This is a genomic window from Chryseobacterium gambrini, from assembly GCF_027920505.1.
GTDB classification, from domain to species: Bacteria; Bacteroidota; Bacteroidia; order Flavobacteriales; family Weeksellaceae; genus Chryseobacterium; species Chryseobacterium gambrini.
Window position 1 is genome coordinate 749,728 of the sequence record NZ_CP115857.1, and the last position, 115,343, is coordinate 865,070.

General features: G+C 35.6%; 102 protein-coding genes, 4 tRNA genes, 1 pseudogene and 1 riboswitch (2 of these 108 only partly in view). Of the genes and pseudogenes, 45 read left to right on the forward strand and 62 right to left on the reverse strand.

Going from position 1 to position 115,343, the window contains the following annotated elements; genetic code table 11:
* From PFY09_RS03350 to glgB, 7 genes are all read right to left on the reverse strand, one after another.
* Positions 1–2,183, reverse strand: partial view of a 2-oxoglutarate dehydrogenase E1 component gene (locus tag PFY09_RS03350; RefSeq protein WP_271161398.1) — the 5' portion only. It extends 634 nt beyond the left edge of the window; 2,183 of the gene's 2,817 nt are visible here — the first part of the coding sequence; it begins with the start codon at positions 2,181–2,183; its stop codon lies off the left edge, out of view.
* 124 nt (positions 2,184–2,307) lie between these two features.
* A complete protein-coding gene (locus PFY09_RS03355) occupies positions 2,308–3,348 on the reverse strand; it encodes an SRPBCC domain-containing protein (RefSeq protein ID WP_271161399.1) in 1,041 nt (346 codons plus the stop codon).
* Positions 3,349–3,516: 168 nt separating this feature from the next.
* A complete protein-coding gene (locus tag PFY09_RS03360; protein WP_108410496.1) occupies positions 3,517–4,785 on the reverse strand; it encodes a glucose-1-phosphate adenylyltransferase in 1,269 nt (422 codons plus the stop codon).
* Between the two features lie 15 nt (positions 4,786–4,800).
* A complete protein-coding gene (locus tag PFY09_RS03365; RefSeq protein ID WP_271161400.1) occupies positions 4,801–5,268 on the reverse strand; it encodes an FEKKY domain-containing protein in 468 nt (155 codons plus the stop codon).
* A 70-nt stretch (positions 5,269–5,338) separates the two neighbouring features.
* Positions 5,339–6,745 carry a glycogen synthase gene (locus tag PFY09_RS03370; protein WP_271161401.1) on the reverse strand — a complete coding sequence of 469 codons (1,407 nt, stop codon included), beginning with the start codon at positions 6,743–6,745 and terminating at the stop codon, positions 5,339–5,341.
* Between the two features lie 27 nt (positions 6,746–6,772).
* On the reverse strand, positions 6,773–7,327 hold the full coding sequence (locus tag PFY09_RS03375) for a hypothetical protein (RefSeq protein ID WP_271161402.1): 555 nt from the start codon (positions 7,325–7,327) through the stop codon (positions 6,773–6,775).
* Positions 7,327–9,276, reverse strand: a complete 1,950-nt coding sequence (glgB, locus tag PFY09_RS03380; RefSeq protein WP_271161403.1) for a 1,4-alpha-glucan branching protein GlgB — start codon at positions 9,274–9,276, stop codon at positions 7,327–7,329. The genes PFY09_RS03375 and glgB overlap by 1 nt, the downstream gene beginning before the upstream one ends.
* A gap of 215 nt (positions 9,277–9,491) precedes the next feature.
* On the opposite strand from glgB, the gene PFY09_RS03385 reads away from it, so the two are divergent.
* The 9 genes from PFY09_RS03385 to PFY09_RS03425 all read left to right on the forward strand — a co-directional run bounded on the left by PFY09_RS03385 (position 9,492) and on the right by PFY09_RS03425 (position 19,018).
* A complete protein-coding gene (locus PFY09_RS03385; RefSeq protein WP_076390031.1) occupies positions 9,492–10,613 on the forward strand; it encodes an alpha/beta hydrolase in 1,122 nt (373 codons plus the stop codon).
* Between the two features lie 3 nt (positions 10,614–10,616).
* A complete protein-coding gene (locus PFY09_RS03390; protein ID WP_271161404.1) occupies positions 10,617–12,032 on the forward strand; it encodes a M17 family metallopeptidase in 1,416 nt (471 codons plus the stop codon).
* Between the two features lie 140 nt (positions 12,033–12,172).
* Positions 12,173–13,384, forward strand: a complete 1,212-nt coding sequence (locus PFY09_RS03395; RefSeq protein ID WP_268054151.1) for an ATP-grasp domain-containing protein — start codon at positions 12,173–12,175, stop codon at positions 13,382–13,384.
* A gap of 159 nt (positions 13,385–13,543) precedes the next feature.
* A complete protein-coding gene (locus PFY09_RS03400) occupies positions 13,544–14,257 on the forward strand; it encodes an alpha/beta hydrolase-fold protein (RefSeq protein ID WP_076390028.1) in 714 nt (237 codons plus the stop codon).
* Positions 14,258–14,305: 48 nt separating this feature from the next.
* Positions 14,306–15,259: an ATP-grasp domain-containing protein gene (locus PFY09_RS03405; protein ID WP_076390026.1), complete on the forward strand. Its 954-nt coding sequence runs from the start codon at positions 14,306–14,308 to the stop codon at positions 15,257–15,259.
* 27 nt (positions 15,260–15,286) lie between these two features.
* Positions 15,287–16,405 (forward strand): carboxylate-amine ligase, encoded by a 1,119-nt coding sequence (locus tag PFY09_RS03410; RefSeq protein ID WP_076390024.1) that lies wholly within the window; start codon positions 15,287–15,289, stop codon positions 16,403–16,405.
* Positions 16,406–16,440: 35 nt separating this feature from the next.
* Positions 16,441–17,277, forward strand: coding sequence for a type 1 glutamine amidotransferase (locus tag PFY09_RS03415; protein ID WP_116547673.1), 837 nt, complete (start codon positions 16,441–16,443; stop codon positions 17,275–17,277).
* An 83-nt stretch (positions 17,278–17,360) separates the two neighbouring features.
* Positions 17,361–18,545: a hypothetical protein gene (locus PFY09_RS03420; protein WP_271161405.1), complete on the forward strand. Its 1,185-nt coding sequence runs from the start codon at positions 17,361–17,363 to the stop codon at positions 18,543–18,545.
* A gap of 17 nt (positions 18,546–18,562) precedes the next feature.
* Positions 18,563–19,018, forward strand: coding sequence for a hypothetical protein (locus PFY09_RS03425; RefSeq protein ID WP_271161406.1), 456 nt, complete (start codon positions 18,563–18,565; stop codon positions 19,016–19,018).
* 86 nt (positions 19,019–19,104) lie between these two features.
* Here the strand turns inward: PFY09_RS03425 and cphA are convergent, their stop codons facing one another.
* The 7 genes from cphA to PFY09_RS03460 form a co-directional block, all read right to left on the reverse strand.
* Entirely contained in the window at positions 19,105–21,732 is a 2,628-nt protein-coding gene (cphA, locus tag PFY09_RS03430) for a cyanophycin synthetase (protein ID WP_108411440.1), read from the reverse strand.
* Positions 21,733–21,935: 203 nt separating this feature from the next.
* Positions 21,936–23,513: a DndE family protein gene (locus tag PFY09_RS03435; protein WP_116547897.1), complete on the reverse strand. Its 1,578-nt coding sequence runs from the start codon at positions 23,511–23,513 to the stop codon at positions 21,936–21,938.
* A complete protein-coding gene (dndD, locus tag PFY09_RS03440; RefSeq protein WP_271161407.1) occupies positions 23,494–25,605 on the reverse strand; it encodes a DNA sulfur modification protein DndD in 2,112 nt (703 codons plus the stop codon). Before dndD ends, PFY09_RS03435 begins: the two co-directional genes overlap by 20 nt.
* Complete coding sequence (locus PFY09_RS03445) at positions 25,602–25,781, reverse strand: DNA modification system-associated small protein (RefSeq protein WP_271161408.1); 180 nt, start codon at positions 25,779–25,781, stop codon at positions 25,602–25,604. The genes dndD and PFY09_RS03445 overlap by 4 nt, the downstream gene beginning before the upstream one ends.
* On the reverse strand, positions 25,778–27,970 hold the full coding sequence (locus PFY09_RS03450; protein WP_271161409.1) for a helicase associated domain-containing protein: 2,193 nt from the start codon (positions 27,968–27,970) through the stop codon (positions 25,778–25,780). The genes PFY09_RS03445 and PFY09_RS03450 overlap by 4 nt, the downstream gene beginning before the upstream one ends.
* A 168-nt stretch (positions 27,971–28,138) precedes the next feature.
* The gene (locus PFY09_RS03455; RefSeq protein ID WP_271161410.1) at positions 28,139–28,819 is read right to left on the reverse strand and encodes a hypothetical protein; all 681 of its coding nucleotides are present in this window, start codon (positions 28,817–28,819) and stop codon (positions 28,139–28,141) included.
* Positions 28,820–29,438: 619 nt separating this feature from the next.
* Entirely contained in the window at positions 29,439–30,278 is an 840-nt protein-coding gene (locus PFY09_RS03460) for a GLPGLI family protein (protein WP_271161411.1), read from the reverse strand.
* A gap of 390 nt (positions 30,279–30,668) precedes the next feature.
* On the opposite strand from PFY09_RS03460, the gene PFY09_RS03465 reads away from it, so the two are divergent.
* The 3 genes from PFY09_RS03465 to PFY09_RS03475 all read left to right on the forward strand — a co-directional run bounded on the left by PFY09_RS03465 (position 30,669) and on the right by PFY09_RS03475 (position 33,157).
* Positions 30,669–31,556 (forward strand): cyanophycinase, encoded by an 888-nt coding sequence (locus tag PFY09_RS03465; protein WP_076390530.1) that lies wholly within the window; start codon positions 30,669–30,671, stop codon positions 31,554–31,556.
* Between the two features lie 391 nt (positions 31,557–31,947).
* The gene (locus tag PFY09_RS03470) at positions 31,948–32,790 is read left to right on the forward strand and encodes an isoaspartyl peptidase/L-asparaginase (RefSeq protein ID WP_271161412.1); all 843 of its coding nucleotides are present in this window, start codon (positions 31,948–31,950) and stop codon (positions 32,788–32,790) included.
* Between the two features lie 97 nt (positions 32,791–32,887).
* Positions 32,888–33,157, forward strand: a complete 270-nt coding sequence (locus PFY09_RS03475) for a YtxH domain-containing protein (protein ID WP_076390001.1) — start codon at positions 32,888–32,890, stop codon at positions 33,155–33,157.
* A gap of 56 nt (positions 33,158–33,213) precedes the next feature.
* Here PFY09_RS03475 and PFY09_RS03480 read toward each other — a convergent pair whose 3' ends face one another.
* From PFY09_RS03480 to PFY09_RS03510, 7 genes are all read right to left on the reverse strand, one after another.
* Positions 33,214–34,011 carry a class I SAM-dependent methyltransferase gene (locus PFY09_RS03480; RefSeq protein ID WP_271161413.1) on the reverse strand — a complete coding sequence of 266 codons (798 nt, stop codon included), beginning with the start codon at positions 34,009–34,011 and terminating at the stop codon, positions 33,214–33,216.
* A 255-nt stretch (positions 34,012–34,266) separates the two neighbouring features.
* Positions 34,267–34,998, reverse strand: a complete 732-nt coding sequence (locus tag PFY09_RS03485) for a hypothetical protein (protein ID WP_271161414.1) — start codon at positions 34,996–34,998, stop codon at positions 34,267–34,269.
* On the reverse strand, positions 34,995–35,828 hold the full coding sequence (locus PFY09_RS03490) for a PH domain-containing protein (protein WP_271161415.1): 834 nt from the start codon (positions 35,826–35,828) through the stop codon (positions 34,995–34,997). Before PFY09_RS03490 ends, PFY09_RS03485 begins: the two co-directional genes overlap by 4 nt.
* Before the next feature lie 188 nt (positions 35,829–36,016).
* Entirely contained in the window at positions 36,017–36,964 is a 948-nt protein-coding gene (locus PFY09_RS03495) for a PH domain-containing protein (protein ID WP_271161416.1), read from the reverse strand.
* 141 nt (positions 36,965–37,105) lie between these two features.
* The gene (gene hisS, locus PFY09_RS03500; RefSeq protein WP_271161417.1) at positions 37,106–38,455 is read right to left on the reverse strand and encodes a histidine--tRNA ligase; all 1,350 of its coding nucleotides are present in this window, start codon (positions 38,453–38,455) and stop codon (positions 37,106–37,108) included.
* Positions 38,456–38,700: 245 nt separating this feature from the next.
* The gene (locus PFY09_RS03505) at positions 38,701–39,156 is read right to left on the reverse strand and encodes an HRDC domain-containing protein (protein ID WP_108410902.1); all 456 of its coding nucleotides are present in this window, start codon (positions 39,154–39,156) and stop codon (positions 38,701–38,703) included.
* A gap of 17 nt (positions 39,157–39,173) precedes the next feature.
* The gene (locus PFY09_RS03510; protein WP_268054169.1) at positions 39,174–39,506 is read right to left on the reverse strand and encodes a single-stranded DNA-binding protein; all 333 of its coding nucleotides are present in this window, start codon (positions 39,504–39,506) and stop codon (positions 39,174–39,176) included.
* 162 nt (positions 39,507–39,668) lie between these two features.
* On the opposite strand from PFY09_RS03510, the gene PFY09_RS03515 reads away from it, so the two are divergent.
* The 12 genes and pseudogenes from PFY09_RS03515 to PFY09_RS03570 all read left to right on the forward strand — a co-directional run bounded on the left by PFY09_RS03515 (position 39,669) and on the right by PFY09_RS03570 (position 49,158).
* Positions 39,669–40,274, forward strand: coding sequence for an HPP family protein (locus PFY09_RS03515; RefSeq protein ID WP_271161418.1), 606 nt, complete (start codon positions 39,669–39,671; stop codon positions 40,272–40,274).
* Positions 40,271–40,615, forward strand: coding sequence for a hypothetical protein (locus PFY09_RS03520; RefSeq protein ID WP_076389985.1), 345 nt, complete (start codon positions 40,271–40,273; stop codon positions 40,613–40,615). Before PFY09_RS03515 ends, PFY09_RS03520 begins: the two co-directional genes overlap by 4 nt.
* Positions 40,616–40,635: 20 nt before the next feature.
* The gene (locus PFY09_RS03525; protein ID WP_271161419.1) at positions 40,636–41,538 is read left to right on the forward strand and encodes a TIGR01777 family oxidoreductase; all 903 of its coding nucleotides are present in this window, start codon (positions 40,636–40,638) and stop codon (positions 41,536–41,538) included.
* Between the two features lie 237 nt (positions 41,539–41,775).
* Complete coding sequence (locus tag PFY09_RS03530) at positions 41,776–42,354, forward strand: hypothetical protein (RefSeq protein ID WP_271161420.1); 579 nt, start codon at positions 41,776–41,778, stop codon at positions 42,352–42,354.
* A gap of 5 nt (positions 42,355–42,359) precedes the next feature.
* On the forward strand, positions 42,360–42,926 hold the full coding sequence (locus tag PFY09_RS03535; protein ID WP_271161421.1) for a hypothetical protein: 567 nt from the start codon (positions 42,360–42,362) through the stop codon (positions 42,924–42,926).
* An 82-nt stretch (positions 42,927–43,008) separates the two neighbouring features.
* Entirely contained in the window at positions 43,009–43,704 is a 696-nt protein-coding gene (locus tag PFY09_RS03540) for a hypothetical protein (protein WP_271161422.1), read from the forward strand.
* A gap of 16 nt (positions 43,705–43,720) precedes the next feature.
* Positions 43,721–44,107: a VOC family protein gene (locus tag PFY09_RS03545; RefSeq protein ID WP_271161423.1), complete on the forward strand. Its 387-nt coding sequence runs from the start codon at positions 43,721–43,723 to the stop codon at positions 44,105–44,107.
* Positions 44,108–44,218: 111 nt separating this feature from the next.
* Positions 44,219–44,403: riboswitch (cobalamin riboswitch) on the forward strand.
* 386 nt (positions 44,404–44,789) lie between these two features.
* Positions 44,790–46,908: pseudogene (locus PFY09_RS03550) on the forward strand (5-methyltetrahydropteroyltriglutamate--homocysteine S-methyltransferase).
* Positions 46,909–47,004: 96 nt separating this feature from the next.
* Positions 47,005–47,496 carry a hypothetical protein gene (locus PFY09_RS03555; RefSeq protein WP_076389973.1) on the forward strand — a complete coding sequence of 164 codons (492 nt, stop codon included), beginning with the start codon at positions 47,005–47,007 and terminating at the stop codon, positions 47,494–47,496.
* Between the two features lie 3 nt (positions 47,497–47,499).
* The gene (locus PFY09_RS03560; RefSeq protein WP_271161424.1) at positions 47,500–47,829 is read left to right on the forward strand and encodes a hypothetical protein; all 330 of its coding nucleotides are present in this window, start codon (positions 47,500–47,502) and stop codon (positions 47,827–47,829) included.
* A gap of 25 nt (positions 47,830–47,854) precedes the next feature.
* The gene (locus PFY09_RS03565) at positions 47,855–48,637 is read left to right on the forward strand and encodes a hypothetical protein (protein WP_271161425.1); all 783 of its coding nucleotides are present in this window, start codon (positions 47,855–47,857) and stop codon (positions 48,635–48,637) included.
* A 74-nt stretch (positions 48,638–48,711) separates the two neighbouring features.
* The gene (locus tag PFY09_RS03570; protein WP_271161426.1) at positions 48,712–49,158 is read left to right on the forward strand and encodes a KTSC domain-containing protein; all 447 of its coding nucleotides are present in this window, start codon (positions 48,712–48,714) and stop codon (positions 49,156–49,158) included.
* A 445-nt stretch (positions 49,159–49,603) separates the two neighbouring features.
* Here PFY09_RS03570 and PFY09_RS03575 read toward each other — a convergent pair whose 3' ends face one another.
* The 4 genes from PFY09_RS03575 to PFY09_RS03590 form a co-directional block, all read right to left on the reverse strand.
* On the reverse strand, positions 49,604–52,789 hold the full coding sequence (locus PFY09_RS03575; protein WP_256039955.1) for an efflux RND transporter permease subunit: 3,186 nt from the start codon (positions 52,787–52,789) through the stop codon (positions 49,604–49,606).
* A gap of 7 nt (positions 52,790–52,796) precedes the next feature.
* On the reverse strand, positions 52,797–53,858 hold the full coding sequence (locus PFY09_RS03580; protein WP_076389962.1) for an efflux RND transporter periplasmic adaptor subunit: 1,062 nt from the start codon (positions 53,856–53,858) through the stop codon (positions 52,797–52,799).
* A 6-nt stretch (positions 53,859–53,864) separates the two neighbouring features.
* Entirely contained in the window at positions 53,865–55,217 is a 1,353-nt protein-coding gene (locus PFY09_RS03585) for a TolC family protein (protein WP_108409945.1), read from the reverse strand.
* An 89-nt stretch (positions 55,218–55,306) separates the two neighbouring features.
* The gene (locus PFY09_RS03590; protein ID WP_116547732.1) at positions 55,307–55,900 is read right to left on the reverse strand and encodes a TetR/AcrR family transcriptional regulator; all 594 of its coding nucleotides are present in this window, start codon (positions 55,898–55,900) and stop codon (positions 55,307–55,309) included.
* 181 nt (positions 55,901–56,081) lie between these two features.
* Here PFY09_RS03590 and PFY09_RS03595 point away from each other — a divergent pair, with 181 nt between their 5' ends.
* Positions 56,082–59,318, forward strand: a complete 3,237-nt coding sequence (locus PFY09_RS03595) for a T9SS type B sorting domain-containing protein (RefSeq protein WP_271161427.1) — start codon at positions 56,082–56,084, stop codon at positions 59,316–59,318.
* A gap of 90 nt (positions 59,319–59,408) precedes the next feature.
* Here PFY09_RS03595 and PFY09_RS03600 read toward each other — a convergent pair whose 3' ends face one another.
* The 8 genes from PFY09_RS03600 to recQ form a co-directional block, all read right to left on the reverse strand.
* Positions 59,409–60,233 (reverse strand): CvfB family protein, encoded by an 825-nt coding sequence (locus tag PFY09_RS03600; protein ID WP_271161428.1) that lies wholly within the window; start codon positions 60,231–60,233, stop codon positions 59,409–59,411.
* Between the two features lie 47 nt (positions 60,234–60,280).
* The gene (locus tag PFY09_RS03605; protein WP_271161429.1) at positions 60,281–60,766 is read right to left on the reverse strand and encodes a hypothetical protein; all 486 of its coding nucleotides are present in this window, start codon (positions 60,764–60,766) and stop codon (positions 60,281–60,283) included.
* A gap of 243 nt (positions 60,767–61,009) precedes the next feature.
* Positions 61,010–61,876, reverse strand: coding sequence for a DUF4476 domain-containing protein (locus PFY09_RS03610; RefSeq protein WP_271161430.1), 867 nt, complete (start codon positions 61,874–61,876; stop codon positions 61,010–61,012).
* Positions 61,877–61,970: 94 nt separating this feature from the next.
* The gene (gene lpdA, locus PFY09_RS03615) at positions 61,971–63,374 is read right to left on the reverse strand and encodes a dihydrolipoyl dehydrogenase (RefSeq protein ID WP_271161431.1); all 1,404 of its coding nucleotides are present in this window, start codon (positions 63,372–63,374) and stop codon (positions 61,971–61,973) included.
* 228 nt (positions 63,375–63,602) lie between these two features.
* Positions 63,603–63,953: a hypothetical protein gene (locus PFY09_RS03620; RefSeq protein WP_271161432.1), complete on the reverse strand. Its 351-nt coding sequence runs from the start codon at positions 63,951–63,953 to the stop codon at positions 63,603–63,605.
* Positions 63,954–64,017: 64 nt separating this feature from the next.
* Positions 64,018–65,097, reverse strand: a complete 1,080-nt coding sequence (locus PFY09_RS03625; RefSeq protein ID WP_271161433.1) for a glycosyltransferase — start codon at positions 65,095–65,097, stop codon at positions 64,018–64,020.
* Between the two features lie 10 nt (positions 65,098–65,107).
* Entirely contained in the window at positions 65,108–65,542 is a 435-nt protein-coding gene (locus PFY09_RS03630) for a hypothetical protein (protein ID WP_271161434.1), read from the reverse strand.
* Between the two features lie 106 nt (positions 65,543–65,648).
* Positions 65,649–67,853, reverse strand: a complete 2,205-nt coding sequence (gene recQ, locus PFY09_RS03635) for a DNA helicase RecQ (protein ID WP_271161435.1) — start codon at positions 67,851–67,853, stop codon at positions 65,649–65,651.
* A gap of 159 nt (positions 67,854–68,012) precedes the next feature.
* Between recQ and PFY09_RS03640 the strand changes: the two genes are divergently transcribed.
* The 5 genes from PFY09_RS03640 (at position 68,013) to PFY09_RS03660 (ending at position 74,476) form a co-directional block, all read left to right on the forward strand.
* The gene (locus tag PFY09_RS03640; RefSeq protein ID WP_271161436.1) at positions 68,013–68,972 is read left to right on the forward strand and encodes a KpsF/GutQ family sugar-phosphate isomerase; all 960 of its coding nucleotides are present in this window, start codon (positions 68,013–68,015) and stop codon (positions 68,970–68,972) included.
* An 8-nt stretch (positions 68,973–68,980) separates the two neighbouring features.
* On the forward strand, positions 68,981–69,466 hold the full coding sequence (locus tag PFY09_RS03645) for a hypothetical protein (RefSeq protein WP_271161437.1): 486 nt from the start codon (positions 68,981–68,983) through the stop codon (positions 69,464–69,466).
* A 77-nt stretch (positions 69,467–69,543) separates the two neighbouring features.
* Complete coding sequence (tatC, locus tag PFY09_RS03650) at positions 69,544–70,371, forward strand: twin-arginine translocase subunit TatC (protein ID WP_185140322.1); 828 nt, start codon at positions 69,544–69,546, stop codon at positions 70,369–70,371.
* A 452-nt stretch (positions 70,372–70,823) separates the two neighbouring features.
* Complete coding sequence (locus PFY09_RS03655; protein ID WP_271161438.1) at positions 70,824–72,452, forward strand: M1 family metallopeptidase; 1,629 nt, start codon at positions 70,824–70,826, stop codon at positions 72,450–72,452.
* 167 nt (positions 72,453–72,619) lie between these two features.
* Positions 72,620–74,476 carry a M61 family metallopeptidase gene (locus PFY09_RS03660; RefSeq protein WP_087710516.1) on the forward strand — a complete coding sequence of 619 codons (1,857 nt, stop codon included), beginning with the start codon at positions 72,620–72,622 and terminating at the stop codon, positions 74,474–74,476.
* Between the two features lie 451 nt (positions 74,477–74,927).
* On the opposite strand, the gene PFY09_RS03665 is transcribed toward PFY09_RS03660, so the two are convergent.
* The 3 genes from PFY09_RS03665 to pepE form a co-directional block, all read right to left on the reverse strand.
* Positions 74,928–76,082, reverse strand: a complete 1,155-nt coding sequence (locus PFY09_RS03665; protein ID WP_228423084.1) for a sensor histidine kinase — start codon at positions 76,080–76,082, stop codon at positions 74,928–74,930.
* A gap of 7 nt (positions 76,083–76,089) precedes the next feature.
* Positions 76,090–77,460 carry a D-alanyl-D-alanine carboxypeptidase/D-alanyl-D-alanine endopeptidase gene (dacB, locus tag PFY09_RS03670; protein ID WP_271161439.1) on the reverse strand — a complete coding sequence of 457 codons (1,371 nt, stop codon included), beginning with the start codon at positions 77,458–77,460 and terminating at the stop codon, positions 76,090–76,092.
* Between the two features lie 447 nt (positions 77,461–77,907).
* Complete coding sequence (gene pepE / locus PFY09_RS03675) at positions 77,908–78,600, reverse strand: dipeptidase PepE (protein WP_271161440.1); 693 nt, start codon at positions 78,598–78,600, stop codon at positions 77,908–77,910.
* Between the two features lie 185 nt (positions 78,601–78,785).
* Between pepE and PFY09_RS03680 the strand changes: the two genes are divergently transcribed.
* Entirely contained in the window at positions 78,786–79,349 is a 564-nt protein-coding gene (locus tag PFY09_RS03680; protein ID WP_214589967.1) for a tetratricopeptide repeat protein, read from the forward strand.
* 46 nt (positions 79,350–79,395) lie between these two features.
* On the opposite strand, the gene PFY09_RS03685 is transcribed toward PFY09_RS03680, so the two are convergent.
* Together PFY09_RS03685 and PFY09_RS03690 are read right to left on the reverse strand one after the other, a co-directional pair.
* The gene (locus PFY09_RS03685; protein ID WP_271161441.1) at positions 79,396–79,878 is read right to left on the reverse strand and encodes a YdeI/OmpD-associated family protein; all 483 of its coding nucleotides are present in this window, start codon (positions 79,876–79,878) and stop codon (positions 79,396–79,398) included.
* 34 nt (positions 79,879–79,912) lie between these two features.
* Positions 79,913–80,068, reverse strand: a complete 156-nt coding sequence (locus PFY09_RS03690; protein ID WP_175608765.1) for a hypothetical protein — start codon at positions 80,066–80,068, stop codon at positions 79,913–79,915.
* A gap of 42 nt (positions 80,069–80,110) precedes the next feature.
* Between PFY09_RS03690 and fsa the strand changes: the two genes are divergently transcribed.
* A complete protein-coding gene (fsa, locus tag PFY09_RS03695) occupies positions 80,111–80,764 on the forward strand; it encodes a fructose-6-phosphate aldolase (RefSeq protein ID WP_076389923.1) in 654 nt (217 codons plus the stop codon).
* Positions 80,765–80,824: 60 nt separating this feature from the next.
* On the opposite strand, the gene PFY09_RS03700 is transcribed toward fsa, so the two are convergent.
* The 9 genes from PFY09_RS03700 to PFY09_RS03740 form a co-directional block, all read right to left on the reverse strand.
* The gene (locus tag PFY09_RS03700) at positions 80,825–81,667 is read right to left on the reverse strand and encodes a GLPGLI family protein (protein ID WP_271161442.1); all 843 of its coding nucleotides are present in this window, start codon (positions 81,665–81,667) and stop codon (positions 80,825–80,827) included.
* Between the two features lie 26 nt (positions 81,668–81,693).
* The gene (locus PFY09_RS03705) at positions 81,694–82,254 is read right to left on the reverse strand and encodes a sugar O-acetyltransferase (protein WP_076389919.1); all 561 of its coding nucleotides are present in this window, start codon (positions 82,252–82,254) and stop codon (positions 81,694–81,696) included.
* Positions 82,255–82,339: 85 nt separating this feature from the next.
* Positions 82,340–83,242, reverse strand: a complete 903-nt coding sequence (locus PFY09_RS03710) for a GLPGLI family protein (RefSeq protein ID WP_271161443.1) — start codon at positions 83,240–83,242, stop codon at positions 82,340–82,342.
* 65 nt (positions 83,243–83,307) lie between these two features.
* The gene (locus PFY09_RS03715; protein ID WP_271161444.1) at positions 83,308–85,173 is read right to left on the reverse strand and encodes a M56 family metallopeptidase; all 1,866 of its coding nucleotides are present in this window, start codon (positions 85,171–85,173) and stop codon (positions 83,308–83,310) included.
* A 2-nt stretch (positions 85,174–85,175) separates the two neighbouring features.
* Positions 85,176–85,541 carry a BlaI/MecI/CopY family transcriptional regulator gene (locus tag PFY09_RS03720; protein ID WP_076389915.1) on the reverse strand — a complete coding sequence of 122 codons (366 nt, stop codon included), beginning with the start codon at positions 85,539–85,541 and terminating at the stop codon, positions 85,176–85,178.
* A gap of 240 nt (positions 85,542–85,781) precedes the next feature.
* The gene (locus tag PFY09_RS03725; RefSeq protein ID WP_271161445.1) at positions 85,782–86,954 is read right to left on the reverse strand and encodes an ABC transporter permease; all 1,173 of its coding nucleotides are present in this window, start codon (positions 86,952–86,954) and stop codon (positions 85,782–85,784) included.
* The gene (locus PFY09_RS03730) at positions 86,951–88,117 is read right to left on the reverse strand and encodes an ABC transporter permease (protein WP_271161446.1); all 1,167 of its coding nucleotides are present in this window, start codon (positions 88,115–88,117) and stop codon (positions 86,951–86,953) included. Before PFY09_RS03730 ends, PFY09_RS03725 begins: the two co-directional genes overlap by 4 nt.
* Positions 88,118–88,137: 20 nt before the next feature.
* Positions 88,138–89,136 (reverse strand): HlyD family secretion protein, encoded by a 999-nt coding sequence (locus PFY09_RS03735; RefSeq protein WP_271161447.1) that lies wholly within the window; start codon positions 89,134–89,136, stop codon positions 88,138–88,140.
* Between the two features lie 5 nt (positions 89,137–89,141).
* Positions 89,142–90,566 carry a TolC family protein gene (locus tag PFY09_RS03740; protein ID WP_271161448.1) on the reverse strand — a complete coding sequence of 475 codons (1,425 nt, stop codon included), beginning with the start codon at positions 90,564–90,566 and terminating at the stop codon, positions 89,142–89,144.
* 233 nt (positions 90,567–90,799) lie between these two features.
* On the opposite strand from PFY09_RS03740, the gene PFY09_RS03745 reads away from it, so the two are divergent.
* Complete coding sequence (locus tag PFY09_RS03745; protein ID WP_076389907.1) at positions 90,800–91,381, forward strand: hypothetical protein; 582 nt, start codon at positions 90,800–90,802, stop codon at positions 91,379–91,381.
* Between the two features lie 415 nt (positions 91,382–91,796).
* Positions 91,797–92,003, forward strand: coding sequence for a hypervirulence associated TUDOR domain-containing protein (locus tag PFY09_RS03750; protein ID WP_108409756.1), 207 nt, complete (start codon positions 91,797–91,799; stop codon positions 92,001–92,003).
* Between the two features lie 74 nt (positions 92,004–92,077).
* Here PFY09_RS03750 and PFY09_RS03755 read toward each other — a convergent pair whose 3' ends face one another.
* The 5 genes from PFY09_RS03755 to PFY09_RS03775 form a co-directional block, all read right to left on the reverse strand.
* Positions 92,078–92,488, reverse strand: coding sequence for a hypothetical protein (locus PFY09_RS03755; RefSeq protein ID WP_268054202.1), 411 nt, complete (start codon positions 92,486–92,488; stop codon positions 92,078–92,080).
* A 123-nt stretch (positions 92,489–92,611) separates the two neighbouring features.
* Positions 92,612–92,684, reverse strand: a tRNA-Met gene (locus tag PFY09_RS03760).
* Between the two features lie 39 nt (positions 92,685–92,723).
* Positions 92,724–92,796, reverse strand: a tRNA-Met gene (locus PFY09_RS03765).
* Positions 92,797–92,834: 38 nt separating this feature from the next.
* Positions 92,835–92,907: transfer RNA gene (locus PFY09_RS03770), tRNA-Met, on the reverse strand.
* A 39-nt stretch (positions 92,908–92,946) separates the two neighbouring features.
* Positions 92,947–93,019 (reverse strand) — tRNA-Met (locus PFY09_RS03775).
* 101 nt (positions 93,020–93,120) lie between these two features.
* Between PFY09_RS03775 and PFY09_RS03780 the strand changes: the two genes are divergently transcribed.
* The 5 genes from PFY09_RS03780 to prmC are packed head-to-tail and all read left to right on the forward strand — an operon-like array spanning position 93,121 to position 97,265.
* Positions 93,121–93,732 carry an L-threonylcarbamoyladenylate synthase gene (locus tag PFY09_RS03780; protein WP_076389901.1) on the forward strand — a complete coding sequence of 204 codons (612 nt, stop codon included), beginning with the start codon at positions 93,121–93,123 and terminating at the stop codon, positions 93,730–93,732.
* A 52-nt stretch (positions 93,733–93,784) separates the two neighbouring features.
* Positions 93,785–94,486, forward strand: coding sequence for a CPBP family intramembrane glutamic endopeptidase (locus PFY09_RS03785; RefSeq protein WP_271161449.1), 702 nt, complete (start codon positions 93,785–93,787; stop codon positions 94,484–94,486).
* A gap of 4 nt (positions 94,487–94,490) precedes the next feature.
* Positions 94,491–95,249 carry a peroxide stress protein YaaA gene (gene yaaA / locus PFY09_RS03790; protein ID WP_271161450.1) on the forward strand — a complete coding sequence of 253 codons (759 nt, stop codon included), beginning with the start codon at positions 94,491–94,493 and terminating at the stop codon, positions 95,247–95,249.
* Between the two features lie 11 nt (positions 95,250–95,260).
* A complete protein-coding gene (locus PFY09_RS03795; RefSeq protein WP_271161451.1) occupies positions 95,261–96,403 on the forward strand; it encodes a retroviral-like aspartic protease family protein in 1,143 nt (380 codons plus the stop codon).
* A gap of 10 nt (positions 96,404–96,413) precedes the next feature.
* Positions 96,414–97,265: a peptide chain release factor N(5)-glutamine methyltransferase gene (gene prmC / locus PFY09_RS03800; protein ID WP_271161452.1), complete on the forward strand. Its 852-nt coding sequence runs from the start codon at positions 96,414–96,416 to the stop codon at positions 97,263–97,265.
* 227 nt (positions 97,266–97,492) lie between these two features.
* On the opposite strand, the gene PFY09_RS03805 is transcribed toward prmC, so the two are convergent.
* The 4 genes from PFY09_RS03805 to PFY09_RS03820 are packed head-to-tail and all read right to left on the reverse strand — an operon-like array spanning position 97,493 to position 103,155.
* On the reverse strand, positions 97,493–98,134 hold the full coding sequence (locus PFY09_RS03805) for a rhomboid family intramembrane serine protease (protein WP_271161453.1): 642 nt from the start codon (positions 98,132–98,134) through the stop codon (positions 97,493–97,495).
* Positions 98,135–98,141: 7 nt separating this feature from the next.
* Positions 98,142–100,724: a DNA gyrase/topoisomerase IV subunit A gene (locus PFY09_RS03810; protein WP_116098563.1), complete on the reverse strand. Its 2,583-nt coding sequence runs from the start codon at positions 100,722–100,724 to the stop codon at positions 98,142–98,144.
* 11 nt (positions 100,725–100,735) lie between these two features.
* Positions 100,736–101,212: a hypothetical protein gene (locus PFY09_RS03815; RefSeq protein ID WP_087711579.1), complete on the reverse strand. Its 477-nt coding sequence runs from the start codon at positions 101,210–101,212 to the stop codon at positions 100,736–100,738.
* A 53-nt stretch (positions 101,213–101,265) separates the two neighbouring features.
* On the reverse strand, positions 101,266–103,155 hold the full coding sequence (locus PFY09_RS03820) for a DNA topoisomerase IV subunit B (protein ID WP_271161454.1): 1,890 nt from the start codon (positions 103,153–103,155) through the stop codon (positions 101,266–101,268).
* 284 nt (positions 103,156–103,439) lie between these two features.
* On the opposite strand from PFY09_RS03820, the gene PFY09_RS03825 reads away from it, so the two are divergent.
* The 4 genes from PFY09_RS03825 to PFY09_RS03840 all read left to right on the forward strand — a co-directional run bounded on the left by PFY09_RS03825 (position 103,440) and on the right by PFY09_RS03840 (position 108,581).
* The gene (locus PFY09_RS03825) at positions 103,440–104,156 is read left to right on the forward strand and encodes a LytR/AlgR family response regulator transcription factor (protein ID WP_271161455.1); all 717 of its coding nucleotides are present in this window, start codon (positions 103,440–103,442) and stop codon (positions 104,154–104,156) included.
* A gap of 563 nt (positions 104,157–104,719) precedes the next feature.
* Complete coding sequence (locus tag PFY09_RS03830; RefSeq protein ID WP_271161456.1) at positions 104,720–105,937, forward strand: T9SS type A sorting domain-containing protein; 1,218 nt, start codon at positions 104,720–104,722, stop codon at positions 105,935–105,937.
* Between the two features lie 29 nt (positions 105,938–105,966).
* On the forward strand, positions 105,967–107,235 hold the full coding sequence (locus PFY09_RS03835; RefSeq protein ID WP_271161457.1) for a T9SS type A sorting domain-containing protein: 1,269 nt from the start codon (positions 105,967–105,969) through the stop codon (positions 107,233–107,235).
* A gap of 197 nt (positions 107,236–107,432) precedes the next feature.
* Positions 107,433–108,581, forward strand: coding sequence for a methionine aminotransferase (locus PFY09_RS03840; protein ID WP_271161458.1), 1,149 nt, complete (start codon positions 107,433–107,435; stop codon positions 108,579–108,581).
* 92 nt (positions 108,582–108,673) lie between these two features.
* Here the strand turns inward: PFY09_RS03840 and PFY09_RS03845 are convergent, their stop codons facing one another.
* Both PFY09_RS03845 and PFY09_RS03850 read right to left on the reverse strand, forming a co-directional pair.
* Positions 108,674–109,438 carry an SDR family NAD(P)-dependent oxidoreductase gene (locus PFY09_RS03845; RefSeq protein WP_271161459.1) on the reverse strand — a complete coding sequence of 255 codons (765 nt, stop codon included), beginning with the start codon at positions 109,436–109,438 and terminating at the stop codon, positions 108,674–108,676.
* 90 nt (positions 109,439–109,528) lie between these two features.
* Positions 109,529–110,467 carry a helix-turn-helix domain-containing protein gene (locus tag PFY09_RS03850; protein ID WP_408640186.1) on the reverse strand — a complete coding sequence of 313 codons (939 nt, stop codon included), beginning with the start codon at positions 110,465–110,467 and terminating at the stop codon, positions 109,529–109,531.
* Positions 110,468–110,618: 151 nt separating this feature from the next.
* Here PFY09_RS03850 and PFY09_RS03855 point away from each other — a divergent pair, with 151 nt between their 5' ends.
* Together PFY09_RS03855 and PFY09_RS03860 are read left to right on the forward strand one after the other, a co-directional pair.
* A complete protein-coding gene (locus PFY09_RS03855) occupies positions 110,619–110,774 on the forward strand; it encodes a hypothetical protein (protein WP_271161461.1) in 156 nt (51 codons plus the stop codon).
* 18 nt (positions 110,775–110,792) lie between these two features.
* Positions 110,793–110,945 carry a bacteriocin gene (locus PFY09_RS03860; RefSeq protein ID WP_108409124.1) on the forward strand — a complete coding sequence of 51 codons (153 nt, stop codon included), beginning with the start codon at positions 110,793–110,795 and terminating at the stop codon, positions 110,943–110,945.
* A 90-nt stretch (positions 110,946–111,035) separates the two neighbouring features.
* On the opposite strand, the gene ychF is transcribed toward PFY09_RS03860, so the two are convergent.
* The 4 genes from ychF to PFY09_RS03880 form a co-directional block, all read right to left on the reverse strand.
* Positions 111,036–112,127: a redox-regulated ATPase YchF gene (gene ychF / locus PFY09_RS03865; protein WP_271161462.1), complete on the reverse strand. Its 1,092-nt coding sequence runs from the start codon at positions 112,125–112,127 to the stop codon at positions 111,036–111,038.
* 253 nt (positions 112,128–112,380) lie between these two features.
* Positions 112,381–112,581: a bacteriocin-like protein gene (locus tag PFY09_RS03870; RefSeq protein WP_271161463.1), complete on the reverse strand. Its 201-nt coding sequence runs from the start codon at positions 112,579–112,581 to the stop codon at positions 112,381–112,383.
* 147 nt (positions 112,582–112,728) lie between these two features.
* Positions 112,729–113,280, reverse strand: coding sequence for a ferritin (locus tag PFY09_RS03875; protein WP_271161464.1), 552 nt, complete (start codon positions 113,278–113,280; stop codon positions 112,729–112,731).
* Positions 113,281–113,501: 221 nt separating this feature from the next.
* Positions 113,502–115,343: the 3' portion of an alkaline phosphatase family protein gene (locus PFY09_RS03880; protein ID WP_271161465.1), read on the reverse strand. It continues 12 nt past the right edge of the window; 1,842 of the gene's 1,854 nt are visible here — the last part of the coding sequence; its start codon lies off the right edge, out of view; its stop codon occupies positions 113,502–113,504.

The window sequence follows — 115,343 nt, forward strand, 5'->3', positions numbered from 1 at the left end:
GCCCCCTGTCCTTCTGAACCGTGAGGCAATAACATCACCAAACCGTCCTGAATTTTCCATTTTTCTTCTGCTGCTGCAAGATACTGGTCTACTATAATTTGCGCACCGTTCACGAAATCTCCGAACTGCGCTTCCCAAATCGTTAAAGTATTAGGAGAAGCCATGGCATAACCGTAATCAAAACCAAGAACTCCGTACTCGGAAAGGTGAGAGTTGAATACATCGAATCTGCTTTCAGAAACCTGTCTTAACGGGATATACTCTTCTTCAGTATCTTCCGTTTTTACAACTGCGTGTCTGTGAGAGAATGTTCCTCTTTCCACATCTTCACCGGAAATTCTTACATTGTGACCTTCAACAAGAAGCGTTGCATAAGCCAGCCATTCTCCAAGAGCCCAGTCTAAAGAGTTCCCTTCAATTGCTTTTAATCTGTTTTCGAAAAGTCTTGTAATTTTATTTAAGAACTTTTTGTCTGCCGGAAGTGTAGACATTTTAACGGCAAGTTCTTTCAGCTTTTCAAGATCATATTTTGTATCAACAGGTTCCTGAACTGCTCCTCTTTTTCCAATCGGATAATTCGTCCAGTCATCTGCCATGAAAACGTCCATTACGTTCTTTTCAATTTCTTTGGAAGCATCAAAGTCTTTATCTAAAAGTGCTTTGAATTCCGTTTCCATTTTAGCGATCACATCGTTGGATGTTACGTTGTCTTTCAGTAATTTATCTTTATAAATTTCTCTCGGATTCGGGTGCTTGGAAATTGTTTTATACAAATTAGGCTGCGTAAATCTTGGTTCATCTCCTTCGTTATGACCATATTTTCTGTATCCTAACAAATCAATATACACGTCTTTTCCAAATTTCGCTCTGAAATCAGCCGCAAAATGAATCGCATGAACCACCGCTTCTGCATCATCTGCATTCACGTGCATTACAGGAGATTCTGTAACTTTAGCAACGTCTGTACAATAAGTAGAAGATCTCGCATCCATATAGTTTGTTGTAAACGAAACCTGGTTGTTTACCACGATATGAACCGTTCCTCCTGTTTTATAACCGTCTAAAGTCATCATCTGCGCAACTTCATAAGCAATACCTTGCCCTGCAATTGCTCCGTCACCATGAATAATGATCGGTAAAACTTTAGAATAATCTTTGTATTTATCGTCCACTTTTGCACGGCAGATTCCTTCTACAAGGGCTGCAACCGTTTCAAGGTGAGACGGGTTCGGTGTTAGATTAATAGAAACTTCTTCTCCTGAAGCTGTTTTGATTTTTTTGGATGAACCTAAGTGATATTTTACGTCTCCTGAGAATACGTCTTCTTCAAATTCTTTTCCTTCAAATTCTGAGAAAATCTGCTTGTAAGATTTACCGAAAATATTGGTTAAAACATTTAATCTTCCTCTGTGCGCCATTCCTAAAACCACTTCATCTACGCCCAACTGAGAAGATCTTGAGATCAACTGATCCAAAGCAGGAATTAAAGTTTCACCACCTTCCAATGAGAATCTTTTCTGCCCTACAAATTTTGTGTGAAGGTAATTTTCAAATGCTACCGCCTGATTTAATTTTAATAAAATCTCCGTTTTTTCGTTGGCTGAAAGATTCGGGTGGTTTTCATTTACCTGAAGCCACTGCTTGATGAAATCTTTTTCTTCAACATTGTTGATGTGCATGTATTCTACACCGATAGAATCACAGTAAATGTTTTCTAAGTGGGTGATGAGATCCTGTAGAGTTGCAGGACCTTTCATTCCTGTTTCAACCGCACAGTTGAATTTTGTATTTAAATCTGACTTATCCAGACCGAAATTTTCGATGTCCAAAGTCGGCGTATAATGTCTTCTTTCTCTTACAGGGTTTGTTTTGGTAAACAAATGTCCTCTCGTCCTGTACGCCTCAATAAGGTTTACAACCTTGAATTCTTTTTTGATGTGCTCAGGAACTTCACCGTTTGATGCCGCCTGAGTTGCCTGCTGTACTACAACAGGAGCTGAAGCTGCCGGAGCCTGAATATATTGAACGTTATCATCGTCTCCGTAGTTCTCCAAAGCAAAATCGAAGCCCTGAAAGAAGGCTTTCCAAGATGGTTCCAAAGAATCCGGATATTTTAAGTACTGTTGGTATAAATCCTCAATTAACTGAGAATGAGCTGCGTTTAGGAATGAAAATCTGTCCATTATTACAGTTTATCTGTTATTAAAATTTGTTTGTAGAATTAAGCTTCAAATTTAATAAAAAAAACCGATTCTGAACAGCCTTTAAAGTATTAAAAAAACTATAAAAGAAATAAATCTACAGAATTTACTTAAATACTGATAATGAGAGTTTCATATTGACATCCTGATCTTCCGTCGGGCGTTCGAGAAAAGTCTGACGAATATCATTAAAACGCATCTCGTCTTTCTTGGCTTTCTGGATTAATTGTTGTATAGCCTTTACTCTTCCTGCATAGTTTCCTTTGTAATATATCACATAGTTCTGGGTTGGACTAATCGTTCTGAAACTGAAGTTATTATCTGTAACCCCAAACTTTTTAGACAGAGGAATCCCCAGAAAATAGGATACTTCTTTGTCTTTGTAATTATCTGCGTCTGTAATGAGCATCGGGAAACCGAATTCATCATCTTTTTTGCCCAGATCCATCGTGGTGTAATTATAAATTTTGTTATAATTCATCACAATATTCTTGTAAAGCGCATCTTTTTTGTTGGAAGTACTTACGTTTATTCCCAGCAATAATTTTTCTTCTTCATTTTCAACCATCAGACTGTCGTATTTTATTGAAGCCATCTGATTGTCTTTTTCCACTTTATTTCCTAAAACATTTTTAAGATTTGCCATACTTTTATTGATGTTTTCGGCAAAACGGTCTTCGGTCCAGAAATTTTCAACTCTTCTTAAAACAGAAAGTTTCGGGGTATGAACAACCCATGTAATTTTGGTTTTTTCAGCGGACACCGCTTTAAATTTAACGTCGACAACAGTCGGGCTTTCATTTTTTTCTTCAAAAAGCTGATATCTTAAAGATTTATTCGGGTTTTCGTAACGGATAAACATTTCGCCATCCGTATCGTTTTTAGGGTCTACATAGCTGATGGAACTTCCCTGTCCTTCATACGGCGTATAATAATCAATATCAATAGACTGAGAACTTGTAAAGAAATTGTTCCATCTTGTAAAATGCTGCAGGTTATTGAACTGTAAAAAGACTTTTTCCAAAGGATAATCGATCTCTTTTTCTATTTTGAAATCTTTGCTTTCGTCCACAAAATAATACATGGAAGCTGCATAAGCTCCAATTAACAAGACAATTACTACCGCTATGATCTTAAAAAAACGCATTGTACAAAAGTATAGAAAATAACAAGAGTGACCAATATGCTGATCACTCTGTTTTTAATTATTTTTTTAGTTGGAAGATACGAAGTATGGAGGATGGAAGTTTATTATCTGACTGTTTTATTTTTTAAAATTTAATTGAATCAGACCTGCCCAACACTTCTCTGCTTTCTACCCTATGTGAGTTCCCGGTTTTATAACCGCTCCTTTTTTCACCACGATAATTCCGTCCTGTACAGAATGGGTTCCGTAATCTCCGTCCTGAATATGTTTTCCACCAATAATTCTCACATTATCCCCGATGTAGCAGTTTTTATCCAGAATGGCTTTTTCGATGTAGCAGTATTTCCCAATCCCCATATTTGGCTGTCCGTTTCTGTCGTTCTTCACAATTTCTGTGGTATCCTGATAAAAATCGGCTCCCATCACATAAGAATTTACAATCGTACTTCCTTTGTCTATTCTGGTTCTGTTTCCGATGACAGAATTTTCAATTTTATCTGCCAGAATGATGCACCCGTCACCAAAAACAGCTTTGCTTACATAAGAACCGTTTACTTTTGATGGCGGAAGCATTCTTGCGCGTGTAAAGACAGGCGAAGAAGAAAATAAATTGAACTTAGGAAAATCCTGACAAAGATCGAGATTGGCTTCGTAGAAGGATTCAATGGTTCCTATATCCGTCCAGTACCCTTCATACTGATAGCTTAATGTTGTGTATTTTCCAATGGAATTCGGAATGATATCTTTTCCGAAATCATCTCCTGCTCCTTCATCAAACATCTTTTTCAAAATGCTTTTTGTGAAGATATAAATTCCCATGGAAGCCAGATATTCTTTTCCGGCGTGTTTATTTTCTTCCGAAACTTCAGATTTTAATCCTTCTAAAAGATCATACCCCGGTTTTTCCACAAACGAAGTGATATTGCCTTCGTCATCCGAACTTAAAATTCCGAAACCTGTAGCATCTTTTGCATTCACCGGAATGGTGGCAATGGTTACATCGCCGCCTTTTTCAATATGAAAATTCAGCATTTCCCTGAAATCCATCTGATATAGCTGATCTCCGGAAAGAATCAGGATATAATCATAATCATACTTTTCAAGGTGCTTCATCGACTGGCGAACTGCATCTGCGGTTCCCTGATACCAACTGTCGTTTTCAACGTTCTGTTCCGCAGCCAAAATATCTACAAAACCTTTGCTGAAAATATCAAAATGATAAGAATTTTTGATATGGGAGTTTAATGAAGCTGAATTGAACTGCGTTAAAACCAGAATTTTATTTAATCCTGAATTTAAACAGTTGGAAATAGGAATATCCACCAATCTGTATTTTCCCGCGATGGGTACAGCCGGTTTGGATCTTGAATACGTAAGTGGGAACAATCTTGTTCCTCTACCTCCTCCTAAAACAATGGAAATTACATTGCGATTCATAGTTTATCTTGCGTTTTATTTTATTAGGTTTACTGTTCTGTTTTTTAAATCTACATTTACTGTAAATGCAATCCCGTTTTCAGGATATATTTTGTTAATATTTACTTTATAAAAGTCCGGTCTGCCCAACTCTTCAGCATCTTTATCTACATCATCAATCTCAATCTTATGCTTAGCCAGTTCTTTTCTGAATACTTTATTAGTGATTAAAACATCCATGATATCCACCTGTTTCATTGTATAATCCTGAATATCCTTATCATATAAATCTTTCCAGTTTTTGCCGTATCTTTTTTGAAGAGCTAAATCTGTTTTTTCATTTTCAGATCTTACACTGTCCACCAATTCTTGGGTAACTTCACATCCTGCAACTCTTACTGTTTTTATTTTCCATTTTTTGTTAACTGTTTTTTCGATTTCTTCTCTTTGAAAATCCGGAAGTCCATAAGTTAAAAACCAATAGTATCCGTCTTTATGGATCATCGTTTCCTCTTTTTGATGACAGGAAAAAACGATTATTAATAAAAATAGAAAATACAGTTTCTTCAAAATTTTAATTCTTATATAAAGCTATGTATTTTTCGGCTGATTTTTCCCATGCGAAGTCAAAATTCATATTAGCACGGATTAAATTTTCCATTTCATCTTTTTTATTGTAAACCAATAAGGCTCTGTTCATTGCATGGATAATATCGTCTACTCCCGGAAACGTAAAATTAATTCCCGCTCCACCTGTGGAAACATCTTCCACCGTATCTCTTAATCCTCCTGTATACCGCACAATTGGAACCGTTCCGTATCTCATGGAGTACATCTGGTTAAGACCGCATGGTTCTACTCTCGACGGCATGAGCAAAAAGTCCGCCGAAGCGTATATTTTATGGGAAAGATGCTCTTTATATCCAAGATCCAAAGCGAAATTGGAATAAATATAATCGTATTCTTTCAGTTTATTTTCAATGTAAGCGTTTCCTGAGCCCAAAATCATAATATTTAAAGCTCCATAACTCTGTTTAATGCTTTTCCAGACCACATCGGGAAGAAAATCTGCTCCTTTCTCTGTGGCAAATCTTCCGATGAAGGCAAACAACGGAAGTTCCGGCTTCAAGCCGTATTCTTTACAAAGTCTTTCTTTATTCTTTTTCTTCTGGACAATGGCATTTTTAACGTTAAAATTAAAATCCAGCATCGGATCGGTTTCCGGATTCCAGACTTCCGTGTCAATTCCGTTAATGATTCCGTAGGCTTTCCCGAATTCATCACGAACAAGGCTTTCCAGACCTCTGAAACTTACAAAAAGTTCTTCAAGATACCCCTGAGAAACCGTTGTAAAAGCATTGGAACATTTAATCATGCTTGCCAAAGGATTTATGACTCCGTTCCAGTCCAGCAATCCCCATTTATACTGATCGAAAGTAAGCATATAATTCGCCATTTCCCAGCTCATCATTCCCTGATATTCACCATTGTGGATTGTTCCTATGGTTTTTACCCCTTTTAAAAAGGAAAATTCAGGACAATGCTCAATCATAAAAGGAACGAGCCCTGTGTGATAATCATGACAGTGTAAAATATCTGGTCGAATCCCCATCGCACTCAGCCAATGAAGCGTGCCGTGCTGAAAAGCTAAAAACTGAAAACTTTCATCCGAATATCCGTAAGGATTATCTCTATCCAAAAGTCCCGGAATTCTTACCATAAAAAGCTCAAAGCCCAAAGCGTTGGTTTTTTCCTTTAAAACCTGCACCTGAAGCATATTTGATCCCTGATGAATGAAGCCATCAAAAACTATGTCAAACTCATGATCATGCGCGAAAGATTTGTTGTACCAAGGCATAACCACCTTCGCATCAATATCTTTAATTTTATTCTGATATTTTGGTAAAGCTCCCACCACATCTGCCAAACCGCCTACTTTTGCCACCGGATAACACTCCGTACTTAGATGATAAATGATCATTTTTCTCTCTCGTTTATTATTTATATCTTAATTAAAATCGTCGATATTAGGGGATTTATAAATCTCAAATACAAAAAAGTGTCTGTTTTCTGTAAACTCTTCTTTGATTATAATGTTTACATCATCTGACCGAAAAGCCATAAAGCTGTATTTATCTATACTATTCGCATCAAATTGGGAAGAAGGATCAAATTCAAAACGCTTTCTTTTGAATTCCGTGAAACTCTCCTCTTCTGTATTGTCTTCCATTATTTCCCATTCCGTCTCTTCAACCTGCTGTTTGCTGATAAACTTAAACTCAAAATCCTTTACTGTTCTAAGATAATCTATGATTTCCAGAGTTTCATTTTTATCTTCAATGAAATCGATCTCACAAATCTTGTTTCTTAGAAACTCTATTTTATATCTTTCAATTTTAAAAGTAAAAAAATATAAATCTCCATTGAATTTTCCATCGCTTACAGGAGCATTAATTCCGGCTTTCGAAAACGACTCCAGAGTTTCACTGTCGAAATCCGTCCTTATAATGACATCCTTAAGACTTTCATAGTCTTTTCCTAAAATTTCCAATAACTGAATCATTACTTTTTATGTTGTTTGATTCTGTTATGCTTATTATACTTTTTATCTTTTCTTTTTAAAATAATTCCTGAAAGCGGCGGCAGACTTACGCTGATCGATTTCTGGTGATTCATGTATTCCTCATACTGTTCACTGAAAATTTCAGGTTTATAACCACTTCCCGAATACCGTTCATCATCAGAATTGAAAATAATCTCCCAATGACTCGCTGCATTCACCCCAATTTTATAATCCAGAACTTCAGGCTTCAAATTGAGAATCACCATAAAAACATCATCTTTTTTCTTTCCTTTCCTCAAATAGACATACACGGAATTTTCCAGATCATCTGCTTCCACCCATTCAAAGCCTTCCCTGCTGAACTGATTTTCATAGAAAGCCGTCTCGTATCTGTAAAGATGGTTAAGATCTTTCACCAACGTCTGCAAACCTTTATGAACAGGATATTCCAGCAAATGCCAATCCAGACTCTGCTTAAAATTCCATTCACTGGTCTGCCCGAATTCATCGCCCATAAAAAGCAGTTTTGCTCCCGGATGCGTAAACATATACACATACAGTGCGCGAAGATTGGCAAATTTCTGCCATTCATCGCCTTTCATTTTATAGATGAGACTCGCTTTTCCGTGTACCACTTCGTCATGTGACAAAGGCATCATATAATTTTCATTATACATATACATGGAAGCGAAGGTAAGCTTATGATGATGAAACTTTCTGTTTTCGTGTTCTTCTTTAAAATAATCCAGCGTATCGTGCATCCATCCCATCATCCATTTCATTCCGAATCCTACTCCGCCGTCATGAACAGGCTTTGTAAGCATAGGAAAATCTGAACTTTCTTCTGCAATGGTAATGATATTGTCTCCGAACTCTTTATAGACAGCCGTATTAAAATCCTGCAAAAACGCTTTCGCTTCGAGATTTACATTTCCTCCGTAAATATTCGGTTCCCACTCTCCTTCATTTCGGGAATAATCGAGATGAAGCATCGAGGTTACTGCATCTACACGCAATCCGTCTGCATGATAGCGTTCCAGCCAGAACATCGCATTGGAAATCAGAAAAGATTTCACTTCACTTCTTCCGTAGTTGAAAATGTATGATTTCCAGTCAGGATGAAAGCCTTTTCTGGGATCTTCATGCTCGTAAAGATAAGAACCGTCGAATCTGTGCACACCGTTTGCATCACCCGGAAAATGTGAAGGAACCCAGTCTAAAATCACACCGATTCCGTTTTGGTGAAGCTCATCAATCAAAAACATTAAATCCTGTGGTGAACCGAAACGTGAAGTCGCTGCGTAAAAACCTGTAATCTGATATCCCCAACTCGGATCGTAAGGATATTCCATCATAAGCATAAATTCTACGTGGGTAAAGCCCATTTCTTTAATGTAAGGAACGAGTTTTTTTCCGATATCGCGGTAATTCAGAAACTTTTTCGGATCATTTCCTTCTCTTACCCAGGATCCCAGATGCAGTTCATAAACCGACAACGGAGCATTTAACGTATTTTTTTTCCAGCGGTTTTCCAGCCAGTCTTTGTCTTTCCATTCGTACCATGTGGTGGAAACCAATGAGGCAGCCTGAATATTCTGTTCCCAGCTCAAAGCATAAGGATCACTTTTTTCTAAAATTTCTCCGCGCGGCGTTTCAATAGCATATTTATACAAAGTTCCCCATGTTAAACCTGCAATGAAGCCTTCCCAGATTCCGGATTCGTCCCATCTCGGAAACAGAATGTGGTCTTTATGGTTCCAGTTGTTGAAATTTCCGATTACCGAAACTTTCTTCGCGTTGGGAGCCCAGACTGAAAAATACACTCCTTTCACCCCATCTTTTTCAGCGGAGTGTGCGCCGAATTTATCGTACAGCTTGTAATGCTTACCTTCTTTAAAAAGGTAAACATCCTGATCCGTAAAAAGAGTATATGTTTTAACCGAATTCATCACGGTTTTGATTTAATTTTTATATTTTTCTTGAAACTACAAAAAATATCTGCAATAATCATTAATAAATTTTGAATAAATTATTATGTTAAACTCTTTGCAGTACTTGTTTCTATCAAATATAACGCTTTTTTATTCAGTGTTTATCGTTTTAAAATGATTTGTCATAAAAAGATTTTTTATAAATTTAGGCTTTAATTTTACGAAAAACACGGATGAAGTTTGAACTTTATACAGCAGAAAGTGATGAAAGAACTGTTTATATCACAGGAAATTTCAACAATTGGAACCCGAAAGACTACAACTTTCAACTTACACAAAAAGACACCCAAAACTATTTTATCGAAATTGATGATGCCCTTTTGCCGGATATTGTAGAGTATAAATTTACAAAAGGAGGCTGGGAAAATGTAGAACTCGACAAGTACGGAAGCATTACTCCTAATAAAAAAGCTTCAAAAGCAGCAGGAAAAACATCGGACATTGTTGAGAAATGGCGATTAAACTGGGGACCTTTTAAAGATGAATATTTTCCGATTGCAGAAATTATTTCGGAGGAATTCTACATTCCGCAGTTAGACCGCTACAGAAAAATATGGGCGCTCCTACCCTATGATTATTATGTTTCCGATAAAAAATATCCTGTTCTGTATCTTCAGGATGCACAGAATTTATTTAATGAAGGAAGTGGCTACGGAAACTGGGAAATCGATAAAAAACTTTCCATTCTCTCAGAATACGGACGTGGAGATGTCATCATCATTGCAGTAGAACACGGAAGCGAAGAAAGGATTAAAGAATATATTTTTGATAACGACAATGTAGCGAATGGATCGGAAGGTAAAAAATACATCCGTTTCATTACAGATACTTTGAAACCTTATGTCGACCAGACTTACCGCACCAAAAGAGATCGTGACAACACCGGGATTGGAGGAAGTTCTCTCGGCGCACTCATAAGTATTTACAGCGGATTTCTTTATCCTGAAGTCTACTCAAAACTGTTAATATTTTCGCCATCACTTTGGGTGGAACCGAACAACAATTTCCCGATGATGAATTTCAGAGTTCCTTTTAAAACGAAAATCTATCTTTACGGAGGCGGTCAGGAAGGCTCAAAAATGGTAAAGAGAATCCATATTTTCGAGGAATATTTAAAACGTTGGGAGAAGAAGAATCTTTTCGATTTTGAATTCAGAACAAGCATCAATCCGGAAGGCACGCACAGTGAATTTTACTGGTCACAGGAATTCCCGAGAGCAATTGAATGGCTCTATTATAATAACACAGAAAACCCGGTGGAAGTAAAACCACATCAGGAAAGCATTAAAAATTAAATTATGAAATTAATCAACAAAAAAAATAAAAATTACACGCAGGTTTTTCATCTTTTCACAGAAGAAGAATGGACTAAAACCAGCAAAAATTTCAATAAAAACATTTCAACTTTCTTTACAGGTAAGAAACATGAAGTTTTCGTGAATGCCCATGAAGAAGGTATTACTTATTTTATAGGCTTAGGAAAATCTACTTTGCAGAATTTTGAAATTCAGCAGGTTGCCGTGAAGTTTTCCCAGACGCAGAAAGGAAAAGTACAGCCTGTCCCGACATTAGTTATAGCTGACTGTTTGAACGAGAGGCAGTTTGAAGAATTTGCAAAGGGTTTATTAATAGGAACTTACAACTATCCTTTCGAAAAAACGCATGCGTTCTGGAATGCTAAATTTGAGCTTCATTTTGAAAATTTAAGCCAGAAAAAATTAGACGCCATCAGTAAAAAAGCCGAAGCACTGAGCAACGGACAGACCGCCTGTCAGGAATGGCTGAACAAGCCCGCCAATCTCAAGAAACCGGATACTTTCAGTTTATATTTAAAAAATTTAGCTAAAAAATATGATTTAAAATATACTTCTTTTAACAGGAAAAAGTGTGAGGAACTTGGTTTGGGAGCTTATCTTTCCGTTAATCAGGGAAGTGCTTATGACGCAGCATTCACCATTATTGAATACAAAACTAATGTTAAAAATGCAGTCACTTTCGGCTTGGTCGGAAAATGTGTATTGTTTGACACAGGAGGAATTTCTCTGAAAAATCCCGACAATATGCATTATATGAAATCGGATATGGGCGGTGCAACAGCCGTTTTGGGAACGCTGATTTATGCCGCAGAAATGCAGCTTCCCGTAAATATAGTTGCTATTTTACCTATTACTGACAATGCTATTTCTGAAAATGCCTTTCTTCCGAGTGATGTTATTACGGCTTACAACGGAAAAACAATTGAGGTTCTCAATACCGATGCGGAAGGCAGAATGATTCTTGCCGACGGACTTTCCTATATGGCGAAAAACTTCAAAACTGACTTTCTGATCGATCTTGCCACGCTTACGGGAAGTTCCGTAAGAATGTTTGGCGATACGTGTGGCGCTCTTTTTTCCAACAATGAAGAATTGAAAAATCTTTTGATAAAAACCGGCGATAAAACCAATCAGAGACTTTGGAATTTACCGCTTTGGGATGTCTGGAAAGACGATATCCAGTCGGATGTGGCAGATATTAAGAATATTTCGATGAAACCTATCGGAGATTGCATTATTGCGGCTAAATTTTTAGAACAATTCATTGAAAACCATCCTAAATGGGCGCATCTTGATATTGCCGGAGTGGCGTTCGGAAATGTAGGTTATGCCAAAGAAAAGGCTGCAACGGGATTTGGAGTGCAATTATTAGCCGATTTAATCGAAAATTATCACTAAAAATTAGTTTATTACAAAAATTCTCTGTATAATTGAAATAGAATTTTCAAAAGCGCACAATATTTTAATTTTTAACATTAAATAATTAATAAAAAAACGTTTTTATTTTTGAAAGTTCATCAAAAGCTAAAAAACATTGTATGGAGGAGAAAACAATAGTATGTATTTCGTGCTATTACAAGGGTTATGATTTCATGGATGAAATGAAAAAACTCGGTAATAAAATAATTTTAGTAACATCCGAAAATCTTAAAGAAAAAAACTGGCCGTGGCATGCCATCGATGAGGTATTCTATATGCCTGAAGTAAAGCCTTCTGTCTGGAATCTGGATCATCTCGTGCAGGGATTTTCCCATCTGATGCAGACCAGAAAAGTACACGCCGTTATTGCTCTGGACGATTATGATGTGGAAAAAGCGGCGCTTATCCGCGAAACATTCAGAATTCCGGGGATGGGACAGACTACGCACCGCTATTTCAGGGATAAACTTGCCATGAGACAGAAAGCAAAGGATTCCGGAATTAATGTTCCTGAATTTACGGCAGTTTTTAATAATGATGAGGTTAATCATTTTGTAGATCAGGTTCCTGCACCGTGGGTTTTAAAGCCACGTTCCGAAGCCTCTGCTTCAGGAATTAAAAAACTGAATTCCAAAGAAGATCTCTGGAAGGCGCTTGATAATTTAGGTGAAGAACGTCACCTGTTTCTTCTGGAAAGCTTCAAACCGGGAGATGTTTATCATGTAGACAGTCTTACTTTTAACAAAGAAATCGTTTTCACTTCCGCTTCAAAATATTTGGCACCTCCGATGGAGGTTTCCCATGAAGGAGGTGTTTTCAGAACAAAAACGCTCGGAAGATATTCTGATGAATTTAAGGCTCTTGAAGAGGTAAATTCGAAAGTTTTATCAAATTTCGGGCTGATTAACGGAGCGACTCACACAGAATTTATACGCAGCAAAGACGACGGAAAATATTATTTTCTTGAAACGTCTTCAAGAGTGGGTGGAGCGCATATTCCGGATCTCGTGGAAGCATCAAGCAACATTAACATCTGGAGAGAATGGGCGAAAATTGAAGATGCTTTATTAAGAGGAAAAAATTATGAGGTTTCTAAACCTACAGGATATTATTCAGGGCTTATTGTCGCTTTAATTAAAGATAAAGAGCCGGATTACAATCAGTTTGAATGCGAAGAGGCGGTAAAATTCTTACCGATAGATTATCATGTCGGAATCGTTTACAAATCGAAAGATTCGGTAATCGTTCAGGAAAGATTAGACACGGCAGCAGAAAAAATTCATGCTGAATTACTGAATATTCTTCCGCCGAAAGATAAACCTATGTCATAATTTAAAAAGAGAAATTAACATCAAGAAATTATTGATTTTATAAGATTAAGTTTACCTAAAATCCTTTTTTAATCCCTAATTTAGAAATCATTAAATCAGGAGAATGGAAAGGCAGACCTTATTATCAATTTACTGATTAAACCCAAATACGAAAAAAAAATGCCACAGATAGAGCATACAGATTATTATTCACATATACTAGGAACTAGCCTTAAAGTGGAGGTTACAGGACATTACGGTTATCCGATCATCATGTTTCCGACTTCACAGGGACAATATACCCAAAACCATGATTTTCATCTTAACGGAAGCATCAATTGGTTTATAGAGCAGGGAAAAGTTAAACTTTACAATGTTCAGACCATAGACGGATGGAGTTTTTATGACAACAATATTTCTCCTCAGCAAAGGATTAAAAATTATGAAAAATATGTTCAGTTTCTGATTCAGGAATTTGTTCCTTATATTCAGAAAATTCATAAGACGCACCGAGTTGCGGTCGCGGGAGCAAGTTTCGGAGGATATCATGCTGCTAATTTTGCTTTCCGTTTTCCGGACGTTGTCTCGCATCTGTTCTGTCTGTCAGGAGCATTCAGCATCAGAAATTTTATGGACGGCTATTCCGATGAGCTGGTTTATTTCAACTGTCCGCGTGAATTTGTGAGAAATGATGAAGCATGGAAATACAAACATATGCATATTGTTTTAAGCACTTCGGATGAAGATATCTGCAAAGATAAAAACGTGGAAATGGCAGAAATTTTAGCTTCAAAAGGTATTGATTTCTGGTATGATGAAAGAAAGTGGATTAATCACGACTGGCCGCTTTGGAGAATGGTTTTCCCAACTTTTATCGGAACCTTTTTCTCTTAAAAATAATTTAAAATTTAACATTAAAATACAACATTAAAAAATACATTTATGGCAAAAAAAGTAGGAATTCTATTCGGTATGGAAGATACGTTTCCTTGGGCGTTTATTGATAAAGTTAACGAATTGGGAGGTGGAGAAATCATCGCAGAACCTGTACATATTGATAAACTTGAACAGGGTGCAGATTACGGATATGCTGTAATTATCGACAGAATTTCGCAGGATGTTCCTTTTTACAGAGCGTACCTGAAAAATGCAGCATTGAACGGAACCTATGTCATCAACAATCCTTTCTGGTGGAGCGCAGACGAAAAGTTTTTTAATAACGCTTTGATGACGAAACTGGGAATTCCGCTTCCGAAAACAGTTTTGCTTCCGTCTCACGAAAGACCGACAAACACTTCAGAAACCTCTTTCAGAAACCTGAAATTCCCTCACGACTGGGATTATATTTTCGATTATGTAGGTTTTCCTGCGTACATGAAACCGCATGACGGAGGCGGATGGAGAAATGTATACCGCGTGGAAAATCCGGAAGATCTTTGGACGAAATTAAGCGAAACCGAGCAACTGGTAATGATGGTGCAGGAAGAAATTATCTTTGACGATTATTACAGAGTATACTGTTTAGGTAAAAAATATGTTCATATCATGCCTTATGAGCCGAGAAATCCTCATCATCTGAGATATGCAACTACACATCAGACGCAGGGTGCAGAACTGGAGAAATTATTAAAAACAATTCACGACTACACCATCAAAATGAATGAAGCGCTTGGCTACGATTTCAACACGGTAGAATTCGCCATAAGAGATGGAATTCCTTATGCAATCGACTTCTGTAATCCAGCTCCAGATGCAGACAAAAATTCTGTAGGAGAAGAAAATTTTGCATGGATCGTAGAACACGCAGCCAAATTAGCGATCGAAAAAGCAAAAGAATATGTTCCGGGAAAACCCAACATCTCTTGGGGAACTTTCGTAAAAGATTCTGTAAAATAAGAATATCAACAAAAAGCACGAAAAAAAATGCATCAATTTACTATTGGAATCGAAGAAGAATATCAGATTATTGATGTTGAGAGCCGGGATCTGGTCTCTCATGTTTCGAAAATTATTGAAGGCGGAAAAGCTGTTTTAAGTGAAAATTTAAAGCATGAAATGCATGAATCCATGATTGAAATGGAGACAGGCATCTGCCAGAATATTCAGGAGGCAAAAGCCGAATTAACGAATTTAAGAAGACATCTTATAAAAACCGCCCATGAACAGGGACTGAGAGTTTCCGGCGGTGGAACGCACCCTTTCTCCAACTGGGAACACAACACCATTACAAACGGAGAGCGTTACATTAAAATTGTAGACGACATGGGTGATGTGGCGAGAGGAAATTTAATTTTCGGGCTTCACGTCCATATCGGAATCCCTAACCGTGAAGAAGGCGTAAGAATACAGAATGTGATGAGGTATTTCCTTCCGCACGTTTATGCACTATCAACGAATTCTCCTTTCTGGATCGGAAGAAATACAGGTTTTAAATCTTACCGACAGGAAATTTTTGTAAAATTCCCAAGAACCGGAATTCCGAGTTTTTTCAATTCTTTAGCTGAATTTGACAGTTATGTAGACCTTTTGGTAAAGACGGGAACCATTGATAATGCTAAAAAAATATGGTGGGATCTCAGAGTTCACCCGTTCTACCCTACAATCGAATTCAGAATCTGCGATATGCCGATGAGAATTGATGAAACCGTTTGTCTGGCTGCCATAATGCAGGCTTTGGTTGCAAAAATCTACAAACTTCATCAGCAGAATTTAAGTTTCAGAAGCTACAGAAGATTATTGCTAAATGAAAACAAATGGCGCGCTTCCAAGAGTGGAATTGAAGCTCATCTGATTGATTTCGGAAAAGAAGAATCTGTGCCTTATCCTGATCTCTTAAAGGAACTTCTTGAGTTTATTGATGATGTGGTGGACGAATTAGGATGCAGAAAAGAGGTGGAATACGCATGGACCATTCTTGAAAACGGAACAGGAGCAGACCGACAGCTTAAAGTCTTCAATGAAACCGGAGACCTTACCAAAGTTGTGGATTATATGATCTCAGAAACTGAGTACGGCATCACACACGGAGAAACCGCTTCATAATTTTTTTGGTAACTTTGTAAAAAATATGAAGTCGTATGAATGATATTCGAATTGCTTTGCTGGACATGAACAATAATCATGTGAATCAGGGTTTTAAAAATATTAAAGAAATTTCTGAAGCATTTAAGCTAAGCTGTGCTCAGGAAAACGTAAGCATTGAAACATTCGATGTGAGATTTAAAAATGAAATGCCCAATGTAGAGGATTTCGATATTTTTATTTCTTCGGGAGGTCCGGGAGATCCGCACAGAGAAGGTCTTGAATGGGAAGATAAATTTGCTCAGTTTCTGGATAATGTTTTTGAACATAACCAGTACAGCGACGACAAAAAATATCTGTTCCTCATCTGTCATTCTTTTCAGTTGGCAAGTATCCACTGGAAACTTGGAAATATCTGCAAAAGGAAATCGTATTCTTTCGGAGTAATGCCGGTTCATAAAACCGAGGAAGGAGAACAGGAATTTTTATTCAAAAACCTTCCCGATCCTTTCTATGCAGTAGATTCCAGAGCGTATCAGTTTATCGAGCCGGATCATGACCGTTTTGAGGAGCTGGGTATGAAAATCGTGGCTATTGAAAAATTCCGCCCACACATCAATCTGGAAAGAGCGGTGATGGCAATCCGTTTTTCGGAGGAAATATTCGGAACACAGTTTCATCCGGAAGCCAATCCTGCAGGCATGATTGAAAATCTGAAAGATGAAAAGAACAAGCAGGCGATGATCGAAAATTTCGGAATGGAAAAGTATCTTGAAACCGTGGACAGAATGGATGATGAAGATAAAATTATCCTTACTCAAGCTCAGATTCTGCCGAGATTCTTACAGTTTGCAAAAAAAAACGTTTTGAAGCAGGCAGAAGCAATGGCTTAAATTTTTAATAAAACGAAAATATCAATACAAAAATCGGACACAGAAACTGTCCGATTTTTTAAATCACAAAAAGAAAAAGAATTATGATTCCAAAATACAGAAAGCAATTTAATCAGGAATTTTCTAAGGAAAAATACAATCAGTTTAAAGAAATTTTAGAACAGAAAAGTGGTCTGGAAACCGGATTCAGAATTTCCGAAAGTCCTTTATTTTTAACAAAAGAATTTGAATCTAAACTCATTGATGCCAGCGAAAGCATCATTACACAGATTAAAAATCTTCCTGAAGAAACTTTACAAAAAGCGATTCCTGATAACTGCAGAGTTCCCAATGACACGAAGCAACCTCACTTTTTCACCATAGATTTCGGGATCTGCAAGAGTGAAAACGGCGAGATTGAACCTCAGTTGATCGAACTTCAGGCTTTCCCTTCTTTGTATGCATTTCAGAAAGTTTTTGAGCAGACATTCTGTGATGTCTACCCTTTTCTTTCGGAGCTGCAAAATAAAATGCCTCATGATGATTTTAAAAATTACATGAAGGATTTACTTCTGGGTGATGAAAATCCTGAAAATGTAATTCTTCTTGAAATTTATCCTGAAAAGCAAAAAACTGCCATTGATTTTGTTCTGACTGAAAAATTACTGGGAATAAAAACGGTTTGTTTAACCAAAGTGAAAAAAGAAGGAAGAAAACTATTCTACGAAAACGATGGAAAATTAACAGAGATCAGAAGAATTTATAACCGTGTTATTTTTGACGAATTAGACAGAATTCCGGATCTGAAAACTGAATTTGATTTCCGTGAAGATGTTGATGTAACCTGGGTGACGCATCCGAACTGGTTTTTTAAAATTTCTAAATTCCTCCTTCCGCTTTTACAGCATCAGTTTGTTCCGAAAAGCTATTTCCTGCATGAATTTCCGGAAAGTGAAAACCTTGAAAATTTCGTTTTAAAACCTTTATTTTCTTTTGCAGGAAGCGGAGTCAATCTAAATCCGACAAAGGAAATTACTGATGCTATTGAGGATAAAGAAAACTATATTTTGCAGAGAAAAGTAACTTATGAGCCTATTTTCGAAGATATCAACGGTGAATTTTCAAAAGCAGAGATCAGATTACTGTATATCTGGCGCGAAAATGACGAACGACCTATTCTACTGGAAAATCTGGGCAGAATGACTAAAGCAGCCATGGTAAATGTAGATTTCAATAAAAAGGATGCGATCTGGATCGGAAGTTCAAATGCGTTTTTTGCGGAGGAATAAATTAATACAAATAAGCAATGGAAGAAAATTCAGCTTTTGAAGAGTTTGAAATACAGGGTAATATACGAAGAAGAAGTTTGTTGCCACTCTGGATCAAAATATTTTTATGGTTCTTTCTGATCGGGGGTTCTTTTGCCGTGATCTTTTTAATGATTGCTCCTTTTTTAAGTAATATAAGCCTATCGCTTTACGGCATCAATGCCAGTCATCCTTATACTTTACCCGGAATAATTGTAACATTACTGTTAATATTCAAAGGAGTTGTTGCGTACGGACTTTGGTTTGAACAGAAATGGGCTCCACAGGCCGCAATTATTGACGCCATTATTGGCATTGGAATATGTATTATCATGATGGTAGTTATTCCTTTTACGTCTCCTAATATAGGTTTTAGCCTAAGATTAGAGTTGATCCCGTTATATTTTTATCTGGTTAAAATGCAGAATATAAAATCGACATGGGAAAATAGATAATAAAAAAAGCTTCGAACATTCGAAGCTTTTTTATTTGGTTTCGGCGGCATCTTCGATGCCGCCGAAACTTTTAAACTGTATTTACATTATATTTTATCATCTTCAAGCAATTCTCTTGCCTGATATTCCTGTACAAGATCAATTGCATTCGAAATCACATCACTTAAAGCGGTAATGAACGTTCCTTCTTCGGCCATTCCCATGGCATGTTTTAAGGCGTCAATTTCTTTAGGAATCGTTTCATAGCTTATATTTTTTCCTGAACTCTGCATTCCTTCAATAATCAATCCGTTAATTTCATCTTCCGTTCTTCCGCGAAGATGCTTTTCGTTTCGGATGATGATGTGGTCAAACATTCTTCCGGCAATTTTTCCGCATTCTCTGATATCGTTGTCTCTTCTGTCTCCGACTCCCGAAATAATGCCTATTTTTTTTGTAGCTTCTACATTTTTAAGATAATCTTCAATTGCTTCGTAACCTGCCGGATTGTGGGCAAAATCAATTAAAACTTTAAAATTTTTAAATTTAAAAACATTAAGTCTTCCCGGAGTGAGCTGTGCACTCGGAATAAAAGTTCGTAAAGAATTTGATATATCTTCAATTCCGAATCCGTAGAGATAAGAAGCTAAACTCGCTGCCAAAACATTCTCGATCATGAATTTAGCCTTCCCTTCCATTGTGATCGGGAAATCTTTTGCCTTTCCGATCCTGATCTTCCAGTCTCCTTTTTTAATCGTTACAAATCCTTCTTCATACACGCAGGTAATCTTTCCTTCTTTTGCAAATTTCCTGATGTGCGGATTGTTCTCGTCCATACTGAAAATAGCTACATTGGAATGAAGATCATTCACGATTCTCATGGAATATTCGTCATCGGCATTCATCACACTCCATCCGTTTTTCTTTACGCTGTCCAACACTACCCTTTTTACCCGGGTAAGATCTTTCAGGTTATGAATATCGTTCATTCCCAAATGATCTTCCTTGATATTGGTTAAAACACCGATATCGCACTGAGAAAATCCTAAACCGGAACGTAAAATTCCGCCTCTTGCTGTTTCCAGAACGGCAAATTCAACCGTAGGATCTTTCAGGATAAATTCAGCGGAAAGAGGTCCTGTTGTATCTCCTTTCGTTAACATCGTGTTTTGAATATAAATTCCGTCCGATGTGGTGAAACCTACTCTGTAACCGTTGCTTTTAACAATATGCGAAATTAGTCTTGTTGTGGTTGTTTTACCATTGGTTCCCGTTACCGCAATAATCGGAATGGTAAAAGGTTTTCCCTGCGGATACAGCATATCTACGACGGGAGCCGCAACGTTTCTCGGCAATCCTTCACTTGGAGCCAAATGCATCCTGAATCCCGGAGCTGCGTTCACTTCAATGATGGCACCGCCGCTTTCTTTTAAAGGCTGGGTTAAATTTTCAGCCATAATATCAATTCCGCAGACATCAAGACCAATGATTTTTGAAATCCTTTCAGCCATGGTAATGTTTTCCGGATGCACCATATCGGTAACATCTATGGAGGTTCCTCCTGTAGAAAGATTGGCAGTTGATTTCAGATAAACGATTTCTCCTTTCTGCGGAACCGTTTCCAGAGTGTACTGAAGCTTTTCAAGAAGTTCAGTCGTATCTTTATCGATCAGGATTTCAGTTAACACATTTTCGTGTCCGTATCCTCTTCTCGGATCTTTATTTTCTTTATCAATTAATTGCTGAAGGTTCAGTTCGCCATCTCCCATAACGTGGGCAGGAACTCTTCTTGCGGCTGCAACCATTTTATTGTTGATGACCAAAACCCTGAAATCGTATCCTGTAATGTATTTCTCAACAATTACTTTTCTTGAGTATTTCTGAGCGTGTTCCAGACCTATTTTCGCCGATTCCCAGTCGTTTACATTAATTGAAGAGCCTTTTCCGTGGTTTCCGTCCAGTGGTTTGATAACGACAGGATAGCCAATTTTTCTAATGACACTGTTCAGTCCTTCTTCATCAACCACCAAATCTCCTATAGGAACCGGAATTGCCGCATCATGGAGCATTTTTTTGGTTAATTCTTTATTACAGGCAATATCTACCGCAATTGAGCTCGTATTTCCTGTAATGGTTGCCTGAAATCTCTGTTGATTCACACCATACCCCAACTGAACCAAAGAGTTGGTTCCCAGACGAATCCATGGAATTCTTCGGGAAACGGCTTCTTCCACGATACTTCCTGTAGAAGGACCGAGACGCACTCTTTCCCTTATTTCTTTTAGTTTTTTTATACAGGCATTCAAGTCGTACTCCTCCCCTTTTATTAAAGCTTCAGCAATTTTCACCGACTCTTCGGCTGCGTAAATTCCTGCATTTTCTTCGATATAGTTGAATACGACATTATACACTCCCGGAGTTTTTGTTTCACGCGTTCTTCCGAAACCGACGTCCATTCCGGCTAAAGTCTGGATTTCCAAAGCGATATGCTCAATAACGTGTCCCATCCATGTTCCTGTTTCGATACGGTGAAAAAAACCGCCTTCTACACCTTCGGAACATCTGTGAGAGAACAAAGAGGGAATCAGTTTTTCTATTCTTTCTCTGAAGCCGTCAATTTTATTGGTTGGGAAATTCTCCATTTCTTCGAGATCCAATCTCATCTGTATCAGTTTCTTTCTTCTGATGCTCCAAATGTTTGGTCCTCGTAACGCCTGTATCTTCTCAATTTTCATAGTCTATTTGCATTTTTTTAATAGTTAACAATAACTCCATTTATTCAAAGATAATGTAAAACCCGAAACGAAACTATACCACAGTTAAACATTTATTAAAAAATGAATAAAAAATATTAAAATCTCAATACAATTAAAAAGAATTTAGAGATTTTTAAAAGTTAGTTGCAAATAGTAGGTAGTATAATTGTGCTTTAACATAATTATAATCCTTCATCTCTTTTTGTTTTCCACCATTGTCTAAGTTCTATTATTTTAGGTTCTCCGATGTTTATTAATCCTTTTCCAGAATCTAGTTTTTTGATTTCCGTTTCAAGTTTGTATTTACTGCTTGGTGTTCCTACAAAATTACTGATTGCCTTATAATCTTTGTTTTGAACATTCAAGCAAATTGGTAATTTAACTTGTGAAGCAAAATCAAAATCTTTTGTTTTATAATCTTCAACTCCTTGAGATAACATAACAACAATAACTCCTTTTGATCTTAAAAGTCTCAGTAAATCTTCAAGTGCTTTTCTTGCGTTTTTATTTTTTAGATAAATATGAGCTTCATCAATTACGATTACATATCTAACTGGGAAAATATGCTCTTTCGGTTCGCAGTCATTTGTAGAAGTAAAATATGAATTAAAATATCTGAGCAAAAGGAATACAACTAACTGACGTAATGTGTCAGAAAGAGCTGGTGGTAAATTCAAATATAGACTTTTGCTTAAAACATCAGGATTATTTGGATCACAATTAAAAATGTTAGTAGATAAATCTCTTATTACTGAGTACAAAGTATCTTGTCTAATTCCGTTTTCTTCATAGTAACTTTCTAAATCTACAAATAATTCAGCGATAGTTGGATAGTAACCATTTTTCCTGTCAAGTAAATCATTAATTAAGCTTATCAAAATATTTTCTTGGCTAACACCCATTCTTGGAACGAATGTAGAAATAGTATCTACAAATGCACGAATACTAAAAGGTCTTTGTCTTTCATCTAAATTTATAGATAAGAAAGGATTAAAGTCAACTCCGCCATCATTGACAATATCGACAAATTCAGCTTTTGTTACTTCTAAAAATGGTTTTAGTTGCTCTGGATTTCCTTCTCCTTTATAATCAAAAAATATAAATTTCAATTCATTGTTTGAGTTTTTAGAAATTTGATAAAGAATGTCTTTTATTAGTTGAGTTTTTCCCGAACCAGCCATTCCCGCAATTGCAATATTTCTATTGTCAAATTCTCGAAGATCATTAATTTTAATTACAAGTGGTTCATCATTTTCTGATTTCCCAATTTCAAATGATAACAATTCTTGAAACTCTTTAACTTCTGATTTTTTAACATTATTAGAAATATGAGTTGTATTTGATCTTAAAGTCAATCCCTTTTTTATTGGTTTTAATAGAATATCTATATGATTCCCTTTCGTAATTTCTCCATTTTCTACATTTTCATTCCACATCTTTAAACCGTGATTAAGATGAAGTTTAAAAAGTTTTACAAACTCATCTTCAAAAGTATTTTTACTATAATGTTGATCCAATATTGATTTGTATATAATAACATTTGATGTATCATTGATGAGTGTTCCAAAAAGAGCTTTATCGTCCCTAAATTCTTTTCCATCAGATTTCGGAATATTTTCATTTTCTAAATCAAAATATTTGCCTGTTTGCAAGCTTAATGCAAATGCAATACGAGGAGCAATTCCCTCATTTTTGAAGCCATATAAACTTTTTAGATTATACAGAATTTCATCGTTTTCTTTACTTAATGTTATTCTCATAATTGTGGAAATAGCCGTTTGTTAAATTAGTATTTGCTCCATCATTTACCAAAAGATATGACTTCGCTATATTTTCTGAAATATCTCTAAATCGTTTAGGTGTAATCTCGCTATTGGTTGAAAAAAGTACCACTTGTTCTGATAAAGCAGGATAGTATTTTTTAGTAATACTGTCTCTGTGTTCTTCATCAAGTCTTCCTAATGGTGTATCAATGAAAATTGGTAAACTTTGAATGGATTCATTCAGGATAGCTTTAATTAAACACGAAATGTAAATTTGCTTTTCTCCTGATGATAAACTTTCTTTTCTGATTTCGTTATCGTCTTGGTCAAGTAAAGTAATTTTCATTCCTTGTCCGGAAGCCAAAATTGTAACTTTGACATCTTCAATAAACTTGCTGTTGTTTTCTTCGCTTGAAAGTTTGTGCATCAATGTTTTTAATTCTATAAGAATTGTTTTTTCTAAACTGTCTTTATGTCTGTTCTTTTGTTCTTCTAAAAAAGTATTGAGTGTGTCAATATATTTTTCAGTTTCTTTGATTTTTAATTTGTTTTGAGCGTTAATTTCAACTTTACTTCTAAGTGTTACAAGTTCTTGATTAAATCTAGTTATATCTTTCTTTATTTTATTTATTTGTTGAGTATTTTCACCAATTTTTCTATTGTACTCAGTAGTTTTGTTTTCGGCAGTTTCTTTTTTAGCCAAATAATCTAAAACTATATCATCAACTAAATCTGCATCTACTTTATTAAGGATTTTCATTAATTCAGATTTTCTTGAATTAATGAAATTAAATTCCTCAATAGTACTTTGAAATAAGTCGCTCGATTGAGAATGAACAAGATTAATTGCGTCAGAAATTAAATTCTTTTCAGCGTTATTCAAATCGTGTTCAAATTCCAATTCTTGATAATCACTTTCGGTATTATACAATTCACTTCCTAAACGTTTTGCTTTTTCGTAATAGAAACTTTTGTCCCTGAAAGACATTGTTGAATTTTCAGGATCAGGAGGTCTATTGAAAAGTAATTCAATGAAGTTTTCTATTTTTTCAGAATTCTCTATTGATGATTTTTGAGAAATTTCGTTTGCTTCTTGAATATAAATATGCTTTTTTACTTCTTCAAGTTTTCCAGCCAAAATTGTTAAAGGAATAGTTTCGCTTAATTGAGTAAATCTTTCATTAAGCTCTATTTCCTTTGATTTTAATTTATCAATTTCAGTAACTATGCTTTCTCTGTCAAAATTAGAACTACCTTGTTTGCTGTTTTGTGAAATTAAGCTGTCAAATTTTCTAATTTCTTTTTTTAGATCATCTATTTCTTTGAGCTTTTCAGCATTTTCTTCTTCAAGTTTTTCAATTTCCAAATTTGATAACTCAATAGCTTTTTCTTTATCAATTATTTGCTCTTGAAGATTTCTTGTTGCTCCTTCCTTTTTTAAAGTATTAATATAAAACTCAAAATCATCAATTAGTATTTCGTAACTATCTAATCCTAATATTTTTCCAAGTGCATCATTTATAAAACTTCCTTCTTCTTTTATTGATAAATTGGCTATTTCAGCAATTTTTTCTGCATCAAAAAACACAAACTTTGCTGCATCTATTGGAATAATGTAATCGTTGATAAAGTTAAACTTGTCTTCTTCATTATCAAATATTTCTATATTTGATATCGGGTCGACAATGGAAAGTTTTTCTTCCGTTGTTGATGTATTTCTTGACCGAATTATCAATACTTTATCTGCACTTGGTGATAGTTTAGAGATTTCGGATAATTCGATTTCTTCAACCAAAATACTAACTGAAAAAGTATCAATTCCTTCTTTTTGTGCAGACCAGTTTATTGATTGTTGCATAAACGAAGAATAGTTTTTCTCTTTCTGAATTTCTTTCTTGAAATTGTCATCTATTTGAGAAATTTTCTCTCCATACAAACACCAAACAATTGATAGTAAAAAATTCGTTTTACCATATCCGTTTTTACCACCAATTACTACAATATTCTTTTCGTCATTAGTAAATAAATCAAAATCAACAGTTTGATAATACTGTCTGAAATTGTTGATTTTTATATTGGAAAATTTCATTTTATAGCTTTTTCGATTACATCAACAATTTTTTGCTGATGGTAGTTTATACGTTTTATTTTTTTGGCTTTGACAGAATCTAACAAAGATTCTAAAGATTTGTAATCTACTCCTTTGGTAGAACAAATCTCCTTTAGTCTTTCATTTTGATATACTTTGTTATCTTTTATTTTCATAAACTTAGATTTTTAAATATTTGACATACTTTTGAAAAATAAGATTTTTCATGATTATCCAGCTCATCATTATCATATAATTTTCTTTGTTTGTAAAAGAATTGATAAAGGTTTTCTTCTCCTTGCTTGTTTGCATCTGGTAATCTTTGCTTATCTTTAATGAATTCAAGAAGCTCATCATATTTCTCTGTTGAGTTTAATCTTCTTCTACCATTTATTAGAGGAAATTTTTCAAAAACTTCAATAATTAGTTTACTTTTTTGTTCGTCTAAATCTCTTATTCTTATTTTTCTTTTTTGAACATTAAGCCACCTATAAAGCCTAATTTCTTCTTCTGGAACTCCATTAGAAAAAGGTAATCTATTTTCAAGTAAAAGAAATTTTTGTAAATCTTCATATCTCTCTTCCCAAGAATTTCGATCAATAATATCAGAGTTTTTTAGTATTTCAAAATCTTCAGAATAATTTTTCTTCTTTAGTCCAACATAAGAATTTTTAAAGAAACTATAGGTTTCAGATTCATCTATTCTAAGGTTATAGTAGATGCTTTTTTCATTGGAATTTGGTCTGTATTTTAATACATGTTCTGTGATTTCTGAAATGTGTTTTGGATTATCAGATTGCTCAAGTAATTCAGTTGAAATACTTCTTATAGTTCCTCCTCTAAAATCCTCTATTTCATTTTCCCATTTTTTTAAGCCAAAAACACTTGTTCTGCCAATCGGTACAAATCCGTCTTTCCTTTTCATTGAAGCACGAACTTTCTTCTCGTCTGTTTCGTAGTTAGGATGTAGCTCCTTTATTTTTTTTGTAATTTCTTCAACTTTAGAAGGTTTTCCGAGATTTTCAAGTGCTTCACAAGAATATTCAAATGCTTGTTTGATTGTGTTTTTTTTGAAAATTATATTATCATCTACATCAAGATATAAAGCAAATTCATCATTGATTATTTTTTCGGCAACAGGAAATGCTGGTTCAATTACTTCTATATCTAAATCATCTATAAATCTCGACAAATAACTTTTTAAATTGAAAGAATAAGTCTCCTCAATTCTATCGTTTAATCTTCTGTCTATATCATTAGCAAATGATATGAAATCAATTTTAGAAAGCTTTTTATTGAATATGTAAAAATTATTCCAGTTATGTCGATTTTTGTTGTTGAAGTATTTAGGCTGCAAAATATCTTCGATATTGCCAATTATTGAAAAATTGTCATTTAAATAAACCGCAAGTATGTAGGAAATAAATTCTTTTGAAAAATTGGTTTTATTTCGTATATTAATTTGACTTACCAGATTTTCCTTTACTTCGATTATATCTAAAGATAAATCAATACCATAATTTTGAAATAAATCATCATTGAAATTTTTAATAAATGATAACTTTTCAAATAATTCATTAATACAATCTTTTCGTATTTGTCTAACACGCTCTCTTGATAAATTATTTTTTATTGCAATTTCTTCAAGAGTTCGATCTTCTGTATTATTATAAATTTTTAATGCCTGCTGAATTATTGAATTATGATTTTTGTTAAAAAATGCATTATTTTCAAATAGAAAATCTGTTAATTGAAAAATAGATTCAGATTGTAAAATTTCAATTGGAATTTTGGAGATAGAAAATGTCTGACGAATTAAAAAACTATTTTTTAAGGTTATTAATTGATGTTCATCATTAGCTTCTTTAACACTTATTATAAAGTCATTTACGATTGAAATATAAACTTCCAGCTCCAGAATAGACTTTTTTCCTACGTTATCAATCGAAGCAAGAATAAATTTTTTGTTTAATAAGATTTTTTCGGCAAAATTTCTCACACTAAAATTACCGTTTAGGAATTGAGAAATAGCATTTTTACTTCTTACAGAAAGACTATTAGTATTTACAAGAATAAAACTATTAATAACCTCTCTTTGGATTCTGCTCAAACTTACAATAGTCTCTTCTAATGTATTTTCATTTGCTTTTTCAATCGTATTATTTATGATATTTGTTTCGTATTTCCTGCATAAATCAATTAACTCTCGATTAGATCTGCGTCCACAATTACGAAGCGTTTCAAATGAGTGATTTCTAAAATAGTAATCTATTAATTTATCAAGAGATTCAAGACTATTGTATTTACAAATATTATACGAGCGGACACTTATTTCATTATTTTTATAAATTTCGTCTATTGTCATTTTGCAGCATAATTGATTATCAAGTATAAGAAGTATTTTTAAGATTAAAATACGGCTTTCCATATTTTAGTCTTAAAAATACTTGCATTCCGACATTGTTTTAGCTTTAGTAAGAAAATTATCTAATCTTTTGATTAATTGGATTAGTCTATTCCAACCTCACATACACTAAGCTCCTCCAATCTCCTTCCCCTCCCCGCTCTTTACCTTATCCACATGTAGCTTGGCGAGCATTCTTTTGATGATATATTCATCGGCTTTCTGCTGTCCTTCGAAGATTAATTTGCCATCTTCGCAGATCTCAGAAATATATTTGTATAAGCCGTCGTACAGCTCTTTTTGGGTACCGATGATTCCTGCTACTTTTTTCATTAACTGGGTCTGCTCATCGGCTTTTGCGGCAATAGCCAGTTGAAAATCCTGTAAATCCTGAGGTATCGTACTTTTCATTCCTTTATCCTGTAAAAGCGTAAGATGGGCATTGACCAAAGAAATAAGATCTGTAAGTTTACTGCCGACTCCTTCGAAATTACGCTTCTTAATATCCGTCAGAATCTGTGTGGTGAGGTTAGTGGGAATTCCTGCTCTTTCAATGCGTATTCTTAAACTTTTAAGAGGTTTTTTCAGATCTTCTCCTAACAGATACAGAGCCTGTGTAGCCTGTTTCTGCTGCACCAGAGCTGTATTACTGGCTTCTTTCTGCTCTACTTCTGTAATTTTCGACTGAAAAGCATCTTTATATGCCTGCGTATAATTATGATCTTCCTCTGCAAAAAGCAAAAGATCCCTGCTGAAACTGGCGATAAGGTCTTTTGCCAGCGGAAGATATTCTTCCTGTTTGATATACATGGTTATTTGTTTTTAATTTAATACTAATATAATAATTTTTATTACAAATTCAATATATAGTTAAACATATTTTTCAATAATGATATTTATTTCACTTTTTCAGTATATCTCCAAATCATTGAAAACTAAGCAATAATAGTATCTGACAAAGAGAATCATCCTTACTCATGGTAAGCAAATAAAAAATATGGATTAGAAAAAATCTGTTCTTCATGGGATTAAAAATTAGCAAGCGTTTTCTAACAGAGAGCCTTCGCCAAGCTCAGGATCACCTCGAATACCAACCGCAATGTTTAAACATCGTCAGCCTGAGTATGTTGAAGCGTTTATTAGTAAAAGAGATAAGTTAATTATTTATTGAATATCTTGTAAACTAGAGTGAATGAGATTTTTCATCAGGTCAAAACCTTTGGTTTGCAAAGTAATTGTTTGGAGACTCCGGACAAAATGCCTGCACACAAAGGTCAACAGGGTTTTTCGTCCATCAAAATGCTGTTCTCTGTGGGATGAATTGCGTTTACCTTTAAGCTGAAATCTATTTCAGAAGGATCAATCTGTTTTTACGCTTGGAAAACTGCTGTTTTCTGTAGAGACAATGCCTTTTATCCTCCGCTGAAACTTATTCCAATTCGATGGGATTATACGGAAGAGGAGGAGATTTTACAGCGATCTGGCTGCCATCTTCGTTATACGCTTTTCCATGAAAAAAGCCGGGATTGTCATGATATGTTTGCAATGCTTTTCTAAACTGCCCTCGGGTTATATGAAGAATTCTTTTTTCATTTCTCAGATAGACTGCATTTATCTTTTTATCCATTGCAATGGCTGTAAAATGAAAATTATTGTCGCTGTCTTCCAATTCTAAAATTAAACCGGGAAGATTCTGAAAAATATAAGGACCGTTGTTAATGGGAATTTCTTTGCAATACCATGCTGCATATTTTCTTCCCCGATACTTCGTAGTGGCTTTATGGCATACATACCCAAGGATTTCTCTGGTCTCGTTTTCAAGTTTCCAATCGAGAGCGGGCTGTTTTTCTTCATATTGGTACGTAATATTTGTTTTATCCTGTACCGTAATGTTATTTTCCTGAAAATTTTTAATTAAAATACTTCTCCATTTTTCCGCTAAATTAAGGGACTGGCCTAATTCTTTAGCTCCTATTTTCTCCAAATGACTGTATTTTTCCATTAAAGAATCTTTGCGCAATACATTAAAATCTGAAAATTTAGAAAATTTCTTTCCTATCTGCAAAACACAGGTTGTTTCCAGCTTTTTCTTTTTGGGATCTTTAACAAATTCTGCTTTATAGTAAATATTCTGATAACTGCTGTCAATAACCATGGCTTCATAAGAATCAGGTTTCATAGAAAAATTTCCGCTTACGGAAATCTGGGCATGGGAGAAAAAACTTAAGAATAAAAACAGGTGCTTTAATAAATGATGAGGGTGAAACATTGGTGATCTGGTTTAGAAATTTACTGTGTTAAAATATATATTGAATTTATGATTCGGCTCAATGGCTGCAATTAACAATTCATCATTGTTTTTATTTGATGGGATTAAAGACAGAAATTGGCTGAACTTTTATTAAAAAAATAACTCTGTTCTTTTACACAACCACAAAAATAACAAAAAGATGAGTTAAACTTTTGTTCAAAATACTGATTATAAAAGAAAAAGATCACGATAGCTTAAAAAAAGCTCCAATTTTAATTTTTGTAAAACTTAAATATTCTCACAATCACTTCTCATACCTGCTTTTTAAATTTTATTTTCACTTATTGATTATCAATCCCTCTTAATCCTTTCTCAAATGTTAATTATTTTTTAAATTTGCACCCTATGATGAAACCTGTTGGAAAATTAATTGTTATCGGAGGTGCTGTAAACAAAGGAAGTTTTGCAGAAACCGATTTTGATCAAAGTGTAGAAAAAAACCTGAATTTTTTTGAGAGGGGAATTCTTCGAAAGATTATTAATGAATCTAAATTGAAAGAGAATTCCGTTATTGAGATTATCACCACTGCCTCTCAGATTCCGCAAATTGTAGGTTCCGAATATAAAAAAGCCTTCGAGTTTTTAGGCGCTAAAAATGTAAACATCCTTGATATTCATAACCGTGAGGAAGCGAATTCTGATGCTATTGTTGCGAGAGCCAATGCTGCAGATGTGGTGATGTTTACAGGTGGAGATCAGCTGAGACTGACTTCAATTCTTGGCGGAACAAGGTTTCACGATACCATTTTACTGAAATATCAGGAACAGGATTTCATCTACTCAGGAACTTCTGCCGGAGCCGCTGCGGCATCGGAGAATATGATTTATCAGGGAAGCAGTTCCGAAGCTTTGCTGAAAGGAGAAATTAAAACGACTCAGGGTTTGGGACTGATTGATAATGTGATTATCGATACGCATTTCGTACAGAGAGGAAGAATCGGAAGACTTTTTCAGGCGGTGGTAAACAATCCGAGAACTCTGGGAATCGGTCTGGGAGAAGATACCGGATTGTTCATCCACAATGATGTGATGACGGCGGTAGGTTCGGGACTGGTGATTCTGGTGGACGGAAGGTTTATTAAAGACACCAATCTTACCAATATTAATCTTGGAGAGCCTATTTCTATTGATAATTTAACGGTTCACGTAATGTCGATGAACGATCATTATGATCTTACGACTAAAGCGCTGACGATTGAGAACTCTCAGTTTAATCCGATCCCGCAGGAAAAATAGAAAGGGAATGGTAAATGGTGAATTGTTCCTGTGACAATTTTAGATATTTACAACGAACTTTTTTAAATAAAATATTCTTGTTGGAAAACGCAAAGACGCAAGATTTTTATTCGTCTCAAATCTTTAAGGCGCAGGAAAATCCAAGGTTTTCAATAAGGATTGATGCTTAATTTTATCGTGGATAGAAAGAATCTCAAGACTTGTTATATAAATGAGATTCGTGACCAGTGAAAAGCACAGTGAACCATTGAAATATGCAGGAAAATCTTAGCCCCGATAGAAACGGCATCCTTTTGGGTTGCGGACGGAGCGAAGCGGAGTCCGTAACCCAAAAGATACAGTGGATAGCGGGAGTAAGCTCCAAATAAAATATAAACGACATCAGAATACAATGAAAATAATCATCCACGGCGGATTTTTCTCGGAAAGCGACCAGAGCCACGAAGTAAAAACAGCCAAACAGAATTCATTAAAAAGCATTGCTCAGAAAGCATTCGATTATTTAAAATCCAACTCGGCATTTGATACGGCTGCGTACGCTGTTTCTTTGCTGGAAGATGATGAGCTGTACAATGCAGGAATCGGTTCGCAGATCCAGAGTGATGGCGTAATCAGGATGAGTGCAGCGATTATGGATGGAGCAACGCAGAAATTAAGCGGTGTTATCAATATTCAGGATGTGAAGAATCCTGTTTTTGTGGCGAAAGAGCTGATGAAAGAAGACGACCGGGTTTTAGGAGGAAGCGGTGCAAAAAATTATGCTACAGAACATGGTTTCGAGAATTTTTCAACTGAAATTCCGCAAAGGAGAAAAGAATATGAAGCGAAACTTGAAAATGGCGGAAAAGGAACGGTAGGCTGTGTAGCGATTGATAAGGACGGAAAATTAGCCGTTGCCACTTCTACCGGAGGAAAAGGTTTTGAAATCCCGGGAAGGATATCCGATTCGGCTACTGTTGCCGGAAATTATGCGAATTCTTTCTGTGCGGTAAGCTGTACCGGAGTTGGTGAAGATATTGTAAGCAATGCCACCGCAACGAAAATTGTAACCCGGGTTACCGATGGCATGACGATAGAAGAAGCGTTTACAAAAACTTTCGACGAATTAAAAACCATCGATGGCTTTGCAGGCGCGATTGCTATTGATAAAAACGGAAATATATACCATCAGGATTCTTATCCCACTATGGTTTTTGCAAGTTTTGACGGAGAAAATTATGAAGTTTTCAATTAAATTTAACATTATTTTATAAGTCTGTTTATTTTTTTGGCACACATTTTACATGATTACTGACATCAAACTTTAATATTAACTTAAAAAAATAGAAATCATGGGAAATAAGACAAAAGGCTTATTAGCGTTATTAGGATTAGGAGCACTTGCATACTGGAAATACAAAAATTCTTCTGAAGAAGATAAGCAAATAGTGAAAGATAAGATCAACACTGCAAAAGACAACCTAAACAAATGGGGAAATGATCTTAAAGATAAAGCCAACAACGTTGCTTCGCAGGTAAAAGATAAAGCAAACGACGTAGCTTCTCAGGCTCAGGATAAAGCGGAAGATCTTAAGAATAAGGCTCAGGAAGCGGTAAGCTAGACTATAAATAGTTTATTTTAACATTCATATATACAGGAAAGTCATCGTAGTTTTTATTACGATGACTTTTTTTGTGCTTCAATGGCAAAAACCAAAGGAATTTTATTTCCGAACTGAGGAATTCTCCATTTTCCTTTTTCAAATTCTTCAACGTGCCTGAAACATGGATATGGCGACCAGTCGAATTCCTGAAACTTTTTGATCTGAAGATCCTCATTAATTAAATTCTGAAAAACTTCCGCCAGAGAATGGTTCCACATCACATACTCCTGAACGATATCTGCGGACTGATCTGCATAAGTTCCTTCATAGGTTTCCACAATCGGTTTTTCGTTGAAATAGTTGTATTGTACGCCTTTAAAATCGTCATCGTACATCCAGACTACAGGATGAAATTCTGCCATTACAAATTTCCCTTCCGGTTTCAGAAAACGGGTAATAATTTTTGCCCACTCTCCTAAATCGGGAAGCCAGCCGATTGTTCCGTAACTTGTAAAAACAATATCGAATTTCTGATCGAGAACATCGGGAAGACTGTACAGATCTGTGCAGAGAAATTCTGTATCGGTTCCTGCTTTCTGAGCCAGATCTTTTGCTGCTGCAATGGCTTTATCCGACAGATCAATTCCCGTAACTTTCGCGCCCATTCTTGACAGCGAAATAGAATCCTGCCCGAAATGACACTGCAAATGAAGAATAGTTTTACCTTTTACATCTCCTAAAAGATCTAATTCAATCGAATTTAACGAAGTTCTTCCCTGCAAAAATTCATCTACAAAATAGAAATCGGATTTGAGATGAGGTTCTACTTTGGCATTCCATGAATTTTTATTGATTTCTAAATAATTTTCCATTGTTTTTAGTTTTATTTATAAATCTGTTTAAACTTTTTTACCGCAAAAGATGCAAAAGATTTAAATACTTGAGTTATTTAAGTTTAATACCTAAATAGAAAAAAGAGAACATAAGTTAAAAAAAATCAAAGATTTTTTTTCTTTGCAGACTTTTGAAATACTTTACATAAATCCACTAAAGTCTTTTGTCTCTTTTGCGGTTAATTCTGAAATTAGTTTAAAACAGTTTTCTTAATCAGCTTTAAAATATTAAAATTACCAACCCTGAATCACATAGTTTTTAACCAAAAGCTTTCTTTCAGGCTGTGAAGCATCTTCCGGCTTAAACCACACTTCCACCCTGCTTCCGTAATAATCTCCCCAATCTCCCTCCTGTACGTTAAACTGTTTACTCAGAGGGAATTCTTTCAGTTCATCACTAGGATTTTCCACTTTCACTTTAGTATCTTTTGCGATTTCTTTTTCAGATAAAATTCTGTTGGTGGTAAGATCAAACATTTTCAGATAAACAGTTCCTTTTTCAATTTTATTAAGGAAAACCTGATATTTATAGGTTCCGGGCTGATTATAATCATAGAGGATCACTTCCGGTTTATCGACTTTAAATAATGGTTTTTCGTCACTAAAAGATAGTTTTAAAGGCATATCTACTTTCACATTATTGGGGTTGTAAATATCTCCTTTGTATTCTTTGTAAGGACTTTTTGGAAGCAGAACCGTAAAGAAAACAGCCGTAATAAACATAAACACGACCGAAAGAACAACCTGTACAAGACCTTCTTTGAATCTTTTCTTAAAAATTTTTGATATTCCTAAAATAATATACCCCAAAGCAACCATTATCGGCGTTATGAAGCACAAATTCCAGATAATCTTGTTTACCGGCAAAATAAGCATCCATATCCAGCAAAAAATACCGACACATGAAATAAAAAACGGCGCAGACCATTTTCCGTTGAATATTTTAAAAAAAATTGCTTTTATCATAGTTTTTCTAATAGTTTTTTCTTTTGTGATGTAAATTCTTCCTCTGTTAAAATACCGTTTTCTCTCAGTTGTCCTAATTTTTCGAGCTGTTCCAGAACGCTTTCGGAAACAGTATTCTGCTCCGGAGATAAGGCTTTGGAAGCTTCTTCTTTGTTGTATATTTTACTGATGAAATGGTAAAAATCTTCAGCATAATCTTTATTGAAGAACGATTCAAACTCAACCGTTTTTTCTTTTGTATGAATTCTGATGTTCGGCGACACAAAGTTTTTTACGAAGCTTACTTCAAGAATATTATCATTGAGAAATTCATTCACTTTTGCCGGAGAAAACATCGCTTTGGAAACCGAAATGATTCTTTTGGGCGTAACGAGCAAAATTCCCGCATCCGTAGTTTTGGCGAACTGAGCGTCTATAATCGCTAAAATTTTCTCATCCAGATCAAGAATATACGGAAGTTCTTTAATTTCTCCTTTTGTAAACAGAGAAAGATTGGCTCTCAAACTTTCCAGTTGCTTTTTTATCTCTTTCAGTCTTTTTTTATAAAGATCTTTTGACAACACATTATGCTCTGAATCTGCTACTGAAGGTAAATTTTCGTCAATATTTTCCTGAACGGTTTTCTCTTGAGCAATTTCTCCGTTATGGAGGAGATTTTCAAGATCTTTTAAGCTGAAGCGATGAAGATCCGAAAGCAGTTCTTCGTTCATCGCACTCGCTTTTTCAAGGCATGAATTACAGATGATATTTCCGTCAGACAGTTTATTTTCGCCCAACATCGTGTCGATTGAAGTCAGTTCTTTTCCACACAACCCGCAATGATTGTTCATTGTAAATAATTATTTTTGATTTAATCCGTTTAGCTTTTTGATCTGATCATACATAGACAAAAGATATAAATGAATTTGAAGATCACATCATCTTAAAAAATCTTTGATCTCTATCTTTTAAAAACAATTTCTCAATTTCTTTTGCTGTCAAATTTTAAAATCAGTCTTCTAAACGGACATTCTGAATATTAAAGTCGGTCTAATAATTTTTTCTTCTGTTCTGTAAATTCCTGATCCGTCAGAACGCCCATTTCCCGAAGTTTTCCAAGTTTTTCCAACTGTTCAAAAATAACTTCAGGTGCTTCTTTTGGTATACCGGAATTTTGCTGTACCGGATTTGAATCGGCAGGCTTTTGAAAAGGGTTCTCAGAAACCGGCATATTGTACAAATTAAAAGACGAAGACTGAATTTGTTGTTGTTGTTGTTGTTGTTGTTGTTGTTGTGAAGCAGACTGACTGATCGTACCATTCAGATATTGATTAACCGCATTGCAGAAATTCTTTCCGTCATTTTTATTATGAAGCTTAAATTCAGCCACGGAACCGTTCTTAGAGAAAATTTTCAGGGTTGAATACAAAAGGCTTTCCACATGATCTACAGAACGGATATTTTCGAAGAGATATTCGTCTTTCTGTACATTTCCAAAAAGTTTTTTATCAATAAAAACAACTCTTCTCTGCGTAGAAAATAAAAGTCCTTCTACTTTTGCAGGTATGGTAAGACCTTCTGCAATAGCGGTTAACTTTTCATTATTTTCTAAAATATGAACGAGTTCCTTTACTTCACTGTTTACAAAGATGCTTAACCTCGCATTCAGGGCAACAATCTGATCCTGAATATCATCAAGTCTGGTCACTGTTCCTCCAAATCCAAAAGACGGTGTTTCGGGACTCTGAAAGTTTGAAGTCTGTGACGATCCAAAATTTTCAGTTTCGCCAATTTTTCCCTGCAAAATAATCCCCCTGATTTCGGGCAGGAAAAACTGCTGCAGATTATTGACAACATCCTTATTGATATTGGAAGCCTCATTCAGGCATTTGTTACACAGAATATGATTGTCCGCCAGTTTATTTTCGCCCAAAAGCGTATCCATAGATGTTAAAGGCGTTCCGCACAATCCACAAATATTGTTCATTTGGTTTTCATGTTTAAAAGTTTAAAAAAAGCATAAAACAATTTATGATTTTCTAAAATACAAATTTGTAATTAAATCGTACCAACTGAAAATAAAAAAGCATCAGGATTAATGATGCTTTTTAGTTTTCTGATTTTATTTTTATCCCAAAAACTCTTCTAGAGAAACCGTTTTCTGTTCTCCTGCTTCAAGGTCTTTATATGTTACCGTTACGTTTTTAATTTCTTCTTCGCCTAAGAATACGAGATTTTTAATCCCTTTTTTCTCAGCATAGGTGAACTGTTTACCGATCTTTGCCGCTTCGGGATACATTTCTGCGGAAATTCCTTTTTCTCTCAATTGTCTGATCAGTTTTAAGGCTTCTACCGTTTCATTTCCTCCGAAATTGGCAAAAAGAAATTCTACTTTAGAGGTAGCTTCTTCAGGGAAAAGTCCGAGTTCTTCCATCACGAGATAAATTCTGTCCAGACCAAAAGAAATCCCGATTCCCGGAATATTTTTAACGCCGAAAACTTCTGTAAGATTGTCGTATCTTCCGCCGCCGCCGATGGAACCCATCTGAACTTCATCTGCTTTTACTTCGAAAATCGCTCCGGTGTAATAATCCAGACCTCTTGCCAAAGTAATGTCAAAAACAAGATTCTGAATATCAACTCCAAGATTTAAAGATTGTGTAATCACAAATTCAAGCTCTTCTACTCCTTTCAGTCCTGCTTCATTTCCTGTGAACTTTTCTTTTAACTGAAGAAGATTTTCCAGCGCATCATCCGACTGGTTGAAAAGGAAATCTAGTTTGTCAATCGATTCCTGAGCAATTCCTCTTTCCAGTAATTCTTTTACAACACCGTCTTTTCCGATTTTGTCTAATTTATCCAAAGCTACCGTGAAATCTATTAATTTATCGGTAATTCCAGCAAATTCTGCCAATCCGGAAAGAATCTTACGGTTGTTGATATGAATGGTTACAGAAACCCCAAGCTCCGCGAAAGATTTCAGATACAACTGAACCAGATCTACTTCCTGCAAAAGACTCTCGCTTCCTACAACATCCGCATCGCACTGGTAAAACTCTCTGAATCTTCCTTTTTGAGGGCGATCCGCTCTCCAAACCGGTTGAATCTGATACCTTTTAAAAGGAAAAGTAAGCTGATTATGATTCATTGCCACAAATCTTGCAAAAGGTACCGTAAGATCGTAACGAAGTGCTTTATCAGAAATTTGAGAAGTCAGTTTTTGATGATTCTTATTTTCCCAATCTTCCTGATTTACTTTAGAAGTGTAATCTCCCGAATTTAAAATTTTAAAAATCAAACGATCTCCTTCTTCCCCGTATTTTCCCGTTAATGTTGAAAGATTTTCAAAGCTCGGTGTTTCCAGTGGCTGGAATCCGAATAACTCGAAGTTTTTCTGTAAAGTGTTGATGATGTATCTTCTTCTTGCAACTTCCAGTGCCGTAAAATCTCTCGTCCCTTTTGCTAAACTTGGCTTCATTTTATAATGGATAAATGATATTAATATATATAATCTGCAAAAATAAGGAATTGAAAGGACTTTTACTACAAATAAGCTTGTTTAAGCTTTATTAATAAATAATGCTAAACCTAACAGGTTTTTAAAAACCTGTTAGGCTTGAAAAGACTAAAAAACATATGAAAATCAATTTTTTAAATTTTATTTTTTAAAGAAATTTCTTTCATATACTCAAAACCTATATCTGTTTCACAAAACCAAAAAGATCAGATACTTTCTAATATTTCCAAAATTTCTTCACCGTAATTTTCTATTTTGTGTTTTCCGAAACCTTTGATATCACGCAATTCCTCTTTTTTTGCAGGCTTATATTTGGCTACAGACATCAGTTCTTTATTGGAAGCGATAAAATAGCTTGGTAAGTTCTGTTCTTTTGCTTTTTCGGAACGCCAGTATTTCAGTGCTTCCAGTATTTTTAATTCATCACTATTTAAGGCTTCATCTTCTGCGGAGTATTTTGCCGTTTTAGAATCTTTTACTACATTTTGCTGAACGATTTTCAGTTCATCAAAATACAGAACAACCGACCAGTATTTTTCGTCCTGAACGAAAGCGGTTTCTACTTTTATGATATCGTGCGATTCCAGAAATGCTTCCAGTGTTTTTTGATCTTTTTCAAGATGTCTGTCATCCAGTCCTATTTTAAAAACTTTTATTTTCATGGCTTGTGATTTTTAGATTATTTTCCTCCCAACAAAAGAATTTCATCTACACGAATTTCTGTAATGTATCTTTTTACACCATCTTTATCATCATACGATCTGTAAGTAAGCTTTCCTTCCACCGCAATTTCTTTTCCTTTCGGAACGTATTTCTGGAATATTTCAGCCGTTTTTCCGAAAGCTACCAGATTGTGCCATTGTGTTTCTTCTACTTTTTCACCTTTTGCGTTGGTGTAATGATCTGTCGTTGCAAGAGAAACGGCTGCTTTTACATTTCCGTTTTCGAAGCTGATGATTTCTACTTCTTTTCCTGTAAATCCGATTAGGGTAACTTTGTTTCTTAGTGACATAACTTTATTTTTTTTAGATTTAACATTCAGATAAGAGACGTTATCTTTTTCTCAAATCTCTGTGGCAAAGGTTGCTGAATTTCAGAACCGGAGTCGGTAGAAAACTATTTAAATTCGTTTGTAGTCGTTTGCAAACGGATAATTTTGTATCTTTGAAATGCTATGAAGAAGACAATAAAAAGAACATTTCGGGTTTCAAAATATGTAATATACAAAGAGACACTTGTAGATTACAAAGAGCATTTCTGGTCGTTTTTGGGAGCATTTTTCGGAATCGGAATGATTGCTTTCATCCAGTCACACACTTTGTCGGCTACAGAAAATATCTTTTTAATCGGTTCTTTCGGAGCTTCAAGCGTTTTAATTTACGGAGCCATTCAAAGTCCTCTTGCGCAACCGAGAAATTTAATCGGAGGACACGTTCTGTCAGCTTTAGTGGGAGTTACAGTCTATAAAATCGTTCCGGATATTATCTGGCTTTCTGCGCCTCTGGCTGTTGCTTTTTCCATCGTTTTAATGCAATACACGAAAACGCTGCATCCGCCCGGCGGAGCGACTGCACTGATTGCGGTAAGTTCGACTGGGAAAATTCCGGAACTGGGATATTGGTATGTTCTTTCTCCTGTTCTTTCAGGATGCATTATTCTATTAATTATTGCTTTAATTTTCAATAATATCACTTCGAACAGAAGTTATCCGAATCATAACAGGTTTAAATACCTACCGAAGAAAAAACACAAACATCCACACAAAATGAAAAAAGTATGAATTGTCTCGAATGCGGCGAAAAAATTATCGGCAGATCCGACAAAAAATTCTGTAATGATGCCTGCCGAAACGCCTACAATAACAAACAGAACAAGGATTCCAGCAATCTGATGCGGAACATCAATAACAAGCTCCGCAAAAACTACAGAATTCTGACGGAAGTAAATACCGACGGAAAAACAAAAGTTGCAAAATCCAAGCTTGATGGCTTAGGTTTTGATTTCGATTATATAACAAATCTGAAAGTTTATAAAAACGGATCTGAATATAAATTTATTTACGATTACGGCTATAAACTTCTGGAGGATGATTTTGTTCTGATCGTAAAAAATCAGGCTTAGAAACAACAAAGATTTTTAACATGAAAGAAACTGTTCTTATTACAGGTGCAAACGGATTGGTTGCCAAAGAATTATCTAAAAAACTTGAAAAAGAGTATACTGTCCGTTTTCTTACGCGAAAAAAACAGAACAGCAACGAGTTTGAATGGGACATCAGAAAAGGAATAATCGACGAAACAGCTTTCGATAACGTTTCACACATTATTCATCTTGCGGGAGCCAATATTTCGGAAAAGCGATGGACCGATGAAAGAAAAAAAGAACTGATTTCCAGTCGTGTAGATTCTGCAGGTTTGCTTTTAAAAACTCTGCAAAAAAATAATATCAGATTAAAATCCTTCATTTCTGCTTCCGGAATCAATTATTACGGAACCAAAACAACGGAAAAAATTTTTACTGAAAATGATGGCCCGGGAAATGATTTTTTAAGTGAAGTGGTAGTTCTGTGGGAAAAAGCTGCGGATGATTTTAAGGAACAAAATGTTGCTGAAAGAGTCTTGAAAATCCGTACTGCAGTGGTGCTTTCGAAAAAAGACGGTGCTTTAAAAAAAATGCTTCCGCCTGTAAAAATGGGCATTGGCTCGCCTATCGGAACGGGAAAACAATATATGCCGTGGATTCATATTAATGATATTTGTTCGATTTACGAATTTGCTTTAAAAAATGCTGAACTGGATGGAGCATTCAATGCGAATTCGCCGCAACATACAACGAATGAAAATCTGACAAAAAAAATGGCGGAAGTTCTTCACAAGCCTTTATTTATGCCCAATGTTCCCGCTTTTGTTTTAAAACTGATGTTCGGAGAACTTTCTGAGGCTTTGCTGGAAGGTTCGAGAGCTTCATCGGAAAAAATTCAGAAAGCAGGTTTTCAGTTTGAATTTCCGGATCTGAAAGATGCTTTAAAAAATTTATTACAATAAGTCTGTTTAAACTTTTATTTAACCGCAAAAGTCACAAAAGATGAACTAAACTTTTATTTAAAGTTGATCATTACAAATCAAAAAGGGCACAATAGTTTTTAAAAATCTTTGATTTTTATTCTTTTGAGCACTTTGGTTATTATAGAAATCGCTTTAACATTGTATTTTGTACATTTTGTGGTTAATTCTTAAATAGTTTAAACAAGTTTAATAGAAAATATCAGAAGTAAAAAAATTATGAAAACTATATTCTCACTAAGTCTTTCTTTGCTGCTGTCCATGAATGTTTTGGGGCAGAAAACTGAAAAGGCAGGACCGAAAGACAAAGCGGTAACCGAACATTTTAAAAACGATTACAAGAAAAAAAATTACAGAAAATTTGCCGGAAACATTGTTTTGCAGGACAATACAGCAAAATTCGATGATAAAACGATTTTCTTTGATCAATCTGATAAAATTACTGAAATGATGCTTAAAGAAGGATTGGTTTATCCTCAGCTTTTGACAGAATTTCAGGTGGATAAATTTGAAAACGAAGACAGCGACAGAACGCAGAAAAGATTTGCCAAACTTCAAAAAAACTGGAAAGATTCTTTCGAAGTCAATAATATTAAACTGAGTGGTGGTTCTGAACTGAGTTTTTTAAGTACCGATGAAAAAGTTAAGCGTTTTAAAGTGGTCTGCAAAGATCCGAAGTTTCCGAATCTGATGATCTATTATTTTGAATTAACGGATAAAAATGCTACAAAAGATACACCCATTCAGGATTTTATTAAAAATTCTAAACTGACGCATATTTTCCAGAGAACGGAGTAAAAAGGATGACTAATAACCATAATATCAATGCAAAAGCATTCTTCAGAAAATATTTTTTGATAATTATTTTTATTATCATTCTTTTGTTGCAGGATTTTTTTCTCAAACCCTTTGTAAAAGATCTGTATTTAAACGACGATATAAAAAATTTCAAAGAGTTTTCATGGAAATACACGGTTTTTATTTTTACTATTCTTGCCGGAATCATTATTTTCGTTTCAAGGAAAAGCATTACGCTTTCGGCTGTGCCTTTAATTTTATTGGGTTTAATGATATTCGGAAGCGGATTTTATTTCGGATTCCATTCTTTGGTGGATAATGCTTTGCTTTTAATCAATTCAAAAACGAAGAATACGGAAATCAATAAAACTTACGAAGTAATTCATGATAAAGAAAAGAAAGTTTTTTGGCTGAATAATGAAAATTATATTCATGATAAAGAGGATCTTCAAAAAATTAACCACTATAGAGTTTCAAAAGGTTTAAAATCTATTTTTGATCTTCAGAATAATGACACGGTAAAAGTAACGTTTAATAAAGGATGGTTTGATGTAAATTATCTCGAAAAATAATTACGCTCTGAAAATGTATAATGCGACCAGAAGAAATAGAAATATAGGAACCGAAAATCAAGGTTTCAGTCAAAATAATAAATTGAAAATTTCAACACCTAACGGAACATTAAAGTCTTTTTACGAAAGAATTGGTAAGCATGAAAAAGAATCTAAAATAATAAATGGACACGAATTTTTATTTATCATTGAAGAGCTTCGCGAAAACTGTTATCACTCCTGTTCTGTTTCTGATCTTGAAAAGATAATCGAAAATATTCCTAAAGAAGATTACGGAGATTTAAAGTTTATTGTTTTACGCCAACCGAAAAGAAAGGAGGAAATAATATCGCCGGTTTGGGGAAGACTTGTTTACAGCTTTGAGTACGAAAACGAATATTTTCCGGCGATAATTTTAGACTCAATAGATTTAAACAAAAAGTTAATATGGTCTAAAAAACAAAGCATCGAAGATCAGAAAGAATTTGAAAGATTAAAAGGAGACGGACATATTTTTACACAAAATAAGAGAAGTTTTATTTCTCAGTTAAATTTAGAGCCTTCAAGAAATACCCAATTGTACAGAACTCTACTGCATGAATTCGGGCATTATGTTCATTACTTAGAAGTTGTGAAAAGACCTTTTGAAAGTGATGAAGATTATGAGGCAAAAGAAATTCGCGATGATTACTACTCAGCTTTATCTAAAGTTGAAAAAGAAACTTTTGCGCACCAGTATGCTGATCGACTGAAGAAAAAATTAACTGAAGAAAAAATAATTCCTTTTAATAGTCTTTAATAATTGCAATTCAAACATGAAAATAAAAAATATAGATCACCTCGTTTTAACAGTTGCAGACATTGAAAAAACGGTAGATTTTTACACCTCTATTCTTGGTTTTGAAGTGGTGACGTTTGGAGAAAACAGAAAAGCACTGACTTTTGGAAATCAGAAAATCAATCTTCATCAAAAAGGAAAAGAATTTGAACCGAAAGCTGAATATCCCACTTGTGGTTCTGCGGATCTTTGTTTTATTTCCGAAACCGATATTCATGAAGTTTTACAGGAACTAAAGGAAAAGAATATTGAGATCATCGAAGGAATTGTTGAAAGAACCGGAGCTTTGGGAAAAATACAATCGGTTTATTTCAGAGATCCGGATTTAAATTTGATTGAGATAAGCAACTACAGCTCATTGTAAAATACATTCTCGAAAAAATCCAAATAACTGTTCATTCAGAATAATTTTCTGAATTACTTAAAAAATAAACATATAATTCCTACATTTGTTTAGAAAACAGTTCTTTTACATACTTCATCAAACGGAAAAGGTTTTACGTAAAGTAGATTAATAGGGAATCGTGTGAAAATCACGAGCTGTCGCGCAACTGTAAGTAATACTCTAAAGGTTTTTATCCACGTATATCCACTGTGCAAACGGGAAGGATGATAAAAGCTGTTACAAGTCAGGAGACCTGCCTGTTCCGAATTGACAATGCTCTCGCGGTTTGGAGTTTTTTTGGTCAGACAGATGATACTTTTTTGAACGTAGCAATCTAAATTTTAATTTGATTTTAATTGCAAAGTTTTTAATATTAATTTATTACTTTAAGAATGAAAAAATATTCGCCAACCATCAATACAGCAGTTGTTTTTTGCATCTGCTTCAGAAGATACGGTTAAAAAATTTTTCATCTTATTGCTGAGAAAAAAGCTTTGTGCAAAACGATAAAATTTCAGAGCATTCTCTTATGTAAAGGGAAAATTGCGTCCTTACTGTATCTTTACCTCTCCATTCTATTTCCTTATACAAAAGCATTGCGAAGCATCAGAAGAACTTTTATACACATTAATTATTGTTTAATTTAAAAGTTTTAAAGAAAATGCAAACGCACATTCTTGGCTATCCGCGTATTGGTAGCAACCGAGAACTCAAAAAAGCCTGCGAGCAGTATTGGTCGGGCAAAATCACTTTAGACGAATTGCTGGACGTCGGGAAAAATATCCGACAAAACAATTGGAAGCTTCAGCAGGAAGCAGGAATTGATCTTATTCCGTGTAATGATTTCTCTTTTTACGATCAGATTTTGGATATGACGTTAACTTTAGGCGCTATTCCTGAACGTTATGAAGAGATTGCTCTTAAAAAATCTGAAACGGATCTCTATTTTGCCATGGCAAGAGGCTTTCAGAAAGAAGGCCTGGACATTACTGCAATGGAAATGACAAAATGGTTTGATACCAATTATCATTTCATTGTTCCGGAATTCCATAAAAATCAGGAATTTAAGCTGTTCTCCCGTAAAATCATCAACGAATTTTTGGATGCTAAACAAGTGGGAATAAATGCAAAACTTATGATCATAGGTTTGTTAACCTATATTCTGCTTGGGAAAGAAAAGGAGGAAGGTTTCAATAAGCTGGAGCTGACTCAGAAAATTCTTCCTGTTTATATTCAGATTCTTAAAGAGCTTGAAACTCACGGAGCAGAATACATCCAGTTTGATGAACCATTTTTAGCATTAGATCTGGATGAAAAATCAAAAGAAACTTACAGTCTGATTTATACCGAAATAAGAAAACAGTTTCCTCATCTGAAAATCATTGTAGCTACTTATTTTGAAGGTTTAAGAGATAATCTTTCTCTGGCTGTTTCTCTTCCTGTAAATGTGCTGCATCTCGATCTGGTTCGTTGTCCGGAACAGTTGGAGGAAGTTTTAAAAGTAATTCCGGAAACATTGCATCTTTCATTAGGCGTAATTGACGGAAGAAATATATGGAAAAATGATTTCGAAAAATCTCTACGCCTCATTAGACAGGCAACAGATAAAATAGGTTCGGAAAGAATTTTAATTGCTCCTTCCTGCTCATTGCTTCACAGCCCTTCTGATCTTGATCTGGAGAACAACGAAAGTGTTTTATCCTCCGAAATTAAACAATGGATGGCTTTTGCTAAACAGAAAGTCTCTGAAACGGTTACCCTGAAAAAATTAGCCGCAGAAAATCCGGATTATTCCACACTCCTGCTTTTAGCTGAAAATAAAAAAGCCATTGGAAAGCCGCAAAACATCACCTCTAATTCATAACAGCGAAGTGAAGGATCGTGTAGATGTAACTACCGAGGAAGATGCTAAAAGAAACAAACCTTTCAGCATCCGAAAAATTTCTCAAAAGGATATTCTCAACCTTCCTTTATTCCCCACAACTACAATTGGCTCATTTCCACAGACGAAAGAAGTTAGAAACTGGAGGGCAAAATTTAAAAAGGGTGAACTGAATGCCAAACAATACGATGATGTGTACAGACCGAATCCGATGACGGTTTACTGGTCTGAATATGCGCAATCTTTAACGAAAAAATGGGTGAAAGGAATGTTAACGGGACCAGTAACTATTCTTCAATGGTCTTTTGTGCGTGATGATCAGCCGCGATCTTTAACGAGTAAACAAATTGCACTAGCTATTCGCGACGAAGTGAATGATTTGGAAAAAGCAGGAATCAGAATTATCCAGATTGATGAACCTGCAATTCGTGAAGGTCTTCCGTTGAGAAAATCTGACTGGCAGCATTATCTTCAATGGGCAGTGAAAGCTTTCAGAATTTCAGCGAGCGGTGTGGAAGATGCGACGCAGATTCATACACATATGTGCTATTCGGAATTTAATGATATCATTCAGAATATTGCCGATATGGACGCGGATGTTATTACGATTGAATGTTCCAGAAGCCAGATGGAGCTGCTGAATGCTTTTGCTGATTTCAAATATCCGAACGAAATAGGACCGGGAGTTTATGATATTCATTCGCCGAGAGTTCCATCGAAAGAGGAAATGGTAGTATTGCTGAAAAAAGCACAAGCAGTTATTCCAGCACAGCAACTTTGGGTAAATCCCGACTGTGGCTTGAAAACCCGCCATTGGGATGAAACGGAAAAAGCGTTGATTGCAATGGTAGAGGCTTCTAAAGAGGCAAGTAAATTATTTGCTGTACAAACTCATTAGATATTGATATTTTCAGGAGCTTCAGGGCTCCTGTTTTTTATAAAGAATATAACATTTAGAAGAATATTATTTATTTTAGTATTGTAAATTTTTACTATGACAAATGAACACGAACAAAAACTTAATAAGTTATTTAAATTACTAGATGGAAAAACGACTTTTTATGTTCGGGATTATTATAAAGAATTAGCTATCAACCCTGAAAATATTGATGATATAAAGGTCATTGAAAATACAATTAATTTAGGTTTAAGATATGACTATTTTATTCGCAAAGGAGAAGGTTATTACGATATAACAAAATTTGGGTTAGAAGCTATAAAATCTGGAGATCACTCTATCTATCAAAGAAAAATTTTATGGGAATCTAAAAAATGGAATTTAATTACTATAATCATTTCTATCATAGCTTTAATTATAAGTGCAATTCAGCTTTTTAAAGATTCAAATTCATCCGAAATCGAAAACTTAAAAAAAGAACTATCTGAGAACAACAAGCAATTAAAAATTCTGAAAACTCTTATAAAAACAGAGCAATTAAATGTTAAGAATTCTGAAAAGAGAATACAAACTTTAGAAAATAAATAGTAAATGACCACCAAAGAATTCGTAAAAAACTTCTACCAAGAAAAACAAAATATTCTTAATTCATATTTTGATAATCAAGCAGAATATAGAACTCTTGTTTCATTAAAAGTTGAAGAATTAAATTTAAATGAAACTCAAACTGAAAAATTGAAGGATATAATTTCTGATCTTTTGACAAATACTTTTTACACCATCTTACTAGGTTTAGATGGTTCCGCAAGTATTGGAGATTCACAGCAAAGTTTTAAAATATTTGATGAAAATGATAATTTAATTTCTGAAAATGGAGATTTAGAAGGATTAGCCTATGAATATTTTCATGAAAATAAATAATTTTGAAAAGTTTTAATTAATGAAAATGAAAAAAATTATTCTGTTAGTTATTTTAGCAATAAATCAAAATATTTATAGCCAAAATAAACTTTTAAAATCTGATAAATTAACAACTACAGATTCTGTTAAAATAATTGGAATGTATCCTAAGTGGGATAAAAATAAAACTTATGAAAAGTATAATTTTTTAATTACAGATAAAAAAGTAGTTGATTCCCTAATCGAATCTGTTGAATATGGTGACAATACTAAAAATGAATGGGAGCAAAATACTTTTAGTATTATTTTAACTAAAGTAAATAAGGAGGTTAGGAGAGTTTCCATTAGTCCTGCTCTTCATCATGCACATACAAATGGTGAAAGCTATAAGTTTGATGTTTCTATTTTAGAAAAACTAGCAAAAAAATATCCTTTGACTTATAAATGGTATGAAAAGGAATTTAAAGATGAGCAACAATTCAATCAATTTAATTCAGAAATTTTAAAGCAAGAAAAAACTTTGTATGTAAGTAAACCAACGTTTATTTATGAGGGATCTTTTGAATTACAATTTCCTAAAAATGAAAAATTTCTGTACCCAAAAGCAATTGATGACTATTTAAGACCGCAAATTGAAAAAATTGTGAATGGCAAAAAATTTAGCATTTCCTACATAGCAAATGAATTTAATTTAAAAAATAGGGACCAATATACAATGACAATTAATGGTCCTTATACTCTATTCAAAGATTTAAAAGACAAGAACAGCAAAAAAGGAGAATGGATTCCTGCAAAATTCATTGCCGTTATTTATGAAAAAGAACAATAATTTAATTCTGAACAACTTACAAAAGTTCCAATAAAATTCCTTAATTTTGCACCCCGAAATAAGGATCATCCATTATGAAAAAATTAGGCGAATACAGAAAGCTTCTGGAAGTTGATAAAAATGTAACACTGAAGGAATTAAAAACCATCTACAGGAATACGATGAAAGATACTCATCCAGATAAATTCATCAATGATGAAGCAGGAAAGCAGGAAGCGGAAGAAAAAAGCAAATCTGTAATTGAAGCCTATCATTTTCTGGTAAGCATCAATCCGGAAACGCAGGAAAAATACAAAGAAGAATATACTGAAACCATTACGAAATCTAATATTCAGGATTTTTATCTGGAAAAATCGGTTCTTAAAGTGCAGCACCTGAACGGAAATATGTACGAATATCTTGGAGTTCCGAAAAATACCTACATCAAAATGGTGAATTCCGATTCTCCGAGCCGTTTTGCAAGAAGACATATTTACGGAAGTTTTGTGTACAGAAAAGCTTATGAAGCAATGGCGGAATAATCCCCTATTTACAAATAAATAAGAGCTTTCAATTAATTTTGGAAGCTTTTTTTATTTGATTAAATTTTTTTGATTGTCCGTAATTTGTCAGAATAAAAACCTCTGCGATCTCAGTTAAGTTTTAACGCCTCTGCGAACCTTAAAAACAGTTTGTTTATAAAAAGTCTTTGCGTGCTTAGCGTTAAAATCAAGCATTATGATTGATAACAGATAATCAATTAAATTTTAATTTTAACGCAAAAGGGTCGCAAGTCTTTTTTAAATTATTGAACATACTTTTCGATCGTAAAGGCTTTTATTCAGCAAATGAGCAATCATATTTCTTTTCTTTTTTAAGATTGCGTCGTCGCTTCAGAACTACGTTTGCAGGTCTTCAGTCTGTTCGCAATGACATAAAAAAACCGCATCATTACTGATACGGTTTTCGGTTAATTAAGGTGTTATATTAATCTAAATGTTTTGGAGTAAAGCCATCTTCACTTAGTTCTCTGTGCTCATAATCGGCTTTCATTTCAGCTTCATAATCTACTTTTTTATGTTTGCCCATTCTTCTCAGAATTGAATCAAATAAAGAGTAAACTACTGGTACAATAATTAAGGTAAGGAATAGAGACGATGTTAAACCACCGATAACTACCCATGCCAAACCTTTGTTCATTTCCGCTCCTGCTCCTGTTGCCAATGCGATCGGCAACATCCCGAAGATCATCGCAATCGTTGTCATCAGGATCGGACGAAGACGTGCATGATTCGCCTGTACCAGAGCGTCGTGTGTATTGGCTCCGGCTTCTTTTCTGGCATTGGTAAAGTCGACGATCAAAATTGCGTTCTTCGCAACCAGACCAATCAACATGATCATCCCCAACATCGTAAAGATATTCAGTGAATTCGCTGTTAAGGCAAGAATTACCATTACCCCGATCATCGCCAGAGGAATTGAGAATAATACCACGAAAGGATACACAAAACTGTCGTATAATGAAACCATTACCAGATAAACCAATACAATAGCCGCCAATAAAGCGATTCCCAACGTACCGAAACCTTCCTGCTGGTTTTCCATATCTCCACTCCAGATGTAATCTACTCCTACAGGTTTGCTCTTGCTGTCCATGAACTGTTTTGCCCATTCGTTGGCAACGTCTCCTACTGGTCTACCCACTGCTTTAGCTCTTACTTTTACAGAAGGCGATTTGTCTCTACGCTCAAGCAAACTTGGTCCAGATCCCATTTTAACCTCAGCAAACTGACTAAGACGTACCTGTTGTCCCTGAGGATTTGTAAACATTAAGTTTTTAACATCATCAATAGACTGTCTGTTGGCATCTCCGAAACGGATATTGATGTCATATTCATATTCTCCTGCTCTGAATTTCCCGTCTGTATTTCCGTTGAATGCAGTCTGCATCGTCTGTCCTACACTTGAAAGATTCAAGCCTAAAGAAGCCATTTTATCTCTGTCGATATTCACCTGAACTTCAGGATTTCCTGAGTCTGTAGATAATTCTGCATCTACTGCTCCCGGAACTTTTTTCAGCAATTCTAATATTCTCGTTGCTTCTTTTACGGCTGTTGCGTTATCCGGAGCGGTTACCACCATTTCAATCGGTGCATTTTCAGCACCCATGATTCCGATTGGGGCAGTTTTAAATTCTACTCCAGTAAATTTCTCTTCTAAAGCTCTTTTTATTTTCGCAGCTTTAATGTTCGTACTTTCAGAACGTTCAGATTTATCCGTTAAATTTACCTGAACTTCTGACTGATAGGTTGTCGCCTGAGCTCCCCCAAAACCGGTTGACTGCTGTCCTACTGTTGTAATTAAATCTACAACATCTTTGTCATTTCTTAAAAATCGCTCAACATCTAAAGTCAGCTGATTGGTTTTTTCAACGGTTGCATCTTTCGGTAATTCCATCTGAACAAGGAACTGTCCTCTGTCGATCGGCGGGAAGAATTCTCCTCCGATGAATCCGAATGCCACCAACATGAAAGAAGAAATCAGAACGATAAATGTAATCACTACCGTAGAAATTCTTCTCAACGTAGTTTTTAAACACCATTCAAGAATTCCTGTGATCCAATGAGTGAATTTCTCGATTAAACCTTCAAACCAAAGGATGAATTTTTCGAACCAGTTTTTCCCTGTTAAATGCTCAAGCTTACCAAATCTTGAAGACAACCATGGAATAATGGTGAATGAAGCCAATAATGAAAGCAATGTCGCAATAACCACCGTGACGCAGAACTGAGCCAGAATGTTAGCTACCAAACCTGAACTCATGGCAATTGGTAAGAATACTACCACAATTACCAAAGTAATCGCTGCAACGGTAAATCCGATCTCCGAAGCTCCGTCGTAGGCTGCCCTGATTTTGCTTTTCCCCATCTCCATGTGACGGTAAATGTTTTCCAGTACAACGATCGCGTCATCCACAAGAATACCTACCACCAGAGAAAGCCCCAGTAAACTCATTAAGTTAAGCGTATATCCCATTAAGTTCATTCCGATGAACGTTGCCACCAATGAAGCCGGAATGGAAACCATTACGATGAAAGCATTTCTGATGCTGTGAAGGAATAATAACATTACAATTGCCACCAGAATAATCGCTAAGAATAAATCGAAAATTACGTGGTTCGCAGATTCAAGGGTAAAGTCGGTAGTATCGTTTACCACTTTTACTTTTATACCCTGAACTTTGTACGCTTCCTGAACGGTTTCAATGGTTTTCTGAACACTTTCAGATACTGCAACCGCATTGGCATCAGATTGTTTTTTAACCTGCATTAAGATGGTAGGAAACTGATTGAATCTTGCTACTTTCTCCACATCTTTCTGAGAATCGAAAACCGTAGCAATATCAGACAAACGAACCTGCGCTCCGTTTTTATTGGAAACCACAAGATTGTTCATTTCTGCTACAGATTTATACTTTCCGGATAATCTGATGGTAGATTTTGAGGTTCTGGTTTTCAGACTACCTGTCGGGAAATCTAAGTTTGAAGAAAGAATTGCCTGCTGAACATCTCCGATAGAAAGTCCGTAACCCTGCAGTTTTTTCTCGTCAAGATTCACCTGAATTTCTCTTTCCTGTCCACCTACAAGGTCAACCTGAGCAACACCGTTTACACGGGAGAAAATCGGCTCAATTTTTTTATCTAAAAGGTCGTAAAGATCCTTATTGTTTAATTTGTCTGATGAAATACTCATGGTGATGATCGGTAAATCATCCAGAGAGAATTTATTAAGAGACGGTGCATCTACATCATCCGGAAGGTCTGCCAGAATTGCATTTACCTTTCTCTGGGCATCATTCAGAGCATAATCCACATCGGCTCCGTCATTCAGCTGAACCATAATTACGGATAAACTTTCATAGGAAGAAGATTCCACTTTCTTCACATTTTCCAAAGAACCAACGGCATCTTCAATTTTTCGGGTAACGGATGTTTCCACCTCTGCGGGTGAAGCTCCCGGATACACCGTAGAAATGGTTACCATATTGGTTTCAAACTTCGGAATCAATTCGTATCCCATGAGTGTGTAACTCAGGATACCTCCCAACGTAAGGATCGTAAACAATACGATTACCAACGATGGTCTTTTAATCGATATTTCTGCTAACTTCATAAACCTTCTACTTTATGATATTTACTTTAGATCCGTTATCCAGATTGATCTGTCCGCTTGTAACCACCTGTTCTCCTCCATTAAGCCCGCTTAAAACCTGAACTTTATCGCCATATACTTTTCCAACGGTTACTTTGATGAGTTTAGCCACTCCGTTCTGCACAACAAATAATTGTCCGGAGCTTACCCCGTTTACAAAGGCTTCTGCAGGAACGGTTAACATATTCTGCGTTTCTGCTCCGTTGTTTGTTTTAAATGTTGCTGTCGCGTACATACCCGCTTTCAGGTTTCCTCTGTTCTGAACTTCAATTTCAACCGGGAAATTTAAAGAAGCATCACTTTTAGGAGCGATAAATGTAATTCTTCCCACGAATGAATCTTCCGGTAAAACGTTTACTTTAATCGGAACTTCCTGTCCTAACTGAATTTTCCCGATCTGGCTTTCATCAACCAAAACTGAAAGTTTTAAGCTGTTGATGTTTACGATTTCGAAAAGTCCTGTTCCCGGAGCAACCACCATTCCCGGCTCTACCATTTTTTTATTGATGGTTCCGCTGATTCCAGCACGGATGCTTGTATCGTTTACTTTCACACCCTGAGCTCTTAGCGCAGCCTGAGCGTTTTTAAGCTGTAATCTTGAATTATCAAGCTGCTGTTTGGTAACTCCTCCTGTTTTGAAGGCATTTTCGTAACGCTGGTTGTCTGCAATAGCATTCTGCAAATTATTCTGAGCCTGTGTAACATCTACTTCAATGGCATCTCTTTTAATGGTTGCCAATACCTGTCCTGCTCCTACTCTGGAACCTTCTTTTACCAAAACACTTACCACACGTCCTGAAATTTCAGAAGACTGGTTCATTTCCTGTTTTGGAATAAATGTTCCGTTTGCACTGTAATCTGTATCGATATTTTGTCGGGAAACCGTTACAACGTTTACGTTGATCTTATCTACCTGTTTTGCAACTTCTTTTACTTCCTGCGTCTGTTTTTCTTTATTTCCGGCAATCTTGTAAGCCGCCAAACCAACCAGGACAGCTGCTACGATGATATATATTAAAGTTTTTTTCATAGTTTATTACGGGTTTTGTAGTGTATTTAATTCTCCTTTTGCTTTAATTAACTTGATTTCAGCCTGTTTGTAATCCAGCAAAGCATTGGCGTAATTCTGTTTTGCCTGCGTTAAAGCATTTTCAGCATCCAGAACTTCTGTAAGTGTTGCTAAACCGTATTGGTAGTTGGATTGTGTATTTTTCTGAACTCTTTCTGCCAATCCTACGTTGTCTTTCATACTTTCAATATTAATTAAAGCATTTTCTATGTTGGTAATGGCATTTTTATAATCTAAATTTAAGCTTAACTGTGTATTCTGAATGTTCAGATCCAGATCCTGAATATCAATTTCTGCCTGATTGATCTTTGCTTTTGTAGCTCCTCCGGTAAAAATCGGAATATTAACATTTAATCCGATTGCAGAATAATCGCTCCAGAGAACGCCGTTCTTAAGTCCGTTGGTTAAAGGAAATTTTGCTCCGTTTGCACCCCAACCGTAATTGGCAACCAGGTTTACCGTTGGATACAGATAGGCTTCCGTAGCTTTTTTATTGAATACCAAAAGTTCTCTGTTTTTGTTTAAAACTTTAATTTCGGTACGGTTATCAAGGTTTAAATTTCCTGCTACCAGTTCCGGTTTTGGTTCAATGGTTTTTTCTTCCAGCTCGATATCAGACTCAATCGGAATTCCCATGTAAAACTTCAGTGCGTTTTTAGCCAACTGAACAGAGTTGATTAATGTCTGTTTGTTTGATCCGATATTGGTAAGCTGAACATTGGTTCTGTCGAGATCAATAGATTTTGCCAGACCGTTATCTACCAAACTTTTAATAACGTTTCTTACTCTTTCCGTATTGGCGTAGCTTGCCTCTACGGTTTTAAGATTTTCTTCCTGAACAAAAACCTGATAGTAAGCGGATGCTACGTTTTCGATGATCTGTTCGTTGGTAAGTTGGGCATTAAGCACATAAAATTCTCTGGTAGATTTTGCCGCCTTCAGTCCGGTGAAAACTCTCTGATCGAAAATCGCCTGTTGAAGCTGTACAGAAGCGGTAGAGTTCCACGGCTGTCCAAACTGGGCTCTGATTTTTTCGCCTCCAAACTCAAGAAGAGATTCCTGAATGATCGGATTGTAGGTTAAACCTGCTGTTGCTGCAATCTGTGGTAAAGCTCCTGCTTTTGCCTCATCAATCTTATATTCGGCTTTTTTTATCTGTAAAGCTGCCCTTTTGGCTTCCGCTTTATTCTGAAGTGCCTGTTTAATTGCTTCCTGCAAGGAAACCTGCTGCTGTGCAGACACCGATGAAAAACCGAACATCATAAATGCAGCCGCTATTCCTACTTTTAGCTTGTTTGCAGTTACACGTTTTTTCATAATATTATACTTCGTTTATTTTTTTAATGTAATTATTCTGTTAAGTGATTTTACTTCAAATGACGAATCATTTCTTAAAATACTTTACCGTTTTAGTTTTTAAATAGCATATTTAAAATGATCTCTTTTCTTTCCGAAATAATCTTGTCGAATTCTTCCTCACTGATCATAAGATTTTCCATTAATAAAGGTCTTACCGCACTCGGGAAAACCAGCAGGGAAATCATATTCAGAAGAAACTGAATGGGTTTCATCCTTTCTATATTCCCCAATTCCATTTCTGTTTCAATATCCTTAAAAAGCCTTTTCAATTCATCTTCTTCAATATCTTTTTTGTGGCAGTTCCCTTTATTGATCTGTGAAACGATATACGTTTCGAGATAAGGATACTGAAGACTTGTGGATAAGCTTCCTTCGATAAACTGGCTGATCTTTTCTTTCAGAGGAAGATCGGAGGTCATAATAATCTCAGATTTTTCTTTTTCCACTTTCTGGGCTTCATCAAAAATGATCTGGATGAGGTTGTCCCGTGAGCGGAAATAATAATTGATAAGCGTTCTGTTGACACCGGCTTCATCTGCAATTTCCTGAGTAGTAGCGTCAAACTTACCTTTCACAAAGAATAAATTCTTTGCTGTTTCCTTAATTAATTCCTGTGTTTGGTCTTTTTTTGCTTGATTTGACATTTTTGTTAAACAAATTTGTGCAAATTTATATGAAAATTTATTTTTGACAAAATTGTTAAACAAATTTATTAAACAAATTTGTATGATTTGCATCATATTTTAAATCTTATTGTGAGATTGCGTTTTATTAATCTTTTTGAAATAGCGGATTTTAATATATTTGCCGAAAAATTAGTAACCAATGCGAAAAATATTGTTTCTATGCACAGTTTTCTGCTGTGGATTTTTGTTTTCTCAGAACTTTTCTTGGGTAAAACAATTCAGAAGCTATACAGACTATGCTGATCATATTTCAAAAGTCCAAAAAGATGATAATGGAAATATGTATCTTTTAGGTAAGACCCTTAGTTTCAGTGGAATTGATGTAGATCCGGGACCAGGTGTAAATCTTTTAATTCCAACAAATTATATAAGTTCAGGAGGATCAGGAACAACCTTTATCATCAAACTGGATAGTAATGGTAATTATCTGTGGAGTTACAAAATAAGTAATGTACATAATGATATTGAGTACGATTTGAAGGTTAAAAACGGAAAAGTGTATGCACTCACCAATAAATCTGTTTATCAAGGAAATTATATTAATGGCTATGCTACAATTACCACTTTAGACCTTAATGGAAACCTTATTAATGAAACGCAGGTAACAAACTCAAATCCAAATTCATTAGATGTTGATAACAACGGAAATGTATATCTAAGTACTTTTACTTTTTATGATCTTGTATTTCAACAAGCTGCAAATACAGCTTTTAATGATACAAACTCTACGGCGGCTTCGTATATTATTAAATTTAATTCTTCTTTACAGGTTCAATGGCTAAAAAAAGTTACCAATGGAATCGAAAATAAATTGGTTTTAAATTCTAATAATGATGTCTATTTTGCGATGAATAACATATATGGTCAGTCTCGGTATACATTGCAGCGATACAACACTAATGGGACTTTGCTTTGGTCTGGAATTCAAGAAGACCAAAGTTATTCTGATATTCTTGTTGATAAAAATGATAAACTTATTGTTTCAGGTCAATGGATGGCTCAGTTTTTACCTATTGACGTAGATCCTTCAAGTAATCAATATTTATTGCCTTCCAATACTTATATCAGCCTTTATTTATTGTGGTTCGATACTAACAATAATTTACTTGATGTAAAAAAATATTTAAATAACGGACAGCATTTTCCTTTATCTATAGAGGGTTTAAGTTGTGATGATTATAATAACCTGCATGTTAATGGATATTTTGATAAAACTTTCGATGCCAATCCTGACTTGGGAGTAAATAATATTGTATTCGGAAGCGGATATTCAGAAGGCTGTTCGATAACTTTTAACCCTAATAGAGAATATAAAACGTCTTTCAGAATAGGATCTACGAATGCCTATAAACCAAATGCGTATGCAAGAGTTTATCAAACAGTAAATCTTAATGACAGTTATTATTATGTCGGAACTTTTCACTGGAACTGTGATTTTGACCCTTCTGCCAATGAGTATTTTTTAAATACAATAAACACATCAACAACTAATGACGATGGTTACTTGTTAAAACTAGAAAGATGTAATAATTTACCTCAAAATTCAAGTATGAACATTTGTTTAGGTGCAAATATTCAGTTGAATGCAACTGGCGGAACAACCTATAACTGGACTGGGCCAAATGGATTTACTTCAAATCAGCAAAATCCTACAATTCTCAATTCAACAACAGCAAACTCTGGAATATATACTTGTCAGGTTACAGGATCTACTAATGGATGCGACGGAAGTTTTTCTGTGCATATAATTGTTGGTGATATTACTCCGCCAGTTCCTAATGTAACAAATCTTCCTAATATCATAGGAGACTGCCATACGATGATTTCCAATTTTCCAAAAGCAACAGATAATTGTGCCGGAATTATTACGGCAACCACTACCGATCCCCTTTCCTATTCTGTTCCGGGAACTTATGTGATTCACTGGACTTATAATGACGGAAATGGAAATATTTCGGCACAAAACCAAAATGTAACGGTGACAGCAACGGCATTACCAGTAACAACCAATCTTCAGCAAATCTTCTGTAAAAGCACCAATCCAACTGTTACCAATATTCAGATTACAGGACAGAATATCAAATGGTACGATGCAGCCGGAAATGTTTTACCTTCAACAACGGCGCTGGTAAACGGACAGACCTATTATGCTTCTCAAACGATTAACGGATGCGAAAGTGATAAAATCGCTGTTCAGGTTACCGTGAATGAAACTCCAAAACCTACAGGAAACGCTGTTCAGGATTTTTGTGCTTCGGCAAATCCTACTTTGGCAAGTTTAGTTGTAACCGGAACTTCCCTTAAGTTTTATGATGCCGCAGGAAATATCTTACCGCTTACAACTCCTCTGGTGAACGGAACAGTTTACTACATAACACAGACGCTGAACAACTGTGAATCTGAAAAACTGGCAATTACGGTAACACTTTCAACGAATAATGTTCCTGCCAATGATTATTCGGCGACGTTCTGTAACAGTACGACAGGAAACTCTATGATTGTGAATTTAACGTCGTATCAAAGTAATATTATTGCCAATCCTTCAGGATATACATTTACTTATACAGATGATTTTGGGAACGTAATTACCAATCCTTCTGCGTACTCTTTAAATTTAGGAGCGACCGTTATCCATGTAAAGGTTTCCACACCGGACGGATGTTTTAAAATTGTACGATTAAATTTAGCTCTGAACCCTAAACCTATATTCAATCTTCCTGAAAGAATTGATTTCTGTAAGGGAAAAACAGTTACTCTGGATGCAGGAAGCGGATTTTCATCTTATCTATGGAGCAACGGAGCAACAACTCACACAATTACCGTTTCAGCTCCCGGAAATTATTCTGTAACAGTAACCAATAGTTTTGGCTGTCAGAGTACAGATAACATTCAGGTAAGTTATACTGTTTTGCCGGAAATTGTTTCCGTAAATATCAGCAACAATTCCGCAACGGTAATCCTTTCTGCGACAGGCAGCTTTGAATATTCTTTAGATAACTTCACATGGCAGGATTCTAACGTTTTCACGAACTTAAATATTGGAGAATATATTGTTTATGTAAGAACAAAAGGCGGTTGCATCATTGGTCAGAAATCTTTTTCGATATTCAACATTCCAAATGCATTCACTCCCAATGCAGACGGATATAACGACCAATGGAAAATTGCAGGACTGGAAAATTATCCGGGAACTGAAGTGAACGTTTACGACAGAAGAGGTCTTCCTGTTTTCAAGGAGATTATTTCTAAAAAACCTCTGCATTGGGACGGTAAACTCAACGGAAGTCCTGTCCCTACAGGAAACTACTGGTATACGATAAAAGTTTCAGACGGCAGAGTATATACAGGCTGGCTTCTGATTAAAAACAGAGACTAAACAAAAACGAGCGGAAAATTTTCCGCTCGTTTTTTTATTTTTAAAGGTTTATTGATTGTCTTTTACCACTTTTTGATGAGTCAAAAACAATTACAATAATCGAATTTTATCGTCCAGAATATCGATAATTTTATCTTTATACAATCCTCCAATGGCTTTTTTAAAGTTTTTTTTACTCATCTGAACTTCGTCTTTAATTTCTTCGGGAGTTGATTTGTCTGAAAGATGAAGCAAACCGTAGTTTTCTTCTAGTCTGTCTAAAATTTTCTTTTTAAACTCATCAATATTTTCAAAACCTTGTGGCTGTAAGGAAACATCAATTTTTCCGTCTTCGCGGATCTCTTTGATATAACCGGATTCTTCAGACAACGGATACAGCTTTTTGAATACATCCGAATTGTAGATGAGTCCGATATATTTTTTGTTGATGACTACATTCCAGCCCAACTCACTTTCATTCATCATAATGAGATCCACTTTATCGCCTTTCTGGAAAGGAAGATTCTGATATTGAGGATTTCTTTTGAATTTTGTAGTTCCGGTAATCAGTTCCAGATCTTCATCCACATAAATATAAACAAGATATCTTTTGCCTTCAATGATCTTAGATTTTTGCTGCTTGTAAGGAATAAACAAATCTTTGATGATTCCCCAATCCATAAAAGCCCCGCTTGGAAGACTTTGTACACAGCTCATTACGGCAAACTCTCCTACTTCTGCCAAAGGAATTTCTGTGGTTGCCTTTAATTTTCCATCATCCTGAAATACAAAAACCTCAATTTCATCATCAATTTCCTTATCATCCTGAATGAAAATTTTAGGAAGAAAAGCCTTTTCTCCGGATTCGTCTGTTAAGATCCATCCCGAATTATTTTTATCTGAAATTTTTAAAGTCTGAGTTTTTCCGAATTGCATGTATGATAAAATTAGTCTGCAAAGGTAAGGAAAATCAAATCTTTAACCTATTTATATTCTTCCAAATCTCTTCTCAGGGTTTTGGACTCTTTCAAATAACTATTTTCTACATCGGGATTTTGAGCAATACCTGTTACTTTTACAAGTCTTTCATCAGTATAATAATATCTTGATTCTGAAAGTAATTTAGGATTTTTTATATATCCATTCTCATCAATGATCTGATATTTTTTTGCCAAAACAAAGATAAGTTTATCATTTTCTGAGAAAAAATATTGTGTACTGATATTCCATGCCGAAAGACCTACAAAATGTTCTATTTTTTTAAGTTTTCCATCTTTATAAAATCCTTTCAGTTCAATTCCGTTATCTGAAGTCTGATTTTTATCCAGAAAATAGGAATAAGGAACAGTTTTAATTTTGATGTTTTTAGTACTATTTATTTCCGAAACCTTTTTACTGATTGACTTGATATTCTGACTAAAAGTGTAACCTGAAATAAAAATAAAAAAAGTTAACAAAAATGCTCTCATATTTTTTAAATAAGGCTGTTTAAACCAATTTTAAATTTAACCACAAAAGAGACAAAAGACTTTATTGGATTTATTTAAAGTATTTCAAAAGTCTGCAAAGATAAAAAATCTTTGATTTCTTTAACTTATGTGCTCTTTTTTCCATTTAAGTATTCAACTTGAACAGCTAAAGTGTTACAATCTTTTGCATCTTTTGCGGTAAAAAAGTTTAGACAAGTTTAATATTAATTTCAAAATATTCTTTTATGAATTTTGTACAAATTCCATCAGTTCCCGTTTGCTGCTTTCAAAATCGAAGGCATCGTAAACCAGAAAATATTTATGCTTATCTACACATTTTGAAAACATAGACTTTGCAAGGGAAATTTTATTTTTGTCAAAACTTAAATCTTTTACCAAAATACGGATCTGGTTCGAGGTAAACAAGGCATGTTTTCCCTGTTGACTAATGAACATCATTTTTTTATCGTCAAACCAAGCTTTTTCCTTCATCATCGCCATAAATCCCTGAAATGTCTGATTATCCATCACATTAGGATAATTTACGTTATCATTCCATCCTTCCGAATTTCCGTAGGGATTGTTCCAGACATCATTCCAGTCATTAAATCCGTAAGACTGGTTCTGAACAGGATATGAATCTAATAAAAACAATCCTTCATTGGTAAAGAAATCAAGAACCAATCTGCTGTTGTTTCTTACATTCAAAGTGGTTCTGTATAATAAATAACCGTTTTCATAAATTGAAACAGGAATTCTTCCCGAAGGAAGATCAAAAAACCTGAATCTTCCGGAATTATTGGAAATAAACTGATCTCCCAGTTCCACACTGAACATTCCCTGTTCAGGAATTCTCAGGAAAACTTCTGAATATCCGTACTGCTGATTCCATTGGTAATTTGGATTTTTACCTCTGAATCCATTGTTATTTCTGTTCTGATTTCTGAAACCGGAATTATTGCTGTTTCTGCTCTCCGTTCTTTTTGCGTTCGGAGATTCTATTTCTGTTTTTGAAGCCTCGTTTTTTAAAAGCTCACCTGCTTTTCCTGCTTCCTGCGCGAAAGAAAAACTTCCTACAAGAAACAAAACACTCATAAATATATTTTTCATAACACTTTTTTTAATCTCTAGCTCCACTTTCATGCCAAAAAAAAGAGAAACCAGTATCTGATTTCTCTTTATTATTTATATAATTGTTTATCAATTACATATGAATTGGTCTTTTCGCGGTAGCATCCAAAGCCGCTTCTTTAATTGCTTCTGCATACGTAGGGTGCGCGTGAGAACTTCTTGCGATGTCTTCTGCACTTGCACGGAATTCCATAGCGATAACTCCTTCAGCAATTAAATCTGCTGCTCTTGCTCCCACAATGTGCATTCCAAGAACTTCGTCTGTTTTTTCGTCTGCAATAATTTTTACCAGACCATCTACATCACCACTTGCACGGCTTCTTCCCAAAGCTCTCATCGGGAAAGAACCTACTTTATAAGCTACTCCTTCCTGTTTCAACTGCTCTTCAGTTTTTCCAACTCCTGCAACTTCCGGCCAAGTGTAAACCACTCCCGGAATTAAATTATAGTTGATGTGAGGCTTCTGTCCTGCTAACGTTTCAGCAACAAAAACACCTTCCTCTTCTGCTTTGTGAGCCAGCATTGCTCCCTTCACCACGTCTCCGATTGCGTAAATGTTGGCAACATTAGTCTGTAAATGATCATTTACTTTCACTCTTCCTCTTTCATCAAGCTCAACACCTGCTTTTTCAAGTCCAAGACCGTCTGTGTAAGGCTTTCTTCCTACAGAAACCAGACAGTAATCTCCTTCTACTGTTACTTCTTCTCCTTTTTTGTCTTTCGCTGTAATTTTTACGGTATCTCCGTTTCTTTCCACTGCGGATACTGCTGTAGAAAGCATGAATTTCATTCCCTGCTTTTTAAGAACTTTCGTTAATTCTTTACTTAATGCTCCGTCCATTGTCGGGATAATTTTATCCATAAACTCAACCACAGTAACCTGAGCTCCTAATCTTAAATAAACAGAACCTAATTCAAGACCGATTACTCCACCTCCGATTACGACTAAATGTTTCGGAATTTCTTTAAGATTTAAAGCTTCCGTAGAAGTAATCACTCTTTCTTTATCTAACGTGATGAAAGGTAAAGAAGACGGTTTAGAACCTGTTGCAATGATGGTATATTTGGAATCGATGGTTTCTGTAGAACCGTCGTTTTTTGTTACTTTGATCTGAGTAGCGGATTCGAAGCTTCCCAATCCTTCAAAAACAGTGATTTTGTTTTTGTTCATCAGATAGCTGATTCCGTCTGTATTTTGTTTAATTACCTCATTTTTACGCTCGATCATTCTTGCAATGTCGGCTTGAGGCTCGTTGATAATGATTCCGTGACCTGCAAAATTGTGTTTTGCGTTCTCAAAATGCTCAGAGCTGTCTAAAAGCGCTTTTGACGGAATACATCCCACGTTAAGACAAGTTCCTCCCAAAGTTGGATATTTTTCAATAATTGCTGTTGTGAAACCTAATTGTGCAGCACGGATTGCAGCAACATAACCACCAGGACCGGAACCGATTACGGTAACATCGAATTGACTCATGTTATTTTATGAATTTGTTTATTATTAACTTTCTTATGCTTACAAATTTAACGATTTATTACCACGTGAGAAAGTGAGATTTGTCAAATTTTTGAGAGGGATGATTGAGGATGGAAGATGGAAGTTTAAAGAATTGCAAATATCTTTTAAATTTAATCTTTTTATTCACTAAACTAAACTTTTCCAGTAGTATGATCTTCCAGCTTCCGGCTTCATACTTCCAACCTGTTACAAATCCACTATCAATTTCCCCTGTCCGAATTCTCCTGTGCTTTCAAAATATGAGCCTCCGTAAACATACCAATCAAGGCTTTCGAGATATTCTACAGCATTTTCGGGGGTAATTTGAGGACGGTCTTTTTTAGAAACAATTCCTTTGTACCATCTTCCGGATTTGGAAAAACTTTCATATTCCACAAAATACCGAATCCAGATTCTCTGGCAAAGTTTACACTGCTGAATGCTTACTTCGGCAAATCTTCCATTCGTTTGATCAATTCCCAATTCTGACGTTCTGAATTCTGTGTAAGTGGAAGTCGGTTTTTCGCAGGCGCATCCCAGTTTCTGGATTTTAATCATTACTAATTGTTTTCTGAAATTAAAAGTCCAAAATTAAAAAATATTAGCTGAATACTCAAGACGGTTATTTCATCAGATCCAGCAACAACTTTTCGTACTGATTTAAAATAATATTCTTGGAAAATCTGGATTTTATAGAATTTTTAATGGCTTCATTTTCATGATTTTCATGAAGAATTTTCATAATTTTCTGTGAAAATTCTTCATAATTTTCAATATTCGCAATTTCACCATTGGTGTCGTCCTGAATGATTTCGGTAATTCCTCCGGGACAATTATTGGCTAAAGAATACGTTCCGCAAGCTCCGGCTTCAAGCAAAACATTCGGAAAACCTTCATATCTTGATGAAAGAATAAAAAGATCTGCATATTTTAAAAACTGATAAGGATTTTCCTGTCTTCCGTGAAAGATCACATTTTTTAAGCCTAAAAAATCTTTCATTTGATGCAAAATTTCACGATCCTGTCCGTCACCCAAAATATGAAGCAGGATATTTTCGTTTTTAAGCCTTGAGAAAACTTTCAGTAAGTTATCAAAACCTTTTCTCGCAGATAAATTTCCGATCGCGACAACATTTTTATAGCCGTATTTAAAACTTTCCGGTTTATGGGAAATTTTAATTTTTTCATCAATGAAATCAAAATCTACAGGATTGTTTATTTTAACGATTTTCGAAGGTTTAATCTTGAAATTAAGCATCAGATCATGCTTCATATCATCACTCTGCGCAATGATTGTATCGTAATTATTATAGAAATTGTAGAAAAATTTAATTTCCTTTCTTGTGACGTGCTGAGAAACAACATTGGTTTCTCTTGCAATAAATTTTGTCTTGGGAAAAACTTTGATGAATAAAGACAGATAAGCATTTACCTCTCCAAATCCGGAAAATACAATATCCGGCTTTCTGCGGTAAATTTCCCTGAGAATAGGCTTTAAGGAATGTCTGATTCTTTCCGTATTAACATCAATGATTTCAACGTCATCTTTCAAAATACTGAGATAACCTCCCTGTTTGCGCAGAAGCAATATATTGGGCTCAAAACGATCCCGTGAGAGATGATTTGCAATGGTGGTAACAATTCTTTCCGCGCCTCCGGTTTCCAGATCCGGCAGAATAAATATGACAGAAATCTTTTTCATCACTGTAAAATTAGTAAAAAGTTTTCTTAACCTTCAAACCAAGCTCTTCAAAAACAGGAATAACCTCGTTAATATTTTCAACACTTAGAAATACATATTTATCTTCTGTGAAATTCATTCCGCCTCTGTTGAAAAATGAAAATGGCTCGTCACTTTTTCCAAATATATTTTCAGGTTCTCCAAAAATGATATTACCAAAAAAACTGCCATTCATTTCTGCATTGATCTCATTTATTTCAAAAAAATTTCTCTCCTGTTCAATCTCACCAGTCGATTTTTCAACAATAATTATTCTCTGATTTGTAATAAGATAGTAATTATTTTTAATATCAAAATATCTTAAAACCCATCTGAAAAATGCGAGATAAAGACCTATAAAAAACATGACAATTCCAAAGATGAGAATCGGAGATTTGCTGAAAATAAAAAGTACTGAGACAGCCAAATAAAAAAATGAAAAAAGGATTCTGAGCTTTTCAGTTGTATTAAAAAAGAAACTCTTCCGTGGAAGAATTTCTTTCATTATAATTTCGTTATTGTTTAAAATAAATTTAGTTGGCAACATCGCTGATGAATTTTATTCTCAACATTCTCACCTCTTCATCCGAAAGTTCGTCTCCGAATTCATCTAAAAGAACTTTCATGCTGTCGCTTTCAGATTCATTCATAAATTCCATGAAACCGTCAACAATATCTTCATCAAAATTATCTTCAATATAATAATCGATATTCAGTTTGGTTCCCTGATAAACAATACGTTCCATTTCCTTCAGCAGTTCGTCCATCGAAAGATTTTTGGCTCTTGCAATGTCTTCAAGATCGATCTTTTTATCGGTACTCTGAATAATGAAAACTTTATGACTGGATTTGTTTGCCACCTGTTTCAGAACCATATCCTGAGTTCGCTCGATATTGTTGTCTTCTACATATTTACTGATGAAATCTGCGAATTCTTTACCGTATTTCCTGGCTTTTCCTTCTCCGACTCCATAGATTTTGGTGATTTCTTCCACCGTAATCGGATACTGAACCGTCATATCTTCCAAACTCGGGTCCATGAACACCGTGTAAGGCGGAATTCCATGTTTTTTGGCAACTTTTTTTCTTAACTCTTTAAGCTGGTTGAATAAATTCTGATCCAGACCGCCTCCGGACTGCATCTGAACCTGATCGCTTTCTGCTTTTGTCTGCGTTAAATCAAACTCACGGTCTTCTGCAATCATAAAAGAATGTTCCAGTTTGCCATCGAGAACCAGTCTTCCCTTTTCAGCAATTTTTAAAACGCCGTAAGTTTCAATATCTTTCTGTAAAAAATTCTGAACCGTTGCCTGTCTTAAAATTGTTTTCCAGTGGTTGTCTTTTTCTTCTTTTCCAAAACCGAAATAAGAAGTCTGCTCCAGTTTGTAAGACTTGGTAACTGCAGTTTCTTTTCCTGCGATGACCGAGATCAGATCCTTGGCTTTGAATTTTTCTCCGGTATCATTAATCAGCTCCAGAACTTTTCTCAGATCGTCTGTTGCATCTTTTAATTTGGGCGGATTCGATGAATTGTCGCACATTTTTGCTCCGTCACCATTGATTGGATCAAAATTTTCCCCAAAATAATACAGAATATACTGTCTTCTGCTCATCGAAGTCTCTGCGTATCCAACCACTTCATTGAGAAGCTGCAATCCGATTTCTCTTTCGGAAACAGGCTTCTGAGCAAGGAATTTCTCCAGTTTTTCAATATCTTTCGGATCGTAGAACGCGAGACAATGACCTTCTCCTCCGTCACGACCTGCACGACCGGTTTCCTGATAATAACTTTCCAGAGATTTTGGGAAATCGTAATGAATTACAAAACGTACATCCGGCTTATCGATTCCCATTCCGAAAGCAATGGTTGCCACAATCACATCCACTTCCTCCATCAGAAATTTATCCTGATTCGCCACCCTAATTTTCTGGTCGAGACCTGCATGATAAGGCAGCGCATTTACACCATTTACCTGCAGAAGCTGTGCAAATTCTTCAACTTTTCTTCGGCTCAGACAGTAAACAATTCCGGATTTCCCTTTATTCTGACTGATGAACTTTACGATTTCCTTGTCTACATTTACCTTAGGCTGTACTTCATAGTAGAGATTCGGTCTGTTGAAGCTTTCTTTAAAAACCAGAGCATTCGTCATTCCCAACGTTTTCTGGATATCATCCTGAACTTTTGGTGTAGCCGTTGCGGTAAGTGCAATTACCGGAACATCGGCAATTTTATCGATAATGGATTTCAGATTTCGGTATTCCGGTCTGAAATCGTGTCCCCACTCTGAAATACAGTGTGCTTCATCAATGGCAAAGAAGGAAATTTTCACATCTTTCAGAAAATCCAGATAGTCTTCCTTAATTAATGATTCCGGGGCAACATATAAAAGTTTGGTTTTACCACTTTTAATATCGTCGAAAACCTGTTTGGTCTGCGTTTTGTTTAATGATGAATTTAAAACGTGTGCTACTCCATCGTCAGATGAAAGCCCGTTCACGGCATCTACCTGGTTTTTCATCAACGCTATAAGCGGAGAAACCACAATTGCCGTACCTTCCGAAATAAGAGCCGGAAGCTGATAACATAAGGATTTTCCTCCTCCTGTAGGCATCAGAACAAATATATCCTTCCCGTTCAAAAGGTTTTCTATAATCTGCTCCTGCTGTCCCTTGAAAGTAGAAAACCCGAAATATTTTTTCAATTCGCCTGATAAATTGGCTTTTTTTGCGCTCATCTAATTTTCTATTGCTAAATTTGCATCTAACCCAAAGATATGAATTTTTCGCTTAAAATAAAAGCGAACGAATTTATAAAAAATAAAATTTATATTAAATATCCTTTTAAAAATATAACGTTTTTTAAGAGATTTTTTGTATACGCTGTAAAAGTAAAAATGGAAAGAGCCGACATTATTTCAATCGCAAAAAGTACGTTAGAAATAGAAATTTCAGAATTAGAAAAACTTAAATCCAGACTCAATGAAGATTTTGCGAAAGCCGTAGAAATTATTCATTCTGCCAAGGGAAAACTTATCGTGGTGGGAATCGGGAAATCGGCGCACGTTGGAAATAAGATTGTTGCCACCCTGAATTCCACAGGAACCCCTTCTCAGTTTTTACACGCTTCGGAAGCCATCCACGGAGATCTGGGCGTTATCCAGAAACAGGATGTTGTATTATGTATTTCAAATTCCGGAAATTCACCGGAGATTGTGAATCTGGTTCCTTACCTGAAAGACTATTCTTCTGCATTAATAGGAATGACGGGAAATAAATCCAGCAAACTTGCTGAATTTTCCGAAATTATTTTAGATACGTATGTAGAAAAGGAAGCGTGTCCGAATAAACTTGCGCCTACAAGTTCAACCACTCTGCAAATGGCTTTGGGAGATGCTTTGGCGATTGCTTTAATGGAAATGAATGATTTTAAGGCAAATGATTTTGCTAAATTTCATCCGGGAGGTAGTCTGGGTAAAAATTTAATTTCAAAAGTAGATGATTTCCTTTCATCCCAAAAACCTCAGGTTACAGAAAATGATACGGTAAAAGATGTCATCATCTCAATCAGCGGTTCCCGACACGGAATCACAGTTGTAACGAATAATAACGAAATTATCGGGGTGATTACCGACGGTGATTTGAGAAGAATGCTCTTAAAAGGTGATGATATCGCTAAAGTTCTTGCAAAAGACATCATGTCTGCGCATCCGAAAACCATCGAGAGAAACGCTTTGGCTAAAGAAGCCATGAAAATATTAAAGGACAATAATATCGGACAGCTTGTGGTAACGGAAAACGGAAAATATTTCGGGATTATCGATCTGCATAAATTGCTGGATGAAGGAATTAATTAATCTCTGTTATGTATTTTTTACTTCTCTTGGCAGGTCTTTTATTTTATATCCTGAGAAATTATATCTATTACCACGCAGACCAGCCCAGAACTTATACTATATCAAGAAAGAAAGAGCAAAAAATAAATTATTTCACGCAACATACTTTTGATGAAAACAGTAATGACTATTATGATATATTGGTAAAAGTTTTAGTCCTGTGTACTTATGATGTCGAAAAATTCAGAACTAATGCCTCGGAAGATTTTCCATTCAGAAGACTTGAAGAAGATATAGAATTTGTCTTTACCGAAGAAATTTTCAAAACTTTGCTGAGAAACAACCTGATCGGTGCGGCAACGGTTCCTAAGCTTTTACAATTTAAAGAGGCTGCATCAAAAATTACTGAGGACGAATGGTTTTTCGAAAAAGTAGACCTTAATCTGGATGAGCGATGGAAAGAAATCGGCAAAATTGCTAAAAATCTGCTCAACGATATGAAAATAGAGAATTAGTCCACAGTATTGATATTAAACTTCCTTTTACTGAAACTTTTTTCCTAAATTTGAAATCTTAAAAAAAATATTATCCTGTGAGTGATGCTAAAGACATGTCTTTTTGGGGACATATTGGTGAACTAAGAGGTCATCTCATCCGTTCAATTCTCGCTATTATAATTGCTGCAGTTATTATCGGTTTCAATATCAACTGGATTATGGATCACGTTTTCTTTGGTCCTACCCGAAATGATTTTGCCACCTTTGAGATTGTGAATCATTTTTCCAAAATGATTTTGGGCGAAGACAGCATTCACCTTCCGAAAGATTTTCCGGTTCGTGCAAGCAAGCTTTACCAGCAGTTTAATGTGATGATGGCAGTTTCCATTTTTGGAGGAATTGTTTTGGCTTTTCCTTATATTGTATGGGAACTTTGGAGATTCATCAGCCCCGCTTTACATCCGAATGAAAGAAAAAATTCAATCTTTATCATCAATTCGGTTTGGATTTTATTCATGACGGGCGTTTTATGCGGATATTATTTAATTCTTCCTTTTGCCGTTAATTTTGGGGTTATTTTCAAAATCTCCGATATTATTATTCCGCTTTATGATTTAAGCGATTATACGACTCTGTTTTTACAGGTTGTTTTAGGAATGGGCGTAATTTTCCTTTTTCCGGTACTTATTTATTTCCTTACCACCATCGGAATTCTTACACCAACCTTTATGAAAACATACCGTCGTCATGCGATTGTTTTAATCATGGTGGTTGCAGCAATTATCACTCCGGCTGACGTTTTAAGTATGTTGATGGCAGCATTTCCACTGCTTTTACTGTACGAATTCAGTATCATCATGTGTTCGTATACCTATAAGAAAGTTCAGAAAGCGGCTGGAAATTTACCTGCAGTTCAGAAATAATTTTTATCCATTCAAAATATAGTCCCGTAGATTTTCTGCGGGATTTTTCTTTTTCAGGAGCTTTATCGCGCTTTCCGCACTCGCTCATTTTCAAGATTCAGGTTTTGCGGCGGCAAAGCCGCCGCAAAACCTGAATCTTGAAAATGAGCTCAGACAATTGCTGCAATCGCGGCTAGGGTTTTTGTGTGGAAAAGAATTGTTTCTGAAAATATTGATAATAAGTCTTTTGCGGATTGTGTTTTTTAACCACCCCGTCAAAAATTCTGAAGAATTTTTGCCACCCCTCCAAAGGAGGGGAATTTTACTTGGAAACCATTGATTACGAAATGATAACAACAAAGAATGTAACAAACTTTTACTTCTTTCGTCTAATTAAAAAGATCGTAATAATTTAGATAAGCTGAATTTTACGTCTATTAAATTTCTATTTTAGCGATTATAATTTAATTCAGATGAAAAAACTTTCATATACGCTTTTGTTTGCGGCAAGTCTTTCTTTCGGACAGTTTTTCGAGAAAGATAAGGTTTTCACGAAACAGGATACCTTAAAAGGTTCCAATACACAATTCCGAAACTTTTGGGACGTCAAAAAATATGACCTTTCCGTAGAACCGGATTTTGCCCAGAAAAGCATTAAAGGAAACAACAAGATCAGTTTTGAGATCATTAAAGACGTTACAAACCCTACGTTTCAGATTGATCTGCAGCAGCCAATGAAAGCGGACAAAGTGGAAGCCAGTTTTCCAGTGGCAGAATATAAACAGGATGGCGATTTTATCTGGATCAAAACCAATAAAAGCTTTAAAAAGGGTGAAAAATATACTATTGACGTCACCTATTCCGGAAATCCTACCATTGCAAAACGGGCACCTTGGGACGGAGGCTGGGTTTTCACCAAAGATGAAAACGGAAATCCGTGGATGAGCGTTGCCGACGAAGGAATCGGAGCTTCTATCTGGCTTCCTACCAAAGATATCTGGGACGATGAACCCGACAATGGCGTTGTGATGAAAATCATTACTCCCAAAGATTTAGTGGGGGTTGGAAACGGAAGACTAATCAGCAAAAAAGCAGAAGGCGATAAAATGGCTTACACATGGGAAGTTAAAAATCCGATTAACGCCTACTCTATCATTCCGAATATTGGAAAATATGTGAACTTCAAAGATACTTTTAACGGAGAAAAAGGGAAACTGGATCTGGATTACTGGGTAATTGATTATAATTTAGACAAAGCAAAAAAACAGTTTCAGCAGGTAAAACCGATGCTTTCAGCCTTTGAATACTGGTTTGGACCCTATCCATTCTATGAAGATTCTTACAAGCTTGTAGATTCCCCTTATTTGGGAATGGAGCACCAAAGTAACGTTGCGTACGGAAATGCTTACCAAAACGGTTATCTGGGGCAGGATCTTTCCGGAACGGGAGTTGGATTAAACTGGGATTACATCATTGTTCATGAAAGCGGACACGAGTGGTTTGCGAATAATATTACCGCAAAAGATCAGGCAGATATGTGGGTACACGAAGGTTTCACGATGTACTCCGAAGTCTTGTTCACCGAAAAATATATGGACAAAAAATCTGCGGATATTTATGCACAGGGAATCCGCAACGGTATTCAGAATGATGTTCCGATTATCGGAAAATACGGCGTAAGAAATGAAGGAAGCGGCGATATGTACCCGAAAGGCGCAAGTATGCTTCACACGATCCGTCAGATCATCAATAACGATGCGAAATTCAGAGAAATTTTAAGAGGAATCAATAAAGATTTTTATCATCAGACGGTTACCACCGAACAGATCGAAAATTATATTTCAAAGAAATCCGGAATTGATTTTTCAAGTGTGTTCAATCAATATCTGAGAACCACAAAAATTCCGACACTGGAATATTCCCAGAAAGGCGAAGAACTGAAATTCCGCTACACCAACGTTGTGAAGAATTTAAAACTTCCTATTATTATTGACGGAATCACCATTAATCCAACCGAGCAATGGCAGACTGTAAAGCTAAAAAAAGGAACTCCGGTACAGTTTAACGAGAATTATTACATTGATTATAAAAAGATACAGTAAAATCTTAATAATACAGGCAAAATCGTTTTTCGGTTTTGCTTTTTTGTTTCATTTATTCAGGAATCAGTATTAAATTAATTACTCTCTGTAAATTTTAACAAAAATTTAAAACTTTTAAAGTAACAAAATCAATTTTTCATCAACTACTTAGATATAATTTGAATTCAATGAAAAAAATAGCACTAAGTTTAGGATTACTGGCTGCGTTTTTTGTAAATGCACAGTCTATAAAAACTACGATAGATCTGGTAAATGTAAAAGACGATAAGGTTGCCGTAACGATGGAATTCCCAAAAATGAAATCCGGTGACGTGAAGTTTCATTTTCCTAAAACAGTTCCGGGAACTTATTCTGTAGACGATTACGGAAGATTTGTGGAAGGAATTAAATTTTTAGATAACAAAGGGAAAGAGATTGCTTTCACAAAAGTAAATGACAACACTTACGCTCTGAAAAACGCTCAGAATTTAAGCAAAGTAACTTATCTTGTGAATGACAGTTTCGATGAAGAAATGGACGATTCCAAACACAAAGCGGTATTTTCACCTTCGGGAACAGATATTGAAACCGGAAAAGTTTATCTGATCAATACCCACGGATTTGTTGGATACATTGATAATATGCAGGACGTTCCTTATCAGTTAATTATCCAGAAACCAACGGATTTCTACGGAACAACCGCTTTGGTAGATCAGGATAAATCTGAATCTACAGACACCTATACTTTAGCGAATTATGCAAAAGTGACCGATTCTCCGTTAATGTACACAAAACCGGATTATGTGACGTTCAATGCGGGAGGAATGGATCTTGTATTGGGCGTTTATTCTCCGACAGGAAAATACAAAGCCGCTGATTTCAAAGAAAATCTTGAGAAAACGGTGATTGCCCAGAAGAAATTCTTAGGTGATATGAACACCAACAAAAAATATGCGATCATGCTTTATCTTTCGGGAATGGAAGAACCGCATATCAAAGGTTTCGGAGCTTTGGAACACCACGAATCCACAAGTGTTGTCCTGCCTGAAATGATGCCGAAAGATGCGATTGACAAAACCATTACAGACGTTGTTTCTCATGAGTTTTTCCATACGGTAAATCCTTTGAAAACGCATTCGGAAGAAATTCACTATTTCGATTATGCAGATCCGAAAATGTCTCAGCATTTGTGGATGTATGAAGGCGGAACAGAATATTTTGCAAATCTATTCCAGATTCAGGAAGGTCTGATCACAAAAGACGAATTCCTTCAGAGAATGAGCGAAAAAATCGCCAACTCCAAGAACTATAACGATACCATGCCTTTCACGGTAATGAGTAAAAATGTTCTTAAAGATGAATACAAAGACCAGTATAGAAACGTTTATGAAAAAGGTGCGCTTCTTGCGATGTGTCTTGATATCGAATTGAGAAAGCTGTCCAACGGAGAAATGGGCTATCGTGACATGATCAGAAAACTGTCTCAGCGATTTGGGGAAAACAAACCGTTTAAAGACGATAAACTGATTGACGAACTGGTAACAGTTACAGGGTATCCTCAGGTAAAAGACTTTTACAACAAATACATTGCAGGAGATCAGCCAACGCCATATGCACAATATCTGAGTCTTGTTGGTGTAGAAGCAAAAAAACAGGAAACTCCGCCGATTTTCTGGTTCATTAAAGATCCTCAACAGACCGGTTTTGATGATAAGGACAATGCATTTGTATTCGACGAAAGTTCTGCCCTGTCTCCTTTCTCAAAAAGCATCGGATTTAAAATCACTGATAAAATCGTTGCTCTGGACGGAAAAACCATCAATGTTCAGAATATCCAGTCGTTTGTAGAATATGCGAAATCTGTGAAGGAGGGACAAAACGTAACAGTAACCGTTTTAAGAAAGAATGGTGACAAAACAGAGAAAATCGATCTTAAAGGGAAAGCAATTCTGGATAAAATGACGATCGAAACGCTTCAGTTCAAATCTAATCCAACAGCCGCTGAACAAAAATTACAGGATCAGTGGTTAACCGGAAAAAAATAAATGCAGCTAAGATTAAAATTAGGACTTAGTAATCAAGCGGGGAATTTTCTCCGCTTTTTTTATTGTCAATGTGGGCAGCAAGAGTTTTTGAGCAAACGGATGTTTCTGCAAGTTCAGCATGACATTGCTAAATCCAACTGCTATTTTGAAATTTTGTCAGACTGAGCTTGTCGAAGTCTTTGTAAATGCTGTAAATAATGGATAATTTTTAGGAGCTTTTTCCTGCTTTCCGCAATCGCTATTTTGTGTATTTGGGTTTGCGGCGGCTTCGCCGCCGCAAACCCAAATACACAAAATGAGCTCAAACAAAGCTTCAATCAGGGCTAAAATTCAGGTCACTCCTTATAAATATTCAATAAAAAATTGTCAGTTAACAAAAATCAAAATATAAATTTCACAGCTTAGATTCCTCCGGAATGACAAACTTTACGCAGCACATTCCTGAAACAATTTACCCTTTTTTAATTGTAATCCTAAAAGTCGTTCCCTTTCCTATTTCAGTCTGGGAAATTTTAATATCTCCGTTGTGATACTCCTGAATCACTCTTTTTGCAAGAGACAATCCCAGTCCCCAACCTCGTTTTTTGGTGGAATAACCAGGTTTAAAAGCATTTCTTGCCTGTTGTTTCGTCATTCCGCTTCCCGTATCCTGAACTTCCACAACAATATTTTTGTTTCTTTCCAAAACAGACATTGAAATAGAGCCCTCTCCTTTCATCGCATCAACCGCATTTTTAACAAGATTTTCAATCACCCAGCTCATCAGGATTTTATTATGGGGAACCAAAATCGTGTAATTGGGAAGGTGAAGTCCGAAATTGATCTTTCTTGAAATTCTTGTTTTCAGATAATCGTAATTTTCCTGAATGGTCGCGTTGAAATCTTTATCATTCAGTTCCGGAACAGAACCAATCTTCGAAAACCTCTCGGAAATCGTTCTTAATCTTTCAATATCTTTTTCAATTTCATGAACGCCTTCGGAATCCGGAGTATCCAGTTTCATAATTTCCATCCAGCCGATCATCGAAGACAATGGAGTTCCGATCTGATGTGCCGTTTCTTTAGCAAGACCTGCCCAAAGATAGCCTTCATCCGTTTTTTTAATCGTCCGTAAAAACCAGAATGAAAAAAGAAAATAACACAGAATGAAAAACCCTAAAATATAGGGAGAATACCGAAGATTATTCAGCAGTTCTGAATTATCATAGTATACAAACTGATTGTTTGCATTGGGAACTTTTATTTCGATCGGCGGATAATTTTTAGCCATTTTATTAGCCAGAGCAACAATTTCAGCAGAATTGTTTTCAATATCCTGCGGAATATTTTTATGCTCGATAATCTGTCCATCCTTATCGAGAATAATCACCGGAATCGTGGTATTCGAACTGTAAATCTGCAACAGCAATGCCTGAATTTCCAGACTCGGAACCTTTACTTCCTGCTGAAATTTCAGTGCAGTGACTAAAATATCTACCCTTTTTACTTCCTCTTTTCGGAGGAAATTAAAAAGGATTGTAGAAGCAATAACAATCGTTAAGACAACAATCGTCATCAGCGTAAAAATAATCCAGTTGTTAAGTCTTGCAAATATGGATTTCTTCAAGGCAAATTTATTTTAAAACATTCAGGATTTTCTGCAGTTCTGTGCTTCCGCTCCCTTCATAATTATTAATGATAATGGAGAAAACATATTTTTTTCCGTCTTTTGAGGTGTGGTATCCTGCGTAAGATTTGGTATCGCTCATCGTTCCGCTTTTCATTTTCATACCGTTATCGTGCGTTGGAAAACCATCATAATAAGATTCAAACCAAGGCTGTTTTCTGGCGTACAGCAAAGCCTGAACTTCTGCTTTTGCCGCAACATAATTTTGCGGAGAAAGTCCGCTTCCGTCGGCAAAATTAATCATATTCGGATTGATGCCCTTTGATTTCCAGAATTCTTTTAAATAAGCTACTCCGCTTTTAAAACTTGGATCGCCTTTTTTCTCTTTTCCTAACGTTTTTATTAAAGTTTCACCGTAAAAATTGATACTTTTTCTCAGAAACCAGTAAATAATTTTATCCAAAGTCGGCGATTCGTAGGTAAGAATAACATTATTTTTCGGAGCTTGCAATGCCTTTTTCCCTTCAATTTCCAGTTGGGAATTGGTAAGGACTTTCCCCGAAAAATCAATTCCCGAATCTTTCAGCCATTGTTTCACTTCCGCACCAAGCTGCAAAGGCGGATTGGGAACCGAACCGGAAACCGTAACCGTTTTGGCAGGTAAAGTTCCGTTAATCAGCGCAACGTCAGAATGCGGCGCCGTAAAAATCAGACTCTGATCTGAACTTCCGCCCACTTTAAGATCATTCAGCCAGTTAACTCCTTCAAGCGGATAAGAGAAGCTTTTGAATTCATTTCCGTTGATATTGATATCGAACTGATTTTCGCGCCAGTTGATCCCCCAAACTCCGGCTCCATAGTAATTTCCAAGATCATTCCATGGCCATCCTCCCGGAATCGTCTGATGATCAAAGTAAGAATCGTCGATCACAAGATCTCCTGAAATTTTTTTAATCCCGGATTTTTTTATGGCATCAATTAATTTCTGCTTAAAATTTTCGGGTTTATAGGCTTCATATCTCCAGCTTCCCAATGTGGGATCTCCGGTTGAGCTGATGAAAAGATTTCCGTTCAGGTTTCCACCAGAAATATTTCCGGAATATGATGAAACAGTCTTATACGTGTAGTTCTTTCCTAAAATCTCCAAAGCTGTTCCGGCAGTAAATATTTTCTGCGTAGAAGCTGTCGAAAGTCCTTTACTTCCCTGATATTCGTAAATAAAATTTCCGTTTTCATCGGAAACATAAAATGATAAGTTAGATGAAATTGCCCCTGAAGAATTCATCAGGTTTTTGGTTGCTTCATCCAGTTTCTGAGTAATATTTTGGGCAAAAATAATCTGCGTGGATAATGTAAGAACAGCCAATGTCTTTTTCATTGCGTTTTTTTATAAACTTTTTATTGTCTTTTTAGAAATGAAGAATCTGCTTTATTTTTTCAGCATGTTTTTAAGTCTGTCTAAACTTTTATTTAACCGCAAAAGTCACAAAAGATGAACTAAACTTTTATTTAAAGCTGATCATTATAAATGAAAAAGCTCACCATAGTTTTTAAAAATCTTTGATTTTTATTCTTTTGAGCGCTTTGATTATTATAGAAATTCGCTTTAATATTGTCTTTTGTGCCTTTTGCGGTTAATTCTGAAATTTGTTTAAACAAGATTATTGATGTGCTTCTACAGGCTCAGCATGACACTGCTACAAATAAACTGTTGAAATAAAACCGTTAGTATTAGAAATATCATGCTGAACCTGCGAAGCATTTGACCTTATTTACATATGATTACAAATCAAATTCTTCAATTCAAATATAATTAAAATAAAATTTACAGTTCACTTCCCGGTTCGATTTCATAAGGTTCCTTTTCTTTTTCGAAGATTCTCGTGAGTTCAGTTCCTTCAACGGTAATTTTATCGCCCATTCTTCTGATCCAGTTTCCTTCACGAAGTCCGACAACTTTTAAGTCATTCTGCGTTAAAAATTCTTTAATTCTGGTTTCTCTCGTTTCACCATTATGTTTAAGTTCAGGATTCGGATCAAGATAATGCGGATTGATATTGAACGGAACCAACCCCATACAATCAAAACTTGGAGGATATACAATCGGCATATCGTTCGTTGTTTTCATATTCTGTCCGCCGATATTGCTTCCTGCGCTGCATCCCAGATAAGGTTTTCCGCCTTCAACATTTTCTTTCAAAACATTCATCAAGCCTTCTTCATGTAAAGTTTTTACCAGTAAAAAAGTATTTCCGCCTCCTGTAAAAAATGCTTTCGCGCTGTTTATGGCTTGTGTTTTATCCTCAAATTCATGAAGACCTTTCACTTTAATATTTATGGTTTCAAAAAAAGAACGTGCTTTTGCTGTATAATCGTCATGAGAAATTCCGCCCGGTCTTGCGAAAGGCACGAAAATGATTTCGTCGATTCCATCATATAATTTGATTAATTCTTCTCTCAGATATTCCAGATATGCTCCACCAAAGAGTGTGGAAGTTGATGCCAAAATGATATTCATAACGGATGATTTGTCTTATAATCGTTGTTTTACAAAGATAAACCGAATCTGCAGCGAATCAAAAATAATGATAAAAAAACATAGAATCCCGTTAATATTTTCCAAAAAAGTTTAAAGATTCTAAAATTTAGACGTTTATGGAATTATAATTGAACTTTAATTATCAACTTGAAAAATGTAAGATTATGAAAATGATTAAAAGTAATATTCAAAACCTGTTTTTAGGTTTGATGTTTATAGGAACCGCAAGTTTTGTAAATGCGCAGACGACACAGACAGACAGTACAACTGCTGCAAAAACAACCACAACAACCGCTCAGTCGACAGGAAACCCAACCATTGACGGTCTAAAAAAACAGATCGAAGCCAACCCGAAAGATACCGAAGCTTTGGCAAAATTAGCCGGAGCGTATCAGGAAGCTTCAGACTGGACAAACGCAATTGATACATGGAAAAAGATTTCGGCTTTAGTACCGGATTGGGCGCCATCTTATTATAGTCAGGCTTATGCCTATCAGTCTGCGAAAGACGATGCCAATGCAAAACTGGCTTATGAAAAGTATATTGCAACGGTAAAGCCTGAAGAGGTGGAACAGAATAAGAAAAATCTGGCATACGCTTATTTTTATGTAGCGTTCTCTGAACAGCAGAGCAATCCTGATAAAGCAAAGGAGCATATTGCTAAATCCTTACAGTACGATCCTACCAATCAGGATGCTGTAAAGTTAAGCAAAGCTTTAAATTCATAGTTGTGAAAGATCCGAAGAAATTGTCTTCGGATCTTTTTTCTTTTTATTAAATTTTCCTGCCGAAAAAGTTTGTTTCTCCTTTCAGATGCTGAATGATTTTCTGAATATTTCTCTGGATGCTCTTTTCAGTTTTAAGATGATTGATATATTTTATCAGTTCTGATTTTCTTGAAGAGCTTAATTTTTCAAAGTTTTTTAAGGCGACAGGGTTTTCGTTGATGGCTTTCTCCAAGTCAGGATGCATAGAAATTTTTCTCTCGGAGTCATCATATTCAATAAAAATATCAAGTGTTTCGCCAATTCTTTTTGGTGAATCTTTTAGCATAGTTACATTAATATATAACCGCCATTCTCCCTTATATTTCATTAAATTCTGCTTAAATTCTTTGCCGTTCACTGTTCCTTTTACGGGAATCGGACTTTTATTTTTGCCTGAATTTTCAAATACGGCGGCAAGAATTTCTTCAGGAAGAAAAATAAACGGATTAATTCCGATAATTTCGAGTTTCGCGGTGAAATGGTTTTTCATTACTACTTTATTGTTAACTAAATTAGTGATTATTTTAAAACTGTAAATCTTTAACCACCCCGTCAAAAATTCTTTGATTTTTTGCCACCCCTCCGAAAGAGGGGAATTGTAATTCTCTACTATTCACTTTTGTTTTAACAGAAACTCTTCCTGAATGCGGAATCTCATCTTTAATTAATTTTCCACTCAAAAAGGAATGATTATCTTTGTACAAAATAAATCTGTAAAACAAATGAAATTTTTTATTGACACTGCTAATTTAGAGCAAATAAAAGAAGCTAAAGATCTTGGAATTCTTGATGGGGTAACAACCAACCCGTCTTTAATGGCAAAAGAAGGAATTCAGGGAGCTGAAGCGATTAAAAATCATTACAAAGCCATCTGCGAAATTGTAGACGGAGATATTTCTGCGGAAGTTCTTTCTACAACGTATGAAGAAATGATTAAAGAAGGAGACGAATTGGCAGCAATCCACCCGAATATCGTGGTGAAAATCCCGATGATCAAAGACGGAATTAAAGCGTTAAAATATTTTTCAGATAAAGGAATCAAAACGAACTGTACGCTGATTTTCTCTCCGGGACAGGCTCTTTTGGCTGCAAAAGCAGGTGCAACTTATGTTTCTCCTTTCCTGGGAAGACTGGATGATATTTCAACTGACGGATTAAATTTAATTCAGGAAATCAGATTGATTTTTGATAATTATATGTATGAAACTGAAATTTTAGCAGCTTCTATCCGTCATTCGATGCACATTATCGACTGTGCTAAAATTGGAGCAGATGTGATTACTTCACCGCTTCCTCCGATCTTGAGTTTACTGAAACATCCTTTAACAGACAGCGGATTGGCGCAGTTTGTTGCAGATTCTCAGAAATTATCTTAATATATCTTTATATTTCAGAATAAATTACGGCGCGGAAACTTCGTTTCCGCGCCGTAATTATTATTTCAGTAAATCCAGTTCCAGAAGGTTATTGTCTTTTGCATTATCTTCTTTTACCTTTCTCTCACGCTGACGAATCATGTCTTCCACATCCAGCTTATTTCCTTTTTCGTCGGTCATCATGATTTTAGTTCCGCTTGAAAGCATCTGCCGTATTCCTTTTGTCGGATTGATCCGGTAATCAAGAAACTGTTTTTTATATTTTTCCTGATTTAAAGGAACCAATGCTCCGAATCTGTGATTTTCTTCCTGACTTTTCCATTCCCGATCTTTTAAATCTATAATTTCCTTTAAAACATAAGAATGAGAGTTCGTCTTATCTTCCAGCTTTACAATTAATCCCGGTAATCCATGAAATTTATACGGTCCGTCCTGAATCGGAATATCGGCAACAAACCAAGCCGTCCATTTTCTTCCGGCGAAATCCGTGGTTGCTTTTTGTGCATTAAATTCACCCACTTTTTCTTTTTCCGGTAAAATTTTCCATTCCATTTTCCTGTCATCAGAAACTTTGTACTCATCCATATCCAAACGATTGAAGAACAAAATTTTATAGTCGGGATAAGATTTTTGAACAACATAAGGAACCATTCCGAAATTAATTTTAGAAAAATCTCCGTTCTGATGTTTCGACTGAGCCTCGATCAACGAATCTGAAATATATTTGTCTCTGCTGTAAAATTTCGAACCTTTCTTAGAAACATCAAGGTATATGGATTCTGTGATCGATACATCTTTTTTTGTAGAATCTGAAACAAATCTGTACTCATAAACAAAACGTTTATTCTGAGCATTAAACAGCATTCCCAATAGCAACGCAAACGCAATAATGATCTTCTTCATTAATATTTTTTATTTAGTTTAAATTTTTAATTCATTATATTCTTCACCACTTTACAAGGATTTCCCACTGCAACCACATTGTCCGGAATGTCTTTGGTTACGACACTTCCCGCTCCGATCACAGAGTTATTTCCGATAGAAATTCCGGGAAGAACCACTACATTTCCTCCGAACCATACGTTATCTCCTACTGTAATAGGATGAGCAGATTCAAGACCTTCATTTCTTTGTTTAAAATCTATGGGATGATTTGCGGTGTAAAAACTACAGTTGGGACCAATAAAAACATGATCTCCGAAAGTTACTTTCGCACAATCCAGAATTACCAGATTATGATTCGAATAGAAATTCTCTCCCACTTCAATATTGTATCCGTAATCGCACCAGAAACTGGGTTCTATGCAGATATTCTGTTTTGTTTTGCCTAAAATCTTTCTCAGCAGTGCCGCTCTTCCTTCAGCATCAGAATTTTTCAGGAGGTTGTATTCCTGACAAAGATCTTTTACTTTAATTCTTTCTTCAATAAGTTCCTGATCGTAATTGGCATTATACAAAAGTCCTTTTGCACATTTTTCCTTTTCCGTCATATTTTATGATTTGCAGTTCTAAAGATAATAAAAACAAAACAGGGCAGAAATTACTTTTGCCCTGTTTTAAGAAATATTTAACCTATTATTTTACCAGATCCGGCTCAATAGGATTGTTATTTTTTGCCAGAGATTCTTTTGTTCTCTTTTCCATTTCCCTGAAAACCTGATTAGGATCTGAGATTTCTTTTCCGTCTGAAGTTTTCACTTTAAAAGTCATCTTAGAATTATCGGTATTCCTCATCATCATTTCCCTCATGTTTTTAGCAGGATCATTTACATAATCTTTCCACGCTTTTCTGAACTGATCTTCCGTTACTTCAAGCTCTTTTCCGCCCATTCCGAAAACCCTGATGTTTTGCGGAAGTTCCGGTTCTTTTTCTGAAGCAGCAGCTTGGGTAACCTTTTTATTTCCGACTAAAGTCATGATGTGGGAACCTGCAGTATCTTCAATTTTAACAATCAGTCCCGGTAAACCGTAAAATTTATAAGGTCCGTCCTGAAAAGGAATATCCGTAGAAAACCACGCAATCCATTCTCTTCCGCCAAAGCTTGTGGTTGCTTTCTGCGTATTGTATTCCCCGATTTTCTGCTTGTCGGATAAAATTTTCCATTCCGGTTTCTGATCTTCTCTGATTTTATATTGATCCGAAGAAACACTTCTGAAAAGATATGTTTTAAAATCGGGATAGCTTTTGGTTACTTTGAATGAAACCTGTCCCGGATTTTCTCTTCTGTTAACACTGATATTTCCGGAAAATGATTTGATCTGCTTCTCCAGTTCTGCTCTGGAAGTGGAATCGGCGACAAATTTTGTTCTGCTGTAATAATTCGAACCGTTTTTATCAATATCAAGGTACATCATTTCACTTTTCACGTCTTCCTTATTATTGGAATCGGGAATAAATTTGTAATCATAGAAAAAACGGTTGATCTGTGCATTGGCAAGAATTCCTGCCAATAAAAAGAGGAGTAATTTATATTTCATAAACTGTATTTTTTAAAAAAACTCTGCTGTTATTTTGAAATAATCAGCAGAGTCTAAAAACTTGATTATTTAGTCTGAATTCGGATTTCGCCCTGCATCTTTCCGTCTACATTTCTTTTGTTTACATCCATTCTTTTGATGGTTTTAGAATCCAGAGCCTGCATTTCTTCATTGGTAGATTCTTTTCCGTTAATATAGATCTTCATATCTCCTGCTCCGTTCAGATTTTTGATACCCGAAGCAACAACAGATTGATTTTTATTATCGATTTTAATATTGTCTGCATGGATTCTGAATACTTTTTCATCCGGAAAACCTCTGAAAGTATTGCCATAAATGTACACTTTTCTGTCTCCGTCCAAAGCTCTTCGTTCTGCTTCCAGTTTAGCTCTTTCGCCTTCTAATTTGGCTCTTTTTTCTTCCAGTTTGGCTCTTTCTTTCTCAAGTTTCGCTCTTTTTTTAGCCATTGCCGCAGATTCTTTTACTTTTGGTTCGGAAAAACTGAAGCTGTTTTCAAATTCCGGCGACCATTTCATATCTCTGGAATCACGGAAAGAATATACTTTTACTTTTGGAGCGTTTGGCGCTTTCGGTGCATTGGGCGGACTTGGAGGAGCATCGGGAAAATCAAAATTCATTTCTGGAATATCAGGAATTTCAATATTAAGTTCTTCCAGCTCTTTCATTTGATCTTTCCATTCTTTGGATTTAAAATAATCGTTGATATTAACATCCTTTCCGTCCATTCGGATCACCATTGCCGATTTCAGAAAATCTTTTGAGCTTGCAATTTTTCCGATTTCTCCGGATAGTTTTCCGATTTCTTCGAGGTTTTTATTGTACTCGTCACTTTCAGGCTTAAAATTCTTCAGATTCTGGCTTTTTTCCTGAATCTTTTTGCTTAAATCTGCTATTTTTTTGTCGTCTTCCGATTTTTTGTACACTTTTGGACTTACGACAATTCGATCTTTTGAATCTGGAGTAATCGTATCTTTTTTAATAACAATTTTATCTCCTTTTTTAATCTGAGAAACCGCTTTCTCAATTTCTATATTTGTTGCTTTAATTTCTTGGTTTTTGGCATTTACTAAATAGGCAAACGCAACAGAAAATACTACCGGCAATGCAAAAATTCTACGCGCATATCCGAATTTGGTTTTAGGTTTTTGTAACATTTTTAATCGTTTTTTTAGATTTGAACTAAGAAACGGACTGGTTGCAGGCAACTGGTTTCCGGAAAAGTGGCTTGCTAAAAGCATCTGCGCAAATGCTTTGGTGTCCGATTGTTTTACGGCTTTTTTATCAGCCAGATATTCGTGAATTAAACTAATTTCTTTTTTGATGAGATGAAAAAAAGGATTGAACCAGAAAACAGAGGTAATAATCTCAATAAAAATTTTATCGAAGGAGTGTTTCTGTTCAATATGCACCATTTCGTGCTTCAAAATCTGTTTCCCGAGATCAGAATTCAGCGTGATGGAATTCTTCCAGAAAAGATTTTTAAAGTAAGAAAAAGGAGCCTCGGATAAGTTTGTATGGTAAAAATTAATCCCATCGAAACTTTCTTTCTGAAACTGACTTTTAAGCTTTTGGATTCTGAAAATCCCGTAGACGAATCTTCCTAAAAAATAGAAAGAAACAAGTCCCAAAGCCGAAAAAATAATTCTAAAATAAATGTAATCATTGTTTGAGTTTTTAATTGTATTAAAATTCTGTACCTGATCTATCAACTTATATAAGTCATTGCTTACTTCAATGGTAAAGTCTTCGACCTTTATTAAAGGAAGCAATAAAGAAATGAGCATCGCAGACAAAAGATAAAATCTGTTGTAGTGATGAAACGTCTTGTCTTTTAAAGACAACTGATAATACAGAAACGTTACACCGGAACATAAAATAACTTTTCCGAAATAGAGAAGTACAGTTTCCATGGTTAGTTTTTCTTTTTAAGTTCGTTTAACAGCATCTCAAGATCTTCCACCGTCATTTCATTTTTTTCAACCAGAAAAGAAACGGCACTTTTGTAAGATCCTTTGAAATAATTTTTCACCAGACTTTTAATGGTTTTTCCGGAATACTGCTCCTTGGAAACCAACGGAAAATATTCATGCTGTCTTCCGTATACATTATAATCTACAAATTCTTTTTCTTTCAGTACTTTTAAAATGGTAGAAACGGTATTGGTGTGAGGCTTCGGTTCAGGGAAAAGATCAAGAACGTCTTTCAGAAATCCTTTTTCCAGTTTCCATAAATACTGCATCACCTGTTCTTCTGCTTTTGTTAAAGTCTGAATTTTCATATCCTTTTCATTTTTATCATTAAACGTGACATAAAAATATTCACGAAAATTTTATATCACTAATAAATTAGTTATACAAATGTAGAAATAAAATTCATCCAAACAACTATTTTTTTAGTGATAAAAGATTAAAACACATAAATAATTGATAATCAAATAAATAAATTTTATTAAAATTTGTTAAAGAAATTTTGGAAGGATTATTCGATTGTTTTAAAAATCGTCAGACCATCATAAAGATTACTCTCGATTTTTATTTTCTGTTACTGATGAACTGACTAAATATTTTATTCTCAGAATCAGAAGACCTTCAAAAATGATCCATAAAATAATAAGATGAATGACCGACGGAAGATTATCTGAAAGCGAACCTCCGGATTGTACAATAGAAATAAAGGTCTTTAAAAACGGCGATGTCGGCAAAGCATCAGACAAAAACTGAACAAATTTCGGCAGCGCCTGATACGGCATAGAATATCCCGTAATCAGAAATATCGGATAAGAGGAAAATACAAGAACCTGAAATGCAAACAGTTTCGTCTTAAAAAAACTACCGATCAGCATTCCGAAAACGATAATTGTAGAAATAAATAACGCAAAAATTACCGCAAGATCAATGGCGTTTCCGCGAATTTCAACCCCGAAAACAGAGAAATTCACTACAGCGAAAAACAATCCGAAAATCATAAAAGCAAAAAAGTAAAGGATGCTTTTCCCAAAAATCATTTTAGAAATACTTTGTTTTGAAATTCCATAAAGATTCAGCAGTTTATTTTCTTCCCTTTCTGAAGTAAAAGCCGCCGCAACGCCAATCAGAAGTGTCTGCTGAAGAATAATCGCCAATAAACCGGGCAACAGGAATCCTCCATACGTCATACTTGCGTTGTAAAGCGGACGGTAATCCATATTGATGGGATTGGTCATTTTCATGGATTCGTCTTCTCCCATTCCCTGTTTGTTAAAGTACGTTTTCCTCACTCCTGCTCCAACCGTTAAACATACTTTGGTTGCAGTGCTGAGTAAATCGCTGGAAGGTAAAAAACGGGAAGCATTGAGAACCATATTCACATTTGCCTGCTTCTGCGATAAAATATTTCTCTCGAATCCTGACTGAATATAAAAATACCCCTGAACTTCACCCCGATACATTTTTTCCTGTCCTTCGGCAATATTTGAAGCCGGAACGATTTCAATCATGGAAGTGGAATTAAACTGCTGTGTCAATGTTCTGGAAATGGAGGTTCCGTCATCATCAATTAACGCCAGTTTTACCTTTTCTTCACCTTTGTTTAAATAAATACTTCCATACATGAACGCGTACAGAATCGGAGCGAGAAGCAAAATCAGAAACAGACTCGAATCTTTCGAAACATTCCGAAGTTCTCTTTTAAATATCTGAATGATCTCCTTCATACGCTCTTTTCTTTAAGATAGTTATTAATTTTTCTCTGAAAAAACACAATGCTTAAAGGAAATGTTACTCCGGTAAAAATCAGCAGTTTAAAAATCTCAGGCATTGAATATGCTAATGGAAGCTCCATGAAATAAAGCTTAATAAAACCATCCAGAAAGTGGGTATAAGGCATAATGTCTGCGTAAAACTGATCGTACCAAGGCATCGCCCATCGCGGAAATGTAAAACCGCTGAACACAAAAGCCGGAGAAGTAAAAAACAGAGCCACATCGGTTACAAAAAGCAGATTATTGGATATTGCAGAAAGCATCATTCCGATGCCGATGCAGGCTAAAGACATTAAAGTATAGATCAGGAAAAAATTGAAATCGGTCTGTGGTTTTCCCAGTTCAAAAACAGGAAATACAATGTAAGCAACCAATACAAAGAGAATCCATGAAATGCAAAGATGTGCAAGCGTTTTTCCGACTATAATCTGTGAGGAAGAAGCGGAAATTTTTAAGAGTTCATCAATCGTATTCCGTTTAAATTCAAGATTTAAAATTAAAACAGAAGCTACGACCAAAGCCATTTGAAGACCAACCGTAATCAGTCCGGGTGTTAAATACATCTGATAATTAAAATCCGGATTATAAAGTGTTGTGGTATTCAGTTTTATCGGCTGAACCAAAGCTGTTGCCTGTTCAGCAGGCATTCCCTGCTTTTCCGCTTTCTGGAGAACTACGGCAAGACCGCCTTTTATAATGACTTCTGCAGCTCCTTTATAAATCATTTTTGCAGGAACCAGATACGCTCCGTTGGTATACAAAGTAATGTTTGACTGATGATTTTTTTTAACATCCGACTCCAGATTTTTAGGAAAATGTACAGCTCCGAAAATCTTGCCTTCCTTCATTAATTTTTCTATTTCTGCATTGCTGGAAACCTTTTGTGTAATATGAATCAGATCGCTGTGATCCATCATATCCGTAAGCTGTCTGGAAACAGAAGACTGGTCTTCATCCCAAACTGCCATCGGAAGTTCTTTTGCAAACTGCTTCTGGTAAATTAATCCGTAAAAAAGAAATATTATGGGCGGAATGACCAATAAAACCACATAAAAATTCGGAATCGAAAAAATCCGTTTCCACTCCCGAATGATAATCTGGCTGATTGTTTTCAAGGTTCTTCTTGTGAATTAAATTATTGAAAAATAAGCTGAGCCGTCATTCCTGAACGAAGTCCTTTAATGGAACCTGCGTTTTCCGGTCTTACTTTGATTTGAAATGTTCTGAGTTCAAATTCTCCGTTCTGCTTTTCCGGAACCCAGTCTGCATAGCCTAAAGCCGGAGCCAGTTCTGCCACTCTTCCCTGAACTTTTTCAGGAGTACAGCCGGGAATTTTCATGGTTACCAGACTTCCTTTATTTATTTTCGTCATCTGATTCTGACGGAGATTAAATTTGACAAAAAAAGACTGATCTTTCTGAATCGTCATCATCGGATACCCCGCATTTACCATTTCTCCTTTTTTGGCAATAACCGTAGAAATTATTCCGGAAGCAGGTGCTTTTATAGAAGCATTGTCTTTTATTTCCTGCGTAAGTTCATCCGCACTTTTTGCCTGATTTAAAACCGACTGTGCCGAGTTTTTAAGCTCTTCATTGTTTCCTCTTTTCAAAAGCTGAACATTAAGATTGGCGGTTTCCAGTTCTTTCTGGGCTGCTTTGTATTTGAAATAAATTACATCGCGTTCCTGTCCGGAAACTACTCCTTCAGCATAAAGATTCTGAAAACGGCTGTACGTTTTAGACATCAGATCCATCTGCTGTTGTGCAATCTGCTGTAAATTCTCGGCTGATTTCAATACTTCCGGTTCTACTCCTCGATTTACTTTATCCAGTTGATTCTGTGCAATTTTCACCGCTTCTGAAACCTGAGACTGTATGCTTTCGATCTCGGAGGTTTTCATCTGTGCAATAATCTGTCCTTCCTTTACATTATCGCCTTCCTTTACCAAAAGCTCCAAAACTCTACCCGGAAGTGAAGCCGAAACGTCCACAAATTCAGCGTCTACCATTCCTATAACCGCATCTTTGCTGCTGCTTTCGGAAGATTTGTTCTGAAGAAGATAAATCAGCGCGATGACTAATACAACAATTGGAATACATACTGCCCAGTAATTTTTTATAAAATTTTTCATCTTGTTTAAGGAATGTAATTGGTAATATTTTCGACGTTTCCTGTAATATAAAAATAAGTTGCTACCACCGTCTGATAAGCCACCAGAGACGTGTAATACAATTTCTCTGCCTCATACTGAAGCTGCAGAGCATCGTTTACATCTTTTACGGAAGAAAGACTGTTTTCCATTCTTTTTTTCACCATTTCTGTGGTAGTATATGCCTGTTTTCTCGCAAGATCCAAAGTTTCTTTCTGTTCTTTGAAGCTGATGAGCTTATTTTCAGAAATTCTGACGGCAAGATCCACCGCCTTCTGTTTCTGATCAATTAACAGATCTGCCTCTTTCACCAAAGATTCAGAAGCCTGATTTCTGGATCTTCTTTCAGGATCAAAAAGAGTCCACTGAACTTCTACTCCCACTAACCACGGCGGCGTGATTAAAGGAAGATCATTTCTGAAAAACTGGTAATTTCCAATGGCAAAAATATTGGGTTTAGACAGAGATTTTGTAATATCGTTCGTGGTTTGTGCTTCTTTTTTCTTACTCTGTAATAATTTCAGATCGGTATTTTTATCTGAGGAACCAAAACTGTTGACTTCAATATTTTCATTTAATTCTTCGTTAATTTCCAAAGATTCATCAAGAGGAATTCCCATAAGATCTTTTAAAGTCAGTAACGTATTTTCCTTTTCAAGCCGTAAATTCTTAAGAGTAGTTTCGCCCTGAATTTTGGCAATATCTGACCAGTTTTTAAGATAAGGCGGGATGATCTCTGCTTTCAGAAGATTTTGCGCATACTTTTCATTGCTTTCCAGAGCTTCCGCCATTTTCTCCTGCTTTTTGATCATGGAATTAAGATACATGATCTGAATATAGTTCAGCGAAATATTGTAAGAATTTAGATTCTGAATAGATTCCAGATTGGCTTTCCCGCTTTCCACCTGCTGTTTCGAAAGTTCTCTCGAAGCATTCAGCTTTCCACCGAGATAAATGGGCTGTCTTACAAGGATTCCGGCAAGAAAATAACTCTGTTTGGCAATGGCAGGATTGTAATTAGGATAGACCGCACTGATGATGTCTTTTGAAGTCTGATAAATAACATTCTGCACCTGTTGCGGAAGCGGATTTCCTGTGATCTGCTGATAAGCCGCATTGGCAGAATAGGCACTCTGACTGGCTGAACCTTCCACAATTCCGTCTTTTACCTGCTGAAGATTTACTCTGATGGGTTCTCCGATGTAGTTATATCCACCAAGAAAATCGACTTTGGGAAGAATATTGTTTTTGCTGGACTGTGCTATTTTCTGCCTTGTTTCCAAAGACTGTTCCGCCAGTTTTACAGCAACATTATTCTGCTTTCCTTTTTCTATACATTGCTGTAAGGTAAGCTGCTGACAAAATAACTTCGTGGTAAGTAATAGAGTAAAAGCAACAATCTTATGATTCATAGCCTTAAAATGTGATTTTAGTATCGTGTGTTGTGTACCTTAAAGATATTAAAAATATATAAGAATTTTTGGGAATGATTATAAAAAATGACTTTCATAAAAAGTTTTAAAACATCATTTTAACAATAATGAACCACTTACGTTATAAAATTGTTAATTTTTATTAAATAAATTTAAAATGTATTTGTCTAAACCGGGAAATTATATTTATTTTAGTGCTTTAAAAATTTCTCATGAAAAGATATAATTTATTAATTGTACTATTATTACTTATTTTTAACATTACTACCGCTCAAAAGAAAGGTTCTCCTGCAGCAGATTTCAGTGCGGTAGGTGAAGCTAAAACTAAAATCGAAAATACCGTTCCATTAGTGATCAAGCATTTAAAAGAGATCAGTGAAAAAGAAAGCAATCCGAATATTCTTTCTAACGGCAAAACCGCTCTGGCAAAAGAATACGGAAAAGTAGAGCTTGAATGGAGACTGTACAGAGGAAATATGAACAACTGCATCCTGAACAATTCTTCCAAAAAAGCGAAGAAATGTATGGAATATCACAATAATATGTTCAGAGGTACTTTAATTAACTACAACAACTACATCACGAATCTTACAAGAAAGAACGGATATCTTGGAGTGGACGGCGATACAAAATTTGAGTTTAACCCTTCTGAAATCACCACAAAACTAAGCGAGTCTTTCTTCAACGGAAATGATGCAGCCAACAGAATGAAAGGAAATCAGAAGAAAGATTTTATCGGGCAGACAATGGCTGATGATAATGCACTTACGCCTTTCAATCAGTTAGCACAATAATTTATTTTTTTAATTAAATGATACGAAATCCTGCTTTTTTAAGCGGGATTTTTTATTTAATGATGAATCTACAGATCAAAGTTTTATTTTCGGAGGTGAATTTTAATTTAAACACATAAGTCACATGAACTTTCATTTGATCGGCATGAAGCATAGAAAAACATATTAATTTTTTATTATTTTGACAATTTGAAATATTTCAATTTAATACATAAGTCACATGAGAATTTATTGATCTGGATATAGCGTAGAAGAACACATTAGTTTATGAAAATCTTTGATTTTCTCTTAAGAGATCTTTATTTTTAAATAACTCACAAAACTTATGTGACAAGCGCAGCCAAATCTTCCTCTTATAAACTTTAAAATATGGCATAATAAGTGAATGGTACATCACAACCAAATCCAAACAAAAATGAGCACATTAAAAAAAGGAGACATGGTGAGATGGAATTCCAGCAACGGAGAGACTCACGGAAAAATTACAAAAATTCATAAAAAAGACTTTGTATTTATGGATAAGCAGAGAAGAGCGACAGAGGATGAACCACAATACGAAGTCATGAGCGAAAAAACAGGAAAATCAGCCGTTCATAAAGCTTCTTCTCTGAAAAAAATGTAAAAAAATAAGCGGTTTCAAAAGTATAATTCAGCATTGCTTTAACTTTGAAACCGCCTTAAAATTTTTATAGTAGATTATTTTATTTTATCGTAAATAAATTTAGTAACAATAGCTCCGAAAAGATAATAAGCCACCGTCATTACTTTCTTTTGGGTACTTTCAGCAACAGGATTTTCATCCAGACCCATCTTTTGCGGAAGTGTAATGGCTCCTATTCCCATCGCCAATCCAGAAGCGATATTAAAACCTGTAGTGGCAGTAGTTGCATAATACATTCCGTTGCCAATAATATCTCCGGCTAAGGTTGCGGCATACAGCTTATCATGATCTGTAATTTCGGCATCAGCTTTCGCCAAAGTTTTATTTAAAGCTTCCTCTCCCACTTTATTGATTTCGGGGACATTGTCGAAGTTTTTTCTGATGGTTTCGTGCAGAAGGTTCAGCGCGATTGCTCCGCCCAAACCTGCGAGAATTTTTTTATACATGATATTATGATTTAATGGTGTATCATGATACCTGCATAAATTAAGCCATACCGGCATTTACTAATTCACGGTTTAAAGAAATAAAAAAGAGTATCACAAAAACTGCAATACTCTTTACAATAGTAGCGGGAACCGGACTCGAACCGATGACCTTCGGGTTATGAGCCCGACGAGCTACCTACTGCTCCATCCCGCGGTATATTTTTAAAAACGTTACCGACAAACGTTTACTTAGTAGCGGGAACCGGACTCGAACCGATGACCTTCGGGTTATGAGCCCGACGAGCTACCTACTGCTCCATCCCGCGGTGTATTTTTAGAGTGTTTACCGAAAACACTGTCTTAGTAGCGGGAACCGGACTCGAACCGATGACCTTCGGGTTATGAGCCCGACGAGCTACCTACTGCTCCATCCCGCGGTATATTTTTAAAAACGTTACCGACAAACGTTTACTTAGTAGCGGGAACCGGACTCGAACCGATGACCTTCGGGTTATGAGCCCGACGAGCTACCTACTGCTCCATCCCGCGATATTGGACTGCAAATATACGAATTATTTTTAAAACTCCTAATTTTTCTTTTAAATAAAGGACTTTCATGAAAACTATTTTAATATTCGTATCTTTGAGGTATGGCAAAAATATTGAAAATTTATCCGGACAACCCTCAGGAAAACCTTATCAATGAGGTAATTAAAACCTTAAACAATGGTGGATTAATTATCTATCCTTCCGATACCGTCTATGCTTTAGGCTGTAATATTTTTGATATTAAAGCGATGGAAAAGCTTGCCCAGATCAAAAAAATAAAGCTCGAAAAGTCAAAATTCTCTATTATCTGTAATGATTTAAGCCATCTTTCGGATTTTACAAGACCAATTGACACGTCTATCTTCAGATTTCTGAAAAGCCATCTTCCGGGACCTTTTACCTTCATTCTGGATGCCAATAAAAGTCTGCCACTGGCTTACAAAGGTCATAAGACCATCGGAATCCGTGTTCCCGATCATCCGATTCCACAATTAATTGTTGAAAAACTGGGACATCCCATAGCTTCCACATCCATTAAAGATGATGATGAAATCATTGAATATTCTACCGATCCTGAACTGATCGCCGAAAAATACGATCATCTGGTTGATATCGTAATTGATTCCGGTTATGGAGATAATATGGCTTCTACGATTGTAGACCTTACTTCGGGAGAACCTGAAATTATCCGTCAGGGAAAAGGAAATATTTAATTATAAAAAAGCTTTGTCTTTTTATTTAAAATGATGGTTGAAGGTTTTTAGTATGAGTCTGAACGGAAAATATTCCTTAGGAATTCTTCTTACATTTGTTTTGCTCGCCGCAGTAATGCTGTACATTTTTCCTCTTATTACAATGATAACAGGAGAAAAAGCCTTTACTGCGACTTCATTTTTGTATTCCAGAATTGTGCTCTGGATGGTTTTGGCAATTACTTTTCTGTACAGTTTCCTTATCGAAAAACAATCTTTTCTGCTGTGGAAAGACAAAAACTATTCTTTCACATTTTATCTAAAAAAAATACTCCGTCTTTATTTAATTTGTGCCGTTGGTGGAGCTTTTTTAAATCTTTTCATCAAAATCATCACCCACGAAAATACGAGTAATAAAATCGCACAGCTTTCATTCATTTTTAAAAACAATTATCCATTGATTATTTTTACCTGCTTAACAGCGGGAGTGGTGGAAGAACTTCTGATGCGCGGTTATATGCAGCCGAGAATTGAAAAAATTTATAAAAATCAATACGCAGGCATTGCAGTTTCCGCTTTTCTATTCGGAATTCTTCACATGACGTATGGAACGATAAGTCAGGTGATCATTCCTTTCTTCATTGGAGTTGTTTTTGCTTTGTTTTATAAAAAATATTCTAACATTAAGATTATAATCATGTGTCATTTTATGTACGATTTTGTCTCACTGATGATCATGAATCTTATCAATTTCAAACATTTATCTGTCTTTTAACATTATGAAAATAGTTACATCCCCTGCCAAATTAATGAATGTGGAAAATTCAACCGACCTGTTGAAAACCACAACGCCTAAATTCATTGAACAGTCAGAATTTATACACTCTTATTTAAAACAGAAATCTCCGAAATATCTTTCAGAGCTGATGGAAATTTCTGCCAAATTAGCAGACGAAAACTGGGAAAGAAACCAAAAATGGAAAGCAAAACCTTCTGCAAAAGAATCCGCCCCTGCTCTATTTGCCTTTACAGGAGAGGTTTACAGAGGATTAGATGCCAAAACATTAGACAAAGATGCAGTAGATTATCTTCAGAAAAACCAGAGAATTCTTTCCGGACTATACGGATTGCTTAAACCTTCGGATAAAGTGATGCTTTACAGGCTGGAAATGGGAAGACCTTTTGAATTTGATGAATATAAAAATCTTTACGAATTCTGGAGAGAAAAGATAACGGAACAGTTGAATTCTGAAATGAAAAAGAATGAAATCCTCCTGAATCTTGCAAGCAATGAATATTTTAAAGCGGTTGACCGTAAAAAACTCAACCATCAAATTATCGATTTCGATTTTTACGAATTAAAAGAAGGAAAACTGAAAACCATTGTGGTTTACACAAAACACGGAAGAGGTTTAATTGCAAGATTTTGCGCACAGACGAATGCACAGACTTTGGATGATGTAAAAGCTTTCAACTACGAAGGTTATCTCATTAATGAAGAAAAATCGACTGAAAACAAACTGGTTTTTGTAAGATAAACACTGAAATGATGAAAAAAAATTATTTACTTTTAACGCTTTTCTTTACCATTACCTTTTGCTATTCTCAAAAAAAAGAGATCGATTCTATCCCCTTTTCTCTGGAAAAGCAACTGCTTACATTTTCGGGAAAAGTGAATGGAAAAACGATAGAATTTGCGCTCGATACAGGAGCCGCTGTTTCCGTAAGCAATTCTATCAATAATAAAACTGCTTATGTAGAAATTCTGGATTCCAATAAAACCATCAACGATTCCAGCAACAAAAAGATAAAGATTAAAAGCACAAAAATAGAATCGCTTTCCATAGGAAATTTTGAAGTAAAAAATCTAAAAGGAGTTACGTTTGATATGCCTTTCTTGTACTGCACCAATCTGCTGCTTCTGGGACAGGATTTCATCAAAAAATTCAACTGGAAAATAGATTTTACGAAAAAACTGATTTACATTTCAGAAAAACCATTTCCAACGGATCGCTCTTATCATAAATGGACGGTTTACTATAACAGCAACAGACCTTTAATTGATTTTACCATTCAGAACAAAACCTTTAAAAACTGTTTGTTAGATACCGGATTTTCAGGTGTAATGGAAATTAATTCTAAAGATACGGACATCATGAATACTATTTTTGATGAAAAAAAGTCTAAAAATCAAGCCGATGAATTCATTTCTACAAATATGGGATTGAGCGGTTTGGGAAATCCCGAATCTTACAGCACTTTTTTTGTTGATGAAATAAAACTGGATCAGACTGTAATTCGTCAATTGCTTATTACCATCAATAAAGCAAAAGAATCCAAGATCGGAATTAACTTTTTCAGCCAGTATTCAGATGTTTTAATCATGAATTTTAACGAAAATGCTTTCTACTTAAAACAGTCCGGAAAACCATTACTTCCTAAAAAACAAATGGATGCCAAAGCTTTTTTCATCGACGGTAAGCTCACCGTAATTTCAAAAAATATGAACGAAAATTCTACGGCAAAAAACGTACAGATCGGAGATCACATCAAATCGATCAATGGTAAAAATGCATCAGAATTTACGGAATGCGAGCTGTTACAATGGGCATATTTCAGCAAAGAAGATTATATTCTGGAAAAAGATAACGGCGAAAAAATTGAGATTAAAAGCAGCAGCCATTTAAAATAATTGTTTAAAAATGACCATTTCAGAACTAAAAAACTACTTCAAAACAGAACTTTCCACATTATATACAGATTCGGAATCTGCATTTCTGAGTTCAATATTCATCGAAAAAATTGTTGGGTTTGATGCTTTTAACCAGAGAAGATTTGCAGAACAGGAATTGCTTTTGGAAGATGAAAAAAGGCTTCTCGAAGTTATTTCGGAGTTAAAAACTTCAAAACCTTATCAGCATATTTTAGGCGAAACAGAATTCTACGGAATGACGTTTTTTGTGAATGAAAATGTATTAATTCCCCGTCCTGAAACGGAAGAGCTTCTGGAATTTGCGATAAAAAAGATCAAAAGTTCAACGTCTTATATTCAAGGTTTAAAAATTCTGGATATCGGAACAGGAAGCGGAATCATTCCGTTGGTTTTAAAAAAACATTTTCCGCAAGCGGAAGTTACTTCCATCGATTTTTCTGAGAAAGCTCTTGAGGTTGCCAGAAAAAATGCGGCATTTCATCAGCTTACAGTCAATTTCATTCATGCGGATTATCTGAATTTTGATTTAAAAGAAAGCTTTGATATCATTATTTCAAATCCGCCTTATATCGCAATCGATGAAGAACAGGAAATAGAACATTCCGTAAAAGGTTTCGAACCGACCATGGCACTCTTCTCTCCTACTTCCGATGCATTGATTTTTTATAGAAAAATTGCCGAAGATTCTAAAAAATACCTGAATAAAAACGGACTGTTATTTTTGGAAATCAACCAGAAATTAGGACCAGAAACACTGGATTTATATCGTAATGATTTTGAAGAATCAGCATTGATTAAAGATTTATCGGAAAATGACCGTTTTGTTTTTGGGAGGAAGTAATAAAATTCCACTCAAAAACATTCGAAATTGAAGCTTTTTAGCTCATTAATGAATCTTTTAAGGTGGATTTTGACTCTTTTATTATCAAAATCCAGTCTTTTACACTCAATTTTCAGCATAAAAGACCGATCTTATAATCAATTAAAAGATTTTATCTGTCTTGAGCTTCAATAAAAAAGCAATGAACCATATAATTCATTGCTTTTAAATTTATCTGTAAGGAATCTTTATCCGATTCTTTTCTTCACAAAAATCTCATATCCCAAGTAAATTAAAGGAAGCGACATAATTCCGAGATACATTGAATTTTCAATCGCCGCCTGTGGCTGATTGGCAACGGCATAAATAAGACCGAAAAATGCTCCTCCCAAATGGGCAGAATGACCAATATTATCATTTCTATTAGGATTAAGCATCATGTAAACAGAATAACTAAAATACAATGTCCCAAAAAGCCAGCCCGGTAAAAAATTTACACTAATTTCATTCGGAGCCATCGCAATTGAGGCAAAAATAATTCCCGACACAGCACCAGAAGCACCAATAGCAGAATACCAAGGTTGATTTTTATAGATCAGCAAACTAAATAAATTCCCCAGAATCATAGATCCGAAATAGAGAATCAGGAAACCTATATTTCCAAAAAAAAGTATTACCGCACCCTGAAAAAAGTATAAAGAAAGCATATTGAAAAACAAATGCATAAAATCGGCATGAAGGAACGCCGAACTTATTAGCCTGAAATATTCTTTTCTATTGTTGATCGCACTGACACTGAATTTATATTTTTCAAACATTACAGCATTATTCAATCCCATATAACTAACAATACAGGTAACCGCAATAATAACTAAAACAATTGGACTCATAATTTATTTAATTTTCTGTATTATCGTCATTCTGAAAAAGGTTTCCAATGGTTCCGTCTTCATCAAATCCCGCTGTTGGTTCGGGATCTTCATATACTTCCGGTTCTTCTTCCACAGGTTCAGGAATGTTGATGTTGATGGATTTTACTTTGAATTTTGTAAACTGGTTTCCAATGGCTTTAATTCCCTTCACGGCAATAAATTCATCGATATTCACTTCTTCCGGCTCTCGTTCTTTGCCTTTGTCTTTTGCGAAAATAATTTCGGCAGTGGCTCCGTTGGCAACAATTACATTTTCAATGAACGATTTCGAATGTTCCGAAGGCATAAAAGTCTGCACGTTCGGCGTGTTTTCAAATAAGAACCGTTTGATAAAATAAATATCTTTTTCACCATCGTAATAGATGCAGGTTACCGGCTGATTCGGACGCCATTTTTCCAACACCAGATATTCGTCATCGAAACGGTTTCCAAGATCAAAAGAAACTAATTTTGCTTCTCCGTTGGTGTTGATGGTTAAAATTTTATCGTCTCCTTTGAAGCTTCCCAGTAAAGTTCCTCTTCCGTCTGCATTCAGCCTTCTCACCGTATCATCAAACCAGATTCTTCGCGGTGCTAATGTAGAAACGCCTTCTTCCTTCAGATCCACTTTCTTCACGGAGTATTTGGTTACCAGATTTCCTTTGGAATCACGCCCTTTAATCGCGAGTTCTGAGAAATCGATGTCCATTTTATTTTTTCTGATCCTTGGATTGGGTTTCAGAAGAACCGTCACTGTTTCTGCTTCACCGTTTGGATTTGCCGAAAAATAAAGCACTTCCGATCCTTTTTTATCTGAAGCTAAAGGATAATCTGTATTTCGTGTAACACCAGTTACGGAAAAACGTTTCATATAGTAAGGTCCTTCCCTTCCTTCGCGGTAGATCATATTGTATACCGTCCTTTTATCGTTTTTCTTCCAGATCGCAACATGGAGAATATCTTTTCCGATAAATGTTTTTGCCTCCACTTTTACCACTTTCATGCTTCCGTCTTTTCGGAAGGTAATGATGTCGTCGATATCTGAACAGTCGAACAGATACTGGTCTTTTTTTAGTGACGTTCCGATAAATCCTTCCTCGAAATTGGCATAGAACTTTTCATTGGCAACCGCAACTTTTGTTGCATCAATGGTATCAAAAATTCGAAGTTCGGTTTTTCTCTGTCTGTCTTTACCGTATTTTTTCTGAATATTCAGGTAATAATCAGTTGCATACTGAATAAGATTCGCAAGATGATGTTTCACCTGCTCGATCTTACCTTCCAGCGCAGCGATATTTTCTTTAAATTTATCTAAATCGAATCTTGAAATTCTTTTGATTCTGATTTCTGTCAGTTTTAAAATATCTTCTTCCGTTACGGCTCTTAAAAGATGTCCGGTATGAGGTTTCAGCCCTTCATCAATCGTTTTCAGAACATCTTCCCATGTTTTTACCTCTTCAATATCGTGGTAAATTCTGTTTTCGATGAAGATTCTTTCCAGTGAAGAAAAATGCCAGCTTTCCTGAAGCTCATGAAGTTCGATCTCCAGTTCTTTTTTAAGCAAAGAAACAGTATGATCTGTATTCATTTTCAGGATTTCAGAAACATTCAGGAACATCGGCTTATCGCCGACAATCACACAGGCATTAGGAGAAATGGTTACCTGACAATCTGTGAAAGCATATAGAGCATCAATGGTTTTATCCGGAGAAACATCGTTGTGAAGATGGATCAGGATTTCAACTTTATCGGAAGTATTGTCTTCAATTTTTTTGATCTTGATTTTTCCTTTTTCATTGGCTTTAATGATGGAATCAATAAGATCACTTGTCGTTTTTGAGTACGGAAGCTCCGTAATAATGAGAGTATGCTTATCGTAAGGGGAAATTTTAGCTCTGGCTCTTACTTTTCCGCCACGGTGTCCGTCGTTGTATTCAGAAACATCGAGATAACCCGCCGTCATAAAATCAGGGAAAAGCTCAAACTTTTTACCTTTCAGATACGCCACAGAAGCGTTGATAAGTTCATTAAAATTATGCGGAAGAATTTTGGTTGAAAGTCCGACTCCAATTCCTTCAACACCTTGTGCTAAAAGCAACGGGAATTTTACGGGAAGATCGATCGGTTCGTTATTTCTGCCGTCATAGGATTTTGCCCATTCCGTTGTTTTTGGATTGAAAACCACTTCGAGAGCAAAAGGGGTTAATCGGGCTTCGATATATCTCGCAGCCGCCGCAGAATCTCCGGTGTAGATATTCCCCCAGTTTCCCTGAGTATCGATCAAAAGTTCTTTCTGACCGATTCCTACCATCGCATCGGTAATGGAAGCATCACCATGAGGGTGATATTTCATGGTATTTCCAACGATATTGGCAACCTTGTTATAACGTCCGTCTTCCAGCTCCCGCATGGAATGCATGATCCTTCGCTGAACAGGCTTAAATCCGTCATAAACCGATGGAATTGCCCTGTCTAAAATTACATAAGAAGCATAATCCAAGAACCAGTCTTTGTACAGTCCTGAAACTTTTTTTAAGCTTTCGCCTTCATGCGAGTATTCTTCTGTCATTCTTTAATTTATTAACTCTTTTTCTCTTTATTGGCCTTAACGACCTTATTTAAGGAAACTTTTAAATCACTAATTTCTCTTTTGGTAAGATATGAAATTTCATACCTCAAAATGGTAGAACCGCTGTTTTTGCTTGAGATCGTAACATAAAGTCTTTTCATAAAGAAAAGATCTACAACCTCAAATTTTTGCAGTTTGTATTTCGGAAACTCATCGCTTAACGGCTTTTGCAGAAAAGGAATAATGTTCCTGTTTCTGAAATGCAGAGCTTCTCCATCACTGTCATATTCAAAGATCTGCCTTCCGTTAAAATAAAAGAGTACTACCAAAATAATTGGAACAAAAATCAATAGTAATTCTTCTTTTCCCAAGATCCTAAACTTATACTCTTCTAAAATATAAGCTCCGATACCTCCGACTAAAAGCATAGCCAATAAAGTACTAATGAAGCTGTATACCGAAGTTTTATTGCGGTTACTAAGTCTCATATTAACATTTGTATTAGTGGATTATTTGTGTTTTTTTAAAATAAAGATTTTAATTAGCTTTCATCTATGACTTCACTCAATATTTCTTTTTTATTAATATCAGGGTCTTCAACTACCAGATTTTCAAGGATAAAAGTTTGTCTGTCTGGTGTATTTTTTCCCATGTAGAATTCCAAAAGCTGATCAATGGTTTGGTCTTTTCCTACCACAACAGGTTCCAGACGGATGTCTTTGCCGATAAAGTGTTTGAATTCGTCAGGAGAAATTTCTCCCAATCCTTTAAATCGGGTAATCTCCGGATTTTTTCCCAATTCATTTAACGCTTTTACTCTTTCCTGTTCTGTATAGCAATATCGTGTCTCTTTTTTATTTCTTACCCTGAATAATGGGGTCTGAAGAATATAAAGGTGTCCGTTCTTAATCAGATCCGGGAAGAACTGAAGGAAAAACGTGATCATCAGCAGACGAATGTGCATTCCGTCGACATCGGCATCGGTGGCAATAATTACCTGATTGTATCGAAGATCTTCAAGACTTTCTTCAATGTTCAAAGCTGCCTGAAGAAGGTTGAACTCTTCGTTTTCATACACTACTTTCTTGGTTAAACCATAGCAATTTAACGGCTTCCCTTTCAGAGAAAATACCGCCTGAGTTTCCACATCTCTGGATTTTGTGATGGATCCGGATGCAGAATCTCCTTCCGTAATAAAGATCTGGGTTTCCCCTTTTCTTTCGTTTTTCTGATCGTTGTAGTGCTGTCTGCAGTCGCGAAGCTTTTTGTTGTGCAGAGAAACTTTTTTGGCTCTTTCTCTCGCTAATTTCTGAATTCCGGAAAGCTCTTTTCTTTCTCTTTCCGAGATTAAAATCTTTCGTTGGATCGCTTCGGCAACTTCAGGGTTTTTATGTAAAAAATTATCTAATTTGCTTTTCAGGAAGTCAATGATGAAGGTTCTTACGGTTGGTCCGTTCGGTCCGATGTCATTGGATCCTAACTTTGTTTTGGTCTGAGATTCGAAAACCGGCTCTTCTACATTGATGGAAACCGCTGCCACAATAGATTTTCTCACATCGGATGCATCAAAGTTTTTATTGAAAAACTCACGGATTGTTTTCACGTAAGCTTCACGGAAAGCGTTTAAATGCGTTCCTCCCTGTGTTGTGTTCTGTCCGTTAACGAATGAAAAGTACGTTTCTGTCTGCGATTTATCGGTATGCGTAATCGCAACTTCAATATCATTATCTTTCAGATGAACAATCGGATAAAGCGTTTCGTTTTCCAGCTCCTCGTCCAGCAAATCTTTCAAACCGTTTTCTGAGAAGAATGTTTCTCCGTTGAAAAGAATTTTTAACCCGGGATTCAGATAGGCATAATTTCGGAGCATTCTTTCGATATACTCTTTTCTGAATTTAAAATGAAGGAAAATATCGGCGTCCGGAATGAAGGAGATTTCCGTTCCGTTTCTGTCTGATGTATCTTTTTCCTCGAAGTTTTCGGTGATAAGTCCTCTTGAAAACTCTGCAACTTTCATCCTTCCGTCTCTGAAAGAACGGACACGGAAATAATCGGAAAGGGCGTTAACTGCCTTTGTACCCACCCCGTTAAGACCTACGGATTTTTTAAAGGCTTTACTGTCGTATTTCCCTCCGGTATTCATTTTAGAAACCGCATCCACTACTTTTCCCAACGGAATTCCACGCCCGAAATCTCGGATCGTAACTTTACCGTCGTCTAATTTTATTTCAATTCTTTTACCGGCTTTCATCCTGAACTCATCGATGGAGTTGTCCAGAATTTCTTTCAGTAAAATGTAGATACCATCATCGGCGGAAGAACCGTCTCCCAGCTTCCCGATATACATTCCGGGACGCAGGCGGATATGCTCCTGCCAATCGAGGGTTCTGATATTATCTTCGGAATAGATCGGATTTATTTCTTGTGACATATATAATTTCAGCAAACATACAAAAGTACGAAATTGAAGAAAATTATCCGAATATTTTGATTCATTTTTTTGTAAATATTCTAATAGGTATTGCATTATTAATAATGAAATTCTATATTTACATTATTCAATATCAAGTGAAAAACCAGCTTTATTTTATTTTTTTCGTTAAAATTAAAGCTGATTATGTTTGAATTTAATAATCTTAACAACATCAATAAATATTATCTTATGGCTGTCTTTCTGTAATTACCACTAAAACTGAAACCAAAAACCAAACTCACATGAAAAATAAATTGAATGCCTGTATCATTGATGACATAGATGAAGGCAAATACATTTCCCGATTACTGAAAAAGGAATTTCCTGAATTCGAAATTGACCTTCAGACGAAGTGTATTCTTTTCGATTCAGATTACTTCAGCAAAAATTCCACGGATATTTTACTCGTTGATATTCATTGTTTTGACGAAAATGATCTGGAAATGCTGGAAAAACTTCAAGAAAACGATTTCTCCATCATTCTTATCACAGAATCAGAAAAATCTGCTATTCAGGCAATAAAAAGAGGATTTATCCATTACATCTTCAAACCTTTAAAAAATCTGGATTTCGTGCTCACCGTTAATAAAGCACTTGAAAAATTCAGAAAAAACAGGATCTCCGCATTTTCCGGTTTTCAAAACAAGATCAATCTTCCTACCCTCCAAGGTTTTAAGCGGGTGAATGTTGACGAAATCATCCGTTGTGAAGCCGATTCCAATTACACTTTTATTTACCTTTCCGACAAAAGCAAAGTAATGGTTTCCAAAACACTGTGCGATTTTGAGAAGAACCTTTCGGAGTATAATTTTTTTAGAATTCACCATAAGCATCTCATCAATCTCGAACATCTGAAAGAATATATTAAAGGAAAAGGCGGACAGGTGGTAATGGCGGATAATTCTGTTCTGGATGTCTCCATCCGGAAAAAAAACGAATTCCTTCATAAAATGGCTTAATGTAACGTGAGTTCGATGTAAAATCAATACGAAAATATCAGTAGGAATTTAGCCTATTTTAATGATTAAGAAAACAATGGGCTTTAGCCAAAACTTATACTGAATTTTGGTTAGAGTCAATTTTGATTTGGAATCTTTACACCGAACTGAAGCCTGACGCAATTAACAGAAAACAAAATATTGATTATCTATTAATTTATATTCTCTTTATCGAAAACGCGTTAATGTAAGAATGAATATTTTTACATAAAACTGTGATTCTTACATAACAGGAAATTCTTCCTTTACTAAAATTAAAACAATAACATTCAGTTATTTAAGCATAAACTCATCGCAACTTTTTTGCGCAGAAAATACATTTATTTGCGAAAAGACTACACTTACTCAAAATCCGTTCACATTTGCTTAGTCACTTTAGTGTGAGATTATTTTATGTGATACTTTTAAAGTCTTAACTACAAGAAAATTTAAACAGCTAAAAAGGTGAAAACCAAAATGTATTCAATGGGTATTAATTCTTAAAGTTTTTGTTGGTTTTTGATGTATAAAATCAATTTCGCATCATGGTAAGAATGTATTTTTTAATCTTCTGTTTTCTTTTGGGAAACATAATGCTTTTGGCACAAAACCCTCCCTGTTCAGACTTTAATGATCCTGTAAATCCTTACGGAAACTGGGCTCCGGCTGCCGCGCCCAACGGAAATGTAAGTGTGGGCATAAGTTCTCCGAATCCTCTGGACGGATCGCAGTTTCTTGTTATAAAAGACAAGTCGGGAGGATCATGGTATCAGAACTGGAAAGATTACCAAAAGCTGGGAAACTATTTTTTAGGACAGTGTCTTTATTTTGATTTTTATCTGGATAACGACAGTGGCTACGGATTGCCCTATCATCCGTACATCACGCTTTCCGACGGTACCAACAGCGCTACATTTGTTGCAAGTGTAACGGTAACTCCCGGAAGCGGATGGGTTCGTATAAAAGCGCCTATTCAGCTTTCCAGCGGCGGTGTTCTTCCGAGCAATTCCGATGGAGCATGGACGATGAGCCCTGTGAATACGGCAATTTTCGACAATATCATCATGAATTCTCAGGTTCTTTCCATTACTCCGGATATTACGTCTACACAACAGGAAGTGATGTATTTCGACAATATCTGTGTAAAACCTTGTGAAGGATGCAATGAATGCAATTCCAACTTTAAAATCCAGACTACGACAAGCACATCAGGAAATTACACTACGGCTCAGGTATTTCTGGAGAGTACCAATTCTCCAAGCTTATATAAAGTAGACTGGGGCGACGGAACTTCTGGAAATGTTTTAACATCCCATACTTATAATCTGCCGGGAAGCTACACTGTTTGTGTGACTCAGTTTGAAGGAGACCTGCCTAAGTGTAAAACGTGCATTTCAATATGCGTTCCGAAACCTGCGGAAGGAGGAAATGCCAAAAATTCAGCTAATCTGAAATCTCCGCTGAAAGATGTTGCAGAGGCAGCAAGAGCAGAGTCCGGAACAGCCAGTCAACCGGATTACAATCTTGTTCCCAATCCCGCAAAAAATTATGTTGATGTACAGACCAATCTTTCCAAAAGAGGAAATGTAACTGTTAAAATTATGGATACTTCCGGAAAGATTCTGATTAACACTTCCGAAACGGTAGAAAGCGGAAGGCAAAGCATCAAGATTAATACTGAAAAACTGATTCAGGGAACTTATATTGTTGAGATACAATCTGAGAACAGTAAATCTTCGCAAAAACTTCTGATTTCGAAATAAACCGATCAACAAACACAAAATAAAAAATCATGAAAACAATACTAAAAACCGAAGGACTGCTTCAAAAAAGCTTTCAAATCATAAAATCACAAAAATTAATTTTAGCCCTTTTCATTGGTTTAATCTCACATGCTGAAGTTTCTGCGCATGCTTCTACGATTACCAGAAAATGGTGCGGCGGATTTTTTCACAGAAAATTTGTCGCTCAGGCTCAGACTTCTGTCCTTTCTTACAAAAAATATGTAACAGGGTACAACTGTATCGGTCAATTTGTAGGATACGGAAATGTGGGTTTATGGTCTTCCACCTGTTCTAATGAAAGCAAAGGATGTTCCCGTCCTCAGACAGCCATCTGCAGCAAAAGCGGAACGGTTTACGATCAGGTTTACAATGTCTGCACTCTTTCTTTCACAGGTCCTTATGCGTACAGCAGCTATGCAAAAGCCGAACATCTTACCAGCGGAATTTATCTTACACAGACTTCTTCAGGCAGAGGTTCTGCAGGACTTACAGGAAGCTATACCTTAGATGAAAAGAAGTTCTCTAAACTGGTAGATAACGGAACTTCTTTCGGAGAAATTACCGGTGATGTTACGGTGAACGATAATAATCAACTGGTTGTTACTAAAATGAACGGAAGAATCAACATCACTCCTTCTGCAGATTTTTATTCTAACGTAAAAATAGTTGTTATTAAAGAAAACGTTAATATTTCGGATGACGAAGCACTTGCGAATGAGCAGGCTGTACAAAACGGAACTTATCCTGATGTGGTGTATACCGCAACCGTACACATTTCTAAAAACGGACTTACTTACGACGGAATTTTTAAAAACGGATTTATCAGCAACCAGATTAAAGAATATGCTACCGCACAGGAAAAAGGTGTTTCTTTCAGCAATTTTTCTTCATCCGTTCCTATTAATGTTAATTTAAATGATGATGAAAAACTTACACTGGTAACGGTAATGGATGGCGGATTTGATATCAGTACCGCAGTAGTGCAAAAAAATGCAAATACGGCAATCGATAATACTCTTTCTTCTAACACGCCAAAACTTACTCCAAATCCCGCAAAAGATTATGTAGACGTAAATATGAACCTTGAAAAAAGAGAATTGATTACTGTAAGAATCATCAGTTCTTTAGGTAAAATAACTGCCGAAAAATCTGAAACGCTGAACAGCGGGAAACAATCCATAAGACTCCATACGGATCAACTTCTTCCGGGAACTTATATTGTTGAGATAAAATCGACTTCTAAAACGGCTTCGCAGAAACTGCTCATAACGAGGTAGTGCAATTCATATCTTTAAAAAAGCCATCCGAAATCGGGTGGTTTTTCTTTTGAAGTATTTCTTTAAAAACATTTTAAGTATTTAATTCCTGCTCCAATAAAATATCTTTTTGCCTTTTGTGGTTAATTTAAGCCAATAAATCTCTCCTGATTGTAAAAAATAAATTAAATTCGATACAAGAAAAAAAACAATCCTTAATGATACAACTTCCTTTGTCCAAACTTTCCAATGTGGGAACTACGATTTTCAGTCAAATGACGCAGCTTGCCAATGAAAATGAAGCCATCAATCTATCGCAGGGTTTTCCCGATTTCATGCCGGATTCCGAATTGCTGTATCATGTGGATCATTTCATTAAAAAAGGCTTTAATCAGTATGCTCCGATGGGCGGAATGATTGGTTTGAAGGAAGAAATTGCCGGAAAAATAGAAAATTCTCATCAGGCAGTGTATCATCCCGATTCTGAAATTACTGTTACTGCAGGCGGAACTCAGGCTATTTTCACTGCAATTGCGACTTTTGTAAAGAAAGAAGATGAGGTCATTATTTTTGAACCGGCTTACGACTGTTATGAACCTACGGTAGAACTTTTCGGGGGAATCGTAAAGCGTTTCGAAATGAAAGCTCCCGATTATGAAATCGACTGGAATGTGGTAAAAAGTTTAGTTTCGGAAAAAACCAAAATGATCATCCTGAATAACCCGAACAATCCTTCCGGAAAGATTTTAAAGGAACATGACATTCAGGAATTAATTAAAATTGTGGAAGGAACTTCTATCCTGATTTTAAGTGATGAAGTGTATGAAAATATTGTTTTTGACGGAAAACAGCATTTAAGCATCTGCAAATATCCCGAACTGAAAAACAGAAGCCTTTTAGTGGCTTCATTCGGAAAACTGTTTCATGTAACCGGGTGGAAGATAGGCTATTGTGCGGCTCCGAAATATCTGACGGATGAATTCAGAAAAATACACCAGTTTAATGTTTTCTCCGTGAATACACCGATGCAGCTTGCTTTGGCGGAATATATGAAAAATCCGGATCATTATAATCAGCTGAATCAATTCTTTCAGGAAAAAAGAGATTTTTTAAGACAGGGTTTAGCCAATACTTCTTTTGAATTACTGGATTGCGAAGGAACGTATTTTCAGGCTTTAAAATATGATAAGATTTCTGACAAAAATGATCTTGATTTTGCTCACGAACTCACGATTAATCATAAAGTGGCAAGTGTTCCTTTTTCTTCTTTTTATAAAAATAAGCTGAATGAAAATGTAATCCGTTTGTGTTTTGCGAAGAAGCAGGAAACTTTGGAAAGAGCTTTGGAGAATTTGTCTAAACTGTAATTTTATTTCCCGCAGATTTAGCAAACTATACAGTTTCAAAAAAATAAAAACTGGTGACATCAAGAATTTCTGTCACCAGTTTTTATTTAAGATTATAAAAACATTCCACCGGAAGCTTCAATTCTCTGTCCGTTGATCCATCTTGCCTCTTCGGTACACAGGAAAGCCACTATTCCACCGATATCGTCGGGAACTCCTGCTCTTCCTAAAGCGGTATTATTGGCAACCATAGTATTGATATTTTTATCATCTCTTGTTCTTCCTCCGCCGAAATCTGTTTCAATAGCACCGGGAGCCACAACATTAGATTTAATTTTTCTTGCACCCAGTTCTTTTGCCTGATATTTCGTAAGCACATCAATCGCTGCCTTCATAGAACCATACACGGAAGATCCGGGCAATGCAAACCTTGCTAATCCTGATGAAACGTTGATGATTCCTCCGTTGTCATTCATAAAAGGCAAAAACTTCTGAGTCAGGAAAAATACACCCTTGAAATGAATATCCACCATATCGTCCAGCTGCTCTTCACTAACCTCCGGAATCAGACAATATAAAGCTGTTCCTGCATTGTTGATGAGATAATCGATATTTCGGCTGCCTGTATTTTCTTCAAGATGATCTCCGACCGTTTTCACAAAAGCATCAAAACTTTTCACCTCTTTTGTATCCAACTGATAAGCAATTGCTTTTTGTCCCAAAGACTGAATTTCTTCTACTACTCTATCCGCTTCTTCCTTATTGGTTCTGTAAGTTAAAATAACATCAAGACCTTTCTGCGCAATTTTAATAGCAGAATTTCTTCCTAATCCTCTGCTTCCACCCGTAATTAGGGCAATTTTTCTTCTTGTTTTCATTATTTAATGATTTATTTTAATGAGACAAAGTTCAGATAATTTACGGTTCAGGCGTTTGCTTTATTCAAACTTAAATTTGCAAAATTCAAATCATGACCGAAATTCCAAAGGAGCGAGAGATGTTTTCTTTTTGAAAAAGTTAGAGAAGTGTGCAATCTCTTCAAATCCCAAAGCATATGAAATCTCAGAAACATTCCACTTGGTCTGTTTCAGAAGAATTTTTGCTTCCTGAACAATTCTTTCTGCAATAATTTCGGTAGTGGTTTTTCCCGTACTTTCTTTCAGTTTTTTATTTAAATAATTTACATGAACCGCCAATCGGTCTGCATAATCTTTTGCCGTTTTCAATTGCAGTCTCTGATCCGACGATTCTATGGGAAACTGCCTTTCCAACAGTTCTATAAACAGCGAAATAACACGCAGTGAAGCGTCATTTGATGTTGATAATTTTGAAGCCGGCTGCAACTTTTGTCCATAAGGAATAAGCTCCAGAACATAATTTCTGATAAGATCATATTTAAAAATATAATCGGAATTAATTTCTTTTTTCATCTTATCAAACAGGAGTTCAATTTCGTCTGCCAAATCATCATCAATTTCAAAAAGAGGAACATTTCCCGGCTGAAAGATCGGTAAATCTTCAAGCGTATTGTGTGATTTGTCTTTAATAAAAAAATCTTCCGTAAAAACGCAGAAACTCCCCGACTGGAAAGGATCTTCGGGAATCCAATGATACGGAACTTTAGGAGTCGCAAATAAAAGTGCATTCCCTTTTATCTGAATAATTTTATCTGCATATTCCGCTCTGTTTCTGCCTCTTATTAAGCTTATCTTGTAATATTTTCTTCTGTTATAAGGCATTTCGGAGGTTGTTTTGATTTTTTCAATCGTTTTGGCGATATCAAAAACATTGAAATGACCAATTTCTTTATGAAGCCCTTTCGGAAAAATAGTTTCGAGATCCGTTCCTAGTTTCGCGGTCATTTCTCTGTAAAAATCATCCAGCGAAGTGTAAGAAGTATGCTGCATTTTTTCCATACCTAAGAATTTGTAAAATTCAAATGTACGGAATATTCTTTCTGAAATCCACAACAATAATTTTATAAATTTATCAAACTAAGGTGATTTATATTGAAATATTTTATAAATTAGTAATTACCAAATTAAAATTATGTCTTATATGAAAAATCAAAATTTATCAAATGGAAAAAAGCTTAACAAAAAGCAGTTAAGATCCATCAAAGGCGGACTACAGCAATGTGTTGATCCGGAAACAGGACTCTGTAAAGCATATGGCAGACGTTGTGCAGAACCGGAATGTTTTGACCTTCCTTAATCTATTAAAATCACCATTATGAAAAATCAAAATGTATACAACGGAAAGAAACTGAATAAAAAGCAGTTAAAATCTATTACTGGCGGAAAAGAAATCTGTACAGATCCTTTTACCAAAGAATGCTTTAAGTACGGCATTGGCTGTGTAGAATTAAAATGCCAATTTGTGTAAAACTTTAATCTTCAACTTATTGTTATAAAAAACGCTCCCAAAAAATTATTGGAAGCGTTTTTCTTTATAACTAACTTTAATACTTTATTCTTATACGTTGAATCTGAAGTGCATGATATCACCGTCTTTTACGATGTATTCCTTCCCTTCTACAGAAAGTTTTCCGGCTTCTTTTACTTTTACCTCAGAACCGTAGTTTACATAATCATCATACTTGATTACTTCTGCACGGATGAACCCTTTTTCAAAGTCAGTATGAATTACACCTGCAGCCTGCGGAGCCGTCCAGCCTTTTCCGATTGTCCAAGCTCTAACTTCTTTTACTCCTGCTGTGAAATAAGTCTGTAATTTCAATAGATCATAAGCTTTTCTGATCAGTCGGTTCACTCCCGGTTCAGTAAGACCAAGTTCTTCAAGGAAAATTTCTCTTTCTTCAAAAGTTTCCAGTTCATTAATATCTGCTTCAATCTGAGCGGCTAAAACAACTACTTCTGCACCTTCATTTTTTGCCATTTCTTCAATTTTACCAATCCATTCGTTACCATGCTTTATTGAATTTTCATCCACGTTGCAAACGTAAAGAACCAGCTTATTGGTTAATAATTGAACATCTCCGATAATTGATTTCGTAAAATCATCTGTTGCAAATTCTCTCGCATTTTTACCGTCTTCTAAAAATTTCTGAAGATTCTGAAGTGTTTCATAAGCCAAAACATCTTCTTTTTTACCGGATTTGATGAACTTTTTAGCTTTCTCAACTGCTTTTCCTACCGTTTCAAGATCTTTCAGCTGAAGTTCTATATCAATGATTTCTTTATCTCTTAACGGATCTACCGAACCTTCTACGTGAACAATATTTCCGTTATCAAAACATCTTAAAACGTGGATAATTGCCTCACACTCACGGATATTGGCAAGAAACTGGTTTCCTAAACCTTCTCCTTTACTTGCTCCTTTTACAAGTCCTGCAATATCTACGATCTCTACAACCGCAGGCAAAACTCTTTCAGGTTTTACCAATTTTTCCAGCTCAAACAATCTGTGATCCGGTACTGAAACGGTTCCCAAATTCGGTTCGATGGTACAGAAAGGATAGTTTGCCGACTGTGCTTTTGCGTTGCTCAGACAGTTAAAAAGAGTTGATTTACCTACATTCGGTAAGCCTACGATTCCACATTTCATAACGAAATTTTTATTTTATTTATAATGCTATGTAACCTTTCGGTTTCATATTGTAAAATTCTAAGGTTAAGGTTTACTGTTCAAATCGGAGGTTATTTCCAATCTGAACTTTCAGCGTGCAAAGATAGTGATTTTAAAGGATATTCTTCTAACCAATTTATTTTAAATTCTAAGCCTTTTTTCATTTTTCTATAATGAAATATCCCTAAAACTATTTTGCTTTAGGGATATTCTATTTAAGAAAATGTCTTAATTATCTCGGAAAAGGAAGTGTTGGATGAATAGGATCTACAGGATAGCATCCGCAAAGACAATCCCACTGATCGAATACCTCATCGCATACACCAATAGCTTCGCATCTCCATAAATGTCCTACAGGGCAAGCTGGTACATTGGGTCCGGCTCCTTTTACTTGTTTTAACTCTTCTCTTGAAATTTTTTTCAAATTTTTCATAGTAATTTTTATTTGTAATTCAGACAAATATAATAATATTCTCTACATAATGAATTATTTACTTAAAAATTGACTATAGAAATAAAACTATACTAAAAATCCGTCACCAATATGACGGATTTCAGTAATTTGATTTCAAAAAGATTATTAAGGATTATCTCCCGTTGCTTCCTGCGCCAAAGGAACATCTCCCGGAGTTTCCTGTAAGGTTTTATCTAAAGTAAATAAAGATTCATCGGTAGCTCTGTCTCCTCCTGCAATTTTCAGTTTGTCGATTAGATTCTGTGCCAGTGTTTCCTCTTCAATCTGCTCCTGTACAAACCACTGCATAAAGTTCCATGTTGCCCAGTCTTTTTCTTCAAGAGCCATATCTACGATTTTATAAATGGCAGTGGTGTTATCTACTTCATGTTTGAAAACCCCTTCAAAACAATCGGTAAGCGATTCCGGATCTGCCGGAGGAGCAGGAATTGCATCTACTTTCGGCTTTCCGCCTCTGTTTAATACATATTCCATGAATTTGATGGAGTGATTTCTTTCTTCCTGAGCGTGCCTGTACAGGAAATTCGCAATTCCCTGATATCCTTTGTTGTCTGCCCAGATTCCGTATGATAAAAAGGTATGTGAAGCGTGAATTTCTTTGTTCATCTGGTCGCTTAATGCTTTTTCAATGGAATCGGAAAGTCTTTTGGTATTCATAATAGATATTTTTTGTGATTATAAATCTATGGATACAAAAATGGTTCCGAGAAGTTTTTATTTTTAGCCAAAACCTTTAAATACATTTACAAGCTCCTGAATTACATTATTTTAAGCTGATAATTTATAGTTATTCTAAAATATGAAGATGAAATTTTCAGATCAAAAGAAAACTTCCGGTATAAAAACGGAAGCCTTCTTAAGTAAAAATTATCTCTGTACTATTGTTTTATCAATGTTTTGGTAAGCGACTTTCCTTTTCCTGTTATTTTTATGAAATAAATCCCAGCCGGAAAATGACCTACATTGAATTTTTCATGGTAAACATCGTCGGAAGAATTGACTTTTCTTGATAAAATCAGTGATCCTTTCGCATCAATAATTTCAATCTTCATTTCCTTTTCCTTTGATTTCAATTTTATATTTACTTCCTGATTCGAAGGATTGGGATAAATCATAAAATCATTCGTTGTAATCTCCTTTTCTTCAGCAGATAAGCTTCCGTTGGCACATAGCGGAATTCTGTTGACCCCATCAATTCCCCAAGATGGCTGAACAGGAATACAAAGCCAGTTCAATACAGTCGGCAAATGATCTGTTTCCCGGGTTGTCGATAAATAATTATAAATTTTAAAATTAGTAACCGTGTTCAAATTTCTGGCAGGAGATCCGGTAATCGTAACGGTGTTTGCATTCGGACCAGAATCTGCCAGTGTATTTCCCGAAACCTCATCACATTTCCAGTTAGCAACCAATTGAGAATAATAAGGATGCGAAGCCGTAATATCCTGATTTGCCCAATTCACGATAACCTCGTTCGGAAGCGCAGATTTCCACACTCTGATGTCTCTATAAGAAGCTGCAAGCGTTGGACTGTAGGTGTTTGTCCCGTCCTGATTGATCGTAAAAGGAAGTCCCGAATCAATATTTCCAATGGTGTTCATTTTTGCAAAAGTTACGGGAACACCATCTTCATACATTGTTACAAGTCCGTCTCTGTCGAAACTTACGGCAATATGCTTCCATGTATTGAGTTCCATTTTTCCGCCCACAAGATCAATCCTGTTGGTTCCGTCGCCAATATTCATTTTAAAAGTCTGTCCGGAATATCCTGAAATTACAAAACCTTTATTTTTTCCGTTTGCCCAGTTTTTATTACTTATCATTACAGGATCACTGTTGTACGCAACATTGGGTTTCACCCAGAATTCAATTGTAAAATCCTGAGTTGTTCCAAAATTAAATGGAGTCTGATTCGCAGGTTTTGCATATGTTCCTGCCGGAAGATTGAGCTGATTGAACGTTTTAGAAGATTCTGAAATGGTTCTGCTGATTTGCTGAGGAGTAAAATTAGGATTAGAATAGATGGTAAAAATATTCCTTTCCGAAAGATTTCCGCCTCCATGCCCGTTATCTACCGCGCCGTGATCCGTGGTTAAAACAACCAGCCAGTCTTCATTACTGTACGTTGATCGGCTTTTCATAGCATTAACAATTTCTCCGATGTACGTGTCGATGGTTTGTATGGCAGCAACATACTGCGGTACAGAAGACGAAAAGCCATAAGAATGTCCGGCGTGATCCACATCATCAAAATCAATAAATAAAATGTCCGGATTATCGTTTTGCAATGTATTTAAAGCGGCATTTTTCACTGCAAGATCTGTTGTGAAATTAGTCTTTACATCGGCGTTCTGAACAATGGTATTGTTAACCGGAGCCCAATGAGCCAGAGAAATGGTTCTTAAATTGGGATTATACGCTTCTGCTCTCGTTAAAAAGTCAGGGTAATTTGCATAGTTCGGACTGGTAAAATTATTATCCTGCACATTGTGTTTCGTATGCCAGACTCCTGTAAGCATGGTGCTCCAGCCGTTTCCGCTCAAAGTAATTGCAGCACAGAGACCGTCTAAAGAATAAACTGACTGATCTGCCAATGCATGAATGTTCGGCGTACCGGAAGACATCATAACATCCGCCCGACAACCGTCGATCCCGATGAAAAGAACTTTCTTCGTCTGAGCTCCGAGAAAACAGTTCATTACGACTGCCATTGAAAATAG

Excerpts from the sequence above, each read along its gene's own strand:
- PFY09_RS03545 (WP_271161423.1), top strand. The coding sequence starts at position 43,721 with ATGAAAATAAAAAATATAGATCACCTCGTTTTAACAGTTGCAGACATT.
- PFY09_RS03740 (WP_271161448.1), bottom strand. The coding sequence starts at position 90,566 with ATGAATCATAAGATTGTTGCTTTTACTCTATTACTTACCACGAAGTTA.
- PFY09_RS03520 (WP_076389985.1), top strand. The coding sequence starts at position 40,271 with ATGAATTGTCTCGAATGCGGCGAAAAAATTATCGGCAGATCCGACAAA.
- PFY09_RS03420 (WP_271161405.1), top strand. The coding sequence starts at position 17,361 with ATGATTCCAAAATACAGAAAGCAATTTAATCAGGAATTTTCTAAGGAA.
- PFY09_RS03620 (WP_271161432.1), bottom strand. The coding sequence starts at position 63,953 with ATGATTAAAATCCAGAAACTGGGATGCGCCTGCGAAAAACCGACTTCC.
- PFY09_RS03815 (WP_087711579.1), bottom strand. The coding sequence starts at position 101,212 with ATGAGACTTAGTAACCGCAATAAAACTTCGGTATACAGCTTCATTAGT.
- PFY09_RS03410 (WP_076390024.1), top strand. The coding sequence starts at position 15,287 with ATGCATCAATTTACTATTGGAATCGAAGAAGAATATCAGATTATTGAT.
- glgB (WP_271161403.1), bottom strand. The coding sequence starts at position 9,276 with ATGAATTCGGTTAAAACATATACTCTTTTTACGGATCAGGATGTTTAC.
- PFY09_RS03870 (WP_271161463.1), bottom strand. The coding sequence starts at position 112,581 with ATGAAAAATTTGAAAAAAATTTCAAGAGAAGAGTTAAAACAAGTAAAA.
- PFY09_RS03525 (WP_271161419.1), top strand. The coding sequence starts at position 40,636 with ATGAAAGAAACTGTTCTTATTACAGGTGCAAACGGATTGGTTGCCAAA.
- PFY09_RS03845 (WP_271161459.1), bottom strand. The coding sequence starts at position 109,438 with ATGAAAACAAGAAGAAAAATTGCCCTAATTACGGGTGGAAGCAGAGGA.
- PFY09_RS03750 (WP_108409756.1), top strand. The coding sequence starts at position 91,797 with ATGAGCACATTAAAAAAAGGAGACATGGTGAGATGGAATTCCAGCAAC.
- ychF (WP_271161462.1), bottom strand. The coding sequence starts at position 112,127 with ATGAAATGTGGAATCGTAGGCTTACCGAATGTAGGTAAATCAACTCTT.
- PFY09_RS03820 (WP_271161454.1), bottom strand. The coding sequence starts at position 103,155 with ATGTCACAAGAAATAAATCCGATCTATTCCGAAGATAATATCAGAACC.
- PFY09_RS03830 (WP_271161456.1), top strand. The coding sequence starts at position 104,720 with ATGGTAAGAATGTATTTTTTAATCTTCTGTTTTCTTTTGGGAAACATA.
- PFY09_RS03510 (WP_268054169.1), bottom strand. The coding sequence starts at position 39,506 with ATGTCACTAAGAAACAAAGTTACCCTAATCGGATTTACAGGAAAAGAA.
- PFY09_RS03480 (WP_271161413.1), bottom strand. The coding sequence starts at position 34,011 with ATGGAAAATTATTTAGAAATCAATAAAAATTCATGGAATGCCAAAGTA.
- PFY09_RS03720 (WP_076389915.1), bottom strand. The coding sequence starts at position 85,541 with ATGAAAATTCAGACTTTAACAAAAGCAGAAGAACAGGTGATGCAGTAT.
- PFY09_RS03875 (WP_271161464.1), bottom strand. The coding sequence starts at position 113,280 with ATGAATACCAAAAGACTTTCCGATTCCATTGAAAAAGCATTAAGCGAC.
- PFY09_RS03855 (WP_271161461.1), top strand. The coding sequence starts at position 110,619 with ATGAAAAATCAAAATTTATCAAATGGAAAAAAGCTTAACAAAAAGCAG.
- PFY09_RS03470 (WP_271161412.1), top strand. The coding sequence starts at position 31,948 with ATGAAAATAATCATCCACGGCGGATTTTTCTCGGAAAGCGACCAGAGC.
- PFY09_RS03375 (WP_271161402.1), bottom strand. The coding sequence starts at position 7,327 with ATGATTCAGTTATTGGAAATTTTAGGAAAAGACTATGAAAGTCTTAAG.
- PFY09_RS03360 (WP_108410496.1), bottom strand. The coding sequence starts at position 4,785 with ATGAATCGCAATGTAATTTCCATTGTTTTAGGAGGAGGTAGAGGAACA.
- PFY09_RS03400 (WP_076390028.1), top strand. The coding sequence starts at position 13,544 with ATGCCACAGATAGAGCATACAGATTATTATTCACATATACTAGGAACT.
- PFY09_RS03680 (WP_214589967.1), top strand. The coding sequence starts at position 78,786 with ATGAAAATGATTAAAAGTAATATTCAAAACCTGTTTTTAGGTTTGATG.
- PFY09_RS03850 (WP_408640186.1), bottom strand. The coding sequence starts at position 110,467 with ATGCAGCATACTTCTTACACTTCGCTGGATGATTTTTACAGAGAAATG.
- PFY09_RS03715 (WP_271161444.1), bottom strand. The coding sequence starts at position 85,173 with ATGGAAACTGTACTTCTCTATTTCGGAAAAGTTATTTTATGTTCCGGT.
- PFY09_RS03535 (WP_271161421.1), top strand. The coding sequence starts at position 42,360 with ATGACTAATAACCATAATATCAATGCAAAAGCATTCTTCAGAAAATAT.
- PFY09_RS03365 (WP_271161400.1), bottom strand. The coding sequence starts at position 5,268 with ATGATCCATAAAGACGGATACTATTGGTTTTTAACTTATGGACTTCCG.
- PFY09_RS03745 (WP_076389907.1), top strand. The coding sequence starts at position 90,800 with ATGAAAAGATATAATTTATTAATTGTACTATTATTACTTATTTTTAAC.
- PFY09_RS03625 (WP_271161433.1), bottom strand. The coding sequence starts at position 65,097 with ATGAAAAAGATTTCTGTCATATTTATTCTGCCGGATCTGGAAACCGGA.
- hisS (WP_271161417.1), bottom strand. The coding sequence starts at position 38,455 with ATGAAGCCAAGTTTAGCAAAAGGGACGAGAGATTTTACGGCACTGGAA.
- PFY09_RS03685 (WP_271161441.1), bottom strand. The coding sequence starts at position 79,878 with ATGAAAAACCATTTCACCGCGAAACTCGAAATTATCGGAATTAATCCG.
- PFY09_RS03780 (WP_076389901.1), top strand. The coding sequence starts at position 93,121 with ATGGCAAAAATATTGAAAATTTATCCGGACAACCCTCAGGAAAACCTT.
- PFY09_RS03795 (WP_271161451.1), top strand. The coding sequence starts at position 95,261 with ATGAAAAAAAATTATTTACTTTTAACGCTTTTCTTTACCATTACCTTT.
- PFY09_RS03660 (WP_087710516.1), top strand. The coding sequence starts at position 72,620 with ATGAAAAAAATAGCACTAAGTTTAGGATTACTGGCTGCGTTTTTTGTA.
- prmC (WP_271161452.1), top strand. The coding sequence starts at position 96,414 with ATGACCATTTCAGAACTAAAAAACTACTTCAAAACAGAACTTTCCACA.
- PFY09_RS03565 (WP_271161425.1), top strand. The coding sequence starts at position 47,855 with ATGAAAAAAATTATTCTGTTAGTTATTTTAGCAATAAATCAAAATATT.
- fsa (WP_076389923.1), top strand. The coding sequence starts at position 80,111 with ATGAAATTTTTTATTGACACTGCTAATTTAGAGCAAATAAAAGAAGCT.
- pepE (WP_271161440.1), bottom strand. The coding sequence starts at position 78,600 with ATGAATATCATTTTGGCATCAACTTCCACACTCTTTGGTGGAGCATAT.
- PFY09_RS03405 (WP_076390026.1), top strand. The coding sequence starts at position 14,306 with ATGGCAAAAAAAGTAGGAATTCTATTCGGTATGGAAGATACGTTTCCT.
- PFY09_RS03495 (WP_271161416.1), bottom strand. The coding sequence starts at position 36,964 with ATGAACAATATTTGTGGATTGTGCGGAACGCCTTTAACATCTATGGAT.
- PFY09_RS03805 (WP_271161453.1), bottom strand. The coding sequence starts at position 98,134 with ATGAGTCCAATTGTTTTAGTTATTATTGCGGTTACCTGTATTGTTAGT.
- cphA (WP_108411440.1), bottom strand. The coding sequence starts at position 21,732 with ATGAAAATTGAGAAGATACAGGCGTTACGAGGACCAAACATTTGGAGC.
- PFY09_RS03655 (WP_271161438.1), top strand. The coding sequence starts at position 70,824 with ATGAAAAAACTTTCATATACGCTTTTGTTTGCGGCAAGTCTTTCTTTC.
- PFY09_RS03610 (WP_271161430.1), bottom strand. The coding sequence starts at position 61,876 with ATGAAAAATATATTTATGAGTGTTTTGTTTCTTGTAGGAAGTTTTTCT.
- PFY09_RS03725 (WP_271161445.1), bottom strand. The coding sequence starts at position 86,954 with ATGAAGGAGATCATTCAGATATTTAAAAGAGAACTTCGGAATGTTTCG.
- dacB (WP_271161439.1), bottom strand. The coding sequence starts at position 77,460 with ATGAAAAAGACATTGGCTGTTCTTACATTATCCACGCAGATTATTTTT.
- PFY09_RS03455 (WP_271161410.1), bottom strand. The coding sequence starts at position 28,819 with ATGTATATCAAACAGGAAGAATATCTTCCGCTGGCAAAAGACCTTATC.
- PFY09_RS03570 (WP_271161426.1), top strand. The coding sequence starts at position 48,712 with ATGAAAAAATTAGGCGAATACAGAAAGCTTCTGGAAGTTGATAAAAAT.
- PFY09_RS03810 (WP_116098563.1), bottom strand. The coding sequence starts at position 100,724 with ATGACAGAAGAATACTCGCATGAAGGCGAAAGCTTAAAAAAAGTTTCA.
- PFY09_RS03475 (WP_076390001.1), top strand. The coding sequence starts at position 32,888 with ATGGGAAATAAGACAAAAGGCTTATTAGCGTTATTAGGATTAGGAGCA.
- PFY09_RS03860 (WP_108409124.1), top strand. The coding sequence starts at position 110,793 with ATGAAAAATCAAAATGTATACAACGGAAAGAAACTGAATAAAAAGCAG.
- PFY09_RS03710 (WP_271161443.1), bottom strand. The coding sequence starts at position 83,242 with ATGAAATATAAATTACTCCTCTTTTTATTGGCAGGAATTCTTGCCAAT.
- PFY09_RS03700 (WP_271161442.1), bottom strand. The coding sequence starts at position 81,667 with ATGAAGAAGATCATTATTGCGTTTGCGTTGCTATTGGGAATGCTGTTT.
- PFY09_RS03490 (WP_271161415.1), bottom strand. The coding sequence starts at position 35,828 with ATGAACAATCATTGCGGGTTGTGTGGAAAAGAACTGACTTCAATCGAC.
- PFY09_RS03580 (WP_076389962.1), bottom strand. The coding sequence starts at position 53,858 with ATGAAAAAAACTTTAATATATATCATCGTAGCAGCTGTCCTGGTTGGT.
- PFY09_RS03590 (WP_116547732.1), bottom strand. The coding sequence starts at position 55,900 with ATGTCAAATCAAGCAAAAAAAGACCAAACACAGGAATTAATTAAGGAA.
- PFY09_RS03735 (WP_271161447.1), bottom strand. The coding sequence starts at position 89,136 with ATGAAAAATTTTATAAAAAATTACTGGGCAGTATGTATTCCAATTGTT.
- PFY09_RS03465 (WP_076390530.1), top strand. The coding sequence starts at position 30,669 with ATGAAACCTGTTGGAAAATTAATTGTTATCGGAGGTGCTGTAAACAAA.
- PFY09_RS03370 (WP_271161401.1), bottom strand. The coding sequence starts at position 6,745 with ATGATCATTTATCATCTAAGTACGGAGTGTTATCCGGTGGCAAAAGTA.
- PFY09_RS03415 (WP_116547673.1), top strand. The coding sequence starts at position 16,441 with ATGAATGATATTCGAATTGCTTTGCTGGACATGAACAATAATCATGTG.
- PFY09_RS03355 (WP_271161399.1), bottom strand. The coding sequence starts at position 3,348 with ATGCGTTTTTTTAAGATCATAGCGGTAGTAATTGTCTTGTTAATTGGA.
- PFY09_RS03515 (WP_271161418.1), top strand. The coding sequence starts at position 39,669 with ATGAAGAAGACAATAAAAAGAACATTTCGGGTTTCAAAATATGTAATA.
- PFY09_RS03505 (WP_108410902.1), bottom strand. The coding sequence starts at position 39,156 with ATGAAAATAAAAGTTTTTAAAATAGGACTGGATGACAGACATCTTGAA.
- PFY09_RS03425 (WP_271161406.1), top strand. The coding sequence starts at position 18,563 with ATGGAAGAAAATTCAGCTTTTGAAGAGTTTGAAATACAGGGTAATATA.
- PFY09_RS03485 (WP_271161414.1), bottom strand. The coding sequence starts at position 34,998 with ATGATAAAAGCAATTTTTTTTAAAATATTCAACGGAAAATGGTCTGCG.
- PFY09_RS03645 (WP_271161437.1), top strand. The coding sequence starts at position 68,981 with ATGTATTTTTTACTTCTCTTGGCAGGTCTTTTATTTTATATCCTGAGA.
- PFY09_RS03385 (WP_076390031.1), top strand. The coding sequence starts at position 9,492 with ATGAAGTTTGAACTTTATACAGCAGAAAGTGATGAAAGAACTGTTTAT.
- PFY09_RS03395 (WP_268054151.1), top strand. The coding sequence starts at position 12,173 with ATGGAGGAGAAAACAATAGTATGTATTTCGTGCTATTACAAGGGTTAT.
- PFY09_RS03460 (WP_271161411.1), bottom strand. The coding sequence starts at position 30,278 with ATGTTTCACCCTCATCATTTATTAAAGCACCTGTTTTTATTCTTAAGT.
- PFY09_RS03575 (WP_256039955.1), bottom strand. The coding sequence starts at position 52,789 with ATGAAGTTAGCAGAAATATCGATTAAAAGACCATCGTTGGTAATCGTA.
- PFY09_RS03640 (WP_271161436.1), top strand. The coding sequence starts at position 68,013 with ATGGAAAGAGCCGACATTATTTCAATCGCAAAAAGTACGTTAGAAATA.
- PFY09_RS03785 (WP_271161449.1), top strand. The coding sequence starts at position 93,785 with ATGAGTCTGAACGGAAAATATTCCTTAGGAATTCTTCTTACATTTGTT.
- dndD (WP_271161407.1), bottom strand. The coding sequence starts at position 25,605 with ATGAAATTTTCCAATATAAAAATCAACAATTTCAGACAGTATTATCAA.
- PFY09_RS03390 (WP_271161404.1), top strand. The coding sequence starts at position 10,617 with ATGAAATTAATCAACAAAAAAAATAAAAATTACACGCAGGTTTTTCAT.
- PFY09_RS03560 (WP_271161424.1), top strand. The coding sequence starts at position 47,500 with ATGACCACCAAAGAATTCGTAAAAAACTTCTACCAAGAAAAACAAAAT.
- PFY09_RS03555 (WP_076389973.1), top strand. The coding sequence starts at position 47,005 with ATGACAAATGAACACGAACAAAAACTTAATAAGTTATTTAAATTACTA.
- PFY09_RS03755 (WP_268054202.1), bottom strand. The coding sequence starts at position 92,488 with ATGTATAAAAAAATTCTCGCAGGTTTGGGCGGAGCAATCGCGCTGAAC.
- PFY09_RS03705 (WP_076389919.1), bottom strand. The coding sequence starts at position 82,254 with ATGACGGAAAAGGAAAAATGTGCAAAAGGACTTTTGTATAATGCCAAT.
- PFY09_RS03825 (WP_271161455.1), top strand. The coding sequence starts at position 103,440 with ATGAAAAATAAATTGAATGCCTGTATCATTGATGACATAGATGAAGGC.
- PFY09_RS03835 (WP_271161457.1), top strand. The coding sequence starts at position 105,967 with ATGAAAACAATACTAAAAACCGAAGGACTGCTTCAAAAAAGCTTTCAA.
- PFY09_RS03840 (WP_271161458.1), top strand. The coding sequence starts at position 107,433 with ATGATACAACTTCCTTTGTCCAAACTTTCCAATGTGGGAACTACGATT.
- PFY09_RS03595 (WP_271161427.1), top strand. The coding sequence starts at position 56,082 with ATGCGAAAAATATTGTTTCTATGCACAGTTTTCTGCTGTGGATTTTTG.
- PFY09_RS03605 (WP_271161429.1), bottom strand. The coding sequence starts at position 60,766 with ATGAGAGCATTTTTGTTAACTTTTTTTATTTTTATTTCAGGTTACACT.
- yaaA (WP_271161450.1), top strand. The coding sequence starts at position 94,491 with ATGAAAATAGTTACATCCCCTGCCAAATTAATGAATGTGGAAAATTCA.
- lpdA (WP_271161431.1), bottom strand. The coding sequence starts at position 63,374 with ATGAGTCAATTCGATGTTACCGTAATCGGTTCCGGTCCTGGTGGTTAT.
- PFY09_RS03435 (WP_116547897.1), bottom strand. The coding sequence starts at position 23,513 with ATGAGAATAACATTAAGTAAAGAAAACGATGAAATTCTGTATAATCTA.
- PFY09_RS03445 (WP_271161408.1), bottom strand. The coding sequence starts at position 25,781 with ATGAAAATAAAAGATAACAAAGTATATCAAAATGAAAGACTAAAGGAG.
- PFY09_RS03450 (WP_271161409.1), bottom strand. The coding sequence starts at position 27,970 with ATGACAATAGACGAAATTTATAAAAATAATGAAATAAGTGTCCGCTCG.
- recQ (WP_271161435.1), bottom strand. The coding sequence starts at position 67,853 with ATGAGCGCAAAAAAAGCCAATTTATCAGGCGAATTGAAAAAATATTTC.
- PFY09_RS03530 (WP_271161420.1), top strand. The coding sequence starts at position 41,776 with ATGAAAACTATATTCTCACTAAGTCTTTCTTTGCTGCTGTCCATGAAT.
- PFY09_RS03600 (WP_271161428.1), bottom strand. The coding sequence starts at position 60,233 with ATGCAATTCGGAAAAACTCAGACTTTAAAAATTTCAGATAAAAATAAT.